We start from the raw sequence: 110891 nt of genomic DNA, 5'->3' as shown, positions 1-110891 counted from the left end.
GCGCAGCGCACACAGGTTCTCGCACGCCGTCGGCGTACCACCGTCGTCCTCTTCCTCGCCTTCACGCTCGGCGCGGTCGTCGCGGCGGTCGGCGGCCTCGGCTTCCTCTGGGCCCCCGCGGTTCCCGCGGTGCTGCTGAGCACGTACATCGTGCATCTGCGCGCCCAGGAGCGGCGCAGGTTCGCCTTCACCATGGACCGGCGACGGGCCGAGGTGGCGGCGCAGCACCTGCGCGAGAACCGCACGCGCCGGCACCAGCCCGCCGCGACGGCCCCCGCGGAGTCCGACGAGGACCCCGAAGCGCGCCACCCCGCCCCCGAGCCCACCCCCACGGTCTCCCCGCAGGAGGCCGGCCGCCGCGCCCTGGTCGAGCAGACGGACCACGCGGAGTGGGTGGACCAGCAGCGCGAACGCGGCCGGGTCCAGGGCGACAGCTGGGAGCCGGTCCCGGTCCCGCTGCCGACCTACGTCACCGCCCCGGTCGCCCCGCGCGCCTCGGGCGGCGTCGAGGTCGGCAACCCGGAGACCTGGAGCGCGGCCCGCTCCAGCACCGCCGAACCCACCCAGCCCCCGGCACCCCCCGTGGACCCCGCCCCGCGCCAGCGCACCAACCAGTCCCGCCGCTCCCGCGACCGGGGCCGGACCCCCCTCTTCGACCAGTACGACGAGGACGACCGCCCGCGTGCGGCCAACGAGTGAGGCCTCCGCCCCGCGCCGGGACGCCGACTCGGCTGACCAGCACCTAACCGATTTCCGAGCACCCCGTTGAGGGTGCTAAAGTTTCACTCGTTGCAAGGGCCTGTGGCGCAGTCTGGTAGCGCACCTCGTTCGCATCGAGGGGGTCTGGGGTTCAAATCCCCACAGGTCCACCGCACCGCAGGGCCGTTCACGAGTTAGCTCGTAAGCGGTTCACGAGTCCCGTCCGATCACATTGATCGGGCGGGATTTCGTCGTTTCTGGGGCTCGTCGGGAGGTCTGGGTGCGCAGGTTATGTCGAGCTGGCATGTGCCTTGTGGCCTGTGGGTGTGGTGCGGGCATGGCGGCGCACGCCGATCGGGGAGTTCGGCGTGCGAGGGTGGGCTGGAGTTGTCGTACGGAGCCAGGTTCAGCGGGAGCGCGGAGGCGGGTGGCGCCCGTTATCTGCTTCCGGCAGCGCGATGCGCGGGGTGCCGAGCGGGGGCAGGGGGCCGGTGGCGTCGAAGTCGGCGTCGGTGAGTTCGTCCGGGCCGGTGCGCTCGGTGAGCCAGGTTTCCAGAACGGTCAGGTTGGCGACGGTGAGCATGACCGCCAGGAGGAGGGTCTGGGCGACTGAGCTTGTTCCGCTTTGACGGACACCTTTGGTGTGGTGGTCAGGCTGCGAGTGCGGTCTCGTACTCGGCGGGGCTGAGGTAGCCGAGGCTGCTGTGAAGTCGGTGCAAGTTGTACCAGCCCTCGATGAAGTCGAAGATCGCGGTGCGGGCGGCGGCCCGGCTGGGCCAGGCGGACGTGCCGAGGAGTTCGCGTTTGATGGTCAAGAAGAACGACTCTGCGAGCGCGTTGTCCCAGCACTGTCCGGTACGGCCGACCGACAGCCGTATTCCGAAGTCGGCTGCTAGAGCGGCGAATTGGTGGCTGGTGTATTGGCAGCCGCGGTCCGAATGGAAGATCACGGGACGGGCGGGGCGACGTTGTCGGCAGGCGGCTGTCAGCGCGTCGGCCACTAGCTCGGTCCGCAGGTGATCAGCGGTTGCCCAGCCGACCACGCGCCGGGAGGCGATGTCGATGACCGTGGCCAGATAGAGCCAGCCCTCCTCGGTCGGGACATAGGTGATGTCGCCGCACCAGCGGGTATCGAGCCCGGTGCTGTCGGGCTGGAAGTCCCGGACGATGAGGTCGGGACGCAAGGCAGCCCCGGGATCGGGAGTCGTGGTCACCTGCCGTCGGCGGCGGTGTCGGCCCTGCAGGCCGGCGGCCCGCATCAGTCGCGCGACACGACGGCGGCCGCACCCGGCGCCTTCGCGGTTGAGCGCGGCATGCACGCGCGGAGCCCCGTAGGTCCCACGCGATTTCGTGTGACTTCTGTGATCTGCACGGTCAGCTCGGCATCCCGCACCGCACGGGGGCCGGGCGGACCGGAGCGACGGGCATAGAAGGCGGTCCTGGAGACCTTCATCAGCTCACACGCCCGTTTGACGCTGTGACCTGCCTGCTTCTCCGCCTCGATGAACGGGTGCACCGTCACCGGGTCTCCTTCGCGAAGAAAGCTGTGGCCCGCTTGAGGACGTCGACATCCTCACGCGGACGGCGGTTCTCCCGCCGTAGCGCGGCCAGTTCCTCGCGCTCGCTGCTGGTCAGCCCGTTGCGTTCGCCCGTGTCGACCTCGGCCTGCTTCACCCAGTCCCGCACTGCGGTCTCGGTGAGCTCGAAGTCCTTGGCGACCTGTCCGGCCGAGCGGTCGCCTCGTCGGCAGAGCCCGACAATCTCGGCCTTGAACTCCGGCGTGAACGAACGTCGAGGGCGGCGAGGCTTCTTCTTCCCCATGCTCTCCATGATGGACATCCTCCCGGGGCTGAACCCCTGATCTCGAATGTCCGCCAAAGCGGATCAAGCCCAGTTCCTTCCTTGCACTATTCCCGTGGGTTCCCCAGCCCACTGGAGCCGGGCCCGACATCCCATGAGCTGGAGAGTCAAACGCGAGTGCCTTTACTCGGTTGGACCAAGCGGTTGCCCCACGGTCGGTTGAAGCAGCGCTCGACGACGCTGCGGCCGGTGTAGCACCCGGGAGAGATGCGGGCCGGCGCCGTTGTAACCCCCGCCGAACACCGTGCCCGAGCAGAAGTGTCGCCCTTATCATTGACCGGTGACCGGCAACCTTGAGACGTTCCAGGACGAGCTGGCCGCCAGCGGGTTTCCGCCGCTGGTCAACAAGCTGGCCGGGGCCAGCTTCCGGGGCCGGATCGCCACCCGTGACCTCGGGCCGCTGCGGCTGGTCTCCCTCGTTACGCCCGAGAGCGCCTGCATCGGGCGGGAACGCGATGCCTCCGACGGCGAGAACCTGGCGGTCAAGGTGATGACCCGGGGCCGGACGCGGATCGAGCAAGGGCGCGGCGACGCCGAACTCGGGCCGACCGACCTGGTACTGCTCGATCCCACGCGTACGCTCCGGTTCGAGAGCACCGCCGCGGCGCACGTCACCATCCTGGTTCCGCGCCGGGAGCTTCGGATCCGGCCCGCGCAGATCGACCGGCTCATCGGCGTACGCATCGACGGCAGCCGCGGCCCGGGCGCTCTCGTCTCCGTGCTGGCCCGGGCGTCGGCGCGGTCGGCGACCGAGTTCCGCGAGGCGGAGGCGCTGCGGTCGGCGGCGGCCGTCGTCGAGCTGATCGCGGTCGCGCTGGAGGCCCGGCTCGGCGATGAACAACCGGCCCCGGACGAGTGGCTGCGGAACCGGATCGCCGGCTACATCGAGACCCGGCTGGCCGATCCCGATCTGTCCCCGCCCGGCATCGCCGCCACCCACAACATATCCGTACGCCGGCTGCACAAGCTGTTCGAGGACCAGCCGCTCACCGTCGCGGCCCTGATCCGCCGTCGCCGCCTGGAGCGCTGCCGGGCCGAGCTGACCGGAAGCGGACGTACGGTCACCGCCGTGGCCGCCCGGTGGGGATTCTCCGATCCCACCCATTTCAGCAAGCTCTTCAAGGCGACGTACGGCTACAACGCCCGCGCACTGGTAACCAGCAACCGTGCACAGACGACCAAGACGCGCACAGTCGGCCCGGACAAGGATGGTGGTGACCAAGGCAGGCAACAGCAGTAGGAGAAGTCGTGGCGAAGGTAAACATCGTCCGCCCCGGTGAGGGCGAGATCCTCGGCAGCGGGGCGCAGCAGATCCGCATCCTGGAGAACGGCGAGCACACCGACCACCGGCTGGGGTTCGCCGAGGTCACCATTCCGCCGGGCACCCCGAGCCCGTTGCAGCATCGTCACGCCCAGCATGACGAGGGCTTCTACGTGCTGGCGGGAACTTTCCGGTTCACCGTCGGCGAGGACCAGTACGACGCCGGGCCGGGCACCTGGGTCATCGTGCCGACCGGGGCGCCGCACACGTTCGCCAACGTCGGCGACGAGAACGCGGTCATGCTGAACACCTTCACGCCGGACCTGTATGTGCAGTACTTCCGCGACTTCAAGGCCATGATCGATTCCGGGCAGCCGGTCAACGCCGAGACCATGCAACCGCTCTGGAAGAACTACGCCACCGAGATCTCGAACGAATACGCCTCGTGAAGCGCCTTCAATACGACCGCTACGGCGGCCCGGAGGTGATGCGGCTCGCTGAGTTCGAGCCACCACGCCCGGGTCCGGATGAGGTTCTCGTCCGCGTCCGAGCGGCGGCTTCCAACGCGCTGGACTGGAAGATGCGCAACGGCGGGATGAAGCTGATGACCGGCCGCTCCTTTCCCCGGGCGATGGGGCACGACTTCGCCGGAGTCGTCCAGGCGGTCGGCGCTGGCGTCACCCGCCTGAAGGCCGGCGACGCGGTACTCGGCCGGGCTCGGTTCCGGCAGGCCGGGGCGTTCGCCGAGATGGTGACGGCCCTGGAGAAGGCGGTCGTGCTCAAACCGGTGGACCTTTCGTACGAGCAGGCCGCCGCCCTGCCGACCGTGGGTGTGACCGCCTACCAGGCCACGGCGGAAATCCGGCCCGGGCAGGCGGTCTTCGTCAACGGGTGCTTGGGCGGGGTGGGCCGGGCCGCCGCCCAGTTCGCCCGGGCGCGGGGAGCCTCGGTCGCCGGCAGCTGCCGCAACCCTGCGGCCGACGAGGCCCGCGAGCTCGGCGTCGAACCGGTCGTGGGTTTCGGCTTCGACCCGGCCGCCCTCGCGGAACGGTTCGATCTCGTCCTCGACACGCCCGGCATGCTTCCCTTCGCCGCGGCCCGAACGCTGCTGAAGCCCGGCGGAACCATCGTCGACATCGTCCCGACCCCGGCCAAAATGATCAGAAGCGCACTGCCCGGCCCGTTCCGGGCGATGACGGGCCGGCCGGTGGCCGCAGACCTGGAGGAGGTGGCCCGGACCCTGCGCCTGCCCATCGCCCGTACGGTCCCGTTGGCCGAGGCGATTCGCGCCCTGACGGAGCTGGAGCGCGAACAGCGCCCGAAGGGCGGCAAACTGGTCATCGCCATGGTCGGAAGCTAAGCCGGGCCGAGCTAGACGACGCCCCACCGCCCGTGCATGATCACTGATACCAGGTCAAAACCCATCCAGGACACGCCCTAACGAGGCGAGTCGCGCCCGAGGTGTTGCCGTGCCACTGAGCTTGTCGTGCTCGGCCCTCCCGGGCCCCCGGCCGCCGTGTCCGGTGGCGCGCTCCCCAGCCCGCGGCGCTGACCCCAGCCCCGCGGTAGCCCACATGTCCTATACGAAGGCGGGCCGGACAACGGGTGTCCGGTCCGCCTTCGTGATCAGGCAGCTGCGGCGAAGCTCGCCGCGACCTCAGCTCTGTTCAGCTCGTCCGCCGAGGCGATCCGTATCTCCAGGTCGCCGGTGCCGAGATGGCCGACGCCGCGCAGGTCCAGGGTGAAGCCCGGGGCCAGGTGGACGGTCGTGGGGTCGACATTCAGGACCGCGACCAGGGAGTCGCGGGTCACCCGCACGCACGCGAAGTTGCGGCGACGACAGCGCTGGTGCAGCGCGGTTGAAGCGCCAGCCTTGCGATTCGAGGATCGCTCCGCCGCCTTGGACGCCGCTCATCGTGGCGATATTGCCTACGCATCAGTTGGCGTTGCGTTCAGCGGCGGCATGCCACCATCCAGGCGTGGCTCCGGAGACGGTTGCAGCCGGTTGGTCTGGATGCAATCTGCGGGGCAGCTCAGAGTGCTTTGGCCTGTATCCGCACGTTGAACCAACCGTGCCAATGGCCGTCGGAGGCGACGCCGCAGGCCAGGCCCCAGGAGATCTCGCCGGGCTCGAAGGCGAGGGCTTCGGCCGTGCCGTAGCGGGTGGTGTCGCATGTAGTGGCCTGGTCGGGAGTGTGCCGGGAGTCCGGCTTGGAGAAGGTGAGGACGGCCACCGTGCTTGCGGGGTGGAGCGACGCGGTCCGGCATCGCGGAGCATGACCCGGTCCGAGCGGAGCCGGCCGACCAGCTCGACGAGCAGATCGGCCAGGACGTAGGCGAGACGGGTGACGTCGTAGCCGGTGTCCATGACGACGAGAATGTCCGCGTCGCCCGGCCGCCACTGCCCGGCGTGCACAAGCTGGGTGACCACCTCGCGGAGTGTGGGTCGAAGGCGGACGGGATGGGAGCTGGGATGAGGTGGGTGGTGATGGCGGAGCGGATACGCAAGAAGCACCCTCTCTGGGCAGTCTCCGGGCCGTGAAAGGGTGCTCATGATTGCCCAACGCCAACCACCGATGACGGCTTGACCGCAGGTCACAGCGTTGATCGATTACATGACCGCAGGTCGAAGAACCGGCGATTCACTTGCAGAACAACAAGTCAGTCCTTGCCCGCGCGCTTTCGGATGTCCATCGCCAAGGCGACACCCAGCATCAGCACGGCCATGCTGATTCCGAACGTGAGACTGTCGGACCAGGTGTCTTCCCAGAGGCGTGACACCACCCCGACGAGCGCCCCGTATGCCACCGATATGCCTATGCGTTTCCCCCACAGCGCCATGGAGCGCTCGTACCCCGGCAGGTGGACCGCAAGCTTCATCATGACCTCGCTAGCCGTCGTTGCCGTACAGCAGCGAAGTACCGCAACCACGCCGACCACGGGGGATGTTCAGCGCCCGGGAGTGGCCCGCGGGTCTGTACGGCACACTCCCGCGGATCTTCCCCTCACGGAGGACGCCCACCAGCCGATCCTCGGCAGTCACATTCCCATGAGCTGGTGGACGGTCGTCGATGCTTCGTGGGCGTCCCGTGAAGTGAACGAGAGTGCTGGAAAGGCCAGAGTGAATGCCTACGCCGGGTGAGGGCCTCATCCGTCTCCTTCGCGGTTCGACAGAGTATGGCCATGAGCTCGTCGCGGTGAGGCGTGAGAAAGGAAGCAGGCTGTGAGCAGTCAGTCAGCAGCAGACGGATGGCGCCACCAGTGACTGCAGCCGTCGGAGCAGAAGTGCTCACGGCTTCGCGCGTCGGCAATCGCGAGCACCGCGATCAGAGCCCAAAGCCCTCTCCGCGTTCGTCGATCCGGCCTCGTGGAATCAGCACTGCCTGCTCTTCCTGGCCGAGTCTGTCGAGCCCCTCGATGCCCTGGGACATCGGGCGCAGCCCCTGCGCGAGCCCGTTGGGCAGGACGTCACGTTCGTTCATGACTGCCTCCCGTGAGACGGACGTCGCTGCGCAGCGGTGATCAGGATTCCGAGGAGCACCGCCAGATCGGCCGCGCCTTCTGCGTCGTCCGCCCAGCGGGTGGTCTGCAGTGGGTGAACCTGGTCGAGGAGGATGCCTTCGCGGGCCAGGATGAAGGCCAACGCCAGCATGGCCGCGCGGGCGTTGCCGTCCTCGAACGGATGGAAGAAGAGGATGTCGAGGTAGGTCCGGGCAGCACGTGACGGGAGGGGCAGATCAGGTTGATAGTGATCGGACAGACAGCGCTCGAACAGCGCCTGCGTATCGGGTGCAAGACCGTAGCGCTCCCGTCCGCCCTTCGCGAAGGCCGGCATCGTGCGGAAGCCGACCAGGTCGTGGCCCAGCACAGTCCGCTGCCAGTTCGCCATGAGGGCGAAGGCCAGCGGCCTATCCTGCTCAGCGTCGGCGAAGGCCACGTCGAGAGCGGTCAGGAACCGTGCGGTTCCCCCGCTGTCACGTCCGCCTCGCGTTGCCATGAAGGAATTCCGGAAGCCGTCGCGGGCCGGTGCCTCCGAGACGAGGCGCGCGCCGCACCAAGGCGGCCAGGAGACCTCCGGCCGGATGAGCAGCCAGTCGGCAAGGCCGTCCTTCGGTTGGCCGGGACCGGAAGTTTGCCGTAACGACCTGCCAGGAACTCGGTGACGGGATCCACCGAACGCCAGCGATCCTCGCGAGCGACTTCAGCGCTGGGCAGCAAGGGCGCGACGAGGCTTGCCAATTTCTCCGCCGCATCGTCGTCCATCTCGAACAGATGCCGAGCCGGATCTACATCTGCCCACGTCAGGGTATGTGCCTTCAGTTCACTCACCGTCCCACTCTGCCTTGCGTGGCAGCCCCGACTCCACTCCATATCGAGCGGTCGCCCCATCAGCGGGAAACGATCTCCGGTCAACTGGGAAGCGATCTTCAACTGCTTCCGTCGCGCCTGGTCAGAAACACTCGTGAACACCCCACCGCACACACGAGATCCCGTCCGATCGCAAGATCGGGCGGGATCTTCGTCGTTCACAGGGCTGAGGTGTTCGGCAGTACGTCTTCGAGGACGAGGTCCGCAAGGACAGCCAGTGCCAGGCTGCGAAGGTCCGCATTCGGGGACGCGGCCTTCTCCGCGAGGCCGGGCAGCCAGGAGGCGAGCCGTTCCAGTGCGGGTGCCAAGCCCTTTCGGTCGTCTGAGAGCAGCACCGCCGCGAGCGACACGACATCGGCACGGGAGCTGCCTGCCGGAGCGGGGAGGGCGGCCAGCCCTGGGAGTACGCGCTGGTCATGAGCGTCGCAGAGCGCCGTGAGTGCGGCGAGAGCGAATCGGGTGGCATCGCTTTCGGTCTCCCAGCGGGACATCAACACCGGCAGCGCGCTGCCGATGGCCCGCCGTGTAAGGCAGTCGGCCGCGGGCTCCTCCCGGACACCACCGAGTGCGGCGGTGCGATCGGCCAGGGAGACCGCTGCCGCGGGCCCCGAAGCGGCGAGCCGCAACAGGTCGCAGAGCAGAACCAGCCGGCAGCCGGGCGCGACACCGTCGTCGCGGATCAGCTCCGTGAGGAACGGGACGGCCTCGACCGTGGTGTCGGTGCAGGTGCCTTGGTGGGCCACGGAATCCACCAGATCGCCGAGAAACTGGCCCGCCGTCTCATACGGCTCGCCGAAGGCGAATTCAGCGTCCAGCAGCCACCCCACGGCATCCGGCGCTTCCTGCGCGCTGCCGTACACGCGCTCCGCGACCGCCACCACGGCCCGGACCACCGCTGCGGGCTCACCGGCCGCGCTGCGCTGCCACGGAGGACCGGCCGGGGGCCGCGCGGGGTCTTCGGGAAGGGGGCACGGAACGGCGACCTCGGCACCGGGCCGCTCATGGACCAGACCGTCCCGTGCGAAGACGCCTTCGAGCGTCTCGGCGTGCCCCTCGCTGCCTCCCTGCTGAAAACCGCCGTGGACACGGGCCACCTGGGCCACCCGGATCCGTTCGCTCCGGAGAAACGGTTCGAGAGCCATGCGCGCGTGGCCGCTGTGGACGGCCAGGGAGAAGACCTGCCACCAGCGCTCCAGCTCCGGGTCCATGGACGGCTTGCCGTACCAGAAGCTCGACGGGATGAACCGGAAGTGGTCGTGGGCGCGTACCGCCGTCAGCCGGTGCCCCATGCCGGACAGCTCTGCCGCGGCGGCGCGGGCGGCGTCCTCGCTCGGCAGGCTCAGCACGTACTGGACTCCCCAGGCGGGAGGTGCGGCGGCCATCAGCCGCACTGCCGGGGTTCGGCCGCGGCCGGCTCCGCCTCCGACCGGGCGGTCAGCGGCGGACAGAGCTTCGGTCCGGCTACGTCGGGACGCATGCCAGGGCGGAGCAGGTCGAGCCGCTTCTGCGAGGCGGGGGAGCGCAGGCCGTCCCGGGAACCATGTGTCATGCGCCCGATCATCCACGGCGGCACTGACAGAGATCCCGGTGGCCCTCCCGCCGCACACACAGTGGCTCAGTCCATGGCCGTGGACCTCCAAGCGGTGGTGACACACCCTTCTTCCCAGTGCCACCACCTCTTTACCTCGCCGCGTTCCAAGAGCTTGCGGATTCGCGGCAGGTCCGCCTCCGGCGGGACATCCAGTGCGACCATCCGGAATCTCTCGATTCCCTCTCCCGTCGTGCCGAGCTTGTGGAAGGCCCTCAGCACGCTCTGCCGGGCAGCGGCTGATCCGTCGCCCTTGAGCACGATCAGCCGGATGGTGCAGTTCTCCGAAGCCCGGACCGTCTTTCCAGCCCAGCGGATGCCTTCATCGTCGATTTCAACCCGGATGATGTCCCCGCAGACGACGCCGCGGACGAACCACGGGGTATTGTCCAGCCGCACCGTGCCGTCGCCTAGGTCCACGGACCACAGGCTCTCGACGCTCGACGGCGGCCAGCCGTCCTCGTCCATGTCCATTCGGAAGTGGACCTTCACGTGGTGGTCACCGATGCTCGTCACCGCGCCATCATCCGCATCATGTCAACCGGCCGCCCGGCCCGGCGGATCTGCCGGCGGAGGTGCGCCGCGCCGGCCGCGTCAGCCGATGCGGGCCGGCCCCCGTCCGATGCGGGCCGGCCCCCGTCCCGTTCGGCGGGCGGCGCCTCGGGAGGCGGCCAGGGCGTCCCAGTCGGTGCCCCGGCCGGGCAGGAGGTCCGGGTCGCCCAGGATCTGGCCGGCGTGGATCTCGGGCAGGAGGCGCCGCCCCAGGATCTGGCCGGCGCAGATGATGCCGCTCAGGGCGGCGCCGGTCACGCCCGTTCCGTAGCGGGTGCTGGCGCCGACGACGTGGAGGCCCTCGATGGGGGTGCGGGTGTCGGGACGGCCGCCGGCGCGGCCCCACGAGGCCAGGCCGTACGGGGTTCCGCCGGTGGAGCGGGTGTAGCGCTCCTGGGTGAGGGGGGAGGCTGCCTCCAGGTGGACCACGTCCTTCCGGAAGGGGCCGACGACGCCCTCGGCCGCGGTCAGCATCGCCTCGGTGAGCCTGTCCTTGGTCTTCCGGTAGGTGTCGTTGCGGCGGTAGCGCTCGCCGTCGGCGGGGCCGGCGTCCAGCCCCCAGTGCCCGTATCCGGGCGGACACAGCGTCATCACCTGGAAGTTGCTGTGTCCGGGCGGGCTCACGTTCGGGGAGCCCGGGTCGCGCTGCGAGGCGAACGACATGAACAGCAGGGGCACGGGGTCGATGTCCCCCTCGGCCACCCGGCGGTACGAGGCGTCGATGTCGTCGTCCGCGTACCACCACACATTGGCGTTGCGCCGCTCCGGCAGCGGCCGGTCGAGCGCGACGTAGAGGCAGGCCAGGGGCAGGGCCATCGTCGCCTCCCGGGCCCTCTTGACCAGGGGGCCCGGGAGGTGGGCGTCGCCCACCAGGTCCAGGACGGTCCTGCGGTAGTCGGCGTTCGAGACGACGAGCGGTGCGGTGAAGTGCCGTCCGTCCGTGAGGGCCACGCCGGCGGCCCTGCCCCCGTCGACGAGGATGCGCTCCACCGTGCTCCGGGTCAGGAGCCGGCCGCCGTGCGCTTCGAGCACCTCGACCAGGCCGGCGGCCAGCATCTGCCCGCCGCCCCGGGGGTAGTACGCCCCGCGCATGTAGTGGTCGGTGATGTTCGCGTGCATGGCGACCGTCACCTGGGACGGACTCATCCCGTAGTTGAGGGACTGCGCCGCGAGCAGCGTCCTGGCGGCCTGCGACAGCCCGCAGTGGTCGAACAGCGCGCTCAGCGTGCGGCGCCCCCAGGCGAACGTCGTGGGAGCCCGCCGTATCTGCTCGGCGGCCGTCAGATCACGGTCGGACAGCGACATCGCGTACGACTCCGCCCCCAGCGAGGCGCACACGTCGGCGAAGAGGTCGAAGCCCGCCGCGTCCCCGGGCAGCGTCTCCTTCAGGCGGCGCCGGTACTGCGGCCAGCCGGCGGGCACGTGCATGGACACGCCCGGGAAGACGATCTCGTCGAAGCCGTCCTGGTCCATCTCCAGGAAGGAGACCCGCTCGCCGAGCCCGAGACCGCCGAACACCGACGGCAGGATGCCCCCCGGACCGCAGTCGCCCAGGTAGTGCACGCCCACATCGAACTCGTACGCCCGCCGGCGCCGGAACACATGGCTGTTGCCGCCCGCCACGTCGTGCTGCTCGACCACGAGCACCCGCTGCCCGCCCGCCGCGAGATAGGCGGCGCACACGAGGCCGCCCATCCCCGAGCCCACGACGATCGCGTCCCACGCCGCGTCGTCCGTCACGGGGCCACCACCGACTCGGGCGCCAGCTTCTCGGCGTGGCGCAGGGCGAGCGCCGCGTGGTGGAGATCGGCCTCCTCGTGGGGGACGTTCAGGATGACCGTGGAGACGCCCATGGCCAGGTAGCGGGCGAGATACGCGCCCACCTCCTCGTAGGAGCCCACCAGATAGGGGCAGTACTCCTTGTACGTGCGCAGGGGGTGCATCCAGTACGGGGAATGCTCCACCGCCGGGGCCGCCGCGTCCTCGGACAGCCGGTCCATCCACACGGAGTCCGAGAACCGGTTCGCGATCCGGTACTGCCGCTCGCCGTCGGGGTCGTCGGGGAACCGGTCGTGCGCCGTGCGCCAGGCCTCCTCGCGGTCGTCGCGGGCGATGATGCCGATGCGCAGGCCGCCGCCGCGCAGCTCCGCCGAGCCGGGCTCGTACTCCTGGAGGGCGCGCGGATACCGCAGCCGGACCACGCCCAGCCGCCGCTCCGCGTCCAGGCAGGCGTCGGACGAGCCGGCCACGAACATCCGGGGGAGCAGCGCCTGGTCGGCGGGCGGGAACAGGCCGAGCCTGCGGACCCGGTAGTACTCGCCCTCGTAACTCACCGGTTCCGGCGAGGTGAGCAGCCGGCCGATCACCTCGCCGTACTCGATCAGCCGCTCGTAGCGGGCGTCGTGCTCCAGGGCGTCGCCGATCGTGCGCATGCGGTAGGGGCTGCCCCCGGTGATCAGGTTGAGGTCGACCTGCCGCCCGTACAGGAACGCCATCGAACTGACCATGCGGGCCACGCTGTAGGGGTGCATGTACGGGGGCTGCGCCGCGACCAGGGGCACCAGGCGTTCGCTCCGCTGGATCAGCATCTGGGCGGCCGCCCACGGGTCCACGACATCGTGGTCGGTGAAGATCAGCAGCCCCCGCAGGCCGGCGTCGTCCGTCCAGCTTGCCGAGCGGGCGAGATCGCGGCGGAACTCCTCCGGCCGGGCCCGGGACGAGGGCGGGCAGGTGGCGTAGACGTCGAGCAAGGTTCCTCTTCTCCTCACCGGGGCGCGCACGCGGAGCGCCGTGCGGGCCTCAGGACAGCACGCGCGCAACGGCGCCGACAGGCAGATCGACCGGCAACTGGGCGCCGCGCAGTTGCCGCCCAGTTGCCTGGACGGCACCGGTGGATGCTCGCAGTCTTGTCGGGCCGGGGCATCCGGAGGCGCCGGTGGACGGGCGGGACGAGCGGGGGAGGCAGGAGTGCTGTACGTCAGACGTGTGGCACCCTTCGTGCCCCGAAGCCGCATGAGCGTCGCCGAGTTGCAGGCTCCGCTGGAACTGACGGATGCCCAGGTCCAGCTCTACGAGCGGTTCCTCGGGATGCGGCGGATCGCCGTGGCCCCGGAGCACTCGGTCCTGGACATGCTGACGGCCACCGGTGAGTCGGCCCTGGCCGGCGCCGACCGGGCCGGGGTGCGCTACCTGATCCACGCCCACACGATGCAGCACGCGGTGCCCGACTCGGCCGTTCTGCTGGCCCGGCTGCGCGGCGGTCTCGGCCTCGAGCACGCCCGGAGCTTCGCGCTCTCGCACCAGAACTGCGCGGCCGGGCTGTACACGCTCCGTATCGCCGCCTCGCTCCTGAGGGCGGAGCGGCCCTCGGACACGGCGCTGCTCCTGGGCGGCGAGAAGATCCTCTCCCCGCTGGTGCAGCGGAACGCCGGACTCACCCTGCTCGGTGAGGCGGCGGCCGGCTGGCTCGTCGGCGGGGAAGGGCCCGGACACGAGGTGCTGTCGGTGGCGTACCGGGTGCTCAGAGGGTTCCACGACGTGTTCGGCATGACGGACGAGACGCGACGGCGTTACGAGCGGGCCTACATCCCCACGATCGCGGAGGTCGCGAGGGAGGCGGCCGAGGCGGCCGGGACCAGCCCCGAGAAGCTCGCGCTGATCCTCCCGCACAACGTCAACCGGCTGTTCCTCCAGCAGTTCGGCCGGTCCCTGGGCGTGCCCGTCGAGCGGGTGTTCACGGACAACGTCTCCGAGCTGGGGCACTGCTTCTGTGCCGACCCCTTCATCAATCTCTCCAGCGCTCTGACCGCGGGCCTGCTCCGCACGGGCGATCTGGCTCTCCTGGTCTCCGCAGGGCTGGGAGCGACGTTTTCGGCGGCTGTCATTCGCGTGGGCGAGGAAGTGGGGACGAGCGTGGGCGAGGTAGCGGGCACATGACGTTCAGTGAACGGCTCAAGGAAGCGGTCACCGGGGACTCCGGCGCGAGCTTCGTCTATCTCAGCAACTTCGAGGTCGAGCGGGTCTGGGGCGCGGACGAACCCAAACTCCCCGGCAGCGGACTGTCCTTCTCGGCGGTGACCGTGAACCGCATGGAGGAGGTCGGCGTACTCCTCGCCGACCGGCAGGACGCCGTGGTCCTCAAGGAACGCGTCGACCCGGACTACCTGGGCTACCTCGAGGGCCTGGACGCCGTGCACGGCGCCCTGCTGATGGTGGACGGCAACGACCCCGAGCACTCGGTCACCGAGGACGCGCTCGAATCGCCGGACCTGCTGGCCACGCTGAAGGCCCTCGACGACGGCCGAACCTTCCTCGCGCCGCTGGGGATCTCCGAGCGCGAGGAGCGGCTGTCCCAGGCCACCGGGCTCCCGCTGGCCGGGCCGTCGGCCGAGGTGTGCAAGCGGGTCAACGGCAAGATCTTCAGCCGCGAACTCACCGAGCGCAACGGCCTGGAGACCATCCCCGGCACCGCCTGCCGCACGGTGGACGAGCTCGCCCGCGCCCTGGACCTGCACCTGGCGCGCTCCTCCCGCGTCGTGGTCAAGGAGTCCATGGGCGTCTCCGGGCGCGGCATGGTCGTCCTCGACTCGCCCGAGCGTGCGGCGCGGCTGGTGCGGATGATGGGCCGGCGCGGCCCGGACGCGCCGGTGCGGCTGGTGGTGGAGGAGTGGATCGACAAGGCCTACGACCTCAACTACCAGTTCATCGTGGCCCGGGACGGCACGGTGGGCTTCGAGACGGTCAAGCGGGCCCTCACCGAGAACGGGGTGCACCGAGGCCACGCCTTCCCGCCCGAACTGCCCGGCGGAGCCGAGGACCGGCTGCGGGAGAGCGCCGAGGTGATCGGGGCCCGGCTCCATGCCGAGGGCTACTTCGGGCTGGTCGGCGTCGACGCGCTGATGGGCACCGACGGGCGGCTCCACCCCTGCCTGGAGATCAACGCCCGCTTCAACATGGCGACTTACCAGAACCGGTTCGCCGAGAGGTTCGTCGGGCCGGGGCAGCACGCCCTGGCCGGGGTGATCGACCTCAAGCCCGTGCGCCGGCACTCGTTCGACGAGGTGCGCGAGGCGCTGGACGGCCTGCTGTACGACGAGCGGTCCCGGACCGGGCTGCTGGTCAACAACTTCTCCACCCTCAACGCCGCCGTCGACCAAGGGCGCCGAGGCCAGGGCCGGCTGTACGGCATCGCCGTGGCCGACAGCGCCGCAGGGGCGCGGGACATCCAGGTCGCGGCGGAAGAACGGCTCGCAGAGATGACGCGGAAGGCATGATGGACGACTTCGACTGGCGTGACCTGGCCCAGCGGTTCGGGACCCCCGCCTATGTGTACGACGGCGACGCGCTGGCCCGGCAGATCACCGGTCTGCGTGCGGCGCTCCACCGGGACCTGGAGATCTTCTTCTCGCTGAAGTCCAACCCCAACCCGGCCGTCTACGCCATCCTGCACGCGCACGGGGCGCGGGCCGAGGTCTCCTCGCTGGCCGAGCTCACCACCGTACTCGCGGCGGGCACCGCGCCCGAGGACATCCTCTTCCTGGGCCCCGGCAAGAGCGAGCGGGAGCTGGCCGCCTGCATCGACAACGGGCTCTACGCCATCGTCTGCGAGTCCTTCCAGGAACTGGCCGCCATCGACCGGCTGGCTGCCGAACGCGGCGTACGCCAACGGGTGATGCTGCGGGTCAACCCCGCCTACTCCGTGTCCGGTTCACGGCTGACCATGGGGGGCAAGCCCCGGCAGTTCGGTATCGACGAGGCGGCCGTGCTCGCCGCCGGTGACCTGGTCGAGCGGCACGAACACGTGCACATCGCCGGCGTCCAGGCCTACCTGGGCACCCGGATCCTGGACGCGGACGTGGTGGTGGGCAACACCGCCTACATCCTCGACCTGAGCGAACGCGTCAGCGCGGCCCTCGGTATCCGCCTGGACGTGGTGGACGTGGGCGGCGGCCTCGGGGTCCCCTACTTCGACGGCGAGGAGGAGCTCGATCTCAAATCCCTCCAGGCCGGGTTGAACCCGTTGCTCGACACCTTCCGCGCCGCGCACCCCGGCACCCGGCTGATCATGGAGTCGGGCCGCTACCTCACCGCGGACGCCGGGACCTACCTGGTGGGCGTCCGGTACACCAAGGAGTCCATGGGGGAGCGGTTCGCCGTCACCGACGGCGGAACGCACCACCACATGGCGGCCGTCGGAATCGGCTCCTTCGTCAAGCGCAACTTCCCGATCGACCTGCTCGCCGGCGGAGACGGGGACGGGGGCGACGGGGACGGGGACGCCGCGCCCGAGGCGATGCCCGCCGCCCGCTGGACGGTCACCGGACCCCTGTGCACCCCCAACGACACCATCGGCAAGAAGGTGGCGCTGCCCGCCCTGCGGCCCGGCGACCTGCTCGGGGTACGGCGGTCGGGGGCCTACGGGCCGTCCGCCTCGCCGGTGCTCTTCCTGAGCCACGGCTACCCGGCCGAGGTGCTCGTGACGCAGGGGCAGGCGCGTCTCATCAGGGACCGCGACACCACCGACGACCTGCTCGCCAAGTACCGGCCCTAGGCCGTGCAGGTACCGACCGCACCCGCACCCGAAGCCCGACCCACGTCATCGCGCCACGAGGAGCCCGACCCATGGACCGCACCCAGACCATCGCCCAGCTCCGGGCCACCCTTGCCGAAGTCCTGGACAAGGAGATCCCCGAACTCACCGAGGAGACACGGCTGTTCGAGGACCTCGCACTGGACTCCACCAGCGTCATCGAGATGCTGATGGTCATGGAGGACACCATGGGCCTGGAGATCGACCCGGAGGAACTGGAGCCGGAGGTGTTCGCCACCGTCGGCAGCATCACCGACTACGTGCTGTCCATGTCGGCCGCCGGTGCGGCGAGCTGACCCGTGCCCTCATCCTCCACCGCGCTCCGCCCGCCGGGCCGGGGGCCGGCCCTCACGGTACGGCGCCCCTCCGGGCGGTTCTTCGCCGAACGGCGCGGCACCCTCGACGCAGTCGAGCACAGGTACCTGAGCGACCTGCTGGGCGCGGCCGGCGACTCCGGCGCCGAGGCACTCGCGGACAACCGGTCCAACGAGAACACCTACGCACGGATGACCGCCGAACTCCTCGGCGACCTGGCCGAGCCCCTGCCGCCGCTGAACCGGGTGGTGCTCGCCTACGCACTGCCCGACCCCGCGATCCGCGAACTCGCCGGATGCTCCGTCGCCGACCTGTGCGCCGGGGACCCCGACGTGTTCTCCGTGTCCGGGCAGGGGGCCGGGGCGCCGTTCACCGCCCTCCGGATCCTCGCCGCCACGCACGAGGAAGGCGCGCTGGACGGCGGTGCCTGCCTGGCCTTCGACCAGCGGACCGGCCCGCTCACCGGGCTGCGCCCCGGCGCCGTCGCCGGGACGGACTCCGTCGTCCTGCTGCACACCACCGCGACGGGAGGGCGTCCGCTGCGCTTCCTGCGGGACACCGGGGCCCGGGACCTGCCGGCCGCGCTGGCCGACGCGGCACGCTCCTTCCCCGCCGACCACCTCTTCCTCGGGCCCGAACTGGCCGCCTCGGCCGGTTCGGCGTGGACGGGGCCGGGCGAGGTGCACCTCGTACCCCCGCTCCTGCCGTGCACCGGCCTGTGGCGCGCCGCCTCGCGGCTCTGGGACCACCCGGGACCGCTGCTGCTCGCCGACACGGACCCCGTGTCCGGCCGCCTGTACGCGGCCGGGTTCGGCGCCGAGGAGGGACCGGGCCGGTGACGACCGCGATCTCACCGGTGGCCGTACGGCTGCCGCGCACCCGGGAGCCGGTCTCCGCCATCCTGACCAGGGCCGGCCGCTCCGACGCCGAACAGCGGATGTTCCAGCGCATCTACGGGCTGCGCGACACCCGCGTGCTGGCCGGGGACGAGACCCTTGAGGACCTTCTCGCCGACGCCGGTACGCAGGCGCTGGGCGGCCACCGGCCCGACCTGGTCCTGTACGGCCACACCGTGCTGACCCAGAGCATGGCCTACCGGCCCGGGTTCGCCCGGCGGCTCGGCGACCGGCTGGGCGCACCGGGGGTGCCCGTACTCGGGATCACCCAGACCGCCTGCACCTCGGTGCTGCACGGCATCGACCTGGCGTCCCGCTGGCTGCGCGGCCCCGGCACGGCCGGTGAGCGCGTCCTCGTGCTCGGCGGCGACCAGGGCTCGGTGTCCGACGCGGTACGGATCATCCCCAGCGTCACCGTCGCCGGGGACGGTGCGGCGGCCGTCGTCGTCCACCGGGGCACGGACCGCTACGCCTACCTGGGCGGCGCCCACGCCAAGGACACCCGCTTCCACCGAAACATGGCCCTGGAAGCCGGGGAACGCCGCCTCTTCGGCCCGGCCACGGAGGCGGGCGCCGTGCGGGTGGTGGGCGACGCGGTGGCGGCGGCCGGACTCACGCTCACCGACATCGACTGGATCCTGCCGCACCACAACAACGCCATGTTCTGGCGGGGCTTCGCGCGGACCACCGGCTTCCCGCGCGAGCGGATCGCGCTGGACCTGCTGCCCGAGTACGGCCATGTCTTCGGGATCGACGGCCTGCTCGGGCTGGAACACCTCGACCGTACGGGCCGCCTCCCGGCGGGAGGGCGCGGAGTGCTCGTCGCCCTGGGCCAGGGCGCGTACTTCCGGGCCGCCGTCATCGAACGCAAGGAGTGAACGTGCCCGACGTGTCAGCGTGCCGTGAGCTGGGCCACCGGGAAGGGCTGGCCGCGGGCCTCGCGGCCGTACTCGACTCCCTCCCCCTCAACGAGGCGGCGCCGCGCGGGCTGGTCGCCGTCCCCCGGTGGTCCGGCCCCCCAGGCGCCGAGCCGGTGCCGCTGCCCCTCGTCGGCAGCGAGGGCATCGAGGTGCTGCGGGTCGAGGGCCCGGCCGGCCCCGGCCTGACCGGGACGCGCGCCGCGGCCCTGGCCGCCGTACGCCTGGGCGTGCTGACCCGCCTGCTGGAACTGGCCGTCGAACGCCTCAGCCGGCGCGAGTTCGCCCGGACGCCGATCATCGAACGGCAGCTGGTGACCGGAGAGATCGCCGACCTGCTCACCGAGACCGAGGAGCTGACGGCGGCTCTGGAGCGCGCGGACGACTCGGTACCCGTGAGCGTGAGCGCGGCCTGGCACACCCGGCTGGACGGACTGGGCTGGCGCGTCGCGATGTTCTTCGGCGCCGAGGGCTACATCACCGGCCACCCGGCCCGCAGCGTCCATGTCTGCGCCCTCGTGGCCAACGTGTGCGTGGCACAGCCGCAGGACCCCGACGCCCGCCCCGTCCCCGCCGCCCGGCAGGAGGCGTCGTGCTGATCACCCTGGACGACCGGCTGCACGCGCTGCGGGGCGCCACCGCGGAGATCGCCGCGGAACTGCGCACCCACGCCCTGGCCGTGGACGCGGACCCGTCGCGGATGAAGCCCTACCTGGAGCTGGAGGCCTTCGGCCTGATCCGCCGGGCGACCACCCCGGACCGCTTCGGACGCGGCCCGCTCCGGCTCGGCGGCCACGTCTACGACCAGCGCAGCTGCCTGGAACGGGTCGTCTCCACCGTGGAGCTCGCCCGGGGGGACGCGGGCATGCTGCTCTCCTGCCCCGGCCCCGCGCTGGCGGGCATCCTGCTGGACGAGCTGGGCGACGAGGAGCAGCAACGCCGTTTCCACGAAAGGCTGTCCGACGGCAGGACCTGGTCCTTCTTCGCCATGACCGAGCCGGACCGGGGCAACGACGCGAGCGCCCTGGAAACCCGGCTGGTGCGTGACGGTGACGACCTGTACCGGCTGCACGGCACGAAGCGGTACGTGGGCAACGGCTCACGGGGCGGTGTCGGGGTCGTCTTCGCCCGGACCGGACGGGGCCCGCTGTCCATCAGGGCCGCGCTCGTCGAGCCGCCGGCCCCCGGATACCGGGGGGAGAGCCTGGACATGGTCGGACTGCGGGGCGCCAGGCTGAGCGAGATCTCGCTCGACGGGCTGCCCGTGGAGCCGCACATGCTGCTCGGCTCGCACAAGTCCCCCGCGCGCAGGGGGCTGTGGGGAGCTGTCCGCACCTTCCACCACATGCGGGCCCAGGTGGCCGCGATGGCCGTGGGCACCGGCCTCGCCCTGCACGAACTGGTCGTCGCCCACCGGCCCGGCGCCCCCGGCGCCGAGGAGGTCCTCGACCGGCTGGAGGCGTGCAGGCAGCTGGTGTACGCGGCGGGCGCCGCCGTGGACCGGGCACCGGACTCCGCCCGGCTGCCCTCGATGGCCAAGCTCGGCGCGACCCGGCAGGCCGTCGCGGTGAGCGCGTGGGCCGTCCGTTCGCTCGGTGCCGCCGCCCTGGTGGAGCACCCGCTGCTGGAGAAGTGGCGGCGTGACGTGTGCGGACTGGAGTTCATGGAGGGCACCACCAACATCCAGCGCGAACACATCGCCAAGAGCCACCTCAGAGCCCGGAGCACGGCATGACCGGCACCCGCCTCTGCCTGGAGGCGACCGCCCTCGCCGCCGACCCGCTGGGGCCGCCGCGCTTCCAGGACATCGCCACGGCGGCCGGGGGGCCGCTCGCCGGCATGGCCCGTCATGTGCGGCGCCTGGGCGTCCCGGCGGAAGGGGTCCACATGGCGGCCGCCCCGCTGACCAGCACGGCGGACCTCGCGCTCGCCGCACTCCGGCGGCTCGGGCCGCCGCCCGGCGGCGGCGAGACACTCGTCCTGCTCCAGTCCGGGTACGACCAGGAGCACCACACCGTGCCGCTGCCCCGTGTCTCGCAGGAGACGGAGTGGGAGTTCACCGAGGAGTTCGGCGTCAGCCACGCCACCGGACCCGGTGGCTGCGCCGCCGTGTTCGCCCTGCTCGCCAGGGTCCTCGCGCCCGGCGCCCGTGCCACCGTGCTGATCGCCGACCACTCCGAGTACGGCTTCGCCCCGGCGCTGCCAAGCGGTGTCGTCGTCGCCGTCCGGCTGGTCAACGGCCCCGGGCCGTGGCGGCTCACGCCCGGCCGGGGCGCGGCGCCGTCCGCCGCCTCGGCCCGCCGGATCGACACGGGCGGGCCCGCGAGCGGGTGGGCGTACGCGCTCGGGCTGCTCTCGGCCCGGGACGCGGCGTCGCACGGGCCCCTGCTGATGTGCGACGCGGCGGAGCCGGCCGACGGCCCCTGGACCCTGCTGGAGCCGGCCCCCGGGGCCGGACCCCTGCGGACGGGGCCCGTCCGGACCGGCGCCGAGCCGGTCGCACCCCTGCCGACCGGGGCCGAGCGGTGAGCGCGGGGCAGGAGGCGCTGTCCGGGGCGCCCGGCACCCGGGCGATCGCACGGTTCGCCGCACCGCTGGTGGCGGGCAGCCTGATCACCCAGGCCACCCAGTTCCTGGTGGTGACGGTGCTGGGCTCGCTCGGCGGCTCCGCGCTCTATCTGCGCGCCGTGTACGTGCCCGTCGCGTTCCTCTTCCTCGCCGTGAACACGGGCGTGGGCATCACGCTCCAGGTACTCACGGCTCGCCGGACCGGTGCCGGACAGCCCGGGGCGATCCCCGCGCTGCTCGGCTCCGTCGCCCGTCTCGGGCTCCTGGCCTACCTGGTCCTGGGCGCCGCCGTGGTGCTCGGCGCCGGACCGCTGGCCGCCCTGATGGCGGTGCCCGAGGCCCAGCGCCCGGCGTTCACCGGCTTCCTCACGCTGATGACGCTGGTCAGCCCCCTGGGCATGGCCGGCGAACTCTGCGCCGCGGTGCTGCGCGGAGTGGGCGCGACCGGCCGGAGCCTGCTGATGACCACGGCCTCCGCCGCCGTGACGCTCACCTGCCTGACCGTCCTCACCCGGGGGCCGTACGAGTCCGTCCACGCCCTGCCCTGGTCGCTCGCGCTCGGCGGCTCGGTGGAGACCGCGCTGGCACTGGTCCTGCTCCGACGGCGCGGGCCCTTCCCGCTCCGCGACATCGCACGCCGGGAGCCGGGCACCCTGCGCCCGGTCATGGCCATCGGGATGCCGGTCGCCGCCTCGGTCGCGCTGCTGTTCGTCGTGGAGTTCGTCCTCCTGCGGGTGGTCGCGCCCTTCGGCGAGGCCGCGGTGGCGGGCTTCTCCCTCGCCTACACCGTGCAGGCCGTGTTCATCGTCCCCGCCATGAGCTACGCCTCGTCCGTGGCGATCCTGGTCAACCAGTGCCGGGCGGCCGGACATCCCGCGCAGGCCAGGGCGGTGATGCGCCGGGGCGCCGCCCTGATCGGTGTCTGCTACGGAATCCTGACCGTCGTCCTCACGGTCGCGGGCCCCGGTGCGGTCGACGCGCTGCCACTGGACGGGGCCACCGCGGCGGAAGCCGTACGGTTCATGACCCTGGTCGGCCCCACTTTCGGCTGCACCGGCCTCGCCCTCGTCGCCCTGGGCGTCATGGAGCAGACCGGGCGCGGCCTCGTCGCCATCTGCATGAACACCCTGCACTTCGGCTGTGTGCTCGGCATCGGCGCGTGGGCCGCCCACGGCGAGGGCTCCACCGACGGCCTCTACGCCGTCCTCGCGATCGGCGCGGTGATCGGCGCCCTGGTCTCCTGGCCCATGGCCTGGCGGCTGGTCTACCGCGCCGAGGACGCACCGGCCGAGGCCACCGTGCCCCCGCGGCGCGAGAGCCGCCCGGCGGCCCCGGACGCGGTGCGGGGAGGGGAGTCATGAGCATCCCGGAGCGCCTCGCCGCGGCCTGGGCCGCCCTGCTGGGCACCCGTACCGGCACCGTCACCCGTACCGGCACCGGCACCGGGCCCGTCCCGGTGCGGGTGGGCCTCGACCTGCTGTCGATCGCCCGGTTCGAGCGGATCGCCCGCCACCCCGGCGGCCGGCGCATGGTCTTCCGCCCCGCCGAACTCGTCTACGCCGACAGCCTCGGCGAGGCACGCCGGACCGAGCACCTGGCCGGCCGGTTCTGCGCCAAGGAGGCCACCGCCAAGGCCCTGGGCCACGGGCTGGGGCAGGGCCTCGGCTGGCGGGACATCGAGATCACGCGCGACGGCCTGGGCGCACCGGGGGCCCGGCTGCACGGGCGGGCGAAACACCTCGCCGACCGGCAGGGCGTCACCGGCGTCGTGCTGTCACTGAGCCATCAGGACGGCCTGGCGGTGTGCGTCGCCGTGGCCCACGGGGCGTTCGTCCCCACCCAACGACCTGCGGAGAACACATGACTGAGCAGCTCACCGGCGACCCGCGGACCGCGCTGGTCACCGGCGGCTCGCGGGGGATCGGACGCGCGATCGCCGAACGGCTGGCGCAGGACGGCTTCGACATCGCCTTCTGCTACCGGGGGGACCACGAAGCGGCGGCCGAGACGGCCTCCCTCGTCGAGGCGGCGGGCCGCAGGGTGATGCACCGCGCGGTGGACGTGGCCGACCCCGACGCCGTAAGGGAGTTCACCGCACTGGCCCAGGAGCGGCTGGGACCGGTGCACGCCGCGGTCTCCTGCGCCGGCATCCACCGCGACCGGGCGGCCGCCCTGATGTCCGACGAGGACTGGTCCGACGTCGTACGCACCAACCTGGACGGGGCGTTCCACCTGAGCCGGTCCGTGCTGATGGGCATGTTCCGCCGCAGGGCGGGCTCGCTGGTCCTGATCTCCTCCGTGGCGGGCATCGGCGGCACCGCGGGGCAGGCCAACTACGCGGCGTCCAAGGCCGGACTGCACGGTCTGTGCGGCAGCCTCGCCAAGGAGGCCGGCCGCTACGGGGTGCGGGCCAACGTCGTGGCTCCCGGCTACATCGACTCCGACATGGTCGCGGACCTGCCCCCACGGGTCAGGGAGCAGGCGGTCGCGGCCGTCGCGCTCGGCGGATTCGGCACGCCCGCCCAAGTGGCCGACTCCGTCTCCTTCCTGGTGTCGGACCGAGCCTCCTACATCACCGGAGCGGTGCTGAGGGTCGACGGCGGTCTGACCGTCTGAACCGACCGGCCGCCGCCCCGGACGCAGTGCGTCGCCCACCGCAACCTCATCGAACCAAGGAGCACACCATGCCCGAAACGACCACCGACCTCACCGCGCGGCGCACGGCCGAGATCCGCGACATCGTCGCCGACCTGTTCTCGGCCGAACCGGCCGACGTGGAGGCCGCCACGTCCTTCGTCGACGACCTGGAAGCGGACTCGCTGCTGGCGATCGAGCTGCTGACCCACCTGGAGAAGCGGTACGGCGTCACCATCCCCGAGACGGAGATCGTGGACATGGTCAGCCTCAAGGCGACGTACGAGGTCGTCGCCCGGAACGCGGGCTGGTGAACGATGACACCACGCGTCGTCATCACCGGCATGGGGCCGGTGTCCAACATCGGTACCGGGATAGCCACGTTCGGCAAGGCGCTGCGGGAGGGCGTCTCCGGCACCGGGCCCATCCGCAGCTTCGACACCACCGGCTTCCAGCACACCAACGGCGGTGAGGTCGGCGACTTCTGCCCCGCCGACCTGCTGAGCCGGCTGGACACCGGCGCGTGGGGGCGCTCCGCCCTCTTCGCCGCCTCGGCCGCGCGACTCGCGGTCCAGGACGCCGGGATCCGGGTCCGGGGCGACGAGACGGCCGTCGTCATGGGCACCACCTCCGGCGAGCTGCGCGTCATGGTCGACATGATCGAGGGGTGGCACACCGACGGCTACGGGCCGCCCGACGCCGCTGCGGCCGCGCAGCTGCCCGCCTCGAAGCTGGCCCTGGCCGCCGCGCAGGAGCTCGGCGCGACCGGGGAGGTCCTCACCCTGGGCACGGCCTGCTCGGCCGGCAACTACGCACTGGGGTACGCCTACGACCTGCTGACGGCGGGTGAGGCCGAGGTGGTCGTGGCCGGCGGCGCGGACTCGGTCACCCGCTTCACCCACGCCGGTTTCCACCGGCTCGGCGCCCTCGCCGCGCAGGAGTGCCGCCCCTTCGACCTGCACCGGGACGGGATGCTGCCCGCGGAGGGCGGCGTCGCGCTCGTCCTGGAGACCCTGGACTCCGCGCGCGCCCGCGGCGCCCGTGTCTACGCGGAGCTGCTCGGCTACGGCATGACCTGCGACGCGGCCCACCCGGTCGCACCGGACGCGGACAGCATCGCCCGCTGTATCCGTACCGCGCACGAACGGGCGGGGGTCGACGCGGCCGAGGTCGACTACATCTGCGCGCACGGTACGGGGACCAGGACCAACGACCTGGTCGAGAGCCAGGCGGTACGCGCGGTGTTCGGGCAGAGCCCGCCGCCGATGAGCTCGATCAAGTCGATGCTCGGCCACGCGATGGGGGCGGCCAGCGGATTCGGCGCCGTCGCCTGCGCGCTGAGCATCCACGAGGGCTTCCTGCCGCCCACCGCGCACCACCGCACCACCGATCCGGAGATCGGCGGCATCGACCCGGTGCCGGGCACCGGGGTCGACAAGGACGTGCGGATCGCCCAGAACAACGGCTTCGCCTTCGGCGGCAACAACGCCATCACGATGCTGGGGAGGCTCTGATGAACGGCATGGTGATCACCGGGGTGGGCGCGATGCGCCCCGGCCCGGCCGCCCCGCCGGCCGGACTGGACGCCGGTCCGCTGCCCGACGCCGACCTGCACCAAGTGGCCGGCTTCGACCCGCAGGCGGTCCTCGGCCGCAAGGCGGCGCGCTACAACGACCGGGGCACCCTGATGGCGATGCACGCCTGCGAGACGGCCATGGCCGACGCGGGCCTCACCGTCACCGACACCAACCGCGACCGCACCGGGATCGCCGTCGGGACGACCGTGGGCAGCATCGCGGGCATCGTCACCTACGGCACCGACTCCTTCGACCGGGAGCGGCCCTATCTGGTGAAGGCGGCGCACTTCCCCCAGTCGGTGCTCAACACCATGGCCGGCGCCCTCGCCATCCGCACCGGGCTGCGGGGCGCCAACTCCACCGTCGCCGGCGGCCCGCTGGCCGGCCTCCAGGCGTTCCGGCACGCGGAGATGACCCTGCGGCGCGGGCACACGGACACCGTGCTGGTGGGCGCGGCGGAGGAGCTGAGCGTCCCCTCCGCCTGGTGGGCGCGCGTCGCGCGGCGGACCGGTCCGCACGGAGAGGGCGCCGCGATGTTCGTCATGGAGCGGCCGGAGGTCGCGAAGACGCAGGGCCGCACGGTCCTGGGGACCATGGGCGGCGTCGTCGTACGGGCGGCCGACCCCCGGCAGCCCGAAGCGGTGGCCGCCGTCGCACGGGCCGCCCTGAACCGGGCGGGCCTGGACGGGCACGAGGTGCGGACGGTACTCGTCAGGGCCACCGGCGACCCGGCGGTGGACCGCGCCCAGCACGAGGCGCTCACCGCGCTGACCGGCACGGAGCCCGTCCACCACGAGGACACCCTGGGGGACTGCTACAGCGCCCACAGCGTCCTCCAGCTCAGCCCGCTCGTGGCGCGCGGGCGGCCCGGCCATCCGCAGGGCCGGGGCGGACCCGTGCTGGTGGTGGCCGCCGACCCCGACGGCGCCCTGGCGGCGATGGCCTTCACGCCGCACGGCGCGGTACCGGCGGGGCACGACGACGCCGCCCGGCGGACGCGCCCCGCCCCGATCCCCGGAGCGGCCCGATGAACACCCCCGCGCACGACGCCGGCCTGCTCGAATGGTTCCGCCGGGGCCTGGCCCTCTCGCCCGACGGCACGGCTCTGAAGGCCGCGGGACGGGGCCACACCTACCGTGAACTCGACCTAGCCGCACGGACCCTGGCCGGCACGCTCCTCGCCCGCAGCCCGGGTGCCCGCCGGGTCGGGGTGCTCGCCCACCGGGGGGAGCGCGCCTACGCGGGATTCCTCGCCGGCCTCTACGCGGGCGCCGCCGTGGTGCCCCTGAACCCCGGCTACCCCGCCGAACGCACCCGCGCCATGATCGAGGCGGCCGGCGTGAGCGTCCTGCTGGTGGACGAAGCGGGAGAGGACTGCCTGCCGGCGCTCGGCGACGCCCTCGACGGGGTGACGGTCGTCGGCCGCCAGCTCGGCGAACCGCTGGAGCGGCCGGTGCCCGTACGGTCCGAGGATCCCGCGTACATCATGTTCACGTCCGGATCGACGGGCGTGCCCAAGGGCGTCCCGGTGTCGCACGGCAACGTCTCGCACTATCTGCGCTCCGTGCACGACCACTTCGACTTCGGCGCGGACGACGTCTTCTCGCAGACCTTCAACCTGACCTTCGACCTCGCGGTGTTCGACATGTTCGTGGCGTGGGGCTGCGGGGCATCCCTCGTCGTCGTACCGCCGGGCGCGTACACCCGGCTGCCGGCGTTCCTCGACAGGCACCGGATCAGCGTCTGGTTCTCCGCCCCCAGCGTGGTGCCCCTGCTGCGCCGGGCGCGCGCCCTGACCGCCGGCGCGATGCCCACCCTGCGCTACAGCCTCTTCTGCGGGGAGGCGCTGCTGCGTGAGGACGCGGCGTCCTGGCAGTCGGCGGCCGGCCGCTCGGCCGTGTACAACCTCTACGGGCCCACCGAACTGACCATCTCCTGCACCCTGCACCGCTGGGACCCCGCCACCTCGCCCGCGCTCTGCGTGAACGACGTGGTGCCCATCGGCCGTGCGCACCCGGGGCTGCGGCTGCATCTGCACCGGGAGGGCGGCGAGGCGGCCGGCACGGGTGAACTGTGCGTGAGCGGCGCGCAGATGGTCGCCGGCTATCTGAACCCGGCGGACGACGAGGGGCGGTTCCTGCACCACGGGGGAGAGCGGTGGTACCGGACCGGCGACCTGGTCCGTACGCTCCCCGACGGGCAACTGGCCTATCTGGGCCGCCTGGACCACCAGGTGAACATCAACGGGGTCCGTACGGAGCTCCGCGAGATCGACCACGCGCTGCGGCGGTGCACCGGTGTGGACGAGGCGGTCACGCTCGTGGCGGACGGAGCGCTGCGGGCGTACGTCACGGGCGCGGGCGTGGACCCAGCTTCGCTGCGCGGGGAGTTGGGGAGGATTCTCCCGAGGGATCTGATCCCGCTGCGCATCGAGCGGCTGGCCGCCTTCCCGCTGAACGCCAACGGGAAGATCGACCGCCCGGCGCTGACCCGGGCGGCCACCGGCGAACAGCCGGTGGCCGGATGACCTCGGACCTGCGGGGTTCAGCGGGCCGGCACCGGGCGCCTCTCCGGGGCGAGGGCCGAGCGCACCGTGGACATCAGCCCGTACTGGTAGTGGTCCCCCTCGCGCACCACCTGGACGAGCGAACAGTCCACCAGCCGGCCCAGCGTGTCCAGGAGCTGAGCCTGCGGGGCGACCGTCCCGTGCGCCGTGGCGTGCCGGACGTCATGGAGGGTGAACCGGGACGGCAGCCTCACCATGTCGTGCAGCAGCGCGCGCTGTGCCGGACTCAGCAGGTCCAGACTCCAGCGCACACTGGGAAGGACGCCCCGCTGGTGCGGCAGCAGCGAGAGGTCGGTGCCGGTCAGCCCGGCCGCCGCCGCCTCGTCGGCCACCAGCGCTGCCAGGGGCAGCGACCGCAGCCGCTCGGCGGCGAACTCCAGATAGCGGGGTATGCCGTCGAGCATGCGGCACAGCGCCCGTACGTCCGGCCCGCCGGGATCCAGCGACAGACCGGGACAGACCTCCCGCACCCGGTCCACGAAGAACTCCGCGGCGTTTCCCGGCCCGTCGGCCGGGAGCGGCTGCACCTCCCAGGTCCACGCGCCGCCGACGGCGAGCCGGCGCCGTGTGGTGACGACGACACTCAGGCGGGGGCACTCGTTCAGCAGCCGTGCGCTCAGACGCGTCACCGTGACCGGCAGGTGCTCCGCGTTGTCCAGGACCAGCAGCTCGGGGCGTGTCCCGTACGCCGGACCGGGCAGCCGGCGCCCCACCTCGTCCACGACCTCCCGGAAGGGCCGGGCGGCGGGGGAGTCCTCCGGGGGCAGGTGCCCCAGGTCCACCACGGCGCGGTGGTCCGGCGGAGGTGCGGCCCGGCAGGCCGCCTCCAGGGCGATCCTGCTCTTGCCCACGCCGCCCGGCCCCGTGACGACCACCAGGCGGCGCGTGCGCAGCGCGTGCACGAGCGCTTCCACGTCGTGCTCCCGCACCGCCTGCGCGGAGCTGGAGCCGGGGCCGGGGCCGGTGGGACGGATGTCCTTTCTGTCCAGCACGGCGAGGAGCATGGCCAGCGAGGAGCGTCTGGGACTGCCGACCCGGCCGGTCTCTATGTTGCGTATCGTGCGGACGCTCACGCCCGACCGTTCCGCGAGTTCCTCCTGCGTCCAGCCGAGGTGTCCGCGCCGGCGGATGATGAATGCGGCGAAGGCGGTGCCGTCCTGCCAGGTGATATTCCCGTCCATGGACGGGGCCAGGCCGGCCGGGGGAAAATTCGCCGGCGAATCGCCCGGTGCCTCGACCAGCGACTCGTACGGCGGCTCGTACGGCGAATCAACCGGCGAATCCACCGGCGATTCCACCTGCGATTCAGCAGGCCATGAGGCGGATAAGGCATCGCGGAGCCAGGCCGCTTCGGGAACGGTTAGCAGATCACCGTTCAACTGGTATTCACCGGGCGATTCTCTGTGCGGTATTCCGTCCTGCATAGGTTGTGCAGCCCCCATTGCTCTGCTCCCCTGACCGCGCCGCCGCAGAACCTCGACAGAAGGCCGAAGGCGGTACGGGCGCGGTGGGAGAGCGCTCTCTAGGTGTGAATCTGGCGCATGCCGGAGGTTGTGTCAAGGGTCTTGAGATCCAGGAGGTCACATGAGTTCGAGCGATACCGATGACGCGTTCCCGGGCCGGCATCCGCTGGCTTCGGCGCAACTGAACTTCCTGTTCGACGAAATCGAGTACCCCGGGAACAGCTGGGTCTCGATCCAGGAAAGCGTGCACCTGCCGTGCCGCCTGAGCGAACGGCAGGCGCGTAATCTTCTCGCCCATGTGTGCCGGCGGAGCGAGGCGGTCCGCAGCCGGGTCGTGAAGGACCCCGACGGTGTATTCCGGCAGGAAATCATGGAGCTGGACGACTTCTTCGCCCACAGTTTCCGCTACAGCGACTCCGCGCGGCCGCAGGACCTCCTGGCACAGTGCCCGCAGCCGCTCGACGCGTTCACGAGGTCGTCGTTCTTCCTCGTCGCCGACGGTCCCGCGGGCGCCGTCGTGTACTTCGCGGTGCACCACTCGTTCTTCGACGGCGTGGCGACGGGGCTGCTCGGCCGGATGATCCTGTCGGCGGCCGCCGATCCGGACATCCTGGACGCGAGCCGCGGCGACGGGCCCGGTGAGAGGGCGGCCCAGCCGCGCCAGGTGCGGGCCTTCGAGGTGGATGCCCGCGGTGTCCGGTCCACCCGCAGATGGCTGGGCTTCCACGGCACCGTGCGCGGACTGACCTGGCCCGGGGCGCCCGCCGGCGCTCCCGCCGAGCGGCCTGTGCGTGGTGCCGCCGGCGGTCTCGACGCGGAGAACCGCGTCTCGTTCGCCCTGGGCGGGGAGTTCGCGCGGGCGCTGCCACGGGCGGCGGCGGAGCTCGGGGTCAGTGCGCCCTCGCTCATCAACTCGCTGGTCTGCGGGTGCGTGGGCGAGCTGTTCGGGCTGCGGGAGGTCACGCTCAAGACGATCTGCTCGAACCGCTTCCGGCCCGTGCTGCGCGAGGCGCTGGCCTGCCTGGCGACGGAGGTCTGGGCGGCACGCGGGACGGAGGGCTCCGGGCGCCCCGAGTGGCACCGCCGGTTCCACGGGGAACTGCTCGGCGCCTACCGGAGCGGGATGTACGACTGGGACGCGGTGCGCGGGTCGGCCAACTTCCCCGGCCCGTACCGCTCCGGGCAGAGCGTGTCGACCAACGTCGCGTACGCCAAGGGAGTCCGGCCGGGTCCCGGGGCGGACGACACCCCGGTGTTCACCCCGCTGGAGCCGCTGCTGGTCCCCCGGGTCCTCGGGCACGAGCTCGCCGTGCACGCCGTGATCGGGAGCCGGGACGTGCTGTTCATGGTCAAGGCGGCGGCACACCGGATGGACGAGGCGGCGGCCCTGGCGTTCGCCCGGGGACTCTGCGACCACTTCACACGCTCCTTGTCCGGTCTGCGGGTGGCTCCCTGAGCCCCGGGCGGCCCGCCGGGCCCGCGCCCCAGGCCCCGGCCCGCCCGGCGGACCCGGTCAGTTCTTGATCCGGTCCTCCAGAGCGGTGCGCCAGGCCGGGAGGACCGCCTCGCGCACCGGTGCGCTGCCGCGCCCGCCCCGGCTCAGGAAGTCCGACAGCGGCAGGGACGCGGCGCCCACGGTGACCGCGTCGGGGCCCAGCCTGCCCAGCTCCACGGTGACCTTCGAGGCCGGGTGGGACAGGGAGTAGGCCACGGCGTGGGCCCGGACCGCGTCGAGGTGGCGGGCCCCGAACTGCAGCCCCGCCCAGCCGCCGATCAGGACGCGGTCGGGCTGGAGGAGGTTGATGAGACCCGCCACCCCGGCGCCCAGGTACTCGGCGGTCTCCCGCACCAGCGCGCGGGCCACGGGGTCGGGTCCGGTGCCGTCGTCCGGAGCGGCCGCGGCGAGCAGCGCGGTGAGGCGGGTCTCCTGGTCGACGCCTTCCGGAGGGTGCCCGCCGGCCTCCTGCCAGCGCTGCACGAGGGCCTCCGCGCCCGCGTACGCCTCCAGGCATCCCGAAGAGCCGCAACGGCACTGCCGGCCGCCCACCCGCACGGTCAGGTGGCCCCATTCGAGGGCCTGCCCCTGGGGGGCGTCCTCCGCGAAGAGGCACGCGCTGACGCCGGAGCCGAAGAGGATCGCCACGGCGCTGTGCGCGCCCCGGCCGGCCCCGAACCACATCTCGGCCCGGCCGAGCGTCTTGGCCCCGTTGTCGATGACGTAGGGCACGGAGTCCGGCAGGCTGCCGGCCTCGCGCAGCAGCGTCTCCAGGGGGACCGCGTCCCAGCCGATGGTCTGGCCGTGCACGATCGCGCCCCGCACCGGGTCGTGTTCCACGACGCCGGGGACGCCGATCCCGACGCCGATGAGGCCGTCCGCCCCGAGCCCGGCCGCCGCCAGCACCTCGTCGATGCCACTGCGGATGTGGTCCACGATCTGGTCCACTTCGTATACGTTCGCCGCCAGCGGCCGTTCGGTGCGGGCGAGTTCGGCCAGGGTGAAGTCGAGGACCGCGACGCGCACCCGGGTCTCCCCGACGTCGATGCCGATCAGATGGCCGTGACCTGGGTTGACCCGCAGCAGGGCGCGCGGGCGCCCGCCGTCCGACTCCACGCTGCCGGCCTCCTCCACCAGTTGATCGGCGACGAGTTCGGTGACCACGTTGCTGACGGAACCCGAGCTGAGACCGGTGGCGGTGCCCAGCTCCGGGCGGCTCATCGGCCCATCGAAATACAAATGTTGCAATACGGCCGCACGGCTGCTCCGGCGCAGGTCACGCACCGTACGTCTGGTCCGCTGGGCCATCTGGGCTCCTTCCCCGCTTGCTCGGCAGGCACGCTACCCCGCCTCCGGCTCTTGACGCGACCTTCTCATGAGGCTTAACTCACGCCATAAATTAAGCCATGGGGGTTGCGTGGCCGCTCGCCGGGTTCCGGTCGCGGACTCGGCACGTCCGGCTTGGACGCTCCTCAGGAAGGGACACCTGGAGCCATGCGAAGTATCCGAGTAGTCGCCAGCAGTGCGGCAGTCATCTCCCTGCTTGCCGCCGCGACCGCGTGTGGTGGCGGAGAGTCCGCGGGCGGCGGGTCCAGCTCGCCGAAGACGCTCACCTACTGGGCCTCCAACCAGGGACCGAGCCTCGAGGCCGACAAGAAGATCCTCACTCCCGAGCTGAAGAAGTTCGAGAAGCAGACCGGCATCAAGGTCAAGCTGGAAGTGGTTCCCTGGTCGGACCTGCTCACGCGCATCCTCACGGCGACGACCTCCGGCAAGGGCCCCGATGTGCTGAACATCGGCAACACCTGGTCCTCCTCGCTCCAGGCGACCGGCGCGCTGCTGCCCTGGGACGACGCGAACTTCGCGAAGGTCGGCGGCCGCGACCGCTTCGTGGAGTCGGCGCTCGGCTCGACCGGTGCGCAGGACAAGGACCCGGCCGCGCTGCCGCTCTACTCCATGGCGTACGCCCTCTACTACAACAAGGCGATGTTCAAGGAGGCCGGCATCGAGAAGCCGCCGGCCACCTGGGCCGAGGTCGCCGAGACCGGCAAGAAGCTGTCGAAGGACGGCAAGTGGGGCCTCGGGGCCGAGGGCTCGAACCTCTCCAACAACATCCACCAGGTGTTCGTCCTGGCCAAGCAGCACGGCGCGGACTTCTTCGACTCCGAGGGCAAGCCGAACTTCACCGACGACAAGGTCGTCGCCTCGGTCAAGCAGTACGTCGACATGATGGCCAAGGACAAGATCGTCGCGCCCGGCAACGCCGAGTACTCGCAGAACCAGTCGCTCAGCGACTTCTCCAAGAGCAAGACGGCCATGGTGCTGTGGCAGGCCGCGGCCACCACGTTCAAGTCCCAGGGCATGAAGGACTCCGACTGGGGCGTCGCACCGGTGCCGGTCCAGTCCGGGAAGCCGGGCCAGGGCGAGCAGATCAACTCGATGGTGGCCGGCATCAACATCGCCGTCTTCAAGAACAGCAAGAACCTCGACGGCGCCACGAAGTTCGTCAAGTTCATGACGAGCGACGAGGAGCAGAAGCTCCTCTGTAAGACGTACGGCTCGATCCCGCCGGTGAAGGCTGCCCAGGGCGACGCCGCGTTCAACCGGCCCGAGCTCGAGGTCCTGAAGAACACGCTCGCCACCAGCGCCTCGGCCCTGCCGCAGGTGCCCAACGAGTCGCAGTTCGAGACGGCCGTCGGCACCGCGGTCAAGTCCCTGTTCGCCAAGGCCGCCGGCGGTGCGTCGATCAGTACGGCGGACGTCAAGGCCGAGCTCACCAAGGCTGAGCAGCAGATGGCCAGTCAGTGAGTGATTCGTCCATGACCACCATCGTGAACCCCGTGCAGGGGGACCCGGCGGTGCGCAAGGACACTCCCGGGGAGGCGCCGCGCAAGCAGCGCCGCCCCGGGCGCCTGCGCCGCCTCAGCCTTCCCTACCTGCTCCTGCTTCCCGCGGTCGTGCTGGAACTCCTCGTCCATCTGGTGCCGATCGCCTTCGGCTTCATCATGGCGTTCAAGGAGCTCACGCAGTTCTACCTGCGGGACTGGTCCGCTGCTCCCTGGCGCGGCGTGGAGAACTTCCGTATCGCCGTCGACTTCGACGCACCCGTCGGCAAGGCGCTGCTGCACTCCTTCTGGGTCACCTGCCTCTTCACCGTGCTCGCGGTCGCCCTGTGCTGGCTGCTGGGTGTCGCGGCGAGCATCTTCATGCAGGAGGCCTTCGCCGGACGGGGCTTCCTGCGGACGCTGTTCCTCGTGCCGTACGCCCTGCCCGTCTACGCGGCGGTCATCACCTGGGCGTTCATGTTCCAGCGGGACAACGGCCTGGTGAACCACGTGCTGCACGACCAGCTCGGCCTGACCGACGGGCTGCCCTTCTGGCTGATCGGTGACAACGCCTTCTACACCCTGCTGATCGTCTCGGTCTGGAAGGGCTGGCCCTTCGCCTTCCTGATCGTGATGGCGGGTCTGCAGAACATCCCCAAGGAGCTCTACGAGGCGGCCGCGCTGGACGGTGCCGGTATGTGGCAGCAGATCCGCCGCATCACCCTGCCGTCGCTGCGGCCGGTCAACCAGGTGCTGGTCCTCGTGCTGTTCCTGTGGACGTTCAACGACTTCAACACGCCGTTCGTGCTCTTCGGCAAGGCGGCACCGGAGTCGGCCGACCTCATCTCCGTACACATCTACCAATCGTCGTTCGCTACCTGGAACTTCGGCACCGGAGCGGCGATGTCGGTCCTGCTGCTGCTGTTCCTGCTGGTGGTGACGGCGGTCTACCTGCTGCTCACCTCTCGTGGGAGGAAGGCCTCACGTGGCTAGCCACACCGTCCCGGGGGCCCGTGCCCCGCGCTCGCCGATGGCCTCCCCGCGCTCCTTCGTCTGGGCCCGGCGGGTCTTCCTGACCCTGCTCGCGGGCTTCGTCCTGCTGCCCGTCTACGTCATGGTCTCCAGCTCCCTCAAGCCGCTGGAGGACGTGTCGGGCAAGTTCCAGTGGCTGCCCACCGGGCTGACGATCCGGCCGTACTTCGACATCTGGAAGACCGTTCCGCTCGGCCGGTACTTCGTCAACTCCCTTATCGTGGCCGGTTCCGCGACCGTGCTGTCGGTGATCATCGCGGTGTTCGCCGCCTACGCCGTCAGCCGCTACACCTTCCGGGGCAAGCGGGTCTTCACCGTCACGGTGCTGTCCACGCAGATGTTCCCCGGCATCCTCTTCCTGCTGCCGCTGTTCCTCATCTACGTGAACATCGGCGACGCCACCGGCATCGAGCTGTTCGGCTCGCGCGGCGGGCTGATCCTCACCTACCTCACGTTCTCGCTGCCGTTCTCGATCTGGATGCTCATCGGGTACTTCGAGTCGGTGCCCAGGGAGCTGGACGAGGCCGCCATGGTGGACGGCTGCGGGCCGCTCAAGGCCCTGTTCCGGGTGGTGGTGCCGGCCGCGACGCCGGGCATCGTCGCGGTGGCCGTCTACGCGTTCATGACGGCCTGGGGCGAGGTGCTTTTCGCTTCCGTGATGACCACGGAGAACACCCGCACCCTCGCCGTCGGCCTGCAGGGCTACTCCACGCAGAACGACGTGTACTGGAACCAGATCATGGCCGCCTCACTCGTCGTGAGCATCCCCGTGGTCGCCGGATTCCTGCTGCTCCAGCGCTACCTGGTCGCCGGACTGACGGCCGGTGCGGTCAAGTGACGCGCGGCGGTCGGATGCCTGACCGCCGCGCCCTCCGCTGCTGTTGAAGCCCAAACCCCTTGATGGGTAAGGGCATTGACAGGGCGTCATGCTCCTGCCTAGGTTGGGCTCCGCGCTGGAGAGCGCTCTCCCGGAGTGGTCGGCAGCCGGCGTGAGGCACCCCGCTGCCCCGCCGGCGCGCCGCCCCGGCCTTCCGTGGACCTCACTCCCGAAGGCCCGAGGCCCGGACTCCGTGCGTCCGCCCCCGCCCGAACATCAGGAGCAGTGTGTGAACCGGTTGGAGTACTACGCGCAGTGGCCGTCGCTGCGGTCCGACATCGCCGTCGACCCCGCGGTCGAGGAGACCGTCCGGGGGATCCTCGCCCTGATGACGGTCGAGGAGAAGATCGGGCAGATGATCCAGCCCGACCTGGTCGAGCTGACCGCCGACGACGTGCGCGCCTACCGGATCGGCTCGGCGCTCAACGGCGCCGGCCGGTGGCCGGACGGGGACCGCAGGGCCGACGCCGGGCAGTGGGCCCGGACCGTCGGAGTCTTCTGGGAGGCGGCCCGGGACGCCTACCGCGACCGGCCGTTCCACATCCCGTTCATGTGGGCGAGCGACGCCGTGCACGGCCACAACAACGTGCACGGGGCCACGGTCTTCCCGCACAACATCGGTCTGGGAGCGGCCCGCGACCCGGAACTCATCCGCCGGATCGGCGCCGCGACCGCCCGCGAGGTCGCGGCCACCGGCATGGACTGGACGTTCGCCCCGACCGTGGCCACCCCCAGGGACCTGCGCTGGGGCCGGTGCTACGAGGGGTACTCCGAGGACCCCGAGATCGTGCACGCCTACGCCCGCGCCATGGTCGAGGGCCTCCAGGGCGACGCCGAAGGGCTGCGGTCCGACTCCCGGGTCCTGTCCTGCGCCAAGCACTGGGTGGGCGACGGCGGCACCTACGAGGGCGAGGACCGGGGGATCGCCCGGTGCGGCGAGGACCTGCTGCGGAACATCCACGCGATGGGGTTCTTCTCAAGCATCGAGGCGGGCGCCCAGTCCGTGATGGTGTCCTACAGCGGCTGGGAGGACGGGGACCGCGTCGAGGGCAGGGCCCACGGCAGCGCCTACCTGATCAGCGACGTGCTGAAGGACGCCCTGTCCTTCGACGGGGTGGTCATCGGCGACTGGGACGCCCACCCCTATGTCGAGGGCTGCACCGAGGGCGACGCCGGCAACGTCATCAGGGCGGGCGTGGACATCCTCATGGTCTCGACCCGCGCGAAGTGGCAGGAGGTGTACCGCAACGCCGTCGGACAGGTGGAGTCGGGCGCCATCGCGATGTCCCGGATCGACGACGCGGTGCTGCGCATCCTGCGGGTCAAGGCGAGGGCCGGACTGTGGGAGAAGCCGCGCCCCCAGGACCGTCTCCTGGCGGGCCGCGCCGATGTGCTCGGCGCCCCCGCGCACCGCGCGCTGGCCCGTGAGGCGGCACGCAAGTCGCTGGTGCTGCTGAAGCACGAGGGCTCCGTCCTGCCGCTGGCCCGCACCGCGAAGGTGCTGGTCACCGGCAGCGCGGCGGACTCCATCGGCAAGCAGACCGGCGGCTACACCGTCACCTGGCAGGGCGACGACGTCTCCCTGGACGACTTCCCCGGCGGCATCACCACGGCCGGAGCCGTCGCCGAGATCGTGGGCACGGACCGCTGCACGGTGGATCCCTTCCTGGAACACGCGGACCCCGCCGCCCACGACGTCGTCGTGATGGCGATGGGCGAGGACCCCTACGCGGAGATGTTCGGGTCCGTCAGACCGTGGCGCTCGATCGGCTACGCCGACCTGAAGCCGTCCTACGCCCGCGACCTCCACACCCTGCGCAGGCTGAGGAGCTCGGGCGCGAAGGTCGTCACCCTCCTGTTCAGCGGCCGCCCGCTGTACGCGACCGAGGAGATCAACCTCTCGGACGCCTTCGTCGCGGCCTGGCTGCCCGGACCCGACGCGCGCGCCCTCACCGACGTGCTCTTCCGCGACGCCGCCGGCGAACAGGCGCACGACTTCCGGGGCAGGCTGGGTTTCAGCTGGCCCCGCAGCCGCCGCTCGACGGCGGCCAACCGGATTCCGCGCCACATCCCCGAGTACCGCGTGCCCCCGGGGGAGCAGGAGCCGACCGGCCCGCACGCCCCGCTCTTCCCGTACGGATACGGGCTTCACCTCAGCGGTCCGGACAGCGCCGCAGACCCGGCGTACCGCTCACCGCTGCCGGTCGACGAGGAGGAATTCCTGCCGCAGGCAGCGGTGTTCAGTGCCCCCGCGCTGGTGATCGGATCCGGCGGGGACACCTCGTACACCTTCCACGTCAGCGCCACCGACAACGGACCGCAGCAGGTGCCGGAGGGCAACCGGCTGGAGACGCCGTTCATCTCGGTGGAGCCGGCCGGCGACCCGGAGCACCCCGACGGCGTGGCCCTCGCCTTCAAGGGGACCCGGACGTTCTTCTACGCGCAGGCGCACGACGGCAAGCCGTACGACCTGCGGGAACTCCTCGCGAGTGGCGGACGGCTCCGCTTCGGCGTGCGGGTCGTCGAACCGCCGGCCGGTCCCTTCTACCTGACCTGCCACAACGACTACCCCCAGCAGCCGGTGATCGACATCTCCGGCCGGCTGCGCGCGCTGCCTCCGGGCGAGTGGGCGTCCTTCGAGGTCCCGCTGTCCGAACTGGCCTCGGCGGGAGTGGGGTTCTCGTTCGTCGACGTCCCCTTCCTGGTCTACACCGAGGTCCCGGCCCGCCTGGAGCTCAGCGGCATACGGCTCACGGCCGAGCCCGCCCAGGGCCTGTCGTAAGACTGAAGTGCCGCCCCGCCAGGGGCCGTTCCACAACGTTCACGAGATCGGGGAAGCCGTGGGTAAGAGAGTGATGTGGTTCAACGGGTCCTGTGTGCCCTGGGAGGAGGCACGGGTCCACGTCTGGGACGAACTGGCGCTGCGCGGCGCCAACGTCTTCGAGGGCGTGACCGCCTTCTGGGACGCCGCACAGGACCGGCACCTGGTGCTGGCCGGGGAACAGCACCTGGACCGCCTCTACGGCTCCGCGCGCATCGCGGACATCCCCGTCCCCGAGTCGCGCGACGTCGTCCGCGCCGCACTGGCCGAGGTCGCGGCCCTGCACCCCGGCACGGATGTGTACCTGCGCCCCGCCTTCTACGCCGCCCAGGGCCGGTCGATCCTCTCGCCCGGGAGCGCGGGCGGCATGTACATCGGCGGATTCGAGTACGCCCCCACCACCCCGCCGGTGGTCCGGGCGGTCGTCAGCGGCCGCCGCCGCTTCGGCGGGCCGATCGGCCCGCAGGCCAAGTCCGGGGGGTCCTACCTCGACTTCCGCGTGTTCGAGCGGGAGCGGATCGAGCGGGACGCCGAGCACATCCTCATCCTCAACGACCGGGGACACGTGGCCGAGGCCGACGGGGCGGCCATCCTGCTGGTGCGGGACGGGCAGGTCCTCGTACCGTCGGCCGACACCGGAGTCCTGGACTCCATCACCAAGCGGATCGTCCTCGACCTCGCCCGGGAACTCGGGTTCACGGTGACCGAACGCGGCGTGCTGCGCGATGAGTTGTACGAAGCGCAGGTGCTGCTCGCCGGCACCCTGCTCGGAGTCCGTCCGGTCGGTACCACGGACGGCGTCGCCCCGCCCGACCCCCGCGCCACCGCGTGCGCCCGGGAACTGGCGGACGCGTACGGGAGGCTGTGCGGCGGCGAGCACCCGCTGTCCAAGGTCTACCTGACCCCGCTGGCCTGAGCGGCGGCGGTCATGCGCGAGATCGGCAGCGAAACGGTTCACCGCAACCCCTGGTTCTCCGTCCTGCGCAAGCGGTACGAGGACACCGGGGGAGCGCGGCACGCGTACTACATGGTCACGAAGCGGGACTCGGTGCTGGTGGCCGTCCGGCACGGCGACGGGTTCGTCGTCGTCGACCTGCCGAGGCCGACCTTCGACGGGGCGCGCAGCGTCGAGTTCCCGCAGGGCGGCATCGAGGAGGGGGAGTCCGCCGAGGACGCGGCGGTGCGCGAGGTCCTGGAGGAGACCGGCCTGCGGGTGACGGGGCTGCGGCACCTGGCCACCTTCGCCGAGAGCAGCGGCTTCGCCACGACCTCGTGCCACGCCTTCACCGCGGATGCGGCCGGCGGCGGCGGCACCGGCCGGGACGCGTTCGAGGCGGACATGACCACGCGCACGCTGACGTGGCGGGAACTGCGCGCCCTGGCGCGCGCCGGCGGCATCCAGGACTCGGCGACCCTCGCCGCCCTGGCGCTCCTGGAAGCCGCGGCAGATGCCGGCTGACCCGGCGGACGTCACGGTCCCGCTCTTCATCGACGTACGGGTCAGCCTGGCCAGCGGCGACGTCACGGCCCGTCCGCCCGGCCCGCCGACGGACGCGCCGGACCGTGTCCTCCTGGCGGGGCTCGGGCCGCTGCGGTCCGCGACCCCGCACGGCAGGAGCGCCCTGGTCCTCGAAACGGCCGCGGGCGAAAGGTGGCTGGTCGCGATCTCGGAGACGTCCGGGCTCGTCGCCTCGGTCGACCACCTCCGGCCCCGGGCCTGTCCGTAAGGCCCCGCCCGGCCCGCACCTCATGGCTGAGCGGCGACGGCCTCATGGCTGAGCAGCGACAACAGAGACAACAGGGATGACAGTGGCAAGCAGGTATGACGTGGTGGTCGCCGGCGGCGGCCTGGCGGGGGCGCTCACCGCACTCACCCTGTCCCGGCGGGGCATCGAGGTGCTGCTGGTCGAATCGGACCGGCTGGGAGGCGGCCAGTCCGGTCAGTCGCACGGCTATCTGCACCGGGGCTACGCCTTCGGCCCGAACGAAGACAGGCTCCCGGCCGTCCTGGCGCGCGCCGGGGAACACTGGGCCGCCCTCACCGAGGGGCTGGAACCGGTCACCCGGGAATCGGTCCTGTCGTTCTCCAACACCTCGGCGGTACGTCGCGCCGAAGGGTTCTGGCGGGCCTCGGGACTCCCCGTCGAGCCCGTCCGGAGACCCGGCTGGCTCGGCGGGGGACTCGTCTCCAGCTTCCGGAGCGAGGAGGCCACCTACGACTTCGGCCCCGTCCTGCGGGGCCTGGCGGCCCGGATCGCCGCCACGGGCACGGCGCTCGCCGTCGGCAGGGTCGACCGGATCATCGAGGAACAGGGCGGTGTACGGGCGGAGTTGACCACCCCGGACGGCAGGACCGAGACGGTTCTCAGCCGGGCGGTGGTCCTCGCCGCCGGTGCGGGCACCCCGGGGATACTCGGGCGTTCGGGCCTGCCGCCCGTCGTGCGGTGCCGGAAGGCCTTCATGCTGGTGCTGCGCGGCGAACTCCCCGTGGTCAGCGCGGTGTTCCCGGAGTACGAGGAACACGGCCTCTTCCTGGCCGGCCGGACGGGCCACGAGAGCGGCACCACCTGGCTCCTGTCGGACTTCCACTCCTTCGACAGCGCCCAGGGCTCCCCGGGCAGGCTCGCCGGTTGGTGGGCACGGCGGATGCTGTCCACGCTCACCCGGGTCGTCGACCCGTCGGTGCTGGCGGGCGTACGCCTCGTCTCCGGGTACCAGGCCGTCAAGTCGGGGCTGGCCCCGGTCAGCGGCACCGTGGCGCACGAGGTCAGCCAGCCGTGCCTCGGGGGCCTCGGGGTGACGGTCAGCCCGTCGAAGCTGACCCTCGCACCCCTGGCCGCCGAGAGCGCGGTGCGAGCGGTGTCCGGGGCGCTCGGTGCGCGGTTCACCGGCATGGACTGGGACCGGCTCGTGTCCGCCCCGCCGATGGCGGCGGCCGGGGGCCCCACGCTCGTCCGGTCCGTCGGCGAGGCGTGGGAATCGGACCTGGACGCGCTGAAGGACCCCGATCTGGCGAACGGCCTGCCCGGCATCCGCGAGCTCAGCTCCCTCTACGACCGCCCCTGACCCGTCGACGGACCGATGTCCTCGACGCGTCGGCCTCCTCGAAATCACCCTCCCGAAGGGAACCCGAATGCCGAGCGAACCGCCCGTGATAGAGACCCGCGGCCTCACCAAGACCTACAAGGTGAAGCCGCAGCTCACCGGCCGCTTCTCCGCCATCAGATCGCTCGTCGCCCCGGCGCGCGACGAGCGCACGGTGGTCAGCGGACTGACGCTCTCCGTCGGCCGGGGGGAACTGGTCGGGCTGCTCGGCCCCAACGGCGCCGGCAAGTCGACGTCGATCAAGATGCTGACGGGCATCCTCACCCCGACGTCCGGCGAGGTGTACGTCGACGGGCGGGTGCCGCACCGCAACCGGGAGGCCAACGCCCGCCGGATCGGGGCGGTGTTCGGGCAGAAGACCCAGCTGTGGTGGGACCTGCCGGCCCGCCACTCCTTCGGTCTGCTCCGCGACATCTTCGACATCCCCTCCGCCGACTACGCGCGCCAGCTCCGCGACGTCGACCAGGTCCTCGGCATCTCGGAGTTCTGGGACACCCCGGTACGCCTCATGTCGCTGGGGCAGCGGGTCCGCTGCGACATGGCGGCCGCGGTCCTGCACGACCCCGCCATCCTCTTCCTCGACGAACCCACCATCGGCATGGACGTGGTGGCCAAGGAACGTACCCGCGCGTTCCTGCTGCAACAGGTCAACGAGCGCGGCCGGGCCGTCGTGCTGACCACCCACGACATGACCGACGTCGCCAGGCTGTGCGAACGCGTCCTGCTGATCAACCACGGCCGGCTGGTCTTCGACGGAACCCTCGACGCGATGAAACTGCGCTACGGCGCCCGCAAGGTCGTCCACGTCACCTTCGGCGAGCCCGTCGCCCGGCCCGAAGTGCCCGGCACCCGGGTGCTCTCCTACGAGGGCACGCGCGCCACCCTCGTCCCCGAGGGCGACAGCACCGCCGAGGACGTGGTGAGGGCGCTGACGTCAGGGTTCCCGGTGGTCGGCATCACCGTCGAGGAGACGGACCTGGAGGAGCTCATGCGGAACGCCTACGAGGCCAAGAACGAAGCGCTCGTCGCATGAGTGCCGTCGCCGCCACGACCAGGGGCAGCGGCCGCGCCTGGCGGATCTGGCGCATCGTGCCGCTGTACCAGACGATCGCGTACCGGGGCCGCTTCTTCCTCGCGCCGTTCATGCTGGGCGTCCAGGTGTACGTCTACTACCTGCTGTGGACGGCGGTCTACCGGGGCAAGACGTCCGTCGCCGGGCTCGACGTCCGGCAGGCGGTGACGTACGCGACCCTGGCGATCCTGATCGGCCGCATCCGGTGGACCAACCGCATGGTCTCCAAGGACTCGCTGCCGCAGCGCACCCGTGAAGGCACGGTCATCTACTGGTTCCTGCGGCCGATCTCGCCCGGCCGCTACTACATGTACCGCGCCCTCGGCGACATGGGCTACGGCGCGGTGTGGGCCCTGGTCGGATATCTGGTGGCCCTGGCGTCCGGAGTGATCGGCGCACCGGCCTCGGGCACGGTGGCGCTGGTGTTCGCCGTGAGCCTCGTGCTCGGACAGATGATCCTCTACTACCTGGGGCAGCTCGTCGACCTCGCCACGTTCTGGCTGATCTCCAACACCGGGCTCACCCGCATGTACGGCTTCGTGCAGGACCTGCTCTCGGGGGTCTTCGTCCCGCTCTGGTTCCTGCCGGGCTGGCTGTTCACCACCGCCTCGGTCCTGCCCTTCGCCGCGACGGTCAACGTACCCATCTCGATCTACGTGGGCCGGATCCCGCTCGACCAGGCCCCCGGGCACCTGCTGCGCGAGGTGTGCTGGGTCGTCGCCCTCGCCGTGCTGACCCGGATCGTCTGGTCGCGGGCGGCCCGGCGCGTGACCTCTCAGGGAGGCTGAGCCATGACCACGACGATCGACGTGTCCCGCTCCGCACGGCTGCGGTCGCAGGTGAACAGGACCGGCCGCGTCCTGCGGATCGTGCTGCGCACCACAGCCGTGAACATCAGGGGACGCCTGGAGTACCCGGGCGACTTCGCCTTCGAGATCTTCTTCGGCATCCTTTGGCAGACGTCGACGCTCGCCTTCGCCGCCGTGCTCCTCACCCGCTTCGACGGGCTGGGCGACTTCCCGAACGGCGGGGTCCTGCTCATCGTCGGCATGCGCCTGATGTCCCACGGGCTGTTCACCATGGTGTTCGGCAACCTCTCGGACCAGCTGCTGGAACTCGTCGAGGAGGGCAGGGTCGAGGGATTCTTCCTGCGGCCGATGTCGGTGCTCACCCAGATCCTCATCAGCCGCTTCAACATCAACGCCCTGGGCGACTTCTTCGTCGGGGTCACCGTGTGCGCCGCGGCGGTCACACAGGCCCCCGTGCACTGGGACACCGGAGCCGTCCTCTACCTCGGCGCGGCGATCATCGGCGGGGTGTTCCTGGAGGCGGCCGTGCAACTGCCCCTGGCCGCGCTGCTGTTGCGCTCACCGTTCGCTCACGGCGTCGGCAAGTGGATCGACGACATCATGGCGACCATCGGGAACTACCCCCTGTCGATCCTGCCGCTCTTCCTGCGGGGCGCGTTCACCTTCGTCCTGCCGCTCGCCTTCGTCGCCTACTTCCCCGTGCTGGTCCTGCTCGACAGGGAGCCGGGACACGGCCCCATGGCCCTGCTCGCGCAGTGGTCGCCCGCGGTCTGCGTGGTGCTGTTCCTCCTCGCGAAGCGGCTGTGGAACTGGAACCTCGCCCACTACCGCAGCAACGGGGGCTGAGGCGCCGATGGAGCGACGGACCACCCGCACACCACCGCCCTACGCCCTGGTCGCCACCGACCTCGACGGCACGCTGCTGCGCTCCGACCGCACGGTGGGCGACCGCACCAGGGCCGCCCTGTCCCTGCTCGCCGGGCACGGGGCACGGCACGTCGTCGTCACCGGCCGGTCCGTCTCGTGGACGCGGCACGTCCTGGCCGACCTCGGCTGCACCGGCCTCGCGGTCTGCGGCCAGGGCGGCCAGGTGTACGACATCGACGCCGGCCGCCAGCTGACCTCCGTCACCCTGGACCGGCGCCTCGCCAGGACGGTCCTCGCCCGGACCGAGGCGGTGACCGGCCCGCTGATCCCGGCCGGCGACCGGGACGGCGTGGACGGCGAGGTGGTGGCCGCCCCCGGCTACCGGCACGACCTGGAGGGCGAGACGCCGATCCTCCGGGCGACCGCCGAGGACGAACTGTGGGCCCTGCCCGTACGGAAGGTGTACGTGCAGCACGCCACGCTCGACGAGCACGCGCTGGCCGAGGCCGTGACCCGGGCCGCCGGGGGCCGGGTCTCGGTGGTCGTGGCGGGGCCCGGCGAGGTGGAGATCCTCCCGGCGGGACTGGACAAGGCCACCGGCCTCTCCTTCGTCGCCCGGCACCTGGGACTGGAGGCCGCCGACGTCATCGCGTTCGGGGACATGCCCAACGACATCCCGATGCTCACCTGGGCCGGCCGCGGGATCGCCGTCGCCGGGGCGCACGAGGCGCTCAAGGCGGTCGCCGACGAGGTGGCACCCGGCAACGACGAGGAGGGCGTGGCCACGGTCATCGAGCGGGTCTTCGGGGGCGGTTGAGCCATCCGGTCAGGACGTGGGACGGTGGCGCGGCGGTCCCGCCCGCTGAGGCCGCTCATGCGTACTCGCGCCACCCGCACCGAGGAGCGACCCGTGACCGCAGGCGTACCCGACCCCCTGATCGACACGAGCAAGCCGCATCCGGCGCGCGTCTATGACTGGCTGCTGGGCGGCAGGGACAACTATCCGGCCGACCGGCAGGTGGCCCGGGGGCTGCCGGCGGAGGCGCGCGGCAACGCGGCGCGCAACCGGGCGTTCATGCACCGGGCGTCGGCCTGGCTGGCGCGGGGCGGGATCGACCAGTTCCTCGACATCGGCTCCGGAATCCCCACGGAGCCCAATCTCCACCGGATCGTCCAGGCGGTCACGCCGTCCGCCCGGGTCGTGTACGCGGACAACGATCCGATCGTGCTGCGGCACGCCGAGGCGCTGCTCGACGGCAGCCCCGAGGGGGTCACGGAGTACCTGCACGCCGACGTACGGGAGCCGGGGGTGATCCTCGAACGGGCGGGGGCGGTGCTGGACTTCGGGCGGCCCGTCGCCCTGTCGCTCATCGCGCTGATGCACTTCATGCCGGACGACCGCGATCCGTACGGCATCACCCGGGCCCTGGTCGGCGCGCTGGCTCCGGGCAGCTTCCTGGCGCTGTCGCACGGCACCGCCGACCAGCATCCGGAGCTCAGGCGGGAGACCGAGGCGGCGTACGAGAAGGGGGCCATCGCGCTGCGGATGCGCACCCGTGCGGAGGTCGAGCCGTTCTTCGAGGGGCTGGACCTCGTCGAGCCGGGACTCGTCCCCGCGACCGAGTGGTACCGCGAGGGGGCCGCGCCGGCCGTCGAGCGCAGCGGGTTCTACGTGGGTGTCGCGCGGGTCCGGTGAGCCGGAGGCCTCAGGCCGTCCCGTCCCGCAGCGGCTTCGCGAAGCAGTGGCTGCTTTCGTACGTCCGGTAGTGGCCGAACTTCTCGCAGGGTGTGTAGCCGCTGGAGAGGTACAGCGCGATCGCCTCGGGCTGCTTGTCGCCGGTCTCCAGGACCATGCGGGTGCGGCCCGCCGTCCGGGCGTCGGCCTCCAGGGCGGCCAGGATGCGGCGGGCCAGGCCGTGACCGCGCCCCTCGGGTATCACGAACATCCGCTTGAGCTCGGCGTCACCGTCCGAGTAGCCCTCGTCGTTGCGCTCCTGCGCGCGCCAGCCGCCGGTCGCGACCGGGCGGTCCGACATGTCGTAGGCGAGCAGGTACAGGCCGCGCGGCGGGTCGAACATCGTGGCGTCCAGCGGTGTGATGTCGCCCTCGTCCCCGTAGCGCTCGGCGTATTCGAGCTGCACCTGGTCGTTGAGTTTGACGGCGTCGGGGTGATCGTAGGGCCGTGGCTGGATATTCATGCGAATGATGGTACATGTATGCGAACGACTGGGTCGGTATCGTGCCGGAATGCTCACCGTTACCAGCGTAAATGTGAACGGTCTCCGTGCCGCCGCCAAGAAGGGCTTCGTCGAGTGGCTGGCGCAGACCGACGCCGATGTGATCTGCCTCCAGGAGGTGCGGGCCGAGGCGCAGCAGCTGCCCGAGGACGTACGTGAGCCGGAGGGCTGGCACACCGTCCACGCACCGGCCGCCGCCAAGGGCAGGGCCGGGGTCTCGCTCTACTCCCGCCGGGCGCCCGAGCGGGTGCAGACCGGCTTCGGCGGCTTCGGTGCCCCCGGGGCGGAGGAGTTCGACGCGAGCGGCCGGTACGTCGAGATCGACCTGCCGGGCGTCACGGTCGCGAGCCTGTACCTGCCCTCCGGCGAGGTCGGCACGGAGCGGCAGGAGGAGAAGGAGCGCTTCATGGCCGCGTTCCTGCCCTACCTGGCCGGGCTGAAGACGCGCGCCGCCGCGGAAGGCCGCGAGGTGGTGGTCTGCGGCGACTGGAACATCGCGCACCAGGAGGCCGACCTCAAGAACTGGAAGGGCAACAAGAAGAACTCCGGCTTCCTCCCCGAAGAGCGGGCCTGGCTGACCCGGGTCTTCGAGGAGGCCGCGTACGTCGATGTCGTACGGGCGCTGCACCCGGACGTCGAGGGCCCGTACTCGTGGTGGTCCTACCGGGGCCGCGCATTCGACAACGACACGGGCTGGCGGATCGACTACCAGGTGGCCACCGAGGGGCTGGCCGCGCGCGCCGTGAAGGCGTACGTGGAGCGGGCCGCGAGCCACGCGGAACGGTGGAGCGATCACGCGCCCGTGACCGCCGTCTTCGACCTGTAGGGAGTGGGTGGAGGGCCTCGTCAGGCTGCGTCGCCCGCTGTCGCCCGCTGTCGCCCGCTGTCGCCCGCCGGCTCCCGAGGGCTTCCCCCGGGAGCCGGACGTTGTGATGATTTCGCCATGGCCGACAGATCTCCGCTCACATATCAGGCGCGCTACGGCTGGGACCGCCGGACCGCCGGAACAGTGGCGTTCGCCGCCGTCTTCACCGCGGTCCTGCTCCTTCCGGGTGTGCCGCTGCTCGGGCGGCTGCTGGGGCTGCCGCTGTTCGGCCTGGGCGGGCTGTTCATGGCGTACACGGCGTTGAGCCGCAAGGTGGCGTTCAGGGTGGACGAGACGGGCGTGCTCCTCGGTGGAAGTCCGGCCAGATACCGGGCCACCACGAACCATGTGCCCTGGGCCGATATCACGGGCGTCGTTCTCTGGAGCCAGACCGTCGGCGGCGCATCACTGCCCTACGTCGGGCTTGCGCGACGGAAGGGCGCTCCCCCGCTGTTCGGTGACGGTCCGACGGCTCGTGCCGTCGTGGGCGCCTTCGTTCCTGTCTCCGCCGACGTCGTGATGGCCTCCCGGGCAGCTCAGGGGTGGCGCCTCGACAGGGAGCGGCTGGCCGCCGCCGTCGCCCACTTCGCGCCCGGCGTGCCGGTGAACGAGCACGCCGCACAGGGCGGCTCCGGTGAACCCGCGCCCATGTGACACGGCGAGTGCCGCTCGGTCGGGGCGGGCCGTCTACTCCGGCGGCTTCGCCGCCTCCGCGTCGCGGCGCAGTCGCCGGTCCAGGGCCATGGAGAGCTCCGCGTCGACCACCGCGCGTGCCAGCGGCCGCAGCTGGGGAGGCTCCTCCTGTGTGCTGTGATCGCGCAGGGTCGAGACGAAGAGGTCGGCCAGAGCGTCCGCGTGCTCGCGGACCCGCCGGCCGGAGGCGAGGACGGTGGCGAGCGGGACGCCCTCCCGCACCAGTTCGGCGGAGACCTCCAGGAGGCGGCGGCTGATGTGCACGATCTCGTCGCCGTCCGTGCCGAGGTAGCCCAGCTCCATCGCGGCCGCCAGGTTCTCCGGCGTCGACTCGCCCTCGAAGTAGTCCGCGAGCCGCTCGGGTGTGAGCCGGACCGGGGTCTCCTCGGTCGGTTCGCCCAGGCCCAGTACCTCGGCCACGTCGCGGCCGCTCTCGAAGGTGCGGGCCAGGTCGGCGATGCCGGTCAGGGTGTGGCCGCGCTCCAGCAGGCCGGTGATCGTGCGCAGCCGGGCGAGGTGGTGGTCGTCGTACCAGGCGATGCGGCCCTCGCGGCGCGGTGGTGAGATCAGGCCGCGTTCCCGGTAGAAGCGCAGGGTCCGGACGGGGATGCCGGCTTCCTTGGCCAGCTCCTCCATGCGGTATTCGCGGTGCTCGTGTCCGTCAGCCACCCCCGCACCCTACCGGCCGGTCCGGGGCGCGGGCCGCTTGTTGAACCGCCGGTAACTTTCCCTGGCCGCACCCCTACCCATCGGTACGGGGCTGCTCTAGTCTCCCAACAGTGCCAGTGATTGCTGGCAGAGTCGTGTGACGTACCGCGGGGAGGCGGCAGCATGGCCCAGCACGAACACGTACGAGTGGCGGTGATCGGATCCGGATTCGGGGGCCTCGGAGCCGCTGTCCGGCTCCGCCGCGAAGGCATCACCGATTTCGTGATCCTGGAACGCGCCGGTTCGGTGGGAGGTACCTGGCGCGACAACAGCTATCCGGGCTGCGCCTGCGACGTACCGTCCCACCTCTACTCGTTCTCGTTCGCCCCCAACCCCGAGTGGCCGCGCACCTTCTCCGGGCAGGAGCACATCCGCGCCTACCTGGAGCACGTCGCGGACACCTTCGGACTGCGCCCGCACCTCAGGCTGGACCACGAGGTGACGATGATGCGCTGGGACGGCGACGAGCTGAACTGGGTCATCGAGAGCGCGAACGGCACGACCGTCGTGGCCGATGTCGTCGTCTCCGCGACCGGGCCGCTCTCCGACCCGAAGCTGCCCGACATCCCGGGTCTGGCCGACTTCCCGGGCAAGGTCTTCCACTCCGCCCGCTGGGACCACGACGCCGACCTCACCGGCAAGCGCGTCGCGATGGTCGGCACCGGCGCCTCCGCCATCCAGATCGTGCCGTCGATCCAGCCGAAGGCCGCGAAGCTCACCCTGTTCCAGCGCACCCCGCCCTGGGTCATGCCGAGGATGGACCGGCAGATCAGCGGCGCCGAACGCTGGCTGCACCGCACGCTCCCCTTCACCGGCACCGCACGCCGCGGACTGCTCTGGGGGATAAGGGAGTTGCAGGTCAGCGCCTTCACCAAGCACCCGGACCAGCTGGGCCTGGTCGAGCGGATAGCCAAGTCCAACATGGCCCGCTCCATCAAGGACCCGGCGCTGCGCGCCAAGCTGACCCCCTCGTACCGCATCGGCTGCAAGCGCATCCTGCTCTCCAGCGCCTACTACCCGGCGCTCGCTCAGCCCAATGTGGACGTCGTCGCCTCCGGTCTGAGCGAGGTGCGCGGCTCCACGGTCGTCGCCTCCGACGGTACGGAGGCCGAGGTCGACGCGATCGTGCTCGGCACCGGCTTCCACGTGACCGACATGCCGATCGCCGACCGCGTGGTGGGCGCGGAGGGGAACACCCTCGCGGAGTCCTGGAAGGGCGGCATGCAGGCGCTGCGCGGCGCGAGCGCGGCCGGCTTCCCCAACTGGATGACGATCATCGGCCCCAACACGGGCCTGGGGAACTCCTCGATGATCCTGATGATCGAGGCCCAGCTCAACTACATGGCCGACTACCTCCGCCAGCTGGACGTGCTCGGCGGACGGGTCGCACTCGACGCCCGCCCCTCCGCCGTCGGAGCCTGGAACCACCGCGTCCAGGAACGGATGAAGCGCACCGTCTGGAACACCGGCGGCTGCACCAGCTGGTACCTGGACGCCAACGGGCGCAACACCACCGTCTGGCCCGGCACCACCGCCGAGTTCCGCAAGGTGACCCGGACGGTCGACATATCCGAGTACCAGGTCGTCCGCGTACCCGCGCAGCGCGGCGCGGAGCAGGCCGTCTCCGAGGAGGTCGCCGGATGAGCCGCCCGACCACCCGCAGCGGCAGCACCCGCCCGGTGCCCGTACGCGAACTCATGGCCGTCTCCGCCGACGGCTCCCGCGTCCACGTCGAGGTGCACGGACCGGACGGCGCCCCGGCCGTGGTCCTCGCCCACGGCTGGACCTGCAACACCGGCTTCTGGGACGCCCAGATCAGGGACCTCGCCGTCGACCACCGCGTCATCGCCTACGACCAGCGCGGCCACGGCACCTCACCCGCCGCCCGCCCCGCCGGATACACCACCGAGGCGCTGGCCGACGACCTCGAAGCGGTGCTCGCCGCCACACTGGAACCGGGCGAGAAGGCCGTACTGGCCGGCCACTCCATGGGCGGCATGACCATCATGGCCGCCGCCCGCCGGGCCGGACTCCGCGAACACGCCGCCGCCATACTGCTGTGCAGCACCGGTAGTTCGCGGCTGCTCGCCGAATCACGCGTCGTGCCGATGCGGGCAGGGGCGGTGCGCACCCGCCTCACCCGCGCCATCCTCGGCGCCCGCGCGCCCCTCGGGCCCGTCACTCCGCTCTCGCGCCGCATCCTCAAGTACGCGACCATGGGACCGGGTTCGGCACCGGACCGGGTCGACACCTGCGCCCGGATCGTGCACGCCTGCCCCCGTACCCCCAGGTTCGCCTGGGGCCACGTCCTCGCGGAGCTCGACCTCGACGAGGGCGTACGGGAGCTGCGGGTGCCCACCGCGGTGATCGCGGGCACGGAGGACCGGCTGACGCCGCCCGTCCACGCCCGCGCCATAGCGGCGGCGCTCCCCGACTGCCTCGGCCTCACCGAACTGGAGGGCCTGGGACACATGACGCCGGTGGAGGCACCGGAGGCGGTCACGGCGAAAATACGGGAACTGGTGACCGGGTGCCTCCAGGTGCGCGGAACGGCGGTAGTCGAGAGCAAGGAAGAGGAGGGGGTCGCATGAGCGGCAGGCGCGGTCTCGAAGGACAGGTCGTCGTCGTCACGGGCGCGGCGCGCGGTGTGGGCGAGCTGCTGGCCCGCAAGCTCTCGGCACGCGGCGCGAAGCTCGCGCTGGTCGGCCTGGAGCCGGACGAGCTGAAGAAGGTCTCGGAGCGGCTGCACGGCGACAGCGAACACTGGCACGCCGATGTCACCGATCACGAGGCGATGGCCCGCGTCGCCCAGGAGGTCAAGGAGCGCTTCGGCAAGATCGACGTCGTCGTCGCCAACGCGGGCGTCGCCTCCGGCGGACCGTTCGTCGACTCCGACCCGGTGGCCTGGCGCCGGGTCATCGAGGTCAACCTGATCGGCGGCGCGGTCACCGGCCGGGCGTTCCTGCCGATCCTGATGGAGAGCCGCGGCTACTTCCTCCAGATCGCCTCCCTCGCCGCGATCACACCCGCGCCGATGATGACCGCCTACTGCGCCTCCAAATCAGGCGTCGAGGCCTTCGCCCACAGCCTGCGCGCGGAGGTCGGCTACCGGGGAGTGAAGGTCGGCGTCGGCTACCTCTCCTGGACCGACACCGACATGGTGCGCGGCGCCGACGAGGACGACGTCATGCGCGAGCTGCGCCAGCGGCTGCCCCGGCCGATGAACCGCACGTACCCGCTCGGCCCGGCGGTCGACCGGATAGTGGCCGGCATCGAGCGCCGCTCACCCCACGTGTACGCACAGTGGTGGCTGCGCGGCATGCAGTCGGTACGCGGCTACCTGCCCTCCCTGATCGGTGTCGGCGGCCGTCGCGAGATGAAGAGGTTCGGCTCGCGCCTTGAGGGCGTCAGCAAGGGGCTCGTCGGAGCGGGAGGCGCCGCTGACCAGCACGAACGGTCCTCGCGCACACAGCGTGAATGATCGAAATGCGATGAATGCCCGGTCGTGTAAGTCTGGTCGAGGCCCCCACGGGGCCGTCCCCACGCACCCCACCGAGGAGTGAACAGCATGGGCATCGCCGACCAGTTCAAGGACAAGGCGCAGGATCTTGCCGACCAGGCGCAGAAGAAGATGAAGGACGGCAAGGGCGAAGGCCAGGGCCGGTCGCAGGACGCGTCCGAGCGGGCCTCCGACGCGTCGGAGCAGGGTCGCGACAAGGCCCGGGGTGCGGCGGACGACGTTCGCGAGAAGTTCGACCGCTGAACCCCGGTCGCGCATGAGTGACGTGTATCGAGGGGCGTGCCCGGATTCGTTCCGGGTGCGCCCTTCCGTGCGTCATCAGTGCCGCGGACCCACCGCCACCGCTGCCGCTCGCCCCGGGATCACGACCCGGCCCCCAGCAGCGTGACCAGCCGCCCCACCGCCTCCACGACGGGCCGGCCCACCTCGCCGACCGTGGCCGCGATCTGCGCGACGGACGCCAGAGCGAGGCCGCGCTCCCGCAGGGCGCCCCGGTCGGCAGTGAGCTCGGGCAACGTGCCCTGGACGGTCCGGGCCTGGTCCGGGGCGAGGTGCGGACGCAGTTCCCGCAGGAGGCGGGTGAGGTCCTCGACGGCGGCCCGCAGTTCGGCGTCCTGGGCGGGACCGCCGACGGTGCCGTGGTTGATGCCGATGTTCTGGCGGCCGCCGTTCATGTTCACCACGGGGCCGTAGTAGTTCGACGCGTCACTCACAGTTTGAACCCCGTGTTTCCCCGGCCGTTGGTCATGTTGACGACAGGGCCGTAGTTGTTCGTGCTGTTGTTGTGGAACTGCCGCACGATCGCGGTGAACTCCGCCTCCGGGTTGTCGATCGCCTGCACGATCCGTCCGGCGATCTCCCGCAGTTCGTCCATGCTCGGCAGGGTCACGACCACCCTGGAGCCGCTGTTCATCTCGACGACCAGCACCGGCTTCGCGGACGCGATCAGTTCCCTGAGGACGACGACCAGGCAGACCGCGAGGACGATGAGGAGGAGACTGCCGTACCCGTTCCCCTCGACGTCACCCTCGTACCTGTCCCCGCTCCCGTTCGCGTAGTTGATCGCGGCGTGGACCAGGACGGCGACGACCAGCCATTACACGAGGCGGCTGAAGGCCCTGCCCCAGTTGTGGCTGAGCCTGAAGGCGTCGACCCAGCTGATGTTGTGCAGCGGGACGGCCGCCGACCCCACCCACAGCGTGCGGCGGGTGCCCCGGAGGACCAGGGGGTCTCCCTTGCGGGTGGACCGGTCGTTCACCCCCGGGTTGTTGAGGCGTCCAGGTACCGCAGAGCCGGGATGGAGGGGCCGCCCCTGCGACGGCAGTGGGGGAGCCGGCGGCCGTGGCGGAGGAGCTTGGGGCGGTGGTTCGGGGGGTGATGTGCCGGGTGTTCCTGTGTCGCCCATGGCTCCCCCGTGTGGTCGTCAGTCCCATCCGCATGCAGCGGAAGCACCATTAAGCGCCCGGGGGCGGTTGCGAGGCAGGCAAGAAGGAGCCAAATTGCCGTGCGGTGGCCGGTAGTTGAGACATTGGCCGCGTCTCCCGGGGTCGATCTCCTGGTCATCGGCATCCCAGGACCCGCGCCGGGCGGCCCGGAGGCGAGCGCATCGCTGATCCGCAGGTTGCTGCATCCCAGCGGGTGCTCGGCCCTGGTGGGGTCCTGTGAAGAACCGGTCGTGTCCTGTCGCGCGTCCTGTTCTACGGTGCTATCAGTCACCTACGACGGGGGAGAGACATGGGTGGGGCGGGGAAGTTGTGGGCCGAGCGGATCGCCGAGCGGCATCGGGGGGTCGTGGATCCCAGGCCGTTGGTGGGTGAGCCGGCGGGTCCGGCTGTGGATGCCGGTGTGGGTGAAGCGGGGGCTGGGCGGTGAGTGGTGACGGGGCGGATCTGCATCTCGACAAGGAGTCGGTCACCAAGTTCACCAAGGGCCTGAACACCACGATCGACGAGCTCGGTGACCTCGGCGGCGCCACGGGCTCCGTGATGGGTAAGGGTTTCTCGTCGTTGGCGATCACGGGGATGGAGGCCGGGCACCACGGTGTCTCGGTCGACTTCGAGGACTTCTGCGAGCGCTGGGAGTGGGGAGTGCGGGCCCTGGTACGGGACGCGAGCGGGCTCGCGGACCGGCTCGGCCTGGCGGCGGGTACGCAGTGGGAGAACGACCAGTACATCGCGGGCACCCTCAAGGTCGGTGCGAACGCCGTGTTCGGCGGGAACCCGCACGCGAGTGAGGAGGAGATCGCCAAGCAGAACTGGGGCGACATCTTCACGCCGGACTACCTGGACCCGGACTTCAGCCCGGAGTCGTTCGAGAAGGCCGGCCAGGACATGGGGCAGACCTGGAAGGACACCGGCCGCACCGTTTTGACCGAAGGGTATGGCGGGCGGCAGTCGGACATGTTCAACAGTGCGCTGGGCATCTCCGACGAGCAGTTCAACCAGTCGCTGGACGACACACTGGGGCCGTCGCCGGAGGAACGCGCGCAGCAGGAGCAGCAGCAGGGCGAGTCGGGGGACAACTGAGCGTGGGTATAGGCGACTTCATCAAGGACATCACGCCGGACTCGGTCGAGGACGTGGTCGAGGACGGTGTCGAGTGGGCCGGTGACCGGGTCGAGGACGTCGGGAACTGGACGGCCGACCGGCTGGACGACGTCGGCTGGGAGTCCGGGGCGGACTGGGTGCGGGAGCAGTCGCGTTCGGTCGCCAACCGGATGGGTGCCGAGGTCGACGAGATGGACCTCGGGCAGACCGAGGACAAGACGAAGCTGATCTACGGCAGTGTCAGCAAGCTCAACGCCACCGTCACCAAGCTCCGCGCCTTCCAGGCGGCGTTCGACGGGACCGGCGACGGCTTGAAGGGTTTGGACTCCGGGGAGCTCAAGGGCGAGACGGCCAATGCGCTGCGCACGGCGGTGAGCACTCAGCCGCCCAAGTGGTACGCCGCCGCCGACGCGACGACGAAGGCGCTCGGGGCGCTGGATTCGTTCGCCTCCACCGTGAGCTGGGCGCAGGGCCAGGCGCAGACGGCGATCGACAAGTGGAAGGAAGGCGTCAAGGCGTCCGAGACCGCTGCCGACGCCCACCGCAAGAAGGTCGACGACTTCAACAAGGCGGTCGACCGCTACAACGCCAAGCCGTCGGACCAGCGTGACCCCTCCGAGCTGCCGCCCCGACCGGCCTCGACGTTCGAGGACCCGGGCAAGAAGCTGATGCAGGATGCGCAGGACGTCCTGGCCGAGGCCCGTGAGCAGCGGAACTCGGCTGCGCAGACCGCCCGCACCGCGATCAGTGCCGCCCGTGACATGGCGCCGAAGAAGCCGTCGTACTCCGAGCAGTTGCGTGACGGGTTCGACGAGGCGCAGATCATGGGGATGCATATAGACGGTGGCATCGTCAAGGCCACTGCGGGCACGCTCAACTTCGTCCGCAGCGTCAACCCGATGGACCCGTACAACCTGACGCACCCGGCCGAATACGTCACGTCCCTGAACAGCCTGGCCGCGGGTCTGGTGGTCGCCGCGAACGACCCGACCGGCACGGGCATCCAGATGGCCAAGGACTTCATGAAGGACCCGGCCGAGGGCTTCGGCCGGCTGATCCCCGACATCGCGATGACGATCGCCACCGGCGGTGGCGGCGCCGCGGTGAAGGGCGCCCGCGTCGCGGAGGAGGCGTCGGAGGCTGCCCGGCTGCGCCGGCTGGTCGACGACGTCCCGGAGGGCACCCACCGCCGCCCGGACGGGGAACGCGTAAGCGAGGGCACCGACCCCGTCGACCTCGCCACGGGCCGGATGTATCTCCCGCAGACCGATGTCACGATCCCGGGGATCCTGCCGCTGGTCTTCACCCGCCGTACCGAGTCCGGTCTGGCCATCGGCCGCTTCCTGGGCCCGTCCTGGACCTCCACCGTCGACGAACGCCTCCAAGTCGACGCTATCGGCGTCCTCCACGTCACCGCCGACGGGCTCCTGATCCACTACCCGCACCCGATCCCGGGCACGCCCACCGTGTCGGAGTCGGGCACGTCCCGCACCCTGCTGGCCCGCGACGGCAACGGCGACTACACGCTCACCGACCCCGACAGCGGCCTCGTCCTCGACTTCAACGCCCCGGCCGGCGCCGAACCGGGGGGCGACGGCGTGGCGTGGCTGTCGGAGATCAGCGAGCGCAACGGCCACACGATCGCGATCGACCGCGACGAGGACGGTGTGCCGCTGGCCCTGGCCCACTCGGCGGGCCACCAGCTGAACCTGTCCACCACAGGTGGCCTGGTCACCGCTCTGTCCCTGGCCGGGGCGGGCGAGGACGGCACCGACCTCGTCCTGATGGGCTACGGCTATCAGGACGGCGTCCTGACCACCGTCACCAAACCGTCCGGCGCCACCACCACCTTCGTCCACGACGATCGCCATCGCGTCACGGCCTGGATCGACTCGAACGACAGCCGTTACGACTACGTCTACGACGACCAGGACCGGGTGACAGCCGAGGGCGGCGAGGCCGGCCACGTCCACATCACCCTGGCCTACACCGAACCGGACCCGGAGACGGGCCACCGCACCACCACCCTCACCACAGCAGACGGCCACACCACCCGCCATGTCTTCGGCCCCGGCTGCCTCCCTCTGGCCGTCACCGACCCACTCGGCCGCACCACCCGGTTCCGCTACGACCCACGCGGCAACCTCACCACCCGCACCGACCCCCTGGGCCGCACCACCGCCTTCGCCTACGACGAGGACGACCGCCTCACCGCCACCACAGGTCCCGACGGAGGCGAACTGCACACCGTGCGCGGCCTGTTCGGCCGCCCGGTGGAGGTCATCGGCCCGGACGGCAACCGGGTACTCAACGAGTTCGACGAACGCGGCAACCGCACGGCGGCCACCGACCCGGCCGGCGCCACGACCCGCTACACCTACGACCGGGGCGGCCGGCTCACTTCGGTCACCGACGCACTCGGCGCCACCACTCATGTGGTGTGCGACGCGGCCGGCCTGCCGGTGAAGGTGACCGACCGGGCCGACGCCGTCATGCTCACGGAGCGGGACGCACTCGGCAGACCGGTCCGCACCACCGATCCGGTGGGCGGCGTCACCCGCCTGGAGTGGCACCCCGACGGACAGCTCTCCCGGCGCACCGGTCCGGACGGCGCCTCGGAGTCATGGACGTACGACGGCGAGGGCAACACCCTCACCCACACCGACCCGGTCGGCGGCGTCTCCCGCTCCGAATACACCCACTTCGACCTGCTGGCCGCCCGCACCGGCCCGGACGGCGCCCGCTACGAGTTCGAGCACGACAACAACCTGCGCCTCGCCCGAGTCACCAACCCCCAAGGCCTGGACTGGTCCTACGAGTACGACGCGGCCGGCCACATCGTCTCCGAGACCGACTTCGACGGCCGCACCCTCCGCTACGAGCTGGACGCCGCGGGCCAGGTCGCCACCCGCACCGACGCGCTCGGCGGGGCCATCGCGTTCGAGCGCGACCAGCTCGGCCAGGTGGTCCGCAAGGACGCCGACGGCCAGACGACGACCTACGCCTACGACCGGGCGGGACGTCTGCTGGAGGCGACCGGCCCGGACAGCGAACTCCGCTACCAGTACGACCGGCGCGGACTCACCAAGACCGAACTGGTCGACGGCCGCGCGATGAACTACGCCTACGACGCCCTGGGCCGCCGCACCCGCCGCACCACCCCCACCGGCCACGTCACCACCTACACCTACGGCACCGACGGCCGCCCCCAGCGCCTGAGCAGCGGCGATCACCGGATCGACTTCACCCACGACGCCGTGGGCCGGGAACTGTCCCGCGTCTTCGGCGACACGGTCACCATGACGTCGGCCTGGGACGAGGCCGGGCGGCTCTCCGCGCAGCACATCACTGCCGGAGCCCGCTCCGTCAACAGCCGTGCCTACTCCTACGGCGCCGACGGCAACCTGACCTCCATCGCCGACCGGCTCTCGGGCACCCGCACCTTCGACCTCGACGGGTCGGGCCGCGTCACCGCCGTCCACGCCAAGAACTGGACGGAGCGTTACGCCTACGACGACGCCGGCAACCAGACCTCGGCATCCTGGCCGGACCGCCACCCAGGCAGCGAAGCCACCGGCTCCCGCGCCTACAACGGCACCACCATCACCCGCGCCGGAGACGTCCGCTTCACCCACGATGCCCTCGGCAGGATCACCCAGCGCCGCAAGACCCGCCTCTCCCGCAAACCCGACATCTGGCACTACACCTGGAACACGGAAAACCGCCTCACCTCCGTCACCACCCCCGACGGAACCCGCTGGCGCTACCGCTACGACCCACTCGGCCGCCGCACCGCCAAACAGCGCCTCACGGCCGACGGCGAGAACGTGGCCGAGGAGATCTGCTTCACCTGGGACGGCCTGACCCTCTGCGAACAGACCACCCACCACCCCGACGCCCCCAACACGGTCGCCCTCACCTGGGACCACCGCGGCCACACCCCCCTGGCCCAGACCGAACGCATCCTCACCCCCGACGACCGCCAGACCGAGATCGACCGCCGCTTCTTCGCCATCGCCACCGACCTGATCGGCACCCCCACCGAACTCATCGACGAGTCCGGCGACATCGCCTGGCGCTCCCGCTCCACCCTCTGGGGCACCACCGCCTGGCCCCGCAACAGCGACACCTACACCCCACTCCGCTTCCCCGGCCAGTACTACGACCCCGAAACCGGCCTCCACTACAACCTCTTCCGCCACTACGACCCCGAAACCGGCCGCTACGCCTCCGCCGACCCCCTCGGCCTCGCCCCCGCCCCCAACCCCGTCGCCTATGTACACAACCCGCACAGGTGGACAGACCCGCTCGGCTTGTCCCCTTACTCGGAGGAGAAGGTTCCGGTCTACCGGGGGACGGACCGTATGGCGGAGAACTCCATCGTGGACGAGACAGGCCACCTCATGAGCGAGGCGGCCCAGCGCGCGTACTTCGAGGGAGGTTCGATCGATGACGCACTTCGCGTGTCTCAGGAGGCACATGCGTCTGCGCTCAAGGAATGGGGGAGCCCGGACTCGCTCGCCCATGCCCATTCGGAGTTCGGAACGGAGATGCAGCAGGCCTACGGCCCCCGGTCGGTGATGTCGTTCACGACGGACCCGGAGGTTGCGAAGTACTTCGCGAATGGTGGGCCCGTCTACCGTGCCATGATCCGTCCGAGCGAAGGGATCTGGCAGAGCCTGCCCGGAGCAGGCGAGAGCGAAGTTCTGATCCCCAACATGATCAAGGTGGAACCGTGGCCGGGCTGACAGTGAGATTTCGCAAGTGGGACACGCAGTACTTTCCGGCAGGAGAACTGGTCAGGGCTGACGAACCGATCCGCGACTTCGACGAACTGGAGGACCGCCTGCTCGCGGACCACCCTCGAATGCGCCGTATCCTGGTTCGTCTACTTCCTGGCCGACCGCTTTTCCGCTTTTACCTGCACTGGAGCGACGGAACCGACCTGGTTTCCCTCGACAGGCGGGTCGCCGCCGGGACAGCGACCGAAGCGGACTTCGCCGGGGCCGTCGTCGGAGAGCCGTACAGCACCTCGCACCCAGCCTGCGGTGCGAGGTTCCGGGTGATCGAAATGACCACGGCCGTTCCACTGTTCTCAGACAGCCTCGAACGCTCACACGCCCACGCGTACCGCAATGAGTGCCCGGCCTGCGGGGAGCGTTTCACCGGCAACGCGCTGGAGTTCATCCCACCCGAAACGCCGTAAGGCTCGTCCGGGCCGCGCCCGGCCAGGATCAGTGCCACAGGCATCAATTCGTGACAGAGGCTTAAAAGCATGGATGACATCGCTGGTGGTGAAATCCAGGTCTACTCGGTGGAAGAGAGGAGTGCTGGTGCCGCAACGTGCGCCGTTCGCTGCGTAGACGGCGTAGTGCGCACCGGCCGGCCGTTCAGGCTTCGTCTCAACGATGACGCAACAGGAGGCCCGGTATTCCTGAGCCTCGACTGGATCAAACTCTATGGAAAGGTCACGGACTCTCTCTATCCGCCCTATAGTGCCTTGGTCCAGCTGTCAGGGGACGGTGTGCGTCTTCTGGTGAGAGGTCTGATCCTTACCTCTTCTACCTCTTCCGCGACTGATGAGTCATGAACAAAATGTCCGATCAGGATGGGTGCGTGGGAAGCGTGGGGACCGTCAGCGCAGTTTCAGTTGTTCGCGGAGGTGCTTCACGTGGGCCTGGATGTCGCGTTCGATGCCGGGCTCCTCGGCGGGCGCCGGGTGGGCGGGTTGGCGGCAGGGGCCGCACAGGCCGTCTCGGAATGCTTCGGCCTTGCCGGGTGCGCCGCAGTCAGTGCACTCGACCATCAGCCGGGGGGCTGACGTGTCGCCCTGCGGGGCGGGGGCTGCGGCGGCGGGCCGGTGGGGCGGGAGCTTGGTGATGAGGCGCTTCCTGACGAAGCCGAGCGGTGAGTCGACGGTCGCGGGCAGTCCTGCGGTGACGGCGTGGACGAGGTAGTCGGCGTCCACACCGCGTGCGAACCATTCGGCGGCCGACGCCTCCAGCTCCCGGCAGTCGTCCTCGGAGAGCCCCAGGCGCCTGTCGGCAGGGCCCAGCCGGGTCAGGGCCAGGTAGGCGGGTGACGCGTCTGCCGGGGCGGTGCGCTGTGGGGGTACGACCGGGGCGGGCGCAGGTGTCGCGGGGGCTGCGGGTTCGGCCGGGACCCACGGGGGAGGGGGTGTGGTCGGTGCGGGTTCCGGCTGTTGCAGGCGGTGGCCTGCTTCGGCGGTGAGGAAGGTGTTCCACCACTCGTTGTCGCGGGCCGTGCGCGACCAGAAGGTGCGGGTGACCCAGCGGACGTTGTCGCCGTCACCGACCGCGCATCGCGCCTGGCGCAGGTGTCCGGCCACGCCCAGGGTCCGCAGCGCGCTGCCCACGGCCATCTGCCCGTACAGGGGCTGGCACTTGGCGAGGGACTTGATGTTCATTGCCGAGCCCTCGGGGAGCTGGTCGACGTATCCGGCGATGTACCGCTCCCGCTCCGGCAGGAACGCGAAGTCGTCGGCGCGGGGAGGGTGCTGGTCCGGGACGGAACGCTTTCCGTAGCCGGGGCTGGCCTTCGGGTACGGGGCCGGGGCCGGGACTGGGGGCGTCGGCGGGGCGGAGCTAAGGTTCTGGGTAGCCACGAGATCGCTTCTTTCGATCTTGGGGTGAGACCCCGGCCGGTGCGTTCAACACCGTGTCGGGGTCGTTTCGTTGGGGGCACGGTAAGCAGCCGCGACGCTGCGCCGCAAGTCGGTCACAAATAGTCACACTTGCTCGCCGTTACGGGTCAGGGAGGTAGGGAGGTTCTCCCAACCTCTTTCTTCTACCTACCGGTTGTCAGACATCGCTCGGATCTCGGAGCCCGGATCCCGACCCTCGGATCCCGAGGTTCGAGACTCGGGGCGCCGCTCCGTCACGTACCCACGAACGAGTGAACAGGCCTCCGACGCTCGACGCCCGGGGCTCGACACCCGAGCGCCGAGCCCCGAGCTTCGAGCCCCGAGCATCGGAGGCTCGTACTCGGACTGTGCCCAGCCCAGGTGGCCGGTCAGTTGCCGACCCGTAGGACCGCCCTCGGTGCGCAGCTCGCGAAGCCGCATACCGAGGGCGACCCGCGCCTGTTGGAAGTCGGTGCTCACATGCCGGGCGGTACCTCAGCGCTGAATGCTCGATACGGTGTGCCGAAGTGCCAAGCGGCGTCCCGTACCTGGCAGGCGCGAGCCACCTGCGCCGGCTCGGTGACCAGCTCCACTCCGGTCAGTTCGTCGTCGACGTCGACGTGCAGCAGCGCGATCACCCGCGAGTCGAACAGCCAGGCGTCCTCGCAAGGAAGGCCCAAACGGTCGGCGTCCGCACGCCAGAGGTACCGGATGTCCTCACCGACGGCACAGTTCCGCTCAGCGTTGTCGAGCAGATACCGACGGAGCCGACGAGCTCCGGTTCGCGCCGGACGGCCGGCGGCTGGTCGGTGCCGTGTTCCGTCTGCCCGAGGAATCCGCTTCTGCCGAGGACTCCGCCCGCGTCCCCACTGCGCCTGCGGTAAGTCCGGGCGGGCTTCGCGCGGACGAGGTCCGGGACTTCCGTCACAAGATGTGCACGGTGCTCTGCCGTTCTCCTGAGGATGCCGTGCTGACGTGCCTGCGTGACCTCGACATCCTCGACGAGCCACTGGATGCCCGCATCGGCATCGCACCCGACGTGGCGCTTCTGGTTCAGCACGGCGCCGTCATCGGGTGGAGCCTCACCGATCCGGCACGGTACTTGACGACTCCGTTCGCCGTATCCGACTCCGCCCCGCCGGCCCTTGCCACGCGTCGGCTGCTCACCGAGTGCCTGGACCTGATCACTCAGCCGGTGATCTGCGACGTGGAGGATTCCGACCCGGCCGCCCTGGCCAGGCTCCGGGGGGCCGACGACGCTCTGCGTAACCAGACCGAGGACCGCGACCGGGCTGATGCCCTTCGCACGCTCATCGCGCTGCTTGTCGAGGATTACGCGACATGACCGCGAACTGGTCGGTGGTGTTCGTGAGCAAGGTGGGCCCAGGGGTGGGCCGGCGGTGAGCCCGCGCGGGCTCTTGCGGCTTCCGGTCAATATGAAGGTTTCTGGCGTCGAGGGTTGCAGCCTGACCGAGGTCTGCACTATTCGTACCAGCGGAGCCGTCGGCGTCGTTGTGTGGTCAGCCGAAGTGGAGGTCCCACACAACGTGCGGCAAAGCGTCCGCAGGTTCCTCGATGCGGGGCACAGCCTTCGGACCGCTGCCGGTCATGAGTGCCGATCCGGTTTGGAGGGCCTCCAGGACCGAAATGAACATATGGGACATGCTGTCCCACCGCTTTACCCCGTTCAACCCGATGGACGGGTCCAGCTCCAGGACGGCTCCGTATTCACCGTCCGGCCGGTGATCGACGACGAGCTGGCCCCCTGTGTGGTTCATCGCAACCGGCAGCCATCGCTCGTCCGCCTCCAGACCGACGATGAATTCCTCGTCGCCCTCTTCGACGGCCCGCTCGACCTCCTCAACCATGCCCGCTAGTCCTTGCGACATGCCGGTCACCCCAAGGAGCGGAAAGTCCCGGGGGATAAAGGCGCCCGCCGCCGGGACCGGATCACGCTGTGAGCCGTCGTGCACGGACAGCCAAGTCAGCACGTCCTCGTGGATGCGGAAGCGCCCCGCAGCCAGGGCTGCGGCTCGTGTCGGATCCGCCGGCGGCATCAACTGCCGGTGGTCGCCCGGAGCATGCGCCGCCAGCCACACGTCGAAGTCCGCCAGGATGCTGCGCAGTTGCACGTTTCTTGTCCCTCAATCGGTTTCAGTGCGTGGAAGGTTGACGCCCCTGTTGCCGAACCGTGGACCTGCTCATGCCACGGTGCGACAGTGCAGCAGTATTCTCGCCGTGGTGTCCACGCGGGCTCACGGGCGGGGAAGGCGGCGCGACATGGAGGAACTGGGGGACGGCGACCCGCGACAGATCGGCGGGTACCGGTTACTGGGGCGGCTGGGGACGGGCGGCATGGGCCACGTCCACCTCGCCCGCTCGGACCGGGGCCGCACGGTCGCGGTCAAGCTGGTGCGCGAGGAGCTGGCCTCGCAAGAGGAGTTCCGGGCACGGTTCCGGCGCGAGGTGGCGGCGGCGCGGCGGGTCGGCGGACCCTGGACGGCGCCGGTGCTGGACGCCGACACCGAGAGCGCCGTTCCGTGGCTCGCCACCGGCTATGTCGCCGGTCCCAGCCTCCGGCAGGTCGTCGGACGCGACCACGGCCCCCTGCCCGAGCGCTCGGTACGCATACTGGCCGCCGGCCTCGCCCACGCCCTCCAGGACATCCACGCCGCCGGGCTCGTCCACCGCGACCTCAAGCCCGCCAACGTCCTCCTCACCATCGACGGCCCCCGCGTCATCGACTTCGGCATCGCACGCGCCCTGGACGCGGCCGCCGATGGCGGCCTCACCCGCGCCGGCACACTCCTGGGCTCCCCCGGGTTCATGGCCCCCGAACAGGTCCGCGGCGACCGGATCACGCCCGCCTGCGACATCTTCTGCCTCGGCTCGGTCCTGGTCTACGCGGCCACCGGCCGGATGCCCTTCGGCACCACCCAGACCGGAGCACACGTGCTCATGTTCCGCGTCGCGGAGGAGGAGCCCGACCTGGAGGGCATCCCGGCGACCCTCGCGAGTCTCGTACGCGACTGCATGCGGAAGGACCCCGCCGCGCGCCCCGGTCTCGCGGAGGTCCTGCGACGCACGGGCGTGCAGGACACGGTCGCCGACGGCCGCTTGCACGAGCCGTGGCTGCCCGGCCCCCTGGTGGCCCAGCTCGGCCGGCACGCGGTAAGCCTCCTGGACACGGAGAACCCGGAGCTCCTGGCGCCCCCGCCGCCTCGTGACACGCCCCCGGCAAGTCCCCCGGCCCCGGAGGCAGTCTCGGCCCCGGAGGCAACCCCGCCCGCGGAACCGGCCGCGATGCCGTCGCCCCAGCCCCCGCCCCCGCGCTCCCGCAACCGCAAGCGGAGGCGCCTCGCGCTGCTGATCGTCCCCGTGGTCGTGTCGCTGAGCGCCGGGGGCCTGATCTACACCTTGACGAGGGGAGACGACGGCCACCGCACCGGTTCTGGGGACGGCTCGGTACCAACGGCGTTCGTGGGTGCGTGGACCACCAGCATCGACAACGATCACGGCAAGGCCACCCGTAGCCTGACCATCGGTCAGGGAGACGTGGGCAACAAGGTCCTCTCGCTCGTCGCTGACGGCCCCCAGAAGGACGGCAAAGGCACCTACCACTGCGTCTTCAAAGGCGCCCTGGCGCATGCGCCGAGTTCCAACGGTCCGGTGCACATCGACCCGACGACCGCAGTCGTCGCCGAGCCGGCTTCCTACTGCAAGCCGGGCAAACCCACCACGCTCACGTTGCTGCCGAACGGCACCCTGCGCAGAGCGAAGGACGACGGCGGGGAGAGCCTGACCTACACCCGCAGCCAATCCGGCGCCCAGGCGTCAGCTGCCGAGGACTTCTGCGAGTTCGCCGTATCGGGCAAGTTCAAGTCACCTCTGGAAGCCGAGTTCCCCACTGAGCGTGAGGACGGTCATGCCGCGACCACTTTCAACAGTGGCACCAAGCAGTACAGGGTCACCGGCGTCGTCTACGACCATGACTCCTCCGGCGCCAAGGTCCGCAAGAACTACGTCTGCGCCCTGACCACCAAGGGAATCGGTATCTGGCACGTCGACAACCTGGACATCGCCAGCCACTGAGCCGTCCTCAACCTGACGGGCCCGGCGCCCTCCACATCCTCATCGCGCAGCTTGCCGTGATCTACGCGGCGTGACTGCGAACCGGTCGCCGCGGTCCGCCAGGGGGCTCAGGACGCCTTGACCGACTCGATGAACGGAGTCCAGGCGGCCGCGTGCACGACGAGCGCGGGGTCGTGGGGGCGCTTGGAGTCGCGTACGGGGACGAGGCCGGGGAGCCCGTCTGCTACCTCCAGGCAGTTGCCCCCGCTGCCGTTGCTGTAGCTGCTCTTGTGCCAGGTGACAGCGCTGAGGTCAAGGTTGGTGCTGGCCATGGCTGTACTCCTCGGCCGCCTTTTCGATCAGGGCGAGGGACGCCTCTGGCGGCAATGCGGCGGCCCTCAACCGATCGTAGGCCTTGCGGTACAGCTTCACGAGCGCCGGATCATCGATGGTCTGACCGTGGTAGGGACCCTCGGTGTAGACCAGCGGCGGCTCGCTGTCGAAGCCCATGAGGAACAGTGGCAGCTCGGTGAACGCGCGGGTCGGGCCGTTCCACGGAAGGATCTGTACAACGATGCGTCCGCGCCGCGCCAGGGCTGCGATGTGGTCCAACTGCTCGGCCATCTCCGCAGGCGCAACGATGGAATGCTGCACCACGGATTCGTGCAGCACCACCCAATATTCAGGGCGCTTGGGGTCGTCGAAGAGCTTGGCCCGTTGCAGTCGGACGTCGACCTTGGCGTTTGCTTCCTCCGACGTGTCCAGCATGTGCGTGGACCGGACGACGCTGTGGGCGTATGCCCTGGTCTGGAGTAGCCCGGGGATGAGGGTCCCGGACCACTCGTCGATGGCGGCGGCGCGTGTCTCCGCTTCCGCGATGTTGGCGAAGAATGCAGCGTGAGCCCCCTGCCTCGCCCTCCGTACATCCTCGCAACGCCGCTGGAAGAACCCGTCCGTCTTCAGCACCCGGTCCACGTGCTGTGCCAGCTCCACCGGCATGCGCCGGTGCCCGTGCTCGATCTCGCTCAGGTACGTGATGCCGAAGAAGCTGCCGTCCACCAGCCTCTCCAGGGTCAGGCCCGCTTCCTCCCGTTTGAAGCGGAGCTCGTTCCCGTAGAACTGCGGGACTCCCGCCGAGCCGTCGATTTCCTTGCGTGTGGCCACCGCTGACCGCCTTTCGCGCTGCGCTCTGTGGAGCGGAATCGCCTTCCACCGTAGAGGTCCGTACGGCAGCGTGTGAGGTGTTCGTCACAGTCAGCAACGAAGGGTGTACGGCTCCTCATGGACGAGAACATGGACGGCGCGACGCGGGACAGGCATGACTCACCCACGTACGACATCGTCGAGGACATCGACGCGCTGCGCGCCGCGCTGGCCGCGCACGGCATCACACTGCCGTCCCTCGGCGTCGATCCGCTGACGCTCGCCGGGTGGACGAAGCACCCGCCGCTGGTCGCGCTCGGCAACTGCACGGTGGTGACCGCGCGGCGGCTGTCCGAGGCGCTGCGCGCGGGGGCCGGGGGATGACGGTGATGCCGTTCACGGTGGAGCTGCTCGCCGTGCCGGAGGCCGTACCGGAGGTGCGGCGGATGCTGCGGTGGCGGTTCGGGGAGGTGGAGGTGCCCGATCTGCTGCTCTGCGTCAGTGAGTTGCTGACCAACGTGATCGTGCATGTCGGTGCGGGGGCGCCGGTCACGTTGCGCATCAGCGGTACGGGGTCCGGGCGCATCCGGGTCGAGCTGAGTGATCCCGCGCCGGGGGTGTGGCCGGCGATACGGTTCGCGGCGGGTGACGCGGAGACCGGGCGCGGGCTGTTGCTGCTGGACGCGTTCGCGCTGCGGTGGGGCGTGGAGCAGGGGCCGTACGTGAAGACGGTGTGGTGCGAGCTGCGGGCGCCCGCCGTGGGGGAGGGGCTCGTCGTCAGGCGCGGGCGTGAACGCCCATGCCTCCAGCGACGGTGAGGTCGTTGCCGGTGATGTAGCCGGCGGCGTCGGAGGCGAGGAAGGCCACGGCCTCCGCGACGTCGGAGGGGGTTCCGGCGCGGCCGAGCGGGATGTCCCGGGCCCAGGTGTCGATCATGTCCCGGGAGACGCCCAGCTTGTCGTAGGCGGGAGTCTCGATGAGGCCGGGGCTGACGGTGTTGACGCGGATGCGGCGCGGGGCGAGTTCGAGCGCGAGGGACCGCATGAGGGGCAGCAGGGCGCCCTTGGCGGCTGTCATGGCCGCCCCGAGTCCTTCGCCCGCGCCCACGGTGCAGACGACACAGGCGCCGTCGTTGAGGAGCGGGAGCGCTTTCTGCAACGTGAAGAAGTTGCCCTTCACGTTGATGTCGAGAAGGGCGTCGAAGGCGTCCTCGTCGGTCGACTCGATGGGGCCGGGGCGGGAGACGCCCGCGTTGAGAAAGAGCAGGTCGAGGGAGCCGAACCGCTCCCGTACCTGGTCCATGGCGTGGTCGATGTCCGGCAGGGACCGTGCGTCGGCCCGGACCGCCGTGATGCCTTCGGGGAGCCGGGCGTCCGCGACGCTGTCACGGCCGGTGACCATGACGCGGTAACCGCGTGAGTGGAGCAGTTCGGCGGTCGCCCGGCCGATGCCGCTGGTTCCGCCGGTGATCAGGGCTGAGGGTGCGGGCATGGCGTGTCCTTTCGCATGGGTGCGCCGATACGTACGGCCACTTCTGGCAGCGTACGACAGATTGGCAGTCACTGCCAAGCAGGGTGCGACTGCCAGGATGGCAGTGCTGGGATAGCCTGGCGGTATGGAGCAGGAAGCCAAGAAAGCGAAGGGGTCCGCGCCCGCCACGCTGTGGGCCCGGACGCGGCAGCTGGCCTCTCAGGAGATCCTGGGGACCGCTCTGCGGCTGTTCACCGCGCAGGGGTACGACGAGACGACCATCGCCCAGATCGCCCGGGAGGCCGGGGTCTCGCAGCGCACCCTGTTCCGCTACTTCGGCACCAAGGAAGAGCTGCTCGGCGGCGGGCAGGAGCGGTTCGGGCAGGTCCTGGCGGATGCCGTCGGCGGGCAGCCCGCCGAGGCCGATGTCTGGGAGGTCCTGCGCGCGGGGATCGTCGCCGTGCTCGCTCTGCACGAGAGCCGCGAACAGGCCCTGGAGCGGTTCCGCCTCCTGCACCACACGGCCTCGTTGCGCGCCGGCTGGCTGGAGAAGCGGCTGCGGTTCCAGGAGGACCTGCTGCCGCTCGTCCGGGCGCGTCCGGGCCCTGCGGCCGACGGCGCGGAAACGACGGCCCGCGCGGTGGTCGGGACGGCCTTCGCGTGCCTGGACGCCGCGTCGATGGCGTGGGTCGAGAGCGGCGGCGAGGGCGAGATCATGGACCTGTACGACGCGTGCCTGGCCGCCGTGAGGGGCTGAATCGCGACCGGTCAGTCAGTCGGTCGGTACGGGGCTGAACCGCGAGAGGCCAGTCGGTCAGTCCGTCCGGTTCCGGGTGGCGGTCCGGTGGTTCGCGGGCGGCCAGACGGTCAGCTGCGCCCCGTCACAACTGACCGTTCGCCCCGGGTACATGGCCTGGACAGCGGCCCGGTCCAGGCCGTCGATGTCGCCGCGCAGGATGACCGCGCCCGGCTGGTGGGAGACCCACACCGTGCCGACCGGCCACACCACGATGGTGTTCCCGCACCGGGTCACGTGCCGCCAGGGGTACGCCCTGCGGAGGTCCGCCAGCGCGCTGTCCCCGCGACCGTCGGCGTAGTCGCCTTCCAGGCACACGAGGGTGTGGTGGCGGCTCGCCCGGACGGTGCCGTCGGGCCACGGCCGGTCGTACGGGCGGGCGCCTAAGGCGGCGGCGTTGCGCCCGAACGGGAGATGTTCCGGAGCGCGAACGTATTCATGTGAGTCGGACACCGGGCAACCCCCAAGTCGCTTGTCACCTCGCAAGGTTGCCGAGCCCCCGAGGCTTTGCTTGAGGAAAGCTATAAGATTGCTTACGCGAATGGCAAGCCGTTTTATGGGCCCTGATTCGCGACGGCCCGGCGTCGTTCGGTGTCGCCGGGGTCGCGCATCCGTGCTTGGGGTGCAGCTCCTGGCGTGGCTCAGGAGTGGTTCTTCGGCCGACACGAGTGACGCAATATCGTGTGTTGCGCGCTTGAGGGGCATGGGAGCAATGGCTTGTTTGGGACGGTTGGTCGGTCCTGCGGTTGCGTGGATTATGGAGCCCGCGCTACGCGCTGCGCGCAGCTTCCAGGGGATGGGGACTCATGGCATTGGATGAGTGGGAACGGTTGAAGGCACAGACAGCGGAGCGGCGTTCGGCACAGATCCAAATCAATCAGCATCCCGTCGATGGCGGTACCGGTGGCCGGAAGGGGGAGGGCGATGAGCTACGCGTCAACCACGATTCGCTTGATGGGAACTCAAACTTCCTGATCGAACTGTCGGGACTCCTGTACGAGGGGCGGCCCGACGGTGACCTGTGCATGATGGCGCGCGCGCCGCGCTCACATCCGGATGTTGCGGCGAAGGTCGATCGGTTCGCACGCTTCGCGGACGACCAGTACCAGGACGTGACGTCGCTGCTCGCCGCGTTGTCCACGCGGCTAAGGGAGGCGAATGGCGCGTTCGTCGATTACGAGGGTGAGGTTGTCGGCGGCATGATGAATGCCATTCTCGAGCTGGGCCAGTACACGGCTCCGGAAGACAGGTGAGTCTTATGGCATACACCTACCAGCAGGACGTCCGATTCCTTGAGGACTGCAACGCTGCTCTCGTGGAGCGCAATGCCCTGGAGTTCAAGAGGCTGCGTGAGCTGCTGCTCGATGTTGAGCCGGGTGCGAAGCGGGCTGCCACCCAAACGCAGTGGGTGAGCGAGAACCGCGAGCCGTACGACAACCGGCTCCGCGAGGTACGTGATCTGATTACGCACCTCGCTGACGGCTACGACAAGGCCCAGAGCGCGCTCCTGCACTATGCCACGGCGCTCGAGACCGCCAAGTCCCACTACGGGGACGGTAAGTCTGCGGAGCAGACACTGGCCGGTCTCATCTCACAGGTGGCAAGTGCCGTAACACGTGAGGCGTTTGAGGCCGGTCCGATGCATCAGTGGGAAGATCTGCGGGGCACGACCGGGATCCTGGACTGGGCCGCCGAGCTCACGGTGGACATTGACGACATCAAAGATGAAGCGAACCGCGCTCACGACCAGGCCAGTGAGGCTTATGGCCGCGCAAAGAGTGCCGAAGGCACAGCCAGAGACGCGTGTGTGGCGGCACTTGACCAGGCATACAAGGCGTTACCCGACTTCCGTGGTGGAGATTTTGTTGACGCGAAGAGCCTGATCGATGCTATGCCTGCGCTCCGGTCCGAGGTTGCCGAGGCCCGCAGTGACTCCCTGACACACCTTCCTGGCAGTGGTCCCAAAGCGGAGTTCACCAAGACAGTGGGGAAGGACGATGTGTCGCCCTCCCTCTGGGACATCAGGATGCGCCTTGCCGAGCTCCCAGAGGCCACCGACGCCTACTGGTCCACACCGAGCAACGCTCAGGACCGCCGTGAGTGGATCGCGGCGAACAAGAACATCATCTCCGCGGCAGCGCGACGATCCGGCCTCCCATCCGACATGATCGCCGGCATCGCCTGGCAAGAAGTAGGCGGGCAATGGGGCTGGATGGACGATGCCAGCGACACCATCCGTGAACTGGGTGAGGACGGATGGCTGCCCGGCGTTCCGGAGCGCGTGTATCCCCGGCTCGTTGGCTCGCCGGACGAAACGTCCTTCGGCCCGATCGCCATCCAGATGAGGCGCGCGGCGGAGGTCCTCGGATACGATCCCGCAAACCTCACAGAGGGGCAACGGGACACCATCGAGGCATCGCTCCAGGATCCCGGACAGAATATTTTCATCGCCTCCGAGTATCTGGCCATGCTCAAGGAAGAAAGCAGCTTCGCCGACGTACCGGCGGACGAAATGACACGTGAACAGCACCAGGAACTCGCCGCTCGGTACAACGGAGGCCCCTACTGGCAAAGTGACGATGCACAGGCTTACGGTCGTGGCTTTGACATCAACCTGGACGAAGCGAGGAGTGCTCTGAAGTGACCGGCGCACTAAGAGGGCCGTGGGGAGTGCTCCTCGTCCTCGCGAACCTGCTCAGTTCCTACATCGCGTACGCCGCACTGATGATTCAGCCGCAAGGTGCCTGGGACAACAGCACCCTGACGGGGATCGAGACCGCGACGGCGATGCTGATCACGCTCAGCGTCGTCACCTCGCTGGTCACTCTTTTCCCCGTGCGGCGTCGGAACCTCAGCTATTGGTGGCTGGCACCTCCGCTGGTCTTTCTCGTGGCAGGTGTAGTACGTCTGCAGTACATCGAGCACACCTACCCGATGGGCCCCGGCGGCTGAGCGACAGGGGCGTGGCGCTTCGGCCCGGCACCCTCTACCGAGGCGGCAGCGGCGGCCGTCTCCGGTCCGGGACCGCGTCGTACGTCGGCGGGGTCGCCGCGAGGAGGTCCAGGGGCATCCAGAGCGTGTCGTCCAGGACCGCGTGCCCGCCCTCCGCCCAGTCCAGGAGGTATGCAGGGCCTCCACGTCGGAGGCTTGCTTACGCGAATGGCAAGCGATTTCGGGAGCCGCGACCGTCCGGGGCGGGCCCGGGGCTTCCCGGGTGCGCCCCTTCGCGTCGCGTCGTGTGGCGTCGTCAGTCGGGGGTGACATCCGTCCGGGGTTCCCGCGGGCCCCGGAACGGCAGTGTCCGGCTGAACACGAGGTTGGTGGTCGTGCTCCCGAACTCGGCCAGCGCGTCCACGATCTCCTCCAGGTGCGCCATCGAGGTGGCCGCCACCTTCAGCACGTAGCAGTCGTCCCCGGTGGTACGCAGGCACTCCAGGATCTCCGGACGCTCTCGGAGCATCCGGCGCAGCGGCTCGTGCCGGCTCCCCGGGTACTTCAACCGGACCACCGCCAGCGCCACATAGCCGGCCCGTTCCAGATCCACCTCCGCCCGGTACCCCGTGACGACCCCGGCCGTCTCCAGCCGCCGCACCCGTTCCGTCGTCGCCGAGGCGCTCAGATTCACCCGCCGCGCCAGCTCGGTGAAGGCGATCCGGCCGTCCCGCTGGAGCTCGTCCAGGATCGCCCAGTCCGTCGAGTCGAGATTCCCGGTCATCCGGTCAGATTACCGGGAGATCCACGGGTGAACCGCCCCTGAACAGGCCGGAATCCCTTCAGGTGCCGGGTGCGGCCTGGCTAGGCTCGACGGTGTGAAGATCGGCGTGAACGTCCCCAATTTCGGCCCCGGCACCGACCCCGGAGTACTGCGCGACTGGGCGCAGACCGTGGAGGGCCTGGGCTTCGACCTGCTGATGATCTCCGACCATGTGGCCATCACACCCGATGTCGCGGAGCGGTATCCGGCCCCCTTCTACGAGCCGTTCACCACCCTGTCCTGGCTTGCCGGCCTCACCACCCGGGTCCGCCTCGGCACGACGGTCCTCATCGCCCCGTACCGGCACCCCTTGCTGACCGCCCGGATGGCGGCCAATCTGGACGCGCTCAGCAGCGGCAGGTTCGTCCTCGGTGTCGGAGTGGGCTGGGCGCGGAAGGAGTTCGCCGCCCTCGGTATCCCCTTCGGCCGACGGGGCCTGCTGACCGACGAGGCCCTGCGCGATCTGCGGGAAGCCTGGTCCGACACCGCTTCCTACGGAAACCTGAACATTCCGGTGTGGGTCGGCGGCAACAGCGACGCGGGCCTGCGCCGGGCCGTTCGGTTCGGGGACGCCTGGCACCCGCTGCGCCCCACGATGCCCTGGTCGCGGGAGGCGGTGGACCGGCTGGCGTCGGCCGCGCACGAGCGGGGCGTGGCCGCGCCCGCCTTCGCCCCACGGATCGCGCTCCGGCTCACCACGTCGCCGGTCACCGGCCCCGAACGCCTCGCCGGTGAGGGCGCGATCGACCAGATCATGGACGACCTCGACGGGTTGCGGCTGCTGGGCGCCGACACGGTCGTCCTCGACCCGTACCACGGCGACCCGCGCGAGACCTGCCGCCCGCAGCCGGCCCGGCAGGCTCTCGCCACAGTGGCCGCGCACATCACCCCGACCCGCGCCACGACGGAGCAGCGATGAACACGACGACCGACGGTCACACCCTCCTCAGGCGGGCCATCGCCCTCGCGGCCGAGGCGCGCGAGAGCGGCAATCCGCCGTTCGGCTCGCTGCTGGCCGCACCGGACGGGACGGTCCTGGCGGAGGAGCGCAACACGACGCTCACCGACCGGGACATCACCGCCCACCCGGAACTGAAGCTCGCGCGCTGGGCGGCACGTGAGCTGGACGCGGCCACGGCGGCGACCACCACGATGTATACGAGCTGCGAGCCCTGCACGATGTGCGAAGCGGTCATCCGGCAGGCGGGGCTGCGCCGGGTGGTGTTCGCCCTGTCCGGTGAACAGCTCCTGGACATCCGGCCGGGCAGCGGGCGCCCGCCCGTGCCGCAGGACGGGCCGGTGCTGCCGGCGGAGGCGCGGGCGGTGGTCGAGGGCTACTACCGCTGACCGGTGCGTGTCCGGCCGCCGGGGGCACGGCGGCCGGCGCTTGAGGCACTTGCCCGCCCCGGGACCATCCGCGAGGGACCATCCGCGATACGTGCCGCACTGCTTCGGCTCGGCGCTTCCTACCGCGGCGGCAACGCCGGCCGCCTCAGGTCCGGGACCGCGTCGTACGTCGGCGGTGTCGCGGGCGGGGTCGCGGCCAGGAGGTCCAGGGCCATCCAGACCGCGTCGTCCAGGACGGCGTGCCGGCCCTCCGCCCAGTCCAGGGGGGTGCGCAGGGCCTCCACGTCGGGGGAGACGCCGTGGTTCTCCACCGACCAGCCGTAGGCGTCGAACCACGCGGCGTTCATCGGGACCGTGATCACCGTGCCGTCGCCGAGGCGGTGGCGGCCGGTCATGCCGACGACGCCGCCCCAGGTGCGCTGGCCGACCACCGGGCCCAGCTTGAGCAGGCGGAACGCGGCGGTGATCATGTCGCCGTCGGAGGACGTCGCCTCGTCGGCCAGGGCGACCACCGGGCCCCGGGGGGCGTTGGAGGCGTAGCTGACGGGCTGGGCGTCACGGGTGAGGTCCCAGCCGAGGATCGTGCGGGTGAGCTTCTCGATGACGAGTTCGCTGATGTTGCCGCCCGCGTTGCCGCGCACGTCCACGATCAGGGCCTGGCGGGAGACCTCCAGGCGCAGGTCGCGGTTGAACTGGGCCCAGCCCGAGCCGCCCAGGTCGGGGATGTGCAGGTAGCCGCAGCGGCCGTCGCTCAACTCCCTTACGACCTGGCGGCGTTTGGCCACCCAGTCCTGGTAGCGCAGCGGGCGCTCGTCGACCAGCGGGACGATCGCGACGCGGCGGGAGCGGCCCGCGCCCCCGGCCGGGCTGAAGGTCAGCTCGACCGTGGTGCCGCCCGCCGCGGAGAGCAGCGGGTAGGGGCCGGTGACCGGGTCGACGGGGCGGCCGTCCACGTGGGTGAGGACCGCGCCCTCCCTGATGCCCGTACCGGCGAGCGGGGAGCGGGCCTTGGAGTCCGAGGAGTCGCCGGGCAGGATGCGCTGGACGGTCCAGTCGCCTTCCCGGCAGGCCAGGTTGGCACCGAGGAGGCCCATCGCGCGTTGGTAGTGCGGCGGGCCCTCGTTGCGGCGGGCGGGGGCGACGTAGGCGTGCGAGGTGCCCAGTTCGCCCAGGACCTCGCGCAGCAGATCGGCGAACTCGTCCGGCGTGGCCACCCGTTCGACCAGCGGGCGGTACTGGTCCAGGATCGCTTCCCAGTCGATGCCGCACATGTCCGGCTCCCAGAAGTAGGAGCGGATGATGCGGCCCGCCTCGGCGTAGGCGCCCCGCCACTCCGCCGCCGGGTCGACGTCGTGCAGGATGCGCCGCAGGTCCAGGTAGACCGTGGAGTTGTTGTCGCCCGGCTCGGTCGAGGGGACGGCGCGCAGTTCCCCGTCGTCCATCACGACCAGCCGGGAGGCGTCACCGCTGACGGCGAACCAGTCGAGGTGGCCGACGAGTTCGGTCTTCCTCGCCTTGGCGATGCTGAAGTGCTCCAGGGTCGGCCGGCCCGACATGTCCGCCGGGTTGGCGAAGGTCTCCCCGAGCGCGCCGGAGATCGGCCAGCGCAGCCAGACCAGGCCGCCGCCACTGACCGGGCAGAGCGCCGAGTACTTGGAGGCGGCGACCGGGAACGGCGTGACCCGGCTCTCCAGGCCCTCGAACTCCACGGTGACCGTGGACCCCTCGGCCGCGCCCGCCTCGTCGGAGTCCAGCGGGTCGAGGCCGCCCGCGGCCGGGCGGCCGTCGGGGGAGAGCGCGAAGGGGGAGGGCGTCGCGGAGGAGAGCGGGACCAGGTAGGGGCGGCAGCCGAGCGGGAAGGACAGGTCGCCGGTGTGCACGTCGTACACCGGGTCGAAGCCGCGCCAGGACAGGAACGCGAGGTAGCGGCCGTCGAGGGTGAAGACGGGGTTCTCGTCCTCGAAGCGGCCGTTGGTGACATCGACGATCACGGGCGATCCGGCGCCCGTGATCCGGGCGAGCTTGATCTGGCGCAGCGAGCGGCCGATGCCGGGGTGCGACCAGGTCAGCCAGGCCCCGTCCGGGGAGAACGCCAGATCGCGGACCGGTCCGTTGACCGAGCGGATCAGTTCGACCGGTTCGCCGTCGGTGTCCTCCTCGACGTCCAGGAGGAGGAGGCGCCCGTCGTGCGAGGCCATCGCGAGGATCTCGCCGTCCGGGTCGGCGATCAGCTCCTGGACCCGGCCCACCCGGCCGGAGGCGAGCCGGCGCGGGGCGCGGTCGCCGCTGGCGCGCGGCAGGTAGGCGATCTCGATCGCGTCCTCGCCCTCCGCGTCCGTCACGTACACCACCTGGCCGCCGCTGCCGAGCATCTCCGGGAGCCGGACCCGGACGCCGGGGGTGTCCGCGATGGTGCGGGCGGGGCCGTCGCGGTGGGTGAGCCAGTACAGGCTGCCGCGCACCGATACGGCGCTGGCCCGGCCCGTCTCGTCCACGGAGAGCGAGTCGACGTGGCTGGAGGCGGGCACCTGGTAGCTGCGCCGGCCGGCCCGGGGGCCGCCGAGCCGTACCTCCAGTCTGCGCGGCACCGCGTCGGGCGACTCCAGGTCGTCGGCCAGCCACAGCTCGCCCGCGCACTGGTAGACGACCCGGTGCCCGTCGCTGGAGGCGTGCCGGGCGTAGAAGGCGTCGTGGTCGCTGTGGCGGCGCAGGTCCGTGCCGTCGGGCAGGCAGGAGTAGAGGTTGCCGACGCCCTCGTGGTCGGAGAGGAAGGCGATCCGGCCGGCCACGAACATCGGTGAGCCCAGGTGCCCGCCGATGTCCGGGAGCAGCCGCTCGCCGTGCAGCCACAGGCGCCCCGTCGCCCCGCCCCGGTAGCGCTTCCAGGCGGCGGGCTCGTGCGGTGGGGTGCCGGAGAGCAGCAGGGTGCGGCGCTCCCCGCCGATGTCCGCGACGGCGATGTCGGAGACCGGCCCCCAGGGCAGCCTGCCCCCGGGGCTGCCGTCCGTGGGCACGCTGTATGCCCAGGAGAAGTACGAGAACGGCTGCCCGTGCGAGGAGACGGCGAGGATCTGCGCGGCGTCCCCGGCGTCCGGGGTCCAGCCGCAGACGCGGGCGTCCGTCGACCCCCAGTGGGTGAGCCGGCGGGCCGGGCCGCCGGTGACCGGGGCGAGGTGGATCTCCGGGTCGAGGCTGCGCCAGGTCGTGTACGCGATCCGGGTCCCGTCGGGGGAGAAGCGCGGATGGCTGACTCTGGTGCGGTCGACCGTCACCCGCCAGGCGCGTCCGGGGCGCTCGCCCTCCGGGGCGAGGGGAGCGACCCAGAGATCGTCCTCCGCCGCGAAGCAGAGGAGATTCTCGTGAAGGTGCGGGAACCGGAGATACGAGACGTCGTCACTCACCCCCCAATGCTTTCCGCGTGAGCGGGCCGCGGCAACTTGTGGTGCGGAACACAAGCGAAACGATTTCGTTTCGCTCGGTGCCCGGGGTACCGTCGAGGTGTACGAAACAGTTTCGTTCGATTGACTCACGTTCGATCGAGTGACGTACACCTCGCACGAGCTCGGGAACGGGGGTTGGCACATGGCACGCACACGGCTCACGCCCGAACGCGAGAGCGAGCTGTACGCGGCTGTGCTCGACCTGCTCCGCGAGGTCGGCTACGACGCCCTGACCATGGACGCCGTCGCCGCGCGCACCCGTTCCAGCAAGGCCACCCTCTACCGCCAGTGGGGGAGCAAGCCCGAGCTCGTCGTCACGGCTCTGCGGCACAACAAGCCCGTTTCCCTCGGCGAAGTCGACACCGGCTCGCTGCGCGGTGACTTCTACGCCGTCCTGAGCCGTACCGATGACTGCCAGATGGAGAAGGACGCCGCGCTGATGCGGGGTCTGAGCCATGCCGTCCACGACAACCCCGATCTCCTCCAGGCCCTGCGCGCACTGCTGGTCGAGCCGGAGCTCTCCGGTCTCGAAGTGCTGCTGAACCGAGCCCTGGACCGGGGTGAGCTGCGTCCGGACAACCCGGCGCTGAAGTACGTACCGCACATGCTGATCGGCGCTTTCACCGCTCGGCAACTGATCGAGGACCGCGCTGTGGACCACGCCTTCCTCACCGACTACGTCGATTCCGTGATTCTCCCCGCTCTCGGAGTCTGACAGCCGTCCCCACGGCACCCGCACGGCCCTCTCCCCAAGCCCCACCTGACACGCCGCTCTCGTCGTCGGGCTGGTTCCTCACGCCTTATTCCACTCAACGACCTGACCGGGAGTACGCCCCCGTGGCCACATTCCTCTACAAACTCGGACGGCTCGCCTTCCGGCGCCGCCGCTATGTCGCCCTGATCTGGGTGGCACTGCTGGCGCTCGCCGGATTCGGCGCGGCCTCCGCGTCCACCGCCACCTCCAGCTCCTTCTCGATCCCGGGCACGGAGGCCCAGAAGGCCTTCGACCTGCTGGAACAGCGATTCCCCGCGGCCAGCGCCGACGGCGCGACCGCGCGCATCGTCTTCAAGGCCCCCGAGAACGAGAAGATGACGGACCCGGCCAACAAGGCCGACGTCAAGAAGATCACCGCGCAGCTGAAGTCCGGCTCGGACCAGGTGGCCTCGGTCGTCGACCCGTACACCGGGGACGCCGTCTCCAAGAACGGCTCGACCGCCTACGTCTCGGTGACGTACAAGGTCAACTCGATGGAGCTGACCGACGACACCAGGGACGCCCTGGAGGACGCGGGCGAGGCGGCGCAGAAGACCGGGATGACCGTGGAGATCGGCGGTGACGCGCTCCAGGTGATGCCGGAGACCGGGGCCACCGAGGTCATCGGTATCGCGCTGGCCGCGGTGGTGCTCGTCATCACCTTCGGCTCGCTCATCGCGGCGGGGCTGCCACTGCTCACCGCGCTGATCGGTGTCGGCATCGGCGTCTCGACGATCACCGCGCTGGCCAACGTGCTGGACCTCGGCTCCACCACCTCGACCCTCGCGATGATGATCGGCCTCGCGGTCGGCATCGACTACGCGCTGTTCATCGTCTCCCGCTACCGCGCCGAACTGGCCGAGGGCCGGGAACGCGAGGAAGCCGCCGGACGGGCGGTCGGCACGGCCGGTTCCGCGGTCGTCTTCGCCGGGCTCACCGTGGTCATCGCCCTGGTCGGCCTGGCCGTCGTCAACATCCCGATGCTGTCGAAGATGGGCTTCGCCGCGGCCGGCACGGTCGCCATCGCCGTCCTCATCGCGCTCACCCTCGTCCCGGCGATGATGGGCTTCGCGGGCAAGCGGGTCATGGGGCGCAAGGCGCGCAAGGCCGCCGAGGCCGAGAACAGGCCCGAGGCCAAGCCGAACATGGGCACCCGCTGGGCACGGTTCGTGCTGCGCAAGCCCGTGTGGGTGCTGCTCGTCGGCGTCCTCGGCCTGGGCGCTATCGCGATCCCGGCCGCCTCGCTGGAGATGGGCCTGCCCGACGACGGCTCCCAGCCCACCAGCACCACCCAGCGCCGCGCCTACGACCTGCTCTCCGACGGCTTCGGCCCCGGCTTCAACGGGCCGCTGATGGTCGTCGTCGACACCGAGAACAGCTCGGACGGCAAGGCCGCCGCCAAGCGGGTCGGTGACGAGATCTCCGACATGAAGGGTGTCGTCGCCGTCACCCCGGCCAACTTCAACAAGGCCGGCGACGCGGCGATGATCACTGTCGTCCCGAAGGACCGCCCCAGCTCGGTCGAGACCGAGAACGTGGTCCACGCGATCCGCGACGCGGGCACGCAGATCAAGTCCGAGACCGGGGCCCAGGTCCTGGTCACCGGCGCCACCGCGATGAACATCGACTTCTCGCAGAAGATGAACGACGCGCTGCTGCCGTACCTGGCACTCGTCGTCGGCCTCGCCTTCCTGCTGCTGATGGTGGTCTTCCGGTCGGTCCTGGTACCGCTGAAGGCGGCGCTCGGCTTCCTGCTCTCGGTCGTCGCGGCCCTGGGCGCGGTCGTCGCGGTCTTCCAGTGGGGCTGGCTCGGCTCGCTCTTCGGGGTCGAGCAGACCGGTCCGATCATGTCGATGATGCCGATCTTCATGGTGGGTGTCGTCTTCGGTCTCGCGATGGACTACGAGGTCTTCCTCGTGACCCGGATGCGGGAGGCGTACGTCCACGGCGAGAAGCCCGGCCAGGCGATCGTCACCGGCTTCAAGCACGGTGCCCGGGTGGTCACGGCCGCGGCCGTGATCATGATGGCCGTCTTCTCCGGATTCATCGGCTCCAGCGAGCAGATGATCAAGATGATCGGCTTCTCCCTGGCCATCGCCGTCTTCTTCGACGCGTTCGTCGTCCGGATGGCCATCGTGCCCGCGGTCCTCGCCCTGCTCGGCAAGCGGGCCTGGTGGCTGCCGCGCTGGCTGGACCGCGTGCTGCCCAACGTCGACGTGGAGGGTGAGGGGCTGCGCAAGGAGCTCGGCGCCTCCGCCGACGACGGCGCCGGTCCCGACCACGGCGGTGAGCGCGAGCTGACCCGCGTCTGAGCCTCTCCTGGAGAGCCGCTGACCTCCGGAGCCGCGTCTGAGCGGAGCGCGGCCCCGGAAGCGCCGGTTACCTGTGGGGACGGGGGACCGGAGCGACGAGAGCCCCCGTGCACCTGGTGTGCACGGGGGCTCTCGGCATGCCACGGGTCGGGCGGGGGCGTCGTGGGACGCCCCTTCCCGCCGGGCTTTCGGCGGGTCCGGGGGCGCCGGTGCGGCCGGGACGGCGCCGAGTACGGTACGTCGCGTGAGCACGTACTCCGTGGCCTCGACGAACTTCAGGCGGTTCTGGTTCGGGCAGACGCTCTCCCAGTTCGGGACGCGCGTCGGCACGCTCGCACTGTCCGTCACGGCTGTCGAGCTCCTGCACGCCGGCAGCCGGGAGGTGGGCGTGCTCGGCGCCGCGTCCACCGTCTGCTACCTCCTGATCGGCCTGCCCGCGGGCGTGTGGGTGGACCGGATGTTCAAGCGCCGGACGATGATGTGGGCCGCGCTCGCCCGCGCCCTGGCCGTACTCGTCATCCCCGTCCTGTGGTTCACGGGCGACCTGGGGATGGGGGCGCTGTACGCGGTCGCGCTGGTCGTCGGCGTGGTCACGGTCTTCTTCGACGTCGGCTACCAGTCCTACGTCCCCGTCCTCGTACCCGAGCAGGACATCGCCCCGGCCAACGCGCGCCTGGAATCGACGGCCCAGGTGTCCACCCTGGCCGGCCCCGCGCTGGCGGGGCTGCTCATGCGGGTCGTGAGCGCGCCCGTCGTCCTGCTCGTGGACGCCTTCGCCTACCTCGCCGGCTACCTGTGCCTGGCGGTGACCGAGGACGGCGAGCAGAGGTCCGACCTGGCTCCCCGGACCAGGGGGCGGCTGGGGGCGGACATCGCGGAAGGGCTGCGCTTCGTCCGGGACCAGCCGGTGATCCGGCGGCTCGCGGTCTCCATGGGTGTGTCCAACCTCTTCGCCACGATGGTGGCCACCCTGGTCCCCGTCCTGGTCATGCGCACGATCGGCTTCGACGCGTTCATGCTCGGGCTGATCATGAGCTGCGGCGCCGTCGGCGGAGTGCTGGGAGCGGTGCTCGCCCCCCGGGCCCGGCGGCGGTTCGGGCCCGGCGCGATCATGTCGGCGGGCCTGCTCACCGCCGCGTTCTTCACCTCGGCCAGCCCCCTCGCGGCCCTGGCCGGCGAATCCGACAGGGTCCTGGCCGGAGCCGTCCTGCTGGTCGGGGAGTTCGGGCTCACGGTCGGGGCGCTGCTCTACAACGTGACCCAGGTCAGCCTGCGGCAGCAGCTCTGCCCCAGGAACCTGCTCGGCCGGATGAACGCCTCCATCCGCTTCGTCGTGTGGGGCAGCATGCCGCTCGCGGCGCTCGCGGCGGGCTGGCTGGGCACGGCGATCGGCGTCGTCCCCACGCTGTGGATCGGTGTGGCCGGAGGCGTCGCCACCGTCCTGCCCATCCTCACGATCGACAGGGTCGTCGCGGCCGCCGGGGAGCGCCCCGGCGGCGTGGTGGTTCCGTGAGCGCTTGAGCCCGCTCCCGGCGCGGGTCAGGCGGGGGCGGCCTCGGGCCTGGCCCCGGGGGCCTCGGCGGCCCTGGCCTCGGTGTGGGTGCGCCGCAGGAAGCGGATCAGGGGGGCGCTGTCGAACTGGACCACCTCGACGCCGGTTGCCGAATGGAGCTCGACGACCAGCTGGGCCCGGCCGCACGGCCAGACCCGGTAGCTGTCGTGCTCGACCGGGGAGCGCAGCCCGCGCTCCAGCAGTTCGCGCTCGACGGCCCACTCCGTGCCGCCGGCGAAGGCGACCCGGATCGTATGCGGATCGTCGGCGGTGTCGTAACGCAGCTCGACCGGGACCACGGGCAGGTCGCGGGCGTCGGTGACGAGCCGGGCTCGGGCATGTTCTTTGATCACGGGGGACATGGGCCGGCTCCTCCTGTGCATACGCCTTTTTTGTACGTCTTCGTCCTCCAATGTCCCATATTTTACGAAAAGAGCACTGTGAGAACCCTGGGCAGTTGTGACGGCAACGCTCTTGCGAACGGTTCGCAACAGCGCTCTATTATTGAGAGGTTCATGACCCCGCGCAGCAACGCAGTAACGCAGGAAGCGGAGCCTCCCCCATGCATGTACCCGACGGATTCATCAACGCCCCCGTCTCCGCCGTAGCCGGAGTCGTGGCCGCCGGTGCCGTGGCCGTCAGCCTGAAGGGGGCCCGCCGGGAGCTGGACGAGAAGACCGCGCCGCTGGCCGGGCTGGTCGCCGCGTTCATCTTCGCCGTGCAGATGCTGAACTTCCCGGTGGCCGCCGGTACCAGCGGCCACCTGCTGGGCGGGGCGCTGGCCGCCATCCTGGTCGGGCCGTACACCGGAATCCTCTGTATCTCCGTCGTCCTGCTGATGCAGGGCATCCTGTTCGCCGACGGCGGGCTCACCGCGCTCGGCGTGAACATCCTCGACATGGGCATCGTTACCACCGTCGTCGCCTACGCCCTCTTCCGCGGCCTGACCGGCCTGCTGCCGCGCACCCGCCGCTCCATGACCGCCGCCTCCTTCGTCGCCGCGCTCGTCTCCGTACCGGCCGCGGCCTGCGCCTTCACGCTGATGTACTGGATCGGCGGCACCACCGACATCCCGATCGGCAAGGTCTTCACCGCGATGGTCGGCGTCCACGTCCTGATCGGCATCGGCGAGGCCGTGATCACCGCGCTGACCGTCGGCGCCGTCATCGCCGTACGCCCCGACCTCGTCCACGGCGCCCGCGGACTCACCGCCCCGCTCAAGCTCCGCGTCGACGGCGAACTCGTCGACGCACCCGCCCGCGAGCCCGTCGCCGCCGCGCCCGCCGCCCGCTCCAACCGGGGCCTGTGGGCCACCGGCCTGGTCACCGCGCTGGTCCTGGCCGGCTTCGTCTCCTTCTACGCCTCCGCCAACCCCGACGGCCTGGAGAAGGTCGCCACCGACAAGGGCATCGACAAGAAGGCCGAGGACCACGCCTCGAAGGACTCCCCGCTCGCGGACTACGGCGTCAAGGACATCTCCGACGCCCGGATCTCCGGCGGACTGGCCGGAGTGATCGGCGTCGGCGCCACCCTCGTCGTCGGCAGCGGCGCGTTCTACGTCGTCACCCGCCGCCGTCGCAAGGGCGACGAGCCCGAGGTCGTCACGAGCACGGACGCGAAGGTCTGATGGGCGCGGGGCACGCCCACAAGCTCTACCGGCACGGGCACTCGCCGGTCCACGACCTGCCGCCGCACTGCAAGCTGGCCGCAGTCTTCTGCTTCGTCGTGGTCGTCGTCACCACCCCGCGCGAGGCGGTGTGGGCCTTCGGGCTGTACGCGCTGCTCATCGCGGGCGTCACGGTGCTGGCCCGCGTACCGGCCGGCTTCCTCCTCAAGCGGCTGCTGATCGAGGTGCCGTTCGTCGCGTTCGCGGTGCTCATGCCGTTCGTGGTGCCCGGCGAGCAGACCCACGTGCTCGGCCTCTCCGTCAGCGTCCCCGGCCTCTGGGGCGCCTGGAACGTGCTCGCCAAGGGCACCCTCGGCGTCGCCGCCTCCGTACTCCTCGCCTCCACCACCGAACTGCGCTCGCTGCTCCTCGGCCTGCAACGCCTCAGGCTGCCGCCGCTGCTCGTCCAGATCGCCTCCTTCATGATCCGGTACGGCGATGTGATCACCGACGAGATGCGCCGGATGTCCATCGCCCGCCGCTCGCGCGGCTTCGAGGCGCGCGGGGTGCGGCAGTGGGGCGTGCTGGCCAAATCGGCGGGCGCGCTGTTCATCCGGTCCTACGAGCGCGGGGAGCGCGTCCACCTCGCGATGGTCAGCCGCGGCTACACCGGCACCATGCCGGTCATCGACGAGGTGACCGCCTCGCGCACCCAGTGGGCGTACGCCTCGGCACTCCCCCTGCTCGCCCTCGTCGTGTGTCTGCTGGGATGGACCGTATGAGCCAAACCCCCGCCGCCCCGTCGCCGCCCCCCTCCCTGGAGGTCAGCGGCCTCGCCTACGCCTACCCGGACGGCCACCAGGCGCTCTTCGGCGTCGACCTGACCGTCGCCCGTGGCGAGCGCGTCGCCCTGCTCGGCCCGAACGGCGCCGGCAAGACCACCCTCGTCCTGCACCTCAACGGCATCCTCGACGCGGGCGCCGGCAGTGTCCGGGTCGCCGGGCTGCCGGTCGAGAAGCGCAACCTGGCCGAGATCCGGCGCCGCGTCGGCATCGTCTTCCAGGACCCCGACGACCAGCTCTTCATGCCCACCGTCCGCGAGGACGTCGCCTTCGGACCCGCGTCCGGCGGACTGCGCGGCGCCGAACTGGAGGAGCGGGTCACCGACGCGCTCAAGCAGGTCGGCATGGAGGAGTTCCTCAACCGGCCGCCGCACCACCTCTCCTTCGGTCAGCGCCGCCGCGTCGCCGTCGCCACGGTCCTCGCGATGCGGCCGGAGATCCTCGTCCTGGACGAGCCCTCCTCCAACCTGGACCCGGCCTCCCGCCGCGAACTGGCCGACATCCTGCGCTCCTTGGACGTGACCGTGCTGATGGTCACGCACGATCTGCCGTACGCCCTGGAGCTGTGCGGCCGGGCCGTCATCCTCAGCGAGGGCGTCATCGCCGCCGACGACCGCACCCAGGACCTCCTCTGCGACGAGGAACTGATGCGCGCGCACCGGCTGGAGCTCCCCTTCGGGTTCGACCCGCGCTCCGTGACGGTGAACATCGGGTAACCCGCCCCTCCTGCGACCTGCGACGCAATGCACCATGGGGGGATGAGCGGGAGCGCGGGAACAGGCGTGGACGTACGGGGCGCCGTGGTGCCCGGATTCGAACCGGTCCGGGATGCTTTCATCCGTAACTTCGAACAGCGCGGCGACCGCGGGGCAGCGGTCACCGTCTACCGGCACGGGTACAAGGTCGTCGACCTGTGGGCCGGGACCAGGGATGTCGACGGCGCCGAACCGTGGGCCGTGGACACCGTGCAGGTCGTCCGGTCGGCGGGCAAGGGCATCGCCGCCGCCGTCCCGCTGCTGCTGCACCAGCGCGGCCAGATCGATCTGCACGCCCCCGTCGGCACCTACTGGCCGGAGTTCAAGGCCAACGGCAAGGAGCGCGTACTCGTGCGCGACCTCCTCGCCCACCGGGCCGGCATCCCCGCCCTGGACCGGCCGCTGAGCCCCGAGGAGGCGGCCGACGGGGTGAGCGGGCCGCTCGCGGTCGCCGCCCAGCGCCCCCAGTGGGAGCCCGGCACCGAGCACGGCTACCACGCGCAGACCTACAGCTGGCTCGTCGGCGAACTGGTGCGACGCGTCACCGGGCGCACCGTGGGCCGCTGGGTCGCCGAGGAGATCGCCCGCCCGCTCGGTCTGGACTTCTGGTTCGGCCTCCCCGCGGACGAGGCCCACCGGGTCGGCCGGATCGGCCCCGTCGAGGCACCCGCGGGCGAGGGCACGGGCGCGCTGCGGATGCGCCCCAAGCGCTCGGTCGTCGACGCCTATCGTGACCCGGACTCGCTGACCCGCCGGGCGTTCGGCGCCATCGACCCGTTCCCCGACGAGAACGAGCCCGGCTACCGGGCCGCCGAACTCCCCGCCTCCAACGGCATCGCCACCGCCCGGGGCCTGGCCCGCTGCTACGCCGCGATGATCGGCCCGGTCGACGGCCACCGGCTGTTCGCCCCCGCCACGCTGACCCTGGCCCGCACCGAGGAGTCCGCCGGCCCGGACCGGGTGCTGGTCGTCAACACCCGTTTCGGGCTCGGCTACATGCTGCACGGACCGGCCTCCCCGCTGCTTGCCCCGGGCTCCTTCGGCCACCCGGGCCGGGGCGGTTCGCTCGGCTTCGCGGACCCCGAATCGGGCATCGCGCTGGGCTATGTGACGAACGGTCTGCAGAAAGGAGTCACCGCCGACCCCCGTGCCCAGGCCCTGGTCCGGGCAGTACGGTCGGCGCTATGACTTCTGCCACGCTCACGCGATTCGACGGATACGGCGTCCTCATCACCGGTGCGGGCCAGGGCATCGGCGCCGCCACGGCCCGCCGCCTCGCGGCCGAGGGCGCCCGGGTCCTGGTCACCGACCTCGACCCGGAGCGGGCCGCGCGGGTGGCCGCGGACATCGTCGCGGTGGGCGGCCGGGCCGAGTCGCTGGCCTGCGACGTGACGGACCGGGCGGCGGTCGAGGCGGCGGTGGCGCACGCGGTCGCGGAGTTCGGCGCGCTCGACGTGCTGGTGAACAACGCCTACTCGTGCGCCCCCGACCAGGCGCTGTTCGAGGACGAGCCGGACGACGTCTGGGAGCGGGACCTCGACGTCACCCTCAGCGGCGCCTACCGGTGCGCGCGGGCCGCGATGGCGCACCTCGCGGCGTCCGGCCGGGGCGCGATAGTCAGCATCGGCTCGGTCAACGGGGTCCAGGACTTCGGCAACCACGCCTACAGCGCCGCCAAGGCGGGCCTGACGAGCCTCACCCGGACCCTCGCCGGCCACGCAGGACCGCGCGGGGTGCGGGTCAACCTCGTCACGCCCGGCACGATCCGCACCGACGCCTGGTCCGGCCGCGAGGACGAGCTGGCCCGGGTCAGCGGCCTCTACCCGCTCGGCCGGGTCGGTGAGCCCGAGGACATCGCCGCCGCGGTCGCCTTCCTCGCCTCCCGCGACGCCGCGTGGGTCACGGGCACGACGCTGTGCGTGGACGGCGGGCTGACCGCGGTGAACACGGGCTTCCGGCAGGCCCTCGCGAAGGACTGAGGCCCCGCCCCGGTTCAGCGGTCGGTCGCGGCGTCGTACACGCCCACGATCCGTTCCAGGAAGGCCGCCACGACGGCCTGTTCGTCCGGCGAGAGCTCCGCGGCGGCCTCGCTGACGCCCTCGATGACCGGCGCCACATGCTCGTACGCCGTGGCGCCCCAGTGCTCGGCCGGGGTCACGATCACCTTGCGGCGGTCGGTGGGGTGCGGCTCACGGGTGGCGTGGCCGCCCGCGACGAGCCGGTCGATCACCAGGGTGGTCGCCGCCGTCGAGGCGTCCAGCCTGCGGGCGAGATCGGTGGGCGTCGTCGGCCCGACGTTGACGAGATGGTCCATCACGGCCAGACCCGCCGGGTCCACCCGCAGCCGCCGCCCCAGATAACGCTCGAACCGCTGCTGCCGGAGCGTCAGGTTCCGAAGCTGCTCGCGGATGGCGCCACCGCTCGTCGCGGGTTCGGTGGCAGGCCGTTTGACATCCATGCGGCTCAGGATACTCTCGATATTGCTAAGAATATTGGTAGTCAATGATCTGAGGTAAAATGAGCGCGACGGAGCCGATCGCCGCACCGGGTGCCGCCCCAGCCGCGGCGGAGCCCTACCGCTGGCGCTGGCTGATCCTGGCCGTGATGCTCGTCGCGGAGATCATGGACCTGCTGGACGCGTCCATCGTCAACGTGGCGGGACCCGAGCTGGAGAAGTCGCTCGGGGCGGGTCCGGTCGGCCTCCAGTGGGTGATCGGCGGCTACGCGCTCACCCTGGGCGCCGGGCTGATCCTCGGCGGCAGGCTGGGCGACCGCTACGGGCGCCGCCCGATGTTCCTGCTGGGCCTCGCCGCCTTCACCCTCACCTCGCTGCTCTGCGCGTGCGCGCCGAGCAGCGAATCGCTGATCGTCTTCCGGCTGCTCCAGGGCACTGCGGGCGCGATGCTCCTGCCGCAGGGCCTCGGACTGCTGCGGGAGAACTTCTCCGGTGCCGAACTCACCAAGGTCTTCGGCATCTTCGGCCCCGTGCTGGGCCTCGGAGGCATCGTCGGCCCGGTCCTGGGCGGCGGACTGATCCAGGGCGACTTCCTGGGCCTGGGCTGGCGGCTGGTCTTCCTGGTCAACCTGCCCATCGGCATCGTGGCCCTGATCGTCGCCGCGAAGGCCGTACCGAAGAAGCCGGGCGACCGCACGGTGATCGTCGACGGCGTGGGGGCGGCGCTGGTGGCCCTGTCCTGCGCGCTGCTGGTCCTGCCGCTGAACCAGGGCCAGGAGTCCGGCTGGCCGCTGTGGACCTGGCTGTGCTTGGCCGCGTCCGCCCTCGGCTTCGCCGCCTTCGCGCTCCAGCAGCGCCGTACCGCGGCACGGGGGCGGCAGCCGCTGGTGACGCCCGCGCTGCTGCGCAAGCCCGCGTTCACCGTGGGGCTCGGCGGGATCGCGCTGTTCTTCGGCGGACTCGTCGGCAGTCAGCTCGTGCTGACCCTCTACCTCCAGATCGGGCAGCACTTCACCGCGGGCGAGGCCGGTCTCGGCAATCTTCCGCTCGCCGTGGGCACCGCGATCGGCGGCGCGGTCAGCGGCGCGTTCCTCGCCGAGCGGATCGGCCGGATGGTCCTCCAGATCGGCCCGCTGGTGCAGCTCGCGGGCGCCGGACTGCTCTGGTACGAGCTCGGCGCGACCGGCTCGTTCTCCGTCTGGGACATCGCGCCCGGCGTGGCCGTCTCCGGTATCGGCGCGGGCATGGTGATCGCCGCGCTGTTCAGCTTCATCCTCGCCGCAGTGGACGACAGCGAGATCGGCTCGGCCTCCGGGGTGCTCACGGCGGTGCAGTCCATCGGCGGCTCGATCGGGGTGGCCGTCTTCGGCTCGGTGTTCTTCGACCGGGCCACGGCCGGTGAGTTCACCGCCGGATACCGCCACGCGCTGATCGCCCAGGCCTGTCTGCTGGTGGCCTTCCTGGGCATCACCCTGCTGCTGCCGAAGAAGGCCCGGCCGGAGGGCGACGAGTTCGCGGACGCGGACGAGAGGGCCACGGTGTGACGGGGGACGGCGGGGCCTGACGCACACGGCACCGGCTCTCCCGGGGGCAGTCCCGGGAGGGCCGGTGCGCGGGGGTACCCGTCCCCTCAGGCGGGTACCCGCAGGCGCCGCTCGCGCCGGACCTCCGTCTCGTCCCGGGAGGCTCCGCGGGAGGAGAACAGCCGGTCGGCGGCCAGCGGGCCCGGTCCGGAGAAGACGATCAGCAGCAGGGTCCAGCAGAAGAAGACCGCGGCCTCGCCGCCGTTCTCCATCGGGAGCAGGCCCCGCTGCTGGTGCACGTCGAAGTACGCGAACGCCATGGAGCCGGAGCCCACCAGAGCGGCCGTCCTCGTACCGAGGCCGAGGAGCACCAGGGCGCCCCCGGCCAGCTGGATGACAGCCGCGTACCAGCCCGGCCAGGTGCCCGCAGGCACCTGCGCACCGCCCAGGAGCCCGAACAGCGAGGCGATCCCGTGGCAGGTGAACAGCAACCCGATGACGATGCGGAACAGGCTGAGCGCGTAGGGCTGTGCCCGCCCCAGGTTATTGATCATCATGAGGGCCGTTCTCCTGTCAGCTGTAGACGCCGAACTCGTAGAGCGAGTAGCCGTAGCCGGAGCCACGCGCCGTACCGTTGATCCGCACGTAGCGGCCCGTGCCGTTGACGTCGATGTCGTCGATGTCGCCGTTGCCGTCGGTCACCGACTTCACCGTCGTCCAGCTCTGACCGTCCTCGGACGTCTGGATGTCGTAGGCCTTGCCGTACGCGGGGTCCCAGGCGAGCTGCACGTGCTTGAAGGCCGTCGAGGCGCCCAGGTCGACCTGGACCCACTGCGGGTCGCTCCAGTCACTGGCCCAGCGGGTGTCGAACTTGCCGTCCACCGCGTTGGCCGCCGTGCACGGGCAGCCGCCGGTCGGGTCGGTCTGGAACGAGGACGCCGTGGCGGTCTTGCCCTGGGACACGTTCGTCCCGTCCACCTTCGGCGGGATCACCTTGAGGGACGCGGTCTCGATGCCCTCGTTGCCCTTGCCGTCCGTGGACTTCACGTAGACCTTGTAGACGCCCGTCTTGGTGGGCGCCTTCGCGGTCAGGGTGCCGTCGCCGTTGTCCTTGGTCTCGGCCGGGACGAGCGCCTTGTTCTGGTCGATGTAGTTGCTGCTGAACAGCACCTGGGAGGTGACCGCGTCGCCGTCCGGGTCGGACACCTTGGCGCTGATCCTCACATCGCCCCCGGTGGGGACGCCCTCGGTGGCGTTGTCCACCTTCATGTCGGTGATGACCGGCGGGGTGTTGTCGCCCGAGGTGTCCGCGCCGTACGCCTTCTTCACGGCGTAGTACGAGAGCCTCTTCTGGCCGCCCGGCAGCAGGTTGAACCAGACGCCGCCGAAGTCGTCCTCGGTGCCGTAGTGGAACATCGTGGCGCCGAGCGCCACCCCGGTGTGGCCGGTGATGCAGCCCCACGCCTTGGTGTAGCCCTCGGCCTTGGCGACATCGGTCGGCTCGGTCGGCACGCCGTTCGCGTCGTCGTCGACCTCCCACTCACCGGCCGGGCCCGTCTCGGTGACGATGTAGGGCTTGTCGTAACCGCCCTGCTCCCAGTCGGACTTGATGTTGCACACCGCGTTGTAGGCGTTGACCGCGTACAGGTCGAGGTCCGGCGCGTTCTTCTTGTAGTACGGCCAGGCGCCCGTCCAGGCGTCGGTCGAGGTGACCGGGTGGTTGGGGTCCACCGTGTGGATCTTCTTCGCGACGTCGTTCACGAAGGTGGTGTACGCGTTGCGCTGGGCCTCCAGCTCGTCACCGCTGTAGCAGTTCTGAAGGCCAAGCGTCGACTCGTTGCCGACGTTCCACATCAGCACGCCGGGGTTGTCCTTGTAGGTGTCCACCCACTTGGGGAACTCCGCGAGCATGTCGTTCTTGTACTGGGTGTCCGTCAGGTAGTTGACGCAGCCACCACTGCCCGGCCCGCCGCCCGGCTGGAGCCAGAATCCGGCGATCACCTTGACGCCGTTGGCGGCCGCCGTGTCGAAGAGCGGCTTGCTGGTGGCGTCGGTGCCCCAGGTGCGGATCGTGTTGACGCCCATGGACGCCACGTCCGGCATGTACTTCTCGGCGTCGGCGACGGATGGGCCCCAGGTCAGGCCCTTGACTGTGTACGGCGAACCGTCGACGGTCAGCTGCCAGGCACCCTGCGAACCGGTGACCTTGACGACGCTGCCGGCCGCCTGGGCGGCGGGTGCCTGGAGGGCGACCATCGCGCCGGCCAGCATGGCCGCCGCCGCGAAGGGGGCTACGAGGCGCTTGGCCGTACGAGTGGGGGGGTGGTGCATGTGACTCTCCTTGAGGGTGGGGAAGGAGGCGGGTGGCGAAATGAGGCAAGTGGGGGGCGGGGTAAGTGGGGAAAGTGGCAGGTGGGGAGGCAGATGGGGGAGGAGTGACCCCGGGTGATCTTGGAGAGCGCTCTCCGAGATGGGCCGAAAAAAGACCCCCCACCCGGGGTTCGGCCGAGCGGTCGCCTGACCGTCCGGCCCTGCCGGCTACGGGAGTTCGTAGTCCCCGTTGAGCACGGCGCCCTTCTCGGGGTGGTTCTCGTCGTAGCCGTGCGGGTCGCACTGGAGCCCGCCCTTGACGCAGTGGGTGACCATCGCGTCGAGCGTGGCGGTGTCCCACCCGTTCATGAAGTCGTAGTGGAACGAGAAGCCCTTGCCGCTGGCCAGTTTCACCTGCGACATGTCGCCGTTGACCGGCCAGGCCATCTTGAACTCGATCATGGGCAGGGCGACGGGGTGGTCGGCCGGGCACGAGTTGTAGTTGGCGCCTCCGGCGACCGGGTACGCCATGTGGCTCTTGTGGTCGGGCGTGTCCAGGTGGATGCCGTCCCAGCAACTCGGCGACTGTAGGCGCAGGTTGAGGTAGGTGTCCCGGCTGGTCGGGCAGGCGGCCGGGAAGTCGTAGTTCTTGAAGCTCTCACCGCACTCCCAGCCCTCGACGGTGCCCTTGAGGTTCTTGAACTCGTCCTGGGACTGCATCGGGCTACCGACGACGTACCGCAGTCCCTTCGGGAAGGGGCGCACGCTCCGGTAGTCGGTGACTCCGGCCTTGTAGTAGATCGTCTGGACGCCCTCGGGGAGGATCTTCGTGTCCCCGTTGAAGAGGCTCGGCATCCAGTACGCGGACTTGTCGCCGGGCGCCAGGCAGGTCGTGTCGCCGGTCTCCAGCGAGGCGGCGGTGGTGTAGGCGTCGGTCGTGGTGTTGCCCATGAACGTGTGGTCGTGGGACTTGCCGGGCTGGCCCGGGTACACGATCGGGTCGTCCGGGGCCGTGTGGGTCGGGGCGCACTTGGCCTGGAACTCGTGGAAGTACGCCGGGGGCGGGACCTCCATCGAGGGGGTGACGCCGGTGACCGGCGGGTCGGCCATGATGTAGCCGTCCCCGTCCGGGTCGTCGCCCGAAGCCTTGGTGGAGGCGGCCATGCCGGGCATCCCCGGCATGGAGTACGCGGCGTGCCCGGCATGCGTGCCCGCCGCCGCGACCGGCTTTTCGGTGGACGCGTTCGCTGTCGCGGCGATCCCGGCGACCCCTGCCGTGGTGAGGGTCAGCGAGGTGAACAAGAGCAGTCCGGTGAGTGTTCTCGACCTCCGTGGCATGGAGACCTCCTGCTGCGTGGGTGGGGGTGCATGAAGGTGGGAGAGCGCTCTCCCATTCCGGAGTGTTCCGCTCCTGACAAGAGCGTGTCAATAGTTGGTGAACGACCGCCGCCCTGCCGGGAGTTGCCTGGGCGGGGCTAGTTACTGGCGGTAACAGGCTGTGGCCTGGGCCGGATCGCGGATCGGCCGGTCCGCGGGGCCGGGCGCCGGACTTCACCTGCATGACAGACGGGTTCCGGGGTGGTGTCCGGCCGGTGGTTCGTGAGGTCGGATGACGCATTTCACCGGCCGGCACCCTCGCCGTGCGCCGGCATCTGCCCGGTTGCGTACGCTGCCGGGATGACGGCCGAACCACGCGTGTGCGAAACCGGACTGCGGCAGCGACTGCTGCGGCCGGCTGATGACCAACCGCAAGGGGAGACCGGCAACGTCCGGCGCCGGACCGGACGGCGGACCCCGCGTTCGGCGGGGTTCCCGCTCGCGATGCCGGCGGCGCGATGAGCATCGACGTACGCCCCTTCGGGCCCTTCGACCTGCCCGGCATGTACCGGGTGTGCCTGCGCACCGGTGACTCCGGCCGGGACGCGACCGGGCTCTACGGCGACCCGGACCTGCTCCCGCACGTCTACGCGGGCCCCTACCCGGCCGCCGACCCCGGCCTCACCTTCGTCGCCGCCGACGAACAGGGGGTGCTCGGCTACGTCGTGGCGACCGCCGACACCCACGCCTTCGACGGCTGGCTGGAGGAGCACTGGTGGCCGCCGCTGCGCCATCGCTATCCGCACCGGCCGGCCGCCGGCCCCGGCGACGGGACGCGGGACCGGAGTTGCGTGGAGCGCATCCACCGCCCCGGACCGCCGGAGCCGGAGGCGCTGTACGAGCGCTACCCGGCCCACCTCCACATCGACATCCTGCCGCGCGGCCAGGGCGCGGGGCTCGGCCGCCGGCTGATGGACGCGCTGCTGACTGCCCTGCGCGAGCGCGGGGTGCGCGGACTGCACCTGGGCGTCGGCAGCGGCAACCCGGGGGCGCACGCGTTCTACCTCCGGATGGGGTTCACGGAGGCGGACCGGCAGGGGTGGGGATCGGTGATGGTGATGGACTTGACGCGGGGCACCGCCGAAGGGCCTTAGGGCAGGGCCCTGTTCCTCCCGCTCTGCCCTCAACTCGTGTGCAGCATCAGCCCGATGCCGACCACCACCAGCCCGGCCGCCGCGACGCGCGGGGCGCCGAACCGCTCCTTGAAGAACACCGTGCCGATGGCCGCGCCGACAATGATCTATGTCAAGTCTTGCTCATGCTGTAATAACTTGCCTGATCAGGACGCTGCGGGCGGTACTGGCGTGGCATGCCCCGTGAGTGTCGCTCCTGTCGGATAGTGGCAGGCTGCCCAGGGCTGGGCGAGTGCCCGCCCGCCTGCTTTTGGCCGGCTGGCACGACTGAACATATGTGCCGTGGATTCAGCGTGGCCCGGATGGTAAGTCGCTCCCGAGCGCAGGGCTGCCGCGTTACGCAGCCAAGCCCCGGCCGAGATGGACCGGGGCTTGGCGCCTCCCTCCGTGCCAGCATCAACCGGCGAAGGGGCCTTCTTCGTCGATGCCAGTCAGGAACGTGCGCCAGGCGTGTTCGCCGAGCACGATGACGGGACCAGCAATGTTCTTGCTGTCCCGGACGGGAACAGCTCCGCCCCCCACGGTCGCGATCTCCACGCATGATGATTGGGCGTTGCTGTAGCTGGACTTGACCCAAGAGGCTTCGGTCAGATCAACCCTGTTCATAGCTCCCTGCCACTTCAGAGATCAGGCTCTGAGATGCCTGATCGTCGATTGCCTTGTTCCAGATATCCACAAAGGCGGCGTCGTAGCTTGCCACCTCGGTTGGTTTGTCCAGGTAGAGATCGCCGGTGTAACCGTCCGCGTAGACGGTGTCTGGCTCACTCGCGCTTCCGTCTCGGTTGGTGGGAAACCTCAGAACCTGGAACGGTCCTGCCATGACTCCCAGGTGAAGCCCGGCGCTGAAGGGAACCACCCGCACCGTGACGTTCGGCAAGCTGCCGACATCCAACAGATGGCGCAGCTGCTCCGCCATCACTTTGTTACCGCCTACGCATCGGCGCAGCACGGCTTCGTTTACAACGACCTTGAGCCGGACTGGTGCAGTCGTGCGAGTCAGCAGAACCTGCCGTGCACTGCGGAGATCCACCCTGCGATCCACCTCAGCGGCATCCTCGTCAGGATTCCCTGTCCGGATGATGGTCCGCGCATAGTCCTCGGTTTGCAGCAGCCCTGGGATCAACTCGCTTTCGTACCAGTCGACTTCCGAGGCAGCCTCCTCCAAACCGATGAACAGGTCGAAACCCTCGGGGATTGCGTCGCCATATGCGTGCCACCAGCCGCGCGCCTTGGTCTCTTTGGCCAGCCCCATCAGGGCCTCGGCGAAGTCGGGTGCGGCGCCGTACACGTTGCACATGGCCTCGACGTCGTGGCTGCGAAGAGACGTTTGCCCCGTCTCGATCCTCCACATCTTGGCTTCGGACCATTCCAGAGCGCGGGCCGCCGCCTTCACGGTGAGATGGGCGCTGCCCCGAAGTTCTCGCAGGTACCTGCCCAGCTGCCTTCGCGGCACCGTCGATCCTGTAGGGCCGTCGACCACGATTTCACCCTCCTCTTGCTCAGCAGACCTCATCGTGAAGTCTTCCATACGCCCGAAATGAAAGCACTGAATCGATCACTTCGCAATGAAGTCCGTCTGTTCGAATCATTCAAATCGAAGTTCATCAAAATGAAGTCTTGCAGAATGATGGACTTGCTGTGCATTCTTGAGGTGCCGGTCCTCAAGGACTCACAGGGATGACGGTCGATGGATCGTGCACGCCTGTGGTCCGCGTGACGGCATCAGAAACCCCCGCGACCGATGAAGCGGTCCGGGGGCATGGCCAACGCTTTGAAGGAGCGTCGACATGCATAATCTTATCGCCCGGTTCATCGAACCGGTGTTCCTGCTTCTGGGCTTACGCCGACGGGAGTCGTCAGTTCAGGGGGCCGCCCTTCGGGCCGACTTCCCGCTCGTCGCGATCGGCCCCCGCCGCCTGCTGGTGCACCGATCCGCCCTCCCGGCCGGCGTGACTCCACGTCCCCCGAACGGCCCGTATTCCCAAGCTGCGTACGATCGTTGGGAGCGCGCGGAGCGCCGGTTTCAGGCGGCAATGGCAGCGCGCGCCGTGACTGGCGATGCCCGGTATCAACCGGAGCCCGCACCTCGTCTGCGAGGCAATGGCGCAGAGACGGATTCCGAGCAGTGGGATGGCCCGGACTTCCCTGCCTATCGGTCGCCCCTGACCTATCCGCCGTGCGCGTGTGGCGCGGCTGTGTGCCCGGACCGTCCCAAGCATCCCGCTCGTGCCCCGGAACGTGAGACATGCCTTCCCTCGGGGCCTGACAGCCCTGTGCTCCAGGATCTTCGGGCTCGCATCCGTGACGAGAACGACCGGCGGCGCATGTTCGGGGGGTTGAGGTGAGCGCTCCGCAGCCGCGAGTTCTGCGTGCGGCGTCCGGTCGACTCAACTCGCGACCGCTACCCACTCCCGTCCGCACCGCTGAAGCCCCACGCCGGAAGCAGTCGTTCGCTCCGGTGGGCCTGAGGCCGGGGCAGGTGGTGTTCGAGCGCGTCAAGGGGATGCCCTGCATGGTGATCAGTTCGACTGGCACCCGGGTGCGCGTCGTGCGGCCTGGGGGGCGGCCGTGGGAAACGGAACTGCGGTGCCTCCTGCCCGGCACCGCCTACCACTGCCGACAGCTCGACGCGCTGGCCCGGCACGTCGCCTATCAGCGGCGCGGAGAAGAACGCCCTTGCTGACTACGGCTGTTGGCTGAAGAGCTCAGCTCGTGGCCCCGCCCGTCGTGGAGTGTGACGCGGTGGGCGGGGCCACCCCTCAAGCTTCCCGTTCGGCTTCGCCGGACGGGTCAGTGAATGCGGTGCACCACTCAGCGGAGAGGAACGCAGCATGACCACGTTCATCGAACGGCCCACCCGAGAGCCGGTTGGCAGTATCCAGTCCCTGGAGCTGGAGATCACCGGGAAATGTCAGCTGTCCTGTACGCACTGCCTGTCCGAGTCCAGTCCGCAGGCAACGCACGGCGCGATGACCCTCGACGACTGGCGGTCGGTCATCTTCGATGCCGCCGCTCTGGGCATTCGTACGATTCAGGTCATCGGCGGAGAACCGACCGTTCATCCGCACTGGCGGGCTCTCACCGAGTACGCGCTCTCACTCGGCCGTGACGTGGAGGTGTACAGCAACCTGTACATGGTTCACGACCAGTGGTGGGAGCTGTTCACGCGCCCGGCGGTCACGCTCGGGACCAGCTACTACAGCGACGATCTCGCCGAGCACGACAAGATCACTGGCCGGAGCGGAAGCTACGTTCGGACCCGTCGCAACATCCATGAGGCCCTGAGGCGGGGTGTGCCGATCCGGGCAGGAATCGTGGAAGTCCTGCCGGGGCAACGTGTCAACGCGGCTCGTGCCGAGCTGCAATCCATGGGTGTCACCCGGATCACCATGGACAGGGCGCGGGCGGTCGGACGGGCGCTGCTGCCGGGGCAGTCACCGACGCTTGACGAGATGTGCGGGAGGTGCACGCGCGGGCGGGCTGCCGTCCTTCCGGACGGCGAGCTTGCAGGGTGTGTGCTCGCGCGGGACTTCCCCGTCGGGAACGTACGCGAGACCCGGTTAGGGGAACTGCTCGGTGGAGAGGCTTGGGCAGACCTCGCGGCCCGGATTCCGTTGCCTGCCCGGAATGCCTGCCCGCCGGATGACAGCGGCGATTGCAGCCCGGCGACCACGACCGCCTGTGCACCGAAGTACTGAGAGGCTGGGCAGCATGGACTGGCACGGACCTGCGGGGCGACTCGCGGACAAGGTGGCGGACCCCGATTCGCGGTGGCTGGCGACGGTGGCGGGCGTGCCCCGTCATCAACTGGTTCCCCGGTGGTGGGAGAGGGACGCGGCGGGCTCGGACTGGGTGCTGCGTGACGGTTTCAGCGACCCTGAAGGGTGGATGCGGGCGGCCTACTCGGACCGGTCGCTGGTCACCAAGGTTGGCACCCTGTACGCGGACCACGCTCAGGTCGGGGATCGGGCGGATGGTCGCCCCACGTCGTCGGCCACGATGCCGAGTCTCGTTGTGCGCATGCTCCGCCACGGGCGTTTGGGAGACGGGCTGTCGGTCCTGGACCTGGGGACCGGGAGTGGTGGGCTCACCGCCTACGCGGCTCGGCGCATCGGGGACCAGCACGTGACCAGCCTGGATGTGGACTCCCACCTGACCGGTGCGGCCGGAGAACGACTGGCCCCGCTCGGCATCCACCCCCGCTTCGTCACCGCCGACGCGACGAAGGAGGTACCTGGCGCGTACGAACGGATCGTCTCGACCGTTGGACTCCCTGCCGGCCCGGGACTGCGGCCGGTGCTGGCCGCGCTCGTACCGGGCGGTCGCATCGCTACGACGCTCGGGCGAACCTGCCTGATCGTCACCGGTTGGAAGCATGCCAACGGGGAGGTGGTGGGGCGAGTCGAAGATGACATGGCGGGCTTCATGGTCACCCGCTCCGGGGACGACTACCCGCCGGAGCGCGCCGAACTGTTCGCCGCCGCGCGGAGTGCGGAAGGGGCAGACGTCAGTACGGGTCGCTATCCGGTGGTCGACGTAGCGAACGCGTGGGAGCTGCGATCCATGTTGGAGCTCACCGCGCCCGGTGTGGAAGTCGCCTACGAAGAACTCGACGACCGGACTCGCACTGCCTGCCTCGTCCATCCCGACGGATCGTGGGCGCGCGCGTCCGCCAAGTGGGTCGATCCGCCGGAAGTCCATCAGAGCGGGCCACAGAAGCTGTGGACCGCCTTGGAACGTATCCGCAACCGCCTCAACGTCGAGGGCTCGTTGCCTCTGCGCGGCGCGCGAGTGCGCATCTCACCGGACGGGGTGTGCCACTTCTCGCGTGGCGGATGGAGCGCATCCCTCGGACATGACGGGTAATTCTGGGCTCCTCGTCGGCAGCTGATCAGCCACTTGGTGCCCGCCTGCCTGCCTGCTTCTGGCCGGCGGGCACCCACCTGCTGTTCGGCGGCAGCGTTTCGCGGTTCGAGGAGGCCCGGCCTTGATACGCAATGACCCCTCGGCCTGGGCAACCAGCCGTCCCGGACGCGGTCTCGGCCCTTGGCGCGTCCTCGGATCAGTGCAACTGCATGCACACTTCGGCCTTGAGGTGCTCCTTCGTCACCCGTCCTTGGGTTCCGGCCCGCAGGCCGTTGGAGCTGTCGTAGCTCAAGTTGACCCTGTGCCTGCCCCCGGACGGCGCGCCGTTCGTCCCGCTCCGCCCTCAACTCGTGTGCAGCATCAGCCCGATTCCGACCACCATCAGCCCGGCCGCCGCGACGCGCGGGGCGCCGAACCGCTCCTTGAAGAACACGGTGCCGATGGCCGCGCCGACGATGATCGAGGACTCACGCAGGGCGGCGACCGGGGCCAGTGCGGCCCGGGTCTGCGCCCACAGGACGAGGCCGTACGCCAGCACCGACAGGGCCGCGCCGAGCAGTCCGCGTACCGCGTAGGGGCGGAGCTGGGCGGTCAGCGCGGAGCGGCGGCGGTACAGGGCGTACGCGGGGATCGCGATGCCCTCCAGGATCATCAGCCAGGCGATGTACCCGAGCGAACTGCCCGAGGCACGTACGCCCACGCCGTCGACCGTCGTGTAGCCGGCGATGGCGAGACCGGTCGCCAGCGCGGCGAGGATCGCGGGCCAGTGCGGGCGCTTGCCGGAGCCCCGGATGCCCCACAGGGCCAGCCCGACCAGCCCCGCCGAGGCCACCGCGACGCCCGCCGTGGCCCAGCCGTCGGGGCGCTCGCCCACGAAGACGGCGGCCAGGACGGTGACGACGAGCGGGGCGGTGCCCCGGGCGATCGGGTACATCTGCCCGAAGTCGCCCAGGGTGAACGAGCGCATCAGCAGCAGCATGTACGTGACGTGCAGGGCGGCGGAGAAGGCCAGGTACGGCCAGGCCTCCGCGGCCGGGAACGGGACGAAGCCCGCCGCGGCCGCGCCGATCAGCAGCCCGCCGCCGGAGATCAGGGTGAACGAGACCAACTGGTCCTTGATCGCGTGTGCGATGGCGTTCCAGCCGGCGTGCGTGAACGCGGCCGACAGGACGGCTATCGCGACCAGCGGCGTCATGCGGTCTGCTCGCGCACGTCCACCACCGTGCCGCCCGCGTGCTCGATCAGCGTCCCCGGATCGAGCGGGAAGACCGTGTACGGCGTGCCGGCTGCCGCCCAGACCACCTCGTGCGCGAGGAGCCCCCGGTCGGCCAGCACTCGGGTCCTGGTGCGGTGCCCGAACGGCGGCACCCCGCCGATCGCGTACCCGGTCGCCTCGCGCACCACGTCGGCGCCGGGCCGGCGGACCTTCTCCGCGCCCAACTCCGCCCGCACCCGCTCCATGTCGACCCGCGATGAGCCGTCCATCAGGACCAGGACCGGCACCCCGTCGGCCTCGAAGACCAGCGACTTGACGATCTCGCTCAGCGCGCAGCCGACCGCGGCGGCCGCCTCGGCGGCGGTCCGGGTGGCCTCCGGGAAGCGGCGGATCTCGACATCGAGACCCAGTTCGCGCAGTGCCTCGGCGAATCGGGGATGGGCGGCGGCGTTGCCGCCCGCCGGTGCGTTGGTGTCGGAAGTGCTCATGCCCCGCACGCTATCGGCCGTGGTCGCGGGCGTGCGAGCCGGATTCGCGCAGCGGGCCCGGGTCCTCGCGCCACAGGTCCGGCATCGCGTCCGGACCGGGACCGGTACTCGGTCGCAGGACGGGGCCGGAGCCCGACCGGAGACCGATGCCGCCCCGGCGCCGGCTTGGGAGGATGCGGCCATGGATCTTCCCGTGCCGGATTCGCGGCTGCCGGCCCCGCAGCTGTTCGACGACGACGACGTGCGCGGCCGCCTCGACGCGGCAACCGCTGTCCGGGCTGTCCGCTCGGCTCTGCTGGCGCATCACCGGGGCACGTTGCACGCGCCGCCCCGGGTGCGTGCCGACATCGGTGACGGGCAGCTGGCCTTCACCGCCGGGAGGCTGCGGGAACAGGGGGTGTTCGGCTTCCGCGTCTACCACACCGCCGCCGACGCCGAGCAGCTCGTCGCGGTCTGGGACGCGGCCGGCGGCCGGCTGCGGGCGCTGGTGCACGGGAGCGAACTCGGTGCGCGGCGGACCGGGGCGCTGGGGGCCGTCGCCGTGGACGCGGCCGCCTGCCCCGGGCCGGTACGCCTGGCCCTGGTGGGAGCCGGAGTGCAGGCGTGGGCGCAGCTGTGGGCCCTGCGCGCGGTGCGGGAGATCGAGGAGGCGGTGGTGGTCGCCCGCCGGCCGCACCGGGCGGCGGCCTTCGCCCGTCGCGCCACCGAGGAGCTGGGGCTGACCGTGGGCACGGCCGCGAGCGTCGAGGACGCGGGACGCGGCCGGAACGTGGTGATCATCGCCACCGACAGCGGTACACCGGTGCTGGACACCGCGTGGATCGGTCCCGGTACCCATGTGACGACACTCGGCCCCAAGAGCGCCTCCCGGCACGAGATCCCCGCCTCGCTGGCCGAGCGCGCCGACGTGATCCTCACCGACTCACGCGCCCAGGCGGCCGGTTACGCCGAACCGCATCTGGTCGCCGCCGAACGGATGACGGACCTCGGCGCCGTACTCGCCGGGGCGGCCGCCGGCCGGACCGGGCCCGGACAGATCACCCTCTACTGCTCAACCGGCCTGGCGGGAACCGAAGTCGCGCTGGCCGCCGCTCTCTGCGCACCCGGCGTTCCGGGCGCACCGGGCGTTCCGGAGTAGCGCCGGCCGGTCCGGAGTAGCGCCGGCCGTCCCGCCCGGCCGGGCGGGACCGGCGCCCCGCTTCCGCCGTCACGGTCCCGCGCGCAGGACCTCCGCGACGACCGGGCCGGCCGCGTCGCCGCCGTGGCCGCCGGACTGGACGAGGGCCGCCGCGGCGAGGTCGTTGCTGTAGCCGGTGAACCAGCTGTCGGACGTGGCGTGGCCGTCGATCTCCGCCGAGCCCGTCTTGGCGCCCTTGGAGCCGCCGACGTTCGCCATGGCTCGGGTCGCGGTGCCCTCCTGGGCGGTCGCGGTGTAGTTCAGCATCTCCTTCAGCTGCGCCGAGACTCCGCCCGGCAGCGGGTTCGCCGTGGCGAAGACCCGGTTGTCCAGGTTCTGCGGGACGATGTAGGGCTGCCTGAACCGGCCCCCCACGGCGGTGGCGGTGACCGACGCCATGTTCAGCGGGCTCATCTGAACCTTGCCCTGGCCGATGTACGAGGCCGCGGTCTCCGCGCCTGTCGAGGCGGGTACCGAACCGTCGAAGGTGCCGATGCCGGTCCGCCAGACCTGGCCGATCCCGAAGTACTCACCGGCCTCCTCGCGGAGCGCGGTGTCCCGCTTGTCGCTCCCCAGCGGGAGTATCGGCTTGATGAAAGCGGTGTTGCAGGACCTGGCGAAGGCACGCTTCAGCGTGGGGCCGTCCGTCATCGAGAAGTTGTCCAGGTTGTGGAAGGTCACGCCCTCCCAGGGCACCGAGGACGGGCACTCGACCGCCCCGTTCGCGCTGCCGAGCCCGTGCTGGATGATCATCGCGGCAGTCATGATCTTCATCGTCGAGCCGGGGGCGACCTTGGCCCACCGCGCCGATTCGAAGCCGCCCGAAGGGTTGTTGGCGATGGCTCGGATCGCGCCGGTCGACGGTTCGACGGCCGCCACGGACGACTGGTCGAACTTCTTCACGCCCCGTTCGGCCGCCGCCTGGATCCGCGCGTCCAGCGTGGTCTGCACCTTGCCGGGCTTCCCCTTGACCAGGGTCAGCAGCGTCGTGTCGGCGCCGTCCGCGTTCTCGCTGTTGATCCAGGTCTCGATGCCCGCGGTGCCGCCGGCCTTCTCGCCGTACTTCTTGCGCAGTTCGTCCAGGATGCCGCCGAGCGAGGGGTACTTCTCCTTGGTGAGCACCTGGCCGTTGCGGTCGACCGCCTCGATCGACGCGGTCGAGGCCTCGCCCGTCTCCAGCGTCTCGCCCTTCTTCAGCTGCGGGTGGACGACGGAGGGCTTCCAGTCGACGAGCGCGTGGCCGGTGGACACCCCGCGCACCACGGTCAGTTCGGACTCGTACGACCAGGGCTTCGTCTTCCCCTTGTAGGAGACCGTCGCCCTGACCGTGTACGGGACCTTCGTGCCGGTCGCCGTGCCGGGGGTGATCACGGCCTTGGTGACGTGCGCCGACTCGCTGTACTGCGTCAGGAGCGGTCCGGCGTCGGCCGGGTTGTCGGTTAGCTGGGACGCGACGTCCGCGTCACCCTTCGCCCAAGCCGCGAGGAACTTCTTCGACGTCTCGGCTATCTCCTGCTTGGTGACCGGACCGGTCCGCACCTCGTCCGACGAGGCCGTGGTCTCCGTACCGCCACCGACGCCGCTGTCCCCGAGCCCGTCCAGGATGTTGTACGCCCCGTAGCCGACCCCGCCGACCACGACGGCGAACACCCCACCGACTATGCCTATCTTCGCTCCACTGCGCATTCCTGCAGTCCCCCTCCCCAGGAGGCCTCCTTGAACGTGTTCAAGGAGGCTTTCTCGGCACCCTACGGGACCGCTGTGACAGTGGAGCCGGTTGTTATCGGAATGCGATCCGCTATCGCGCGAACACGCGGCAGCAGAGGTCCTAGATCCAGGTGTCCAGCCACATCCGGTCGCGCCAGGAGTTCTCCGGGATCGGGGTGCCCGTGTACAGCGGCCAGAAGTAGATGAAGTTCCAGACGATCAGCAGGACCAGAACGCCGGCCGCGACCGCCCCCAGCGTGCGGCGCCGTTCGCCCGAGGGATCGCCGGTGGTCAGGCCCAGTTCGTGCTTCGTCCCGGTGCCCGCCGCAGGACCCAGCATCGCGCCGATCATCATCGCCACCGCGAGGCACAGGAACGGCACGAACACCACCGCGTAGAAGACGAAGATGGTGCGCTCCTGGTACATGAACCACGGCACCCAGCCCGCCGCCACCCCGCACGCGATCGCGCCCGCCCGCCAGTCGCGGCGGAAGGCCCAGCGCCACAGCACGTACACCAGCGCGAAGCACGAGGCCCACCACAGCAGCGGGGTGCCCAGTGCCAGCACCTCGCGGGCGCACTTGCCGGTCTCCGAAGCGGCGCAGCCGTTCTGCTCCTCGTAGAAGTACGAGACCGGGCGGCCCATCACGATCCAGCTCCACGGATTGGACTGGTAGGTGTGGCCGGACGTCAGGTTCACGTGGAACTCGAAGACCTGGTACTCGTAGTGCCACAGGCTTCGTACCCAGTCCGGCAGCCAGGTCCAGCTGCCGCCCTTGCCGTCGGTCGCCGCCCAGTCCCGGTAGTAGCCGTGCCGGGCGGGGGAGTTGCGGATGATCCAGCCGGTCCACGAGGCCACGTAGGTCAGGATCGTCACCGGCACCGTGGAGACGAACGCCGGGGCCAGGTCCCGCTTCAGCACCGCCAGGTACGGCCGCATCGCGCCCGCCGTACGCCGCGCGCCCACGTCCCACAGGACCGTCAACAGGCCGAACGCGACCAGGATGTACAGCCCGTTCCACTTGGTGGCGGAGGCCAGTCCGAGCATGAGCCCGGCCGTGATCCGCCACGGCCGCCAGCCGAGCCGCAGCCCCTCCGCCACGGCGGCGTCCGGTCGCAGCACCCCGTCCGCGTCGACCGGCAGCGCGGCCGCGAGCCGGCCCCGCGCCCAGTCCCGGTCGATCAGCAGACAGCCGAACGAGGCCAGCACGAAGAACATCAGCACCAGGTCGAGCAGCGCGGTGCGGCTCATCACGAAGTGCAGCCCGTCCACCGTGAGCAGTGCACCCGCCAGGCACCCCAGGAACGTCGAGCGGAAGAGCCTGCGGCCGATCCGGCACAGCATCAGCACCGACAGGGTGCCGAGCACCGCGACCATGAAGCGCCAGCCGAACGGCGTGAAGCCGAAGATCTGCTCGCCGATCCCGATGATCCACTTGCCGACCGGCGGGTGCACCACATAGCCGGGGTCGACCGGGATGTTCACCTTGGACGGGTCGGCCAGGATCAGCTTGTCGACATCCTTGGGCCAGGCCCCCTCGTAGCCCTGGTTGATCAGCGCCCAGGAGTCCTTGGCGTAGTACGTCTCATCGAATATCACCGCGTGCGGGCTGCCCAGGTTCCAGAACCGCAGCACCCCGGCGACCAGCGCCACCAGCAGCGGACCGCCCCAGGCCGACCAGCGCAGCAGCCGCTCCGCGAGCACCGGGGGCACCCCGAGCACCGCCCACAGCCGGCTCCCGGGGCGGGTGTACGGCGGAATCAGCCGTTCCCGCAACCCGATCCCGGGGCGCGGTGAATGGCCGAAGCGGCGCAGCCGCTGCTGCCAGGAAGTCGGCTCCGGGCCGTACTGATCCCCGGCGTCTTGGCCCTGCCGGGCATCGGGCGCTGTACTCGTCACCGCGCCATCGTAGGGAACGCATCTGTGCGAGTGGTGCCGCCCGTGCTGGGAGGATGGACGTTGTGACGGAGACGACTGGAACGCTGGTACTCGCAGGGACCCCCATCGGCGATGTGGCGGACGCCCCGCCACGCCTCGCCGCCGAACTGGAGACGGCCGACGTCGTCGCCGCCGAGGACACCCGCCGGCTGCGCCGGCTGACCCAGGCGCTGGGCATCCACACCACGGGGCGTGTCGTGTCCTACTTCGAGGGCAACGAGTCGGCGCGTACGCCGGAACTCGTCGAGGCGCTGACCGGCGGGGCCCGCGTACTGCTGGTCACGGACGCCGGGATGCCGTCCGTCTCCGACCCCGGCTACCGGCTCGTCGCCGCCGCCGTGGAGCAGGACATCAAGGTCACCGCGGTGCCCGGACCGTCGGCCGTGCTCACCGCGCTCGCGCTGTCCGGGCTGCCGGTGGACCGGTTCTGCTTCGAGGGCTTCCTGCCGCGCAAGGGCGGCGAGCGCCTCGGCAAGCTGCGAGAGGTCGCGGGTGAGCGCCGCACCATGGTCTTCTTCGAGGCCCCGCACCGGCTCGACGACACCCTGGCCGCGATGGCCGAGGTCTTCGGGGCCGACCGGCGCGCCGCCGTCTGCCGGGAGCTGACCAAGACCTACGAGGAAGTGAAGCGCGGTCCGTTGGGCGAACTGGCGGCCTGGGCGGCCGAGGGCGTACGCGGCGAGATCACGGTCGTCGTCGAGGGCGCGGCCGAGTCCGGGGCCGAGGAACTGGACGCCGGGGAGCTGGTGCGCAGGGTGCAGGTGCGAGAGGAGGCGGGGGAGCGGCGCAAGGAGGCGATCGCCGCCGTCGCCGCCGACGCCGGCCTGCCCAAACGCGAGGTGTTCGATGCCGTGGTGGCAGCAAAGAACGCGGCTCGGACCGGCCCGTCGGAGGGCAAAGGACTATCGTGAAAGGCAAAGCGAAAGCCGCGTACCGGCCCCTTTTGCCACGAGAAGGCCAAGACCGCTCAAACACTCGACAGGGGCTGGTGCGCTCCCGCCGGTAAAGGCGTCCACTGGATGACAGGACGCATTCTCCGGAGTGCTTGTCCGGCGGACAAGAGGAGCAGGCATGAGCGAGATCGCAGCAGCCACCGTGCACGAGGCGTATTCCTTCGCCTGCATGAGGTGCGGACACGGCTGGGAACAGGCCTACGAGATAGAGCACCACGTCGACGGCTCGGGCCACGCCTTCGTGGTCTACAAGGCGGACGGCCAACGCGTGCCCTCCCCCCTTTCGACGCCCACCTGCACCAACTGCGGTGGGCACGTCGTGCGCATCATGCGTTCCGGCCGGGTCTCGACCGTCCAGCAGCTGATGCAGAACCGCCTGCCCGCCGGGAACCGCCCCGCCGGGACCCCCGCCGACGCCGCCGAAGACGCCCGGGACCGCAAGGCCGAGGCCGTGGCCGCCACCGCCGTTCCGGCGGGCGAGCACCACTGGCACCTCGCGGACCTGCTGCATCCCTTCCACCGCAAGTGAGCGCCCACCGCACATGAGCCGCAGGCCGCGGTCCTCGTACGATCGTGGCCATGAGCCGTACCGAAGCCCCGCCGCTGCCCGAACCCCTCGGGGTCCCGGTCGCTGACTCGCACACCCACCTGGACATGCAGGACGGCACCGTGGAGGAGGCCCTGGCCAGGGCCGCCGCGGTGAACGTGACCACCGTGATCCAGGTGGGCTGCGACGTGAAGGGCTCGCACTGGGCCGCCGAGACCGCCGCCGCCCACCCGAGCGTCCACGCGGCGGTCGCCCTGCACCCCAACGAGGCGCCCCGGATCGTGCACGGGGATCCGGACAACTGGTCGCGGCAGGGGGCGCGCGAGGGCGGCGGCACGGCGGCGCTCCACGAGGCCCTCGCCGAGATCGACGCACTGGCCGCGCTGGAGCACGTACGCGGCGTCGGGGAGACCGGGCTCGACTACTTCCGGACCGGCCCCGAGGGCGTGGCGGCCCAGGAGGAGTCCTTCCGGGCCCACATCGAGATCGCGAAACGGCACGGCAAGGCGCTCGTCATCCACGATCGCGAGGCGCACGCCGATGTGCTGCGCATCCTGGCCGACGCGGGCGCCCCCGAGCGGACCGTCTTCCACTGCTACTCCGGCGACGCGGACATGGCCCGGATCTGCGCGGACGCCGGGTACTTCATGTCCTTCGCGGGCAACATGACGTTCAAGAACGCCCAGCCGCTGCGCGACGCGCTCGCCGTGGCGCCGTTGGAACTGGTCCTGGTCGAGACGGACGCGCCCTTCCTCACCCCCGCCCCGTACCGCGGACGGCCCAACGCGCCGTATCTGATTCCGGTCACGCTGCGCGCCATGGCCGAGGTGAAGGGCGTCGACGAGGACACCCTGGCTTCGGCGATCGCCGGCAACACGGCTCGCGCGTTCGACTACTGAGTGTCGCCCGAGTTCCGTGAGCCGACTCACGGAACTCGGGCGATTCGGCCGCCGGCCGGGAAAAGGTCCGCGAGTCGACTTACGCGGCTCGGCCGCTCGGCCGACGAAAGAGGCCCGCGAGCGCCTTACGCTTTACGGGTGAGCACCACAGAGCCCGACGCCCTCCTGGGCCCCGCAGACATCCGCGAGCTGGCCGCGACGCTGGGCGTACGCCCCACCAAGCAGCGCGGCCAGAACTTCGTCATCGACGCCAACACCGTCCGCCGGATCGTGCGGACCGCCGAGGTCCGTCCGGACGACGTGGTGGTCGAGGTCGGCCCCGGTCTCGGCTCGCTGACCCTGGCGCTCCTGGAGGCGGCCGACCGGGTCGTCGCCGTGGAGATCGACGACGTGCTCGCCGCCGCCCTGCCCGCCACCGTCACCGCCCGGATGCCGGGGCGCGCGGACCGCTTCGCCCTCGTCCACTCGGACGCCATGCTGGTACGGGAACTGCCGGGACCGCCGCCCACCGCACTGGTCGCCAACCTCCCGTACAACGTCGCCGTGCCGGTGCTGCTCACCATGCTCGACCGCTTCCCGAGCATCGAGCGGACCCTGGTCATGGTCCAGGCCGAGGTGGCCGACCGGCTGGCCGCGCGGCCGGGCAACAAGGTCTACGGAGTGCCGTCGGTCAAGGCCAACTGGTACACCGACGTCAAGCGCGCCGGCTCCATCGGCCGCAAGGTCTTCTGGCCCGCCCCCAACGTGGACTCCGGGCTCGTGTCCCTGGTGCGCCGGGCCGAGCCCGTCGCGACCACGGCGAGCAAGGCCGAGGTCTTCGCGGTCGTCGACGCCGCCTTCGCCCAGCGCCGCAAGACCCTGCGCGCGGCCCTGTCCGGCTGGGCGGGCTCCGCGCCCGCCGCCGAGGCCGCGCTCGTCGCGGCCGGGATCTCCCCGCAGGCTCGCGGCGAGGCACTGACCGTCGAGGAGTTCGCCGCCATCGCTGAGAACAAGCCCGCTGAGAACAAGCCCGCCGAGAACGAGCCGGAGCAGTCCGCATGAGCGAGCGCGTCACCGTCCGGGTACCCGCCAAGGTCAACGTCCAGCTCGCCGTCGGCGCCGCCCGTCCCGACGGCTTCCACGACCTTGCCAACGTCTTCCTCGCCGTCGGCCTGTACGACGAGGTCACCGTCACCCCCGCCGACGAGCTGCGCGTCACCTGCTCGGGGCCGGACGCCGCCCAGGTCCCGCTGGACGCCACCAACCTCGCCGCCCGCGCCGCGATCGCCCTGGCCGCACGGCACGGCATCGAGCCCCTGGTGCACATCCACATCGACAAGGACATCCCGGTCGCCGGCGGAATGGCGGGCGGCAGCGCCGACGGGGCCGGCGCCCTGCTGGCCTGCGACGCGCTCTGGTCCACCGGCGCCACCCGCGAGGAGCTCCTCGGCATCTGCGCGGAACTGGGCAGCGACGTCCCGTTCAGCCTGGTCGGCGGCGCGGCCCTCGGTGTGGGCCGCGGCGAGCGGCTGACCCCGGCCGAGACCGGCGGCACCTTCCACTGGGTCTTCGCCGTCGCGGAGGGCGGCCTCTCCACCCCGGCCGTCTACCGCGAGTTCGACCGGCTCACGGCCGGGACGGCGGTCCCCGAACCCGTCGCGTCCCCCGTGCTCCTGGAAGCGCTGCGGACCGGCGACAGCAAGGCCCTCGCCGCCGCCCTGAGCAACGGCCTCCAGCCCGCGGCGCTGTCGCTGCGCCCCTCGCTGGCCGACACCCTCGCTGCGGGCACCACAGCGGGCGCCCTGGCCGCGCTGGTCTCCGGCTCCGGCCCGACCACCGCGTTCCTCACCGAGGACGAGGCGTCAGCCCGCAAGGTCGCCGATGCCCTGACCGCCTCGGGCACCTGTCGCACCGCCCGCGTCGCGACGTCCCCGGCGCCGGGGGCGGCGGTGGTTCAGCGGCTGTAGTGGTAGCGGCACGAGACGATACGGACCTCGTCCTCGACCACGCGATAGATGAGCCGGTGCTCGTCGCTGATCCGCCGGGACCAGTATCCGTGGAAGCCGTGCCGCAGAGGCTCCGGCTTGCCAATGCCCTCGTTCCCGTTGCGGATGACGTCGGTGAGCAGGGCATTGATCCGTTTGAGGATCTTGCGGTCCTGCGCCTGCCGCCACACGTAGTCCGCCCACGCCGACTCATGCCAGACAAGTTTCATTCGACGAGGTCCCGGACCGTGCCGCCACCGTGCTCAAGCTCGTCGATGGCCGCCAGAACGCGACGCGCGTTCTCGGGACTCCGGTACAGGTAGGCGGTCTCCTTCATGGCCTGGTACTCATCGAGCGCCACGATCACCACGGGCTCATGGCCGGCACGCGTCACTATGACCTCTTCGCGGTCGTCGACCACCGCGTCGAGGGTTTCGGCATACCGGGCCCGTGATTCGGTGTAGGTCATCGTCCTCATAGCGCCCTCCTTCTGTACGGAATCCTGTACGTACAGGAAATTGTACGGG

At 70.8% G+C, this 110891-nt stretch carries 114 protein-coding genes, 1 tRNA gene and 3 pseudogenes (1 of these 118 running past the window's edge); 72 read left to right on the top strand and 46 right to left on the bottom strand.

Annotation, left to right across the window (positions count from 1 at the left end):
• Both glpR and ACGFU6_RS19285 read left to right on the top strand, forming a co-directional pair.
• Positions 1-699 carry the 3' portion of a gephyrin-like molybdotransferase receptor GlpR gene (glpR, locus tag ACGFU6_RS19290; protein WP_393612228.1) on the top strand. It extends 438 nt beyond the left edge of the window, so only the last 699 of its 1137 coding nucleotides appear in the window; its start codon lies off the left edge, out of view; it ends in the stop codon at positions 697-699.
• A gap of 96 nt (positions 700-795) precedes the next feature.
• A tRNA-Ala gene (locus ACGFU6_RS19285) sits at positions 796-869 on the top strand.
• Positions 870-1105: 236 nt separating this feature from the next.
• Here ACGFU6_RS19285 and ACGFU6_RS19280 read toward each other — a convergent pair.
• From ACGFU6_RS19280 to ACGFU6_RS19265, 4 genes are all read right to left on the bottom strand, one after another.
• Positions 1106-1282 (bottom strand): hypothetical protein, encoded by a 177-nt coding sequence (locus tag ACGFU6_RS19280; protein ID WP_393612227.1) that lies wholly within the window; start codon positions 1280-1282, stop codon positions 1106-1108.
• Positions 1283-1349: 67 nt separating this feature from the next.
• Entirely contained in the window at positions 1350-2018 is a 669-nt protein-coding gene (locus ACGFU6_RS19275; RefSeq protein WP_393612226.1) for an IS3 family transposase, read from the bottom strand.
• Positions 1958-2221: a hypothetical protein gene (locus ACGFU6_RS19270; RefSeq protein WP_393612292.1), complete on the bottom strand. Its 264-nt coding sequence runs from the start codon at positions 2219-2221 to the stop codon at positions 1958-1960. The genes ACGFU6_RS19275 and ACGFU6_RS19270 overlap by 61 nt, the downstream gene beginning before the upstream one ends.
• Positions 2218-2529, bottom strand: coding sequence for a transposase (locus ACGFU6_RS19265; protein ID WP_393612225.1), 312 nt, complete (start codon positions 2527-2529; stop codon positions 2218-2220). The genes ACGFU6_RS19270 and ACGFU6_RS19265 overlap by 4 nt, the downstream gene beginning before the upstream one ends.
• Before the next feature lie 310 nt (positions 2530-2839).
• On the opposite strand from ACGFU6_RS19265, the gene ACGFU6_RS19260 reads away from it, so the two are divergent.
• From ACGFU6_RS19260 to ACGFU6_RS19250, 3 genes are read left to right on the top strand one after another with little or no spacing between them, the layout of a single operon-like run.
• Entirely contained in the window at positions 2840-3799 is a 960-nt protein-coding gene (locus tag ACGFU6_RS19260) for a helix-turn-helix domain-containing protein (RefSeq protein ID WP_393612223.1), read from the top strand.
• 8 nt (positions 3800-3807) lie between these two features.
• Complete coding sequence (locus ACGFU6_RS19255) at positions 3808-4269, top strand: cupin domain-containing protein (protein WP_024494953.1); 462 nt, start codon at positions 3808-3810, stop codon at positions 4267-4269.
• Positions 4266-5180 (top strand): NADP-dependent oxidoreductase, encoded by a 915-nt coding sequence (locus ACGFU6_RS19250; protein WP_393612221.1) that lies wholly within the window; start codon positions 4266-4268, stop codon positions 5178-5180. The genes ACGFU6_RS19255 and ACGFU6_RS19250 overlap by 4 nt, the downstream gene beginning before the upstream one ends.
• A gap of 266 nt (positions 5181-5446) precedes the next feature.
• Here ACGFU6_RS19250 and ACGFU6_RS19245 read toward each other — a convergent pair whose 3' ends face one another.
• From ACGFU6_RS19245 to ACGFU6_RS19190, 12 genes and pseudogenes are all read right to left on the bottom strand, one after another.
• Entirely contained in the window at positions 5447-5632 is a 186-nt protein-coding gene (locus tag ACGFU6_RS19245) for a hypothetical protein (RefSeq protein ID WP_393612219.1), read from the bottom strand.
• 221 nt (positions 5633-5853) lie between these two features.
• Positions 5854-6054, bottom strand: coding sequence for a hypothetical protein (locus ACGFU6_RS19240; protein ID WP_393612291.1), 201 nt, complete (start codon positions 6052-6054; stop codon positions 5854-5856).
• Positions 6055-6065: 11 nt separating this feature from the next.
• Positions 6066-6374: pseudogene (locus tag ACGFU6_RS19235) on the bottom strand (transposase); the annotation flags it as partial.
• A 107-nt stretch (positions 6375-6481) separates the two neighbouring features.
• Positions 6482-6703 carry a hypothetical protein gene (locus ACGFU6_RS19230; RefSeq protein ID WP_393612218.1) on the bottom strand — a complete coding sequence of 74 codons (222 nt, stop codon included), beginning with the start codon at positions 6701-6703 and terminating at the stop codon, positions 6482-6484.
• Between the two features lie 348 nt (positions 6704-7051).
• Positions 7052-7141, bottom strand: a complete 90-nt coding sequence (locus tag ACGFU6_RS19225; RefSeq protein WP_393612217.1) for a hypothetical protein — start codon at positions 7139-7141, stop codon at positions 7052-7054.
• Between the two features lie 5 nt (positions 7142-7146).
• Positions 7147-7302, bottom strand: coding sequence for a hypothetical protein (locus ACGFU6_RS19220; RefSeq protein WP_393612215.1), 156 nt, complete (start codon positions 7300-7302; stop codon positions 7147-7149).
• Complete coding sequence (locus tag ACGFU6_RS19215; RefSeq protein WP_393612213.1) at positions 7299-7757, bottom strand: Fic family protein; 459 nt, start codon at positions 7755-7757, stop codon at positions 7299-7301. The genes ACGFU6_RS19220 and ACGFU6_RS19215 overlap by 4 nt, the downstream gene beginning before the upstream one ends.
• 589 nt (positions 7758-8346) lie before the next feature.
• Positions 8347-9570 carry a hypothetical protein gene (locus tag ACGFU6_RS19210; RefSeq protein ID WP_393612211.1) on the bottom strand — a complete coding sequence of 408 codons (1224 nt, stop codon included), beginning with the start codon at positions 9568-9570 and terminating at the stop codon, positions 8347-8349.
• The gene (locus ACGFU6_RS19205; protein ID WP_393612209.1) at positions 9570-9737 is read right to left on the bottom strand and encodes a hypothetical protein; all 168 of its coding nucleotides are present in this window, start codon (positions 9735-9737) and stop codon (positions 9570-9572) included. The genes ACGFU6_RS19210 and ACGFU6_RS19205 overlap by 1 nt, the downstream gene beginning before the upstream one ends.
• Before the next feature lie 66 nt (positions 9738-9803).
• Positions 9804-10292 (bottom strand): DUF4265 domain-containing protein, encoded by a 489-nt coding sequence (locus ACGFU6_RS19200; RefSeq protein ID WP_393612208.1) that lies wholly within the window; start codon positions 10290-10292, stop codon positions 9804-9806.
• A gap of 78 nt (positions 10293-10370) precedes the next feature.
• A complete protein-coding gene (locus tag ACGFU6_RS19195) occupies positions 10371-12068 on the bottom strand; it encodes a phytoene desaturase family protein (RefSeq protein ID WP_393612207.1) in 1698 nt (565 codons plus the stop codon).
• A complete protein-coding gene (locus ACGFU6_RS19190) occupies positions 12065-13078 on the bottom strand; it encodes an LLM class flavin-dependent oxidoreductase (protein WP_393612205.1) in 1014 nt (337 codons plus the stop codon). Before ACGFU6_RS19190 ends, ACGFU6_RS19195 begins: the two co-directional genes overlap by 4 nt.
• A 262-nt stretch (positions 13079-13340) precedes the next feature.
• On the opposite strand from ACGFU6_RS19190, the gene ACGFU6_RS19185 reads away from it, so the two are divergent.
• The 16 genes from ACGFU6_RS19185 to ACGFU6_RS19110 all read left to right on the top strand — a co-directional run bounded on the left by ACGFU6_RS19185 (position 13341) and on the right by ACGFU6_RS19110 (position 28351).
• Positions 13341-14264: a 3-oxoacyl-[acyl-carrier-protein] synthase III C-terminal domain-containing protein gene (locus tag ACGFU6_RS19185; RefSeq protein ID WP_393612203.1), complete on the top strand. Its 924-nt coding sequence runs from the start codon at positions 13341-13343 to the stop codon at positions 14262-14264.
• A complete protein-coding gene (locus ACGFU6_RS19180) occupies positions 14261-15601 on the top strand; it encodes an ATP-grasp domain-containing protein (protein WP_393612201.1) in 1341 nt (446 codons plus the stop codon). Before ACGFU6_RS19185 ends, ACGFU6_RS19180 begins: the two co-directional genes overlap by 4 nt.
• Entirely contained in the window at positions 15601-16878 is a 1278-nt protein-coding gene (locus ACGFU6_RS19175) for an alanine racemase (RefSeq protein WP_393612199.1), read from the top strand. The genes ACGFU6_RS19180 and ACGFU6_RS19175 overlap by 1 nt, the downstream gene beginning before the upstream one ends.
• A gap of 71 nt (positions 16879-16949) precedes the next feature.
• The gene (locus ACGFU6_RS19170) at positions 16950-17213 is read left to right on the top strand and encodes an acyl carrier protein (protein WP_393612197.1); all 264 of its coding nucleotides are present in this window, start codon (positions 16950-16952) and stop codon (positions 17211-17213) included.
• A gap of 3 nt (positions 17214-17216) precedes the next feature.
• Positions 17217-18071 (top strand): hypothetical protein, encoded by an 855-nt coding sequence (locus ACGFU6_RS19165; protein WP_393612196.1) that lies wholly within the window; start codon positions 17217-17219, stop codon positions 18069-18071.
• Positions 18068-19006, top strand: coding sequence for a 3-oxoacyl-[acyl-carrier-protein] synthase III C-terminal domain-containing protein (locus ACGFU6_RS19160; protein WP_393612195.1), 939 nt, complete (start codon positions 18068-18070; stop codon positions 19004-19006). The genes ACGFU6_RS19165 and ACGFU6_RS19160 overlap by 4 nt, the downstream gene beginning before the upstream one ends.
• A gap of 2 nt (positions 19007-19008) precedes the next feature.
• The gene (locus tag ACGFU6_RS19155) at positions 19009-19644 is read left to right on the top strand and encodes an acyl-CoA dehydrogenase family protein (protein ID WP_393612193.1); all 636 of its coding nucleotides are present in this window, start codon (positions 19009-19011) and stop codon (positions 19642-19644) included.
• Positions 19638-20780: an acyl-CoA dehydrogenase family protein gene (locus ACGFU6_RS19150; RefSeq protein WP_393612191.1), complete on the top strand. Its 1143-nt coding sequence runs from the start codon at positions 19638-19640 to the stop codon at positions 20778-20780. Before ACGFU6_RS19155 ends, ACGFU6_RS19150 begins: the two co-directional genes overlap by 7 nt.
• Positions 20777-21574 carry a hypothetical protein gene (locus ACGFU6_RS19145; protein WP_393612190.1) on the top strand — a complete coding sequence of 266 codons (798 nt, stop codon included), beginning with the start codon at positions 20777-20779 and terminating at the stop codon, positions 21572-21574. The genes ACGFU6_RS19150 and ACGFU6_RS19145 overlap by 4 nt, the downstream gene beginning before the upstream one ends.
• Positions 21571-22974 carry an MATE family efflux transporter gene (locus ACGFU6_RS19140; RefSeq protein ID WP_393612189.1) on the top strand — a complete coding sequence of 468 codons (1404 nt, stop codon included), beginning with the start codon at positions 21571-21573 and terminating at the stop codon, positions 22972-22974. Before ACGFU6_RS19145 ends, ACGFU6_RS19140 begins: the two co-directional genes overlap by 4 nt.
• Positions 22971-23477, top strand: a complete 507-nt coding sequence (gene acpS, locus ACGFU6_RS19135) for a holo-ACP synthase (protein ID WP_393612187.1) — start codon at positions 22971-22973, stop codon at positions 23475-23477. The genes ACGFU6_RS19140 and acpS overlap by 4 nt, the downstream gene beginning before the upstream one ends.
• The gene (gene fabG, locus ACGFU6_RS19130) at positions 23474-24229 is read left to right on the top strand and encodes a 3-oxoacyl-ACP reductase FabG (protein WP_393612186.1); all 756 of its coding nucleotides are present in this window, start codon (positions 23474-23476) and stop codon (positions 24227-24229) included. The genes acpS and fabG overlap by 4 nt, the downstream gene beginning before the upstream one ends.
• Before the next feature lie 68 nt (positions 24230-24297).
• Positions 24298-24561, top strand: coding sequence for an acyl carrier protein (locus tag ACGFU6_RS19125; RefSeq protein ID WP_393612185.1), 264 nt, complete (start codon positions 24298-24300; stop codon positions 24559-24561).
• Positions 24562-24564: 3 nt separating this feature from the next.
• The gene (locus ACGFU6_RS19120; protein WP_393612183.1) at positions 24565-25761 is read left to right on the top strand and encodes a beta-ketoacyl-[acyl-carrier-protein] synthase family protein; all 1197 of its coding nucleotides are present in this window, start codon (positions 24565-24567) and stop codon (positions 25759-25761) included.
• Entirely contained in the window at positions 25761-26855 is a 1095-nt protein-coding gene (locus tag ACGFU6_RS19115) for a beta-ketoacyl synthase N-terminal-like domain-containing protein (RefSeq protein WP_393612182.1), read from the top strand. The genes ACGFU6_RS19120 and ACGFU6_RS19115 overlap by 1 nt, the downstream gene beginning before the upstream one ends.
• Positions 26852-28351 carry an amino acid adenylation domain-containing protein gene (locus ACGFU6_RS19110; RefSeq protein ID WP_393612180.1) on the top strand — a complete coding sequence of 500 codons (1500 nt, stop codon included), beginning with the start codon at positions 26852-26854 and terminating at the stop codon, positions 28349-28351. The genes ACGFU6_RS19115 and ACGFU6_RS19110 overlap by 4 nt, the downstream gene beginning before the upstream one ends.
• 17 nt (positions 28352-28368) lie before the next feature.
• On the opposite strand, the gene ACGFU6_RS19105 is transcribed toward ACGFU6_RS19110, so the two are convergent.
• A complete protein-coding gene (locus tag ACGFU6_RS19105; RefSeq protein WP_393612179.1) occupies positions 28369-29676 on the bottom strand; it encodes a helix-turn-helix domain-containing protein in 1308 nt (435 codons plus the stop codon).
• Between the two features lie 298 nt (positions 29677-29974).
• Between ACGFU6_RS19105 and ACGFU6_RS19100 the strand changes: the two genes are divergently transcribed.
• Complete coding sequence (locus ACGFU6_RS19100) at positions 29975-31309, top strand: hypothetical protein (RefSeq protein ID WP_393612178.1); 1335 nt, start codon at positions 29975-29977, stop codon at positions 31307-31309.
• A 57-nt stretch (positions 31310-31366) separates the two neighbouring features.
• Here ACGFU6_RS19100 and ACGFU6_RS19095 read toward each other — a convergent pair whose 3' ends face one another.
• Complete coding sequence (locus tag ACGFU6_RS19095; RefSeq protein WP_393612177.1) at positions 31367-32656, bottom strand: ROK family protein; 1290 nt, start codon at positions 32654-32656, stop codon at positions 31367-31369.
• A gap of 186 nt (positions 32657-32842) precedes the next feature.
• Between ACGFU6_RS19095 and ACGFU6_RS19090 the strand changes: the two genes are divergently transcribed.
• The 13 genes from ACGFU6_RS19090 (at position 32843) to ACGFU6_RS19030 (ending at position 46452) form a co-directional block, all read left to right on the top strand.
• Positions 32843-34156, top strand: coding sequence for an ABC transporter substrate-binding protein (locus ACGFU6_RS19090; RefSeq protein WP_393612175.1), 1314 nt, complete (start codon positions 32843-32845; stop codon positions 34154-34156).
• A gap of 11 nt (positions 34157-34167) precedes the next feature.
• Positions 34168-35166 (top strand): carbohydrate ABC transporter permease, encoded by a 999-nt coding sequence (locus ACGFU6_RS19085; protein WP_393612173.1) that lies wholly within the window; start codon positions 34168-34170, stop codon positions 35164-35166.
• 37 nt (positions 35167-35203) lie between these two features.
• Positions 35204-36043 (top strand): carbohydrate ABC transporter permease, encoded by an 840-nt coding sequence (locus ACGFU6_RS19080; protein WP_393612283.1) that lies wholly within the window; start codon positions 35204-35206, stop codon positions 36041-36043.
• A gap of 268 nt (positions 36044-36311) precedes the next feature.
• Positions 36312-38864: a glycoside hydrolase family 3 N-terminal domain-containing protein gene (locus ACGFU6_RS19075; protein ID WP_393612171.1), complete on the top strand. Its 2553-nt coding sequence runs from the start codon at positions 36312-36314 to the stop codon at positions 38862-38864.
• Between the two features lie 58 nt (positions 38865-38922).
• The gene (locus ACGFU6_RS19070; RefSeq protein WP_393612170.1) at positions 38923-39819 is read left to right on the top strand and encodes an aminotransferase class IV; all 897 of its coding nucleotides are present in this window, start codon (positions 38923-38925) and stop codon (positions 39817-39819) included.
• A 12-nt stretch (positions 39820-39831) separates the two neighbouring features.
• Positions 39832-40362 carry an NUDIX hydrolase gene (locus ACGFU6_RS19065; protein ID WP_393612168.1) on the top strand — a complete coding sequence of 177 codons (531 nt, stop codon included), beginning with the start codon at positions 39832-39834 and terminating at the stop codon, positions 40360-40362.
• The gene (locus ACGFU6_RS19060; protein ID WP_393612166.1) at positions 40352-40630 is read left to right on the top strand and encodes a hypothetical protein; all 279 of its coding nucleotides are present in this window, start codon (positions 40352-40354) and stop codon (positions 40628-40630) included. Before ACGFU6_RS19065 ends, ACGFU6_RS19060 begins: the two co-directional genes overlap by 11 nt.
• 82 nt (positions 40631-40712) lie before the next feature.
• Positions 40713-41969, top strand: a complete 1257-nt coding sequence (locus ACGFU6_RS19055) for an NAD(P)/FAD-dependent oxidoreductase (RefSeq protein WP_393612165.1) — start codon at positions 40713-40715, stop codon at positions 41967-41969.
• Between the two features lie 67 nt (positions 41970-42036).
• Positions 42037-43041 carry an ATP-binding cassette domain-containing protein gene (locus ACGFU6_RS19050; protein ID WP_393612163.1) on the top strand — a complete coding sequence of 335 codons (1005 nt, stop codon included), beginning with the start codon at positions 42037-42039 and terminating at the stop codon, positions 43039-43041.
• Positions 43038-43868, top strand: a complete 831-nt coding sequence (locus tag ACGFU6_RS19045; protein WP_393612161.1) for an ABC transporter permease — start codon at positions 43038-43040, stop codon at positions 43866-43868. The genes ACGFU6_RS19050 and ACGFU6_RS19045 overlap by 4 nt, the downstream gene beginning before the upstream one ends.
• A gap of 3 nt (positions 43869-43871) precedes the next feature.
• Positions 43872-44735 (top strand): ABC transporter permease, encoded by an 864-nt coding sequence (locus ACGFU6_RS19040; protein WP_393612159.1) that lies wholly within the window; start codon positions 43872-43874, stop codon positions 44733-44735.
• A 7-nt stretch (positions 44736-44742) separates the two neighbouring features.
• Entirely contained in the window at positions 44743-45573 is an 831-nt protein-coding gene (locus tag ACGFU6_RS19035; protein ID WP_393612158.1) for an HAD family hydrolase, read from the top strand.
• A 93-nt stretch (positions 45574-45666) separates the two neighbouring features.
• Positions 45667-46452, top strand: a complete 786-nt coding sequence (locus ACGFU6_RS19030) for an SAM-dependent methyltransferase (protein WP_393612157.1) — start codon at positions 45667-45669, stop codon at positions 46450-46452.
• 10 nt (positions 46453-46462) lie between these two features.
• On the opposite strand, the gene ACGFU6_RS19025 is transcribed toward ACGFU6_RS19030, so the two are convergent.
• Positions 46463-46954: a GNAT family N-acetyltransferase gene (locus ACGFU6_RS19025; RefSeq protein ID WP_393612156.1), complete on the bottom strand. Its 492-nt coding sequence runs from the start codon at positions 46952-46954 to the stop codon at positions 46463-46465.
• Positions 46955-47003: 49 nt separating this feature from the next.
• Here ACGFU6_RS19025 and ACGFU6_RS19020 point away from each other — a divergent pair, with 49 nt between their 5' ends.
• Both ACGFU6_RS19020 and ACGFU6_RS19015 read left to right on the top strand, forming a co-directional pair.
• The gene (locus ACGFU6_RS19020; protein ID WP_393612155.1) at positions 47004-47819 is read left to right on the top strand and encodes an exodeoxyribonuclease III; all 816 of its coding nucleotides are present in this window, start codon (positions 47004-47006) and stop codon (positions 47817-47819) included.
• A gap of 117 nt (positions 47820-47936) precedes the next feature.
• Positions 47937-48512 carry a hypothetical protein gene (locus ACGFU6_RS19015; protein ID WP_393612154.1) on the top strand — a complete coding sequence of 192 codons (576 nt, stop codon included), beginning with the start codon at positions 47937-47939 and terminating at the stop codon, positions 48510-48512.
• 33 nt (positions 48513-48545) lie between these two features.
• On the opposite strand, the gene ACGFU6_RS19010 is transcribed toward ACGFU6_RS19015, so the two are convergent.
• Positions 48546-49187, bottom strand: a complete 642-nt coding sequence (locus ACGFU6_RS19010; RefSeq protein WP_393612282.1) for a MerR family transcriptional regulator — start codon at positions 49185-49187, stop codon at positions 48546-48548.
• 195 nt (positions 49188-49382) lie between these two features.
• On the opposite strand from ACGFU6_RS19010, the gene ACGFU6_RS19005 reads away from it, so the two are divergent.
• The 4 genes from ACGFU6_RS19005 (at position 49383) to ACGFU6_RS18990 (ending at position 53022) form a co-directional block, all read left to right on the top strand.
• Positions 49383-50903 carry a flavin-containing monooxygenase gene (locus ACGFU6_RS19005; RefSeq protein WP_393612152.1) on the top strand — a complete coding sequence of 507 codons (1521 nt, stop codon included), beginning with the start codon at positions 49383-49385 and terminating at the stop codon, positions 50901-50903.
• The gene (locus tag ACGFU6_RS19000; RefSeq protein WP_393612151.1) at positions 50900-51850 is read left to right on the top strand and encodes an alpha/beta fold hydrolase; all 951 of its coding nucleotides are present in this window, start codon (positions 50900-50902) and stop codon (positions 51848-51850) included. Before ACGFU6_RS19005 ends, ACGFU6_RS19000 begins: the two co-directional genes overlap by 4 nt.
• A complete protein-coding gene (locus ACGFU6_RS18995; protein ID WP_393612149.1) occupies positions 51847-52740 on the top strand; it encodes an SDR family oxidoreductase in 894 nt (297 codons plus the stop codon). Before ACGFU6_RS19000 ends, ACGFU6_RS18995 begins: the two co-directional genes overlap by 4 nt.
• Positions 52741-52827: 87 nt before the next feature.
• Positions 52828-53022: a hypothetical protein gene (locus ACGFU6_RS18990; protein ID WP_393612147.1), complete on the top strand. Its 195-nt coding sequence runs from the start codon at positions 52828-52830 to the stop codon at positions 53020-53022.
• 119 nt (positions 53023-53141) lie between these two features.
• Here the strand turns inward: ACGFU6_RS18990 and ACGFU6_RS18985 are convergent, their stop codons facing one another.
• From ACGFU6_RS18985 to ACGFU6_RS18970, 4 genes and pseudogenes are all read right to left on the bottom strand, one after another.
• On the bottom strand, positions 53142-53492 hold the full coding sequence (locus ACGFU6_RS18985; protein ID WP_393612145.1) for a hypothetical protein: 351 nt from the start codon (positions 53490-53492) through the stop codon (positions 53142-53144).
• Complete coding sequence (locus ACGFU6_RS18980; protein WP_393612143.1) at positions 53489-53653, bottom strand: hypothetical protein; 165 nt, start codon at positions 53651-53653, stop codon at positions 53489-53491. The genes ACGFU6_RS18985 and ACGFU6_RS18980 overlap by 4 nt, the downstream gene beginning before the upstream one ends.
• A 15-nt stretch (positions 53654-53668) precedes the next feature.
• Positions 53669-53842, bottom strand: a pseudogene (locus ACGFU6_RS18975) (hypothetical protein); the annotation flags it as partial.
• A 33-nt stretch (positions 53843-53875) separates the two neighbouring features.
• Positions 53876-54037 (bottom strand): hypothetical protein, encoded by a 162-nt coding sequence (locus ACGFU6_RS18970; protein WP_393612141.1) that lies wholly within the window; start codon positions 54035-54037, stop codon positions 53876-53878.
• Positions 54038-54647: 610 nt separating this feature from the next.
• Between ACGFU6_RS18970 and ACGFU6_RS18965 the strand changes: the two genes are divergently transcribed.
• From ACGFU6_RS18965 to ACGFU6_RS18955, 3 genes are read left to right on the top strand one after another with little or no spacing between them, the layout of a single operon-like run.
• On the top strand, positions 54648-55304 hold the full coding sequence (locus ACGFU6_RS18965) for a hypothetical protein (RefSeq protein WP_393612139.1): 657 nt from the start codon (positions 54648-54650) through the stop codon (positions 55302-55304).
• 2 nt (positions 55305-55306) lie between these two features.
• Positions 55307-60073, top strand: coding sequence for a putative T7SS-secreted protein (locus ACGFU6_RS18960; protein WP_393612137.1), 4767 nt, complete (start codon positions 55307-55309; stop codon positions 60071-60073).
• Entirely contained in the window at positions 60061-60531 is a 471-nt protein-coding gene (locus tag ACGFU6_RS18955; RefSeq protein WP_393612135.1) for a hypothetical protein, read from the top strand. Before ACGFU6_RS18960 ends, ACGFU6_RS18955 begins: the two co-directional genes overlap by 13 nt.
• A 429-nt stretch (positions 60532-60960) precedes the next feature.
• On the opposite strand, the gene ACGFU6_RS18950 is transcribed toward ACGFU6_RS18955, so the two are convergent.
• Complete coding sequence (locus ACGFU6_RS18950) at positions 60961-61950, bottom strand: MarR family transcriptional regulator (protein WP_393612133.1); 990 nt, start codon at positions 61948-61950, stop codon at positions 60961-60963.
• Positions 61951-62444: 494 nt separating this feature from the next.
• A complete protein-coding gene (locus ACGFU6_RS18945) occupies positions 62445-62978 on the bottom strand; it encodes a DUF6879 family protein (RefSeq protein ID WP_393612131.1) in 534 nt (177 codons plus the stop codon).
• Here ACGFU6_RS18945 and ACGFU6_RS18940 point away from each other — a divergent pair.
• Positions 62900-63313, top strand: a complete 414-nt coding sequence (locus tag ACGFU6_RS18940) for a hypothetical protein (RefSeq protein WP_393612289.1) — start codon at positions 62900-62902, stop codon at positions 63311-63313. The genes ACGFU6_RS18945 and ACGFU6_RS18940 overlap by 79 nt on opposite strands.
• A 175-nt stretch (positions 63314-63488) precedes the next feature.
• Here ACGFU6_RS18940 and ACGFU6_RS18935 read toward each other — a convergent pair whose 3' ends face one another.
• Entirely contained in the window at positions 63489-64100 is a 612-nt protein-coding gene (locus tag ACGFU6_RS18935; RefSeq protein WP_393612129.1) for a hypothetical protein, read from the bottom strand.
• 148 nt (positions 64101-64248) lie between these two features.
• On the opposite strand from ACGFU6_RS18935, the pseudogene ACGFU6_RS18930 reads away from it, so the two are divergent.
• Positions 64249-65781: pseudogene (locus ACGFU6_RS18930) on the top strand (serine/threonine-protein kinase); the annotation flags it as partial.
• A 386-nt stretch (positions 65782-66167) separates the two neighbouring features.
• On the opposite strand, the gene ACGFU6_RS18925 reads toward ACGFU6_RS18930, so the two are convergent.
• Complete coding sequence (locus ACGFU6_RS18925; RefSeq protein ID WP_393612128.1) at positions 66168-66371, bottom strand: DUF397 domain-containing protein; 204 nt, start codon at positions 66369-66371, stop codon at positions 66168-66170.
• Positions 66352-67203 (bottom strand): helix-turn-helix domain-containing protein, encoded by an 852-nt coding sequence (locus ACGFU6_RS18920; protein ID WP_393612126.1) that lies wholly within the window; start codon positions 67201-67203, stop codon positions 66352-66354. Before ACGFU6_RS18920 ends, ACGFU6_RS18925 begins: the two co-directional genes overlap by 20 nt.
• A gap of 117 nt (positions 67204-67320) precedes the next feature.
• Here ACGFU6_RS18920 and ACGFU6_RS18915 point away from each other — a divergent pair, with 117 nt between their 5' ends.
• Positions 67321-67566: a hypothetical protein gene (locus tag ACGFU6_RS18915; RefSeq protein WP_393612124.1), complete on the top strand. Its 246-nt coding sequence runs from the start codon at positions 67321-67323 to the stop codon at positions 67564-67566.
• A 5-nt stretch (positions 67567-67571) separates the two neighbouring features.
• A complete protein-coding gene (locus ACGFU6_RS18910; protein WP_393612122.1) occupies positions 67572-68000 on the top strand; it encodes an ATP-binding protein in 429 nt (142 codons plus the stop codon).
• Here the strand turns inward: ACGFU6_RS18910 and ACGFU6_RS18905 are convergent.
• Positions 67960-68673, bottom strand: coding sequence for an SDR family oxidoreductase (locus tag ACGFU6_RS18905; protein WP_393612121.1), 714 nt, complete (start codon positions 68671-68673; stop codon positions 67960-67962). The genes ACGFU6_RS18910 and ACGFU6_RS18905 overlap by 41 nt on opposite strands.
• A gap of 124 nt (positions 68674-68797) precedes the next feature.
• Between ACGFU6_RS18905 and ACGFU6_RS18900 the strand changes: the two genes are divergently transcribed.
• Positions 68798-69409, top strand: coding sequence for a TetR/AcrR family transcriptional regulator (locus tag ACGFU6_RS18900; protein WP_393612119.1), 612 nt, complete (start codon positions 68798-68800; stop codon positions 69407-69409).
• Between the two features lie 57 nt (positions 69410-69466).
• Here ACGFU6_RS18900 and ACGFU6_RS18895 read toward each other — a convergent pair whose 3' ends face one another.
• Complete coding sequence (locus tag ACGFU6_RS18895) at positions 69467-69901, bottom strand: hypothetical protein (RefSeq protein ID WP_393612117.1); 435 nt, start codon at positions 69899-69901, stop codon at positions 69467-69469.
• A 353-nt stretch (positions 69902-70254) separates the two neighbouring features.
• Here ACGFU6_RS18895 and ACGFU6_RS18890 point away from each other — a divergent pair, with 353 nt between their 5' ends.
• Genes ACGFU6_RS18890 through ACGFU6_RS18880 form a run of 3 tightly spaced genes read left to right on the top strand, consistent with a single transcriptional unit; the run spans position 70255 to position 72400 of the window.
• A complete protein-coding gene (locus tag ACGFU6_RS18890) occupies positions 70255-70701 on the top strand; it encodes a hypothetical protein (RefSeq protein ID WP_393612116.1) in 447 nt (148 codons plus the stop codon).
• Positions 70702-70706: 5 nt separating this feature from the next.
• The gene (locus ACGFU6_RS18885; protein WP_393612114.1) at positions 70707-72092 is read left to right on the top strand and encodes a hypothetical protein; all 1386 of its coding nucleotides are present in this window, start codon (positions 70707-70709) and stop codon (positions 72090-72092) included.
• Complete coding sequence (locus ACGFU6_RS18880) at positions 72089-72400, top strand: hypothetical protein (protein WP_393612112.1); 312 nt, start codon at positions 72089-72091, stop codon at positions 72398-72400. Before ACGFU6_RS18885 ends, ACGFU6_RS18880 begins: the two co-directional genes overlap by 4 nt.
• Before the next feature lie 295 nt (positions 72401-72695).
• Here the strand turns inward: ACGFU6_RS18880 and ACGFU6_RS18875 are convergent, their stop codons facing one another.
• Positions 72696-73163 carry an Lrp/AsnC family transcriptional regulator gene (locus tag ACGFU6_RS18875; RefSeq protein ID WP_393612111.1) on the bottom strand — a complete coding sequence of 156 codons (468 nt, stop codon included), beginning with the start codon at positions 73161-73163 and terminating at the stop codon, positions 72696-72698.
• Between the two features lie 94 nt (positions 73164-73257).
• Here ACGFU6_RS18875 and ACGFU6_RS18870 point away from each other — a divergent pair, with 94 nt between their 5' ends.
• Together ACGFU6_RS18870 and ACGFU6_RS18865 are read left to right on the top strand one after the other, a co-directional pair.
• Complete coding sequence (locus ACGFU6_RS18870; RefSeq protein WP_393612110.1) at positions 73258-74121, top strand: LLM class flavin-dependent oxidoreductase; 864 nt, start codon at positions 73258-73260, stop codon at positions 74119-74121.
• Entirely contained in the window at positions 74118-74549 is a 432-nt protein-coding gene (locus ACGFU6_RS18865) for a nucleoside deaminase (protein ID WP_393612108.1), read from the top strand. The genes ACGFU6_RS18870 and ACGFU6_RS18865 overlap by 4 nt, the downstream gene beginning before the upstream one ends.
• 119 nt (positions 74550-74668) lie before the next feature.
• Here the strand turns inward: ACGFU6_RS18865 and ACGFU6_RS18860 are convergent, their stop codons facing one another.
• Positions 74669-77950 (bottom strand): S41 family peptidase, encoded by a 3282-nt coding sequence (locus ACGFU6_RS18860; protein WP_393612106.1) that lies wholly within the window; start codon positions 77948-77950, stop codon positions 74669-74671.
• 181 nt (positions 77951-78131) lie between these two features.
• On the opposite strand from ACGFU6_RS18860, the gene ACGFU6_RS18855 reads away from it, so the two are divergent.
• From ACGFU6_RS18855 to ACGFU6_RS18845, 3 genes are all read left to right on the top strand, one after another.
• Complete coding sequence (locus ACGFU6_RS18855) at positions 78132-78704, top strand: TetR/AcrR family transcriptional regulator (protein WP_123525528.1); 573 nt, start codon at positions 78132-78134, stop codon at positions 78702-78704.
• Positions 78705-78826: 122 nt separating this feature from the next.
• The gene (locus tag ACGFU6_RS18850; RefSeq protein ID WP_393612104.1) at positions 78827-81055 is read left to right on the top strand and encodes an MMPL family transporter; all 2229 of its coding nucleotides are present in this window, start codon (positions 78827-78829) and stop codon (positions 81053-81055) included.
• A gap of 244 nt (positions 81056-81299) precedes the next feature.
• Positions 81300-82568: an MFS transporter gene (locus tag ACGFU6_RS18845; protein WP_393612102.1), complete on the top strand. Its 1269-nt coding sequence runs from the start codon at positions 81300-81302 to the stop codon at positions 82566-82568.
• A gap of 26 nt (positions 82569-82594) precedes the next feature.
• On the opposite strand, the gene ACGFU6_RS18840 is transcribed toward ACGFU6_RS18845, so the two are convergent.
• Complete coding sequence (locus ACGFU6_RS18840; protein WP_393612100.1) at positions 82595-82969, bottom strand: SsgA family sporulation/cell division regulator; 375 nt, start codon at positions 82967-82969, stop codon at positions 82595-82597.
• Between the two features lie 200 nt (positions 82970-83169).
• On the opposite strand from ACGFU6_RS18840, the gene ACGFU6_RS18835 reads away from it, so the two are divergent.
• The 5 genes from ACGFU6_RS18835 to ACGFU6_RS18815 all read left to right on the top strand — a co-directional run bounded on the left by ACGFU6_RS18835 (position 83170) and on the right by ACGFU6_RS18815 (position 87789).
• On the top strand, positions 83170-84234 hold the full coding sequence (locus tag ACGFU6_RS18835) for an energy-coupling factor ABC transporter permease (protein WP_393612098.1): 1065 nt from the start codon (positions 83170-83172) through the stop codon (positions 84232-84234).
• Positions 84234-84995, top strand: coding sequence for a cobalt ECF transporter T component CbiQ (cbiQ, locus tag ACGFU6_RS18830; RefSeq protein WP_393612097.1), 762 nt, complete (start codon positions 84234-84236; stop codon positions 84993-84995). Before ACGFU6_RS18835 ends, cbiQ begins: the two co-directional genes overlap by 1 nt.
• Positions 84992-85771, top strand: a complete 780-nt coding sequence (locus tag ACGFU6_RS18825) for an energy-coupling factor ABC transporter ATP-binding protein (RefSeq protein ID WP_393612095.1) — start codon at positions 84992-84994, stop codon at positions 85769-85771. The genes cbiQ and ACGFU6_RS18825 overlap by 4 nt, the downstream gene beginning before the upstream one ends.
• A gap of 66 nt (positions 85772-85837) precedes the next feature.
• The gene (locus tag ACGFU6_RS18820; RefSeq protein ID WP_393612280.1) at positions 85838-86998 is read left to right on the top strand and encodes a serine hydrolase domain-containing protein; all 1161 of its coding nucleotides are present in this window, start codon (positions 85838-85840) and stop codon (positions 86996-86998) included.
• Complete coding sequence (locus ACGFU6_RS18815) at positions 86995-87789, top strand: SDR family NAD(P)-dependent oxidoreductase (RefSeq protein WP_393612093.1); 795 nt, start codon at positions 86995-86997, stop codon at positions 87787-87789. The genes ACGFU6_RS18820 and ACGFU6_RS18815 overlap by 4 nt, the downstream gene beginning before the upstream one ends.
• Before the next feature lie 14 nt (positions 87790-87803).
• Here the strand turns inward: ACGFU6_RS18815 and ACGFU6_RS18810 are convergent, their stop codons facing one another.
• Positions 87804-88268 (bottom strand): MarR family winged helix-turn-helix transcriptional regulator, encoded by a 465-nt coding sequence (locus ACGFU6_RS18810; protein WP_393612092.1) that lies wholly within the window; start codon positions 88266-88268, stop codon positions 87804-87806.
• Positions 88269-88327: 59 nt separating this feature from the next.
• On the opposite strand from ACGFU6_RS18810, the gene ACGFU6_RS18805 reads away from it, so the two are divergent.
• Positions 88328-89809 (top strand): MFS transporter, encoded by a 1482-nt coding sequence (locus ACGFU6_RS18805; RefSeq protein WP_393612090.1) that lies wholly within the window; start codon positions 88328-88330, stop codon positions 89807-89809.
• 86 nt (positions 89810-89895) lie between these two features.
• Here the strand turns inward: ACGFU6_RS18805 and ACGFU6_RS18800 are convergent, their stop codons facing one another.
• The 3 genes from ACGFU6_RS18800 to ACGFU6_RS18790 form a co-directional block, all read right to left on the bottom strand.
• Positions 89896-90342 (bottom strand): DoxX family protein, encoded by a 447-nt coding sequence (locus tag ACGFU6_RS18800; protein ID WP_393612279.1) that lies wholly within the window; start codon positions 90340-90342, stop codon positions 89896-89898.
• 19 nt (positions 90343-90361) lie between these two features.
• Complete coding sequence (locus tag ACGFU6_RS18795) at positions 90362-92119, bottom strand: discoidin domain-containing protein (RefSeq protein ID WP_393612088.1); 1758 nt, start codon at positions 92117-92119, stop codon at positions 90362-90364.
• 207 nt (positions 92120-92326) lie between these two features.
• Entirely contained in the window at positions 92327-93436 is a 1110-nt protein-coding gene (locus tag ACGFU6_RS18790) for a DUF1996 domain-containing protein (protein WP_393612087.1), read from the bottom strand.
• Positions 93437-93933: 497 nt separating this feature from the next.
• Here ACGFU6_RS18790 and ACGFU6_RS18785 point away from each other — a divergent pair, with 497 nt between their 5' ends.
• Positions 93934-94569, top strand: coding sequence for a GNAT family N-acetyltransferase (locus tag ACGFU6_RS18785; RefSeq protein WP_393612085.1), 636 nt, complete (start codon positions 93934-93936; stop codon positions 94567-94569).
• 435 nt (positions 94570-95004) lie between these two features.
• On the opposite strand, the gene ACGFU6_RS18780 is transcribed toward ACGFU6_RS18785, so the two are convergent.
• Together ACGFU6_RS18780 and ACGFU6_RS18775 are read right to left on the bottom strand one after the other, a co-directional pair.
• Positions 95005-95214 carry a DUF397 domain-containing protein gene (locus ACGFU6_RS18780; protein WP_393612083.1) on the bottom strand — a complete coding sequence of 70 codons (210 nt, stop codon included), beginning with the start codon at positions 95212-95214 and terminating at the stop codon, positions 95005-95007.
• Entirely contained in the window at positions 95201-96088 is an 888-nt protein-coding gene (locus ACGFU6_RS18775) for a helix-turn-helix domain-containing protein (protein ID WP_393612278.1), read from the bottom strand. The genes ACGFU6_RS18780 and ACGFU6_RS18775 overlap by 14 nt, the downstream gene beginning before the upstream one ends.
• Positions 96089-97439: 1351 nt before the next feature.
• On the opposite strand from ACGFU6_RS18775, the gene ACGFU6_RS18770 reads away from it, so the two are divergent.
• A complete protein-coding gene (locus tag ACGFU6_RS18770) occupies positions 97440-98306 on the top strand; it encodes a radical SAM protein (protein WP_393612081.1) in 867 nt (288 codons plus the stop codon).
• A gap of 13 nt (positions 98307-98319) precedes the next feature.
• Positions 98320-99474, top strand: coding sequence for a methyltransferase domain-containing protein (locus ACGFU6_RS18765; RefSeq protein WP_393612079.1), 1155 nt, complete (start codon positions 98320-98322; stop codon positions 99472-99474).
• Positions 99475-99817: 343 nt separating this feature from the next.
• Here ACGFU6_RS18765 and ACGFU6_RS18760 read toward each other — a convergent pair whose 3' ends face one another.
• Positions 99818-100669 (bottom strand): EamA family transporter, encoded by an 852-nt coding sequence (locus ACGFU6_RS18760; protein WP_393612077.1) that lies wholly within the window; start codon positions 100667-100669, stop codon positions 99818-99820.
• The gene (locus ACGFU6_RS18755) at positions 100666-101178 is read right to left on the bottom strand and encodes a YbaK/EbsC family protein (RefSeq protein WP_393612075.1); all 513 of its coding nucleotides are present in this window, start codon (positions 101176-101178) and stop codon (positions 100666-100668) included. The genes ACGFU6_RS18760 and ACGFU6_RS18755 overlap by 4 nt, the downstream gene beginning before the upstream one ends.
• Positions 101179-101359: 181 nt before the next feature.
• Here ACGFU6_RS18755 and ACGFU6_RS18750 point away from each other — a divergent pair, with 181 nt between their 5' ends.
• The gene (locus ACGFU6_RS18750; RefSeq protein ID WP_393612074.1) at positions 101360-102316 is read left to right on the top strand and encodes an ornithine cyclodeaminase family protein; all 957 of its coding nucleotides are present in this window, start codon (positions 101360-101362) and stop codon (positions 102314-102316) included.
• Between the two features lie 69 nt (positions 102317-102385).
• Here ACGFU6_RS18750 and ACGFU6_RS18745 read toward each other — a convergent pair whose 3' ends face one another.
• Both ACGFU6_RS18745 and ACGFU6_RS18740 read right to left on the bottom strand, forming a co-directional pair.
• Positions 102386-104041: a penicillin-binding transpeptidase domain-containing protein gene (locus ACGFU6_RS18745; protein WP_393612072.1), complete on the bottom strand. Its 1656-nt coding sequence runs from the start codon at positions 104039-104041 to the stop codon at positions 102386-102388.
• 142 nt (positions 104042-104183) lie between these two features.
• Positions 104184-105962: a dolichyl-phosphate-mannose--protein mannosyltransferase gene (locus ACGFU6_RS18740; RefSeq protein ID WP_393612070.1), complete on the bottom strand. Its 1779-nt coding sequence runs from the start codon at positions 105960-105962 to the stop codon at positions 104184-104186.
• Positions 105963-106024: 62 nt separating this feature from the next.
• Here ACGFU6_RS18740 and rsmI point away from each other — a divergent pair, with 62 nt between their 5' ends.
• The 5 genes from rsmI (at position 106025) to ACGFU6_RS18715 (ending at position 110346) form a co-directional block, all read left to right on the top strand.
• Positions 106025-106912 (top strand): 16S rRNA (cytidine(1402)-2'-O)-methyltransferase, encoded by an 888-nt coding sequence (gene rsmI, locus ACGFU6_RS18735; protein WP_393612068.1) that lies wholly within the window; start codon positions 106025-106027, stop codon positions 106910-106912.
• Positions 106913-107072: 160 nt separating this feature from the next.
• Positions 107073-107483, top strand: a complete 411-nt coding sequence (locus ACGFU6_RS18730) for a hypothetical protein (protein WP_393612067.1) — start codon at positions 107073-107075, stop codon at positions 107481-107483.
• Between the two features lie 50 nt (positions 107484-107533).
• Positions 107534-108400: a TatD family hydrolase gene (locus ACGFU6_RS18725; protein ID WP_393612065.1), complete on the top strand. Its 867-nt coding sequence runs from the start codon at positions 107534-107536 to the stop codon at positions 108398-108400.
• A gap of 138 nt (positions 108401-108538) precedes the next feature.
• The gene (gene rsmA / locus ACGFU6_RS18720; RefSeq protein WP_393612063.1) at positions 108539-109441 is read left to right on the top strand and encodes a 16S rRNA (adenine(1518)-N(6)/adenine(1519)-N(6))-dimethyltransferase RsmA; all 903 of its coding nucleotides are present in this window, start codon (positions 108539-108541) and stop codon (positions 109439-109441) included.
• On the top strand, positions 109438-110346 hold the full coding sequence (locus ACGFU6_RS18715; protein ID WP_393612061.1) for a 4-(cytidine 5'-diphospho)-2-C-methyl-D-erythritol kinase: 909 nt from the start codon (positions 109438-109440) through the stop codon (positions 110344-110346). Before rsmA ends, ACGFU6_RS18715 begins: the two co-directional genes overlap by 4 nt.
• Here ACGFU6_RS18715 and ACGFU6_RS18710 read toward each other — a convergent pair.
• Together ACGFU6_RS18710 and ACGFU6_RS18705 are read right to left on the bottom strand one after the other, a co-directional pair.
• A complete protein-coding gene (locus tag ACGFU6_RS18710) occupies positions 110334-110594 on the bottom strand; it encodes a Txe/YoeB family addiction module toxin (protein ID WP_393612059.1) in 261 nt (86 codons plus the stop codon). The two genes, ACGFU6_RS18715 and ACGFU6_RS18710, sit on opposite strands and share 13 nt — an antisense overlap.
• The gene (locus ACGFU6_RS18705) at positions 110591-110842 is read right to left on the bottom strand and encodes a type II toxin-antitoxin system Phd/YefM family antitoxin (protein ID WP_393612057.1); all 252 of its coding nucleotides are present in this window, start codon (positions 110840-110842) and stop codon (positions 110591-110593) included. The genes ACGFU6_RS18710 and ACGFU6_RS18705 overlap by 4 nt, the downstream gene beginning before the upstream one ends.
• Between the last annotated feature and the right edge of the window lie 49 nt (positions 110843-110891).

The sequence above is a fragment of the Streptomyces sp. NPDC048462 genome, from assembly GCF_043200175.1.
In the GTDB taxonomy this organism is placed as follows: Bacteria; Actinomycetota; Actinomycetes; order Streptomycetales; family Streptomycetaceae; genus Streptomyces.
The sequence above is the reverse complement of the archived record's forward strand: the minus strand, read 5'-3'. Positions and strand labels throughout refer to the sequence as shown.

Coding starts and splice junctions, on each gene's coding strand:
- ACGFU6_RS19280 (WP_393612227.1), bottom strand. CDS start 1,282: ATGCTCACCGTCGCCAACCTGACCGTTCTGGAAACCTGGCTCACCGAG.
- ACGFU6_RS19265 (WP_393612225.1), bottom strand. CDS start 2,529: ATGGAGAGCATGGGGAAGAAGAAGCCTCGCCGCCCTCGACGTTCGTTC.
- ACGFU6_RS19230 (WP_393612218.1), bottom strand. CDS start 6,703: ATGATGAAGCTTGCGGTCCACCTGCCGGGGTACGAGCGCTCCATGGCG.
- ACGFU6_RS19220 (WP_393612215.1), bottom strand. CDS start 7,302: ATGAACGAACGTGACGTCCTGCCCAACGGGCTCGCGCAGGGGCTGCGC.
- ACGFU6_RS19210 (WP_393612211.1), bottom strand. CDS start 9,570: ATGGCCGCCGCACCTCCCGCCTGGGGAGTCCAGTACGTGCTGAGCCTG.
- ACGFU6_RS19205 (WP_393612209.1), bottom strand. CDS start 9,737: ATGACACATGGTTCCCGGGACGGCCTGCGCTCCCCCGCCTCGCAGAAG.
- ACGFU6_RS19185 (WP_393612203.1), top strand. CDS start 13,341: ATGAGCGTCGCCGAGTTGCAGGCTCCGCTGGAACTGACGGATGCCCAG.
- ACGFU6_RS19180 (WP_393612201.1), top strand. CDS start 14,261: ATGACGTTCAGTGAACGGCTCAAGGAAGCGGTCACCGGGGACTCCGGC.
- ACGFU6_RS19175 (WP_393612199.1), top strand. CDS start 15,601: ATGGACGACTTCGACTGGCGTGACCTGGCCCAGCGGTTCGGGACCCCC.
- ACGFU6_RS19170 (WP_393612197.1), top strand. CDS start 16,950: ATGGACCGCACCCAGACCATCGCCCAGCTCCGGGCCACCCTTGCCGAA.
- ACGFU6_RS19145 (WP_393612190.1), top strand. CDS start 20,777: ATGACCGGCACCCGCCTCTGCCTGGAGGCGACCGCCCTCGCCGCCGAC.
- acpS (WP_393612187.1), top strand. CDS start 22,971: ATGAGCATCCCGGAGCGCCTCGCCGCGGCCTGGGCCGCCCTGCTGGGC.
- fabG (WP_393612186.1), top strand. CDS start 23,474: ATGACTGAGCAGCTCACCGGCGACCCGCGGACCGCGCTGGTCACCGGC.
- ACGFU6_RS19125 (WP_393612185.1), top strand. CDS start 24,298: ATGCCCGAAACGACCACCGACCTCACCGCGCGGCGCACGGCCGAGATC.
- ACGFU6_RS19120 (WP_393612183.1), top strand. CDS start 24,565: ATGACACCACGCGTCGTCATCACCGGCATGGGGCCGGTGTCCAACATC.
- ACGFU6_RS19115 (WP_393612182.1), top strand. CDS start 25,761: ATGAACGGCATGGTGATCACCGGGGTGGGCGCGATGCGCCCCGGCCCG.
- ACGFU6_RS19110 (WP_393612180.1), top strand. CDS start 26,852: ATGAACACCCCCGCGCACGACGCCGGCCTGCTCGAATGGTTCCGCCGG.
- ACGFU6_RS19100 (WP_393612178.1), top strand. CDS start 29,975: ATGAGTTCGAGCGATACCGATGACGCGTTCCCGGGCCGGCATCCGCTG.
- ACGFU6_RS19095 (WP_393612177.1), bottom strand. CDS start 32,656: ATGGCCCAGCGGACCAGACGTACGGTGCGTGACCTGCGCCGGAGCAGC.
- ACGFU6_RS19090 (WP_393612175.1), top strand. CDS start 32,843: ATGCGAAGTATCCGAGTAGTCGCCAGCAGTGCGGCAGTCATCTCCCTG.
- ACGFU6_RS19085 (WP_393612173.1), top strand. CDS start 34,168: ATGACCACCATCGTGAACCCCGTGCAGGGGGACCCGGCGGTGCGCAAG.
- ACGFU6_RS19080 (WP_393612283.1), top strand. CDS start 35,204: ATGGCCTCCCCGCGCTCCTTCGTCTGGGCCCGGCGGGTCTTCCTGACC.
- ACGFU6_RS19065 (WP_393612168.1), top strand. CDS start 39,832: ATGCGCGAGATCGGCAGCGAAACGGTTCACCGCAACCCCTGGTTCTCC.
- ACGFU6_RS19060 (WP_393612166.1), top strand. CDS start 40,352: ATGCCGGCTGACCCGGCGGACGTCACGGTCCCGCTCTTCATCGACGTA.
- ACGFU6_RS19050 (WP_393612163.1), top strand. CDS start 42,037: ATGCCGAGCGAACCGCCCGTGATAGAGACCCGCGGCCTCACCAAGACC.
- ACGFU6_RS19045 (WP_393612161.1), top strand. CDS start 43,038: ATGAGTGCCGTCGCCGCCACGACCAGGGGCAGCGGCCGCGCCTGGCGG.
- ACGFU6_RS19040 (WP_393612159.1), top strand. CDS start 43,872: ATGACCACGACGATCGACGTGTCCCGCTCCGCACGGCTGCGGTCGCAG.
- ACGFU6_RS19035 (WP_393612158.1), top strand. CDS start 44,743: ATGGAGCGACGGACCACCCGCACACCACCGCCCTACGCCCTGGTCGCC.
- ACGFU6_RS19025 (WP_393612156.1), bottom strand. CDS start 46,954: ATGAATATCCAGCCACGGCCCTACGATCACCCCGACGCCGTCAAACTC.
- ACGFU6_RS19020 (WP_393612155.1), top strand. CDS start 47,004: ATGCTCACCGTTACCAGCGTAAATGTGAACGGTCTCCGTGCCGCCGCC.
- ACGFU6_RS19015 (WP_393612154.1), top strand. CDS start 47,937: ATGGCCGACAGATCTCCGCTCACATATCAGGCGCGCTACGGCTGGGAC.
- ACGFU6_RS19010 (WP_393612282.1), bottom strand. CDS start 49,187: ATGGAGGAGCTGGCCAAGGAAGCCGGCATCCCCGTCCGGACCCTGCGC.
- ACGFU6_RS19005 (WP_393612152.1), top strand. CDS start 49,383: ATGGCCCAGCACGAACACGTACGAGTGGCGGTGATCGGATCCGGATTC.
- ACGFU6_RS19000 (WP_393612151.1), top strand. CDS start 50,900: ATGAGCCGCCCGACCACCCGCAGCGGCAGCACCCGCCCGGTGCCCGTA.
- ACGFU6_RS18995 (WP_393612149.1), top strand. CDS start 51,847: ATGAGCGGCAGGCGCGGTCTCGAAGGACAGGTCGTCGTCGTCACGGGC.
- ACGFU6_RS18990 (WP_393612147.1), top strand. CDS start 52,828: ATGGGCATCGCCGACCAGTTCAAGGACAAGGCGCAGGATCTTGCCGAC.
- ACGFU6_RS18980 (WP_393612143.1), bottom strand. CDS start 53,653: ATGGACGAACTGCGGGAGATCGCCGGACGGATCGTGCAGGCGATCGAC.
- ACGFU6_RS18940 (WP_393612289.1), top strand. CDS start 62,900: ATGTGCACGGTGCTCTGCCGTTCTCCTGAGGATGCCGTGCTGACGTGC.
- ACGFU6_RS18925 (WP_393612128.1), bottom strand. CDS start 66,371: ATGGCCAGCACCAACCTTGACCTCAGCGCTGTCACCTGGCACAAGAGC.
- ACGFU6_RS18915 (WP_393612124.1), top strand. CDS start 67,321: ATGGACGAGAACATGGACGGCGCGACGCGGGACAGGCATGACTCACCC.
- ACGFU6_RS18910 (WP_393612122.1), top strand. CDS start 67,572: ATGCCGTTCACGGTGGAGCTGCTCGCCGTGCCGGAGGCCGTACCGGAG.
- ACGFU6_RS18905 (WP_393612121.1), bottom strand. CDS start 68,673: ATGCCCGCACCCTCAGCCCTGATCACCGGCGGAACCAGCGGCATCGGC.
- ACGFU6_RS18900 (WP_393612119.1), top strand. CDS start 68,798: ATGGAGCAGGAAGCCAAGAAAGCGAAGGGGTCCGCGCCCGCCACGCTG.
- ACGFU6_RS18890 (WP_393612116.1), top strand. CDS start 70,255: ATGGCATTGGATGAGTGGGAACGGTTGAAGGCACAGACAGCGGAGCGG.
- ACGFU6_RS18885 (WP_393612114.1), top strand. CDS start 70,707: ATGGCATACACCTACCAGCAGGACGTCCGATTCCTTGAGGACTGCAAC.
- ACGFU6_RS18875 (WP_393612111.1), bottom strand. CDS start 73,163: ATGACCGGGAATCTCGACTCGACGGACTGGGCGATCCTGGACGAGCTC.
- ACGFU6_RS18865 (WP_393612108.1), top strand. CDS start 74,118: ATGAACACGACGACCGACGGTCACACCCTCCTCAGGCGGGCCATCGCC.
- ACGFU6_RS18855 (WP_123525528.1), top strand. CDS start 78,132: ATGGCACGCACACGGCTCACGCCCGAACGCGAGAGCGAGCTGTACGCG.
- ACGFU6_RS18840 (WP_393612100.1), bottom strand. CDS start 82,969: ATGTCCCCCGTGATCAAAGAACATGCCCGAGCCCGGCTCGTCACCGAC.
- ACGFU6_RS18835 (WP_393612098.1), top strand. CDS start 83,170: ATGCATGTACCCGACGGATTCATCAACGCCCCCGTCTCCGCCGTAGCC.
- cbiQ (WP_393612097.1), top strand. CDS start 84,234: ATGGGCGCGGGGCACGCCCACAAGCTCTACCGGCACGGGCACTCGCCG.
- ACGFU6_RS18825 (WP_393612095.1), top strand. CDS start 84,992: ATGAGCCAAACCCCCGCCGCCCCGTCGCCGCCCCCCTCCCTGGAGGTC.
- ACGFU6_RS18815 (WP_393612093.1), top strand. CDS start 86,995: ATGACTTCTGCCACGCTCACGCGATTCGACGGATACGGCGTCCTCATC.
- ACGFU6_RS18810 (WP_393612092.1), bottom strand. CDS start 88,268: ATGGATGTCAAACGGCCTGCCACCGAACCCGCGACGAGCGGTGGCGCC.
- ACGFU6_RS18805 (WP_393612090.1), top strand. CDS start 88,328: ATGAGCGCGACGGAGCCGATCGCCGCACCGGGTGCCGCCCCAGCCGCG.
- ACGFU6_RS18800 (WP_393612279.1), bottom strand. CDS start 90,342: ATGATCAATAACCTGGGGCGGGCACAGCCCTACGCGCTCAGCCTGTTC.
- ACGFU6_RS18795 (WP_393612088.1), bottom strand. CDS start 92,119: ATGCACCACCCCCCCACTCGTACGGCCAAGCGCCTCGTAGCCCCCTTC.
- ACGFU6_RS18790 (WP_393612087.1), bottom strand. CDS start 93,436: ATGCCACGGAGGTCGAGAACACTCACCGGACTGCTCTTGTTCACCTCG.
- ACGFU6_RS18785 (WP_393612085.1), top strand. CDS start 93,934: ATGAGCATCGACGTACGCCCCTTCGGGCCCTTCGACCTGCCCGGCATG.
- ACGFU6_RS18780 (WP_393612083.1), bottom strand. CDS start 95,214: ATGAACAGGGTTGATCTGACCGAAGCCTCTTGGGTCAAGTCCAGCTAC.
- ACGFU6_RS18770 (WP_393612081.1), top strand. CDS start 97,440: ATGACCACGTTCATCGAACGGCCCACCCGAGAGCCGGTTGGCAGTATC.
- ACGFU6_RS18765 (WP_393612079.1), top strand. CDS start 98,320: ATGGACTGGCACGGACCTGCGGGGCGACTCGCGGACAAGGTGGCGGAC.
- ACGFU6_RS18760 (WP_393612077.1), bottom strand. CDS start 100,669: ATGACGCCGCTGGTCGCGATAGCCGTCCTGTCGGCCGCGTTCACGCAC.
- ACGFU6_RS18755 (WP_393612075.1), bottom strand. CDS start 101,178: ATGAGCACTTCCGACACCAACGCACCGGCGGGCGGCAACGCCGCCGCC.
- ACGFU6_RS18750 (WP_393612074.1), top strand. CDS start 101,360: ATGGATCTTCCCGTGCCGGATTCGCGGCTGCCGGCCCCGCAGCTGTTC.
- ACGFU6_RS18745 (WP_393612072.1), bottom strand. CDS start 104,041: ATGCGCAGTGGAGCGAAGATAGGCATAGTCGGTGGGGTGTTCGCCGTC.
- ACGFU6_RS18730 (WP_393612067.1), top strand. CDS start 107,073: ATGAGCGAGATCGCAGCAGCCACCGTGCACGAGGCGTATTCCTTCGCC.
- ACGFU6_RS18725 (WP_393612065.1), top strand. CDS start 107,534: ATGAGCCGTACCGAAGCCCCGCCGCTGCCCGAACCCCTCGGGGTCCCG.
- ACGFU6_RS18715 (WP_393612061.1), top strand. CDS start 109,438: ATGAGCGAGCGCGTCACCGTCCGGGTACCCGCCAAGGTCAACGTCCAG.
- ACGFU6_RS18710 (WP_393612059.1), bottom strand. CDS start 110,594: ATGAAACTTGTCTGGCATGAGTCGGCGTGGGCGGACTACGTGTGGCGG.
- ACGFU6_RS18705 (WP_393612057.1), bottom strand. CDS start 110,842: ATGAGGACGATGACCTACACCGAATCACGGGCCCGGTATGCCGAAACC.